We start from the raw sequence: 115343 nt of genomic DNA on the forward strand, positions 1-115343 counted from the left end.
ATGACAACTTTTGTTATTGAATATTATTCTAATGAAGGTTATGCTGATCTTCAGACATTACGCTTGATGAATAATTATGCTAATTTCTTAAAACAGTCTTTAACTCTTGGAATGTTTGTTCCGGTAGATCCACAAGGAAATGTACTAAAGGAACCCAAAAACTATGCAATATGGAAAACGCTGGAGCATAACGACGGAAAAAAAAGCGATGCTGTTGGCTTTGAAGAACATAGAATATATCAATCCGCAGAACGAAACCGTCTTTTTGAAGGATTTGAATTGGTATACAACGGATATTCTGTTGTTCGGATTATTAAATCAAATAATAATTCCGTTGAATTGTCTTTTAGCAAGAATGATTTAAAATGTTCAACATTTAAAGATATTGAGGCATTTTCTGTTTTAGATGAAATATCTTTAACGCCTAAAGCTTTAAAAACCATCGGAATAAAAAAATAAATTTTTGAAGAAAGGCTCAGATCGTAAATCCAAGCCTTTTTCTAATTTTTATATTTTACAATTTAATCAAATCTTTTCTGAAAATAAAAACCGGATTGATGCATTGCAATTTCATTTTTATTTGTGTCAAGTTGTGCTTGGCTCACATAAATCTTCATTTGCTGTTCATAATCGTTGATGGCTGATTCTATTGTTTCAAACTTTCCGTTGGTTAAATTTTCAGATAAAATTAATGCATCCAATAATCCTGTATTGGCGCCCTGACCAGCAAAAGGAGGCATTACGTGGGCTGCATCTCCAATCAAAGTTATAGGTAAAGGACGATTGCTTTTCCAAGGTTTATCTATTGAAATTTTTCTTGTTGGCAATCCTGCAAAAAAGTTTGTTGAACGGAATAATTGATGATAAAATTCTTGCCAATGAGGAAGCATATTGTATAGAAATTCAGCAATATTTTCTGTATTTTGAAAATTTAAACCATTTTCATGAATCCACTCTTCAGGTTTTCTAAATGTTACATTGTAAGTTAATGCACGGTTGTTATTAGGATTTGCGACTAAATTAATTCCATTATTTGCCATCATTAATATATTGTTATTGCACAATTGAAAAAACTCAGGACATTGTATTTCAGGGTGAAAAACTTCGCCCTGTATAATGAAAGTTCCAGTATACTCTACTTTTGCATCTGTTACATACTTTCTGGCTTTGGACATTCCACCATTAGCTCCGATCACAAGATCTGCGGTTGCAATCATCTCATTTTCAAAATGGATGAGCCATTTTCCGTTATTTTCTTCGAGTTCTGTGAATTTTCTGTCCCAAATCACAGTATTTGGTGTTAAGCTGTCTAGCAATATTTGTCTTAAATCATTTCTGTTGATTTCAGGATTATCGTATTGATTTTCGGGTGCCGGATTTTTAATAAATAAAACTTTGCCCCGTTCATCAACTACCGTTCTTCCCATCGGAATCGCTTTAGCATAATAAATTTCCAGTAATCCTGCTTTTTTCATGGCATCCTGTCCTGAGCCTTTATGAAGATCTAATGTACCACCCCAAATTCTGGCTTTTGGGTCTTTATCTCTTTCGAAAACAGTTACATTTATTCCTTCTTGTTGTAGTAATCTTGCTAAGGTTAAACCAGCCGGTCCTGCGCCGATAATGGCTACATTTTTATTCTTTAATAACATAATTTTGCGTCGTTTAATATGAATACAAAATTCTGAAATGTTTCTACGACAGGATTGTATAAATGCGACAAAATGATTTTGGAAAATGATTAATTTAAAAGCTAATAGTTTGCGTATTCCTTTGACGGATAGCTTCTTCCGTTCTTGGAATAAAATTTTCTGTAATGTTTAGTGCAGCAGTAGCCTGAACTTCTTCAATAAATGGTCTCAAATTTTGATTATATTCTTGAAATGCGAGAGTAAAATTACCGTCATATTTTTCCAAAGCATCCGCTAATGTTGCAGCTCCAATCATAGATAATGAACCGCCCATTCCTGCGGCGGGAGAAGCACAATATCCGGCATCGCCTATCAGCGCTACCCTACCTTTTGTCCATGATGGCATTTTGATCTGACAAAATTTATCGAAGTAAAAGAATTCGGAATTTTGTACTTCTTCCAATAATTCTGCGGTTCTCCAGCTTTGTCCTTCAAACTGTTGCAGAATAATTTTTCTTTGTTGATCTTCATTTCTGTAATCGTAATTAAGCTCTTTTTCTGAAAAGAAGCAGAAAATAATATCGGTTTTATGGTTGTAGGCATTCAATGTAATAGCCTTGTCGGGCACGTTGTACATTTGCATTGTTTTTTGTTTAATTAAAAGCTTATCGGCGATTGTGATTGAAAAATAAGCTCCCAAAAAATGAGAATATTCCGTTTCTTCACCAAACCAAATTCTTCTCACTCCAGAATGAATGCCGTCGCAACCCAATACCAAATCAAACGAATATTGCGAACCATCTTTAAAACTAACATCTATCTTTTCTTGTGTTTCATTTAAAGCTGTGATGCTGTTGTTGAAAATAAATTCAACGTCATTTTTTAGTTTATCAAATAGAATATTCATAAACTGATCACGTTCAATTTCGATCTCATCATCGGTAGATTCAGGATCTTCATTCAAGACTATCGAGCCTTCTGAAATATCATCAGCATTTTTAAATTCTATCTTTTCGACGTTCAGTCTGCTTGCTTTTAACTGCTCAAAAATTCCCATTCGTTTAGAAATATCGAAAGCCATACCTTTGATATCAATTGCTGCTCCGGCGATTCGGGGTTTATCTGAAAGCTCGATAACGGTTACTTTATAACCTAATCTATTCATCCAATAAGCGGTTGAAAGTCCGGCAATACTTGCACCGGAAATGAGGACTGATTTTTCTTTTAATGATTCCATTGTATTGATTTTTTGTTGATACAAAGGAACATCGTAAAAATGGAGACAGCAATATCAGAACAAAGTAAGTATTGGACTAATCGCGGTTTTTGTCTCGGAATGTTAAAGGAGTTATTCCGGCAACTTTAGTAAAAAGCCTTGAAAAATAAGGATAATCGTCATAACCCAATTTTGTAGCAATCTCTTTTACAGACTGATCTGAATGATAAAGCAAACGCTTGGCTTCTAAAATAATACGTTGCTGAATGTGATGTGTAACAGAATAACCAGTGGTGTTTTTGATGCACTCATTAAGGTAAGGTGTAGAAATATTTAAGGCTTGAGCATAGTTTGCAGGACGTTTTACAGTTATATATTTCTGTTCTAAAATTTGTTTAAAAGCTTTAGTAACAATTTCAAATCTTGACAATTTTTCCAAAGGTTGATTATGTTCTAAATATTGAGAAATAACCACCGCCACCAACGTATTACAACTATCTTTTAATAAAGAATGATAGAGTTTTTCGTTTTTTCGGGCGTAATATTTTAAAGAAAGTGATACGGATTCAGAAATTAAGGAAAATGTTTCTTGATCTAATAGTAAAGGTTTTACAGGTCTGATTTCATCCAACAATTTTAGATATTCAGGATTTAGGAATTCATTGTTGAGTGCCCAGGTGCTGACAGTTATATTTTCGGTAGAGGTTGTGTAATGTACCTGATCAGGGTGAATGTAGATGACAGATGATTCTTGAATATCATATTTTTGAAAATCAATTTCAATGGAAACTGTACCTTTTTCAAGCAAGAAAAATGAATGAAGATCATGCCGATGCGACTGTTTTTCCTCTTCATTAATTGTTGAATGGTCAAAAGACACTCTTTCCATAACAATACCCGGACTGCGTTCATCAGCCATGGAATTAACAGGAATTGATTTTGTCTTTTTATTCATTAGATTGTTTATTAACCACAAAAGGGAAAAGGTTTTTTAACCTCTTGTAGTTTAATTTTTTAGATATATTATGCAGGCTCCCACAGCTCTATTTTATTGCCGTCTGCATCCATAATATGTACAAATTTTCCGTATTCATGGGCTACAATTTCGTCAACTACAGTTACGCCGTTTTCTTTAAGGTTTTTAACCAATCCTTCAATATTCTGAACTCTGTAATTGATCATAAATTCCTTCTTTGAAGGGGCAAAATATTCACTTCCATTTTTAAAAGGGCTCCATTGTAAAGCGTTGATTTCTTCTGGATTATTAATATTTCTGGATTCAAAAGTTGAACCCCAGTCATTGGTGTCTAATCCTAAATTTTTTGCATACCATTCTCTGGTTTCCTTTGGATTGTCTGTGAAAAAGAAAATTCCGCCAATTCCTGTTACTTTTGGGGTTGTATCGGTTGAGTTTGATTGTTCTGTTTTGTTATTTTGATCTTCCATATTTTTTTTGTTTTTATTAAATTTTAGTTGGTTTAAAAGTGATAAAATCACTGCTTATTATTCGTTTCCCTTTCTTTGCATTCCGAGCAAATACAGCTGGTGTCGTTCCACTGTATCGCTTGAATTCTCTGCTTAAATGAGCCTGATCGGTATATCCCAATTCTATGGCTAAAGAAGCAAGATTAGATTTCGGATCTATCCATAATTGATTTCGTACCTGTTCAAACCGAATCAAACCCGATACGTCTTTTACCGTATGACCAGACGATTGCTTGAATTTTCTTTCCAATGTACGGACAGTTGAATGAGCTTCCGTTGCTATCTGGTTTACAGGCATTGTACCTTTCGCTTCTCTCATTGCATTTCCTGCTTTTGAGAGTGTCGTATCGTTAGAAATTTGTAGTGTATTCAGGAAATACTGTTCCACCTGAGCTATTGCTTCATCTACTCTACCATTCTGAATATATTGAGCTAAAATGGGTTGAAGTTGAGCGATTGAATGTTCAAAAATTCGTACTCCGTCTTTTCCTGAGGATAATTCAAGCAAATCAAAAATACTCCACGGGAAACATCTGATTCCAATAATTTCTAAGCTATTTTTTGAGTAAAAATTGACAGGCTGATTAAGAAGTCCTATCATAAATGGTGAAGGCAAAGGCTCTATATTTCCTTTATTAGAAATGCTACAGCCGTTTCCGAAATGAAAAATAATTTCTGCATAACCATCGGGAATTACTTCAAAACCAGATTCTACTTCTCCGAATTCTCTTTTGTCATACCAAAAACATTGTATGTTATTTCGTAATTGTTCAGGAGGTTCAAATTCTAGGTGTTGCATTTTGAAAGATGAGAGTTTTTCGGCTCAGTTTTTTTAGAAATATTTTAGAAACGGGTTTTATCAAAAATAATAAATAATTAGATAAAGAGGAAATATTTATTTGAGATTCAAATTGTCACGATTTTTATTTTAAAGTGTAAGTTTCAATTATTTAGATATTAATCAATTATAATGAAAATTTTATAGGTGTATGGCATAATAATAGGTTGTTTTTAAGTAAGTACAACTTTTAAAACCATTCACAACATGAAATCAGATCATATAGTACAAAAAAGCCTTAGAGGAAAAACAGTAGTTATTACGGGCGGAAGCAGTGGCGTTGGACGGGCAGTTGCAGAAGCTTTTGCATTGGAAGGATGTAACATTGTTGTTGCTGCAAGAGGAAAAGAGGCATTAGACGAAACCGTAAGTTTATGCAGAGATTTGGATGTGGCAGCCATTGGTGTGCCTACAGATGTTTCGGTAGCCGAACAGGTTGAAAATCTGGCGCAAACTGCTTTACAGTTTAACGGAAGAATTGATATCTGGGTAAATAATGCCGGAGTAATGGCCAGCGGAAAATTTGAGGAAATTCCAATGAAACTTAACGAGCAGGTAATTAAAACTAATCTGTTTGGATATATGCACGGCGCCTATTCCGCATTGCCAATTTTCAAGAAACAGAATGAAGGAATTCTTATTAATAATGTTTCAATTGGCGGATTTATGCCTGCTCCGTATAGCGCGGTATATTCAGCAACAAAATTTGGAATTCGCGGGATGATGGAATGTCTTCACGGAGAAATTTCAGATTTTCCAAACGTTCATATTTGCAATCTCTATCCACAGATTCAGCGGTCGACAGGGAATATGCATTCTGCAAAATATTCGGGATTGGATTTTAAAATCCCTCCTTTTGCGGCAGATCCAAGAGATACCGCAGCAAAAATAGTTGAATTGGCAAAAAATCCAAGAAAAGATTTATTTCCGGATGCAGTTTCATTAATTCTTAAAAATGTCTACGGATTATTTCCAAAACCAATCATGAATATTGCTTCTGCCGGAATGCGATTAATGATGAAAGTTAAAAAAGCCCCTTCCGATGACGGAAACGTATTATATCAATCCTCAGAACCTCACAGAATTTATGGTGAAACGATGTTTCCCGTTCCTTCGAAGAAGACTAAAATGGCTGTGTTAGCCGGAGTTGGTCTTGGGTTAGCCTATATGTTATTGGCAAACCGATCTTCAAATAAAGATTAATTCAAGAAGAAAATAAGCATAAAAAGCATCTTTCAAATTGAGAGATGTTTTTTGTTGGAATAGTTGTTTAAATTTTTGTTGGAAAATCGCAAAGGCGCAAAGATTTTAATCTTTATGATGTTTAAGGCGCAAGAAAATCAAAGATTTTCAGCAAACGTTGAACTTGAAATGTGATAAATTTTATTGTAGATAAAATCTTTGCGCCTTAAAAACATAACTTTAATTTTGACTTTGCGCCTTTGCGATTTTTCAACTATTATACTTTTGGAACTTGTGCTTTTTCATAAATTAATCCTTCCGTTTTCAATTCATTCCAAAAATCGGTAGGAATAACTTTTTGGAGAGCATTTACATTATCCTGAACTTGTTGCGGTTTGCTTGCTCCGGGAATTATCGCTGCAAATTCATCAGCTGCCAACACAAAATGAAGCGCTGCATCGATGATATTGATGTCATATTTCTTTGCGATTTCATTTATTCGGTCACGTTTTTCTGTCATTCCTTTTGGGATCACATCTTTGTAATTGTAGCGTTCTCTTCCGGCTATAAAACCAGAATTATAACCTGCTCCTGAAACCAGTTTCACTCCGGCTTTTTTTACGGCAGGAAGCAACCTGTCAACTGCATCTTCATGCTCTAAAATTGAATATTGTGTTGCAGAAAGACAAATATTTGGATCGGCAAATTCAATACAATCTAAAATAGGTTCGATCTTATTGACGCCCATTCCCCAGGCTTTTATTACACCTTGATCTCTCAATTCTGAAAGAACTTTAAAAGCTCCTTTTTTTGCCTGTTCCAAAAAATAAGGATATCTGTCTCCTACCTGATCTTCAGATAAGTCATGAACATAAACAATATCAATATGACTTAAACCTGTTCTTCGTAAGCTTTCATCGATTGATCTTTTTATTCCGTCTGCGGTGTAATCGTGTTTAAAATCATAATTTAAGGGCTTTTTCCACATGGTTGGTGGAACTTCAGATTCCGGAACTTCTGTAAAAAGTCTTCCCACTTTGGTTGAAAAAACAAAATCATTTTTGTCTTTATTTTGGAGAAAATTACCAAATCTTCTTTCGCTTTTTGTAAGCCCGTACCAAGGAGAAGTATCATAATATCTTATTCCCAAATCCCATGCTTCCTGTAAAATGCTGTTTGCTTCTTCATCAGAAATATTTTCAAAAGCTGTTCCTATTGCTACTCCACCTAATCCGAGCCTGTGTTTTTCTGTTAGAACCTCTGTTTTCATATTTTATTATTTAAAGTGTTTGATTCTTCATTTTATGCAAACATCGTGCAGACCTTTTATAAAGTGATTGAGAAAAATGAGTTGATATAATTCTTTTAAAATTAAATTTTGATTTAAATAATTAATGATCAGCTTCTTTTGGTCTTATTATTGAAAGTATTTGATGGTGAGATTAGATCTATTGATTTCTCAAACTTTTTCAAACCTAAAAATCACTAAAATATAAAATATGGAAACGAAAGAAATATCAAGAATTGCTCTTGGAGCATTTTTAATTACTGCAGGAATTGGTCATCTTACCTTTGCAAGAAAGGAATTTCAGGCTCAGGTTCCGGATTGGGTTCCTTTAAAGAAAGATGATACGGTTGTTTATTCTGGAATTGCTGAAATACTTTTAGGTACAGCAGTCATTGCAACTCCTAAAAAGTATAGAAAAACAATGGGAAAAGTTGTCGCCACCTTCTTTGCTGCAGTTCTTCCCGGAAATATTGCTCAATATCAAAACAGAAAAGATTCTTTTGGGTTAAATACAGATAACCGAAGATTGGGGAGGCTTTTTATGCAAGCTCCATTGATTGGCTGGGCTTTGAAATCAACTGATGAATAATAAAGTAACAATCGGTTTTAAATTTAAAATCTAACTCGTTATTTATGTGTTTATTGAGAAAAAAATATATAAATATTTAATAAAAAGGCACAGTATATGCTAGTATTTAATCAAATCACTTAAAAAATTACTATTATGAAAAGTTTATTATGGTTAGTAGCAGTCATTTGTATTATTGTATGGCTATTGGGAATGTTGGGCATTGTACCAGGAATTAGTACAGGTTATTTAATTCATGTGTTATTAGTAATTGCCATTGTTGTAATTCTTTATAATATTATTTCGGGCAGAAAACCGCTCGATTAAAAATTTCAATAATTAATCTTAAATTATAAAAAGATGTTCGTCACTGATGAGCATCTTTTTTTGTAGAAAAATTTTGAAATTAAAATTATTTCATATATTTGCATAACTGATTATGTAATTAATTATTTAAATGAATTAGAAACTCACATTTATCTCAATTAAAAAATAAAACAATATGGATTTTTATAACAAAACAGGAAAAATGGCGATCGGAAGCAGATTAAGATTGTTGACAGGAAAAGTAACCGAAGATGCTGCCAAGATCTATGAATTATATAATATAGAATTTTCTCCAAAATGGTTTCCCGTATTTTTTATTTTAATGGAAAATGGTGGAAAAACAATCACCGAAATTGCTGAAGAAATTGGTCATTCTCAACCGTCTGTCACGAAGATTATTAAAGAAATGACTACAGCAGATTTAGTTCATTCAAACTTACAATCGGATGATAAAAGAAGAAATGTTGTAGGATTGACTAAAAAGGGAATTGAAGTTTCCAAAACATTAGAAATTCAGTGTGCAGATATAGAAAACGCAATTGAAAGTATGACAGCGGAAGCTTCACATAATCTCTGGGAAGCAATTGCCGAATGGGAATTTCTTTTAGAGAAAAAGTCTCTTTTTAAGCGTGTTTTAGACCACAAAAAAAGTAGAGAAAGTAAAAATGTGCAAATTGTAGAATATCAACCAAAATATCAGGAAGCTTTCCGGGCTTTGAATGAAGAATGGATTTCCACTTATTTTGAAATGGAGGAAGCAGATTACAAAGCATTAGATAATCCGAAAGAATATATTCTAGACAAAGGCGGAAAAATTTTCGTCGCTTTGTACAATGATGAACCTTTAGGAGTCTGTGCACTTATTAAAATGAATGATGGAAATTACGATTTCGAAATGGCAAAAATGGCCGTATCACCCAAAGCACAAGGAAAAAGCATAGGTTGGCTCTTGGGACAGAAAGTTGTGGATTCAGCCAGAGAATTAGGTGCTTCAAAGCTTTATCTTGAAAGTAATACGATTCTTAAACCGGCAATTAACCTGTATTATAAGTTAGGTTTTGAAAAAGTTGCTGGACATGCCACACCTTATAAACGATGTAATATTCAAATGGAATTGATTTTATAAAGGATAAAAAAGCCTCCGATTCAGGAGGCTTTAGATTAGGGGAAAAGTTTGGTATAAATTACTCAATATTCTTTTTAAAATTTCTGGACAATGGAATTTCTATTTTCCCTTCCAGAAAAACGGAGGTTCCATTATTAGAAACAATCGAATTTTTATTGACAATAAAAGACCTGTGAACCTGAGTGAAATTAGGTGGTAATTCTTTAATAATTTCAGAAATTTTTCCTCTTACAAATTCTTTCTTTTTGGATGTATAAAGCTGTAAATAATGATCTTCCGCCTTTATATATAAAAGTTCTTTGAGGTAGATCTTTGTTCTGTTTTTCAACACAATATGATCTTCTATGACCAATTGTTTCACTTTTTCAAGCTCCTGAATGGTCTGTGTATGCTCTATCTGCAGAGACTCTTTTTCCTGATCCACTTTTTTCTTCCTGTAGTCTACCCTTTTCCATCGAACAAAAGAATACATAGCGATAAGAAAAACAATTCCTATCAAAACGAAATACAGTATTTTATTTTCCTGGTAATTCATTGCTATTTTTTTTAGAGAGGAGATTTCTTCTTTATTAGAATTGATTTCAACACCTGCAATATTTCCTATCTGCTGATTTTCTTTGATCAAATTCTCTATAGAATCATACTTAATTGAATATTTTGTATACAAATCATTATTCTTTTTGATTTTATATAAATCTTTAATATTTGAATATAAAATACTGTACTGAACCTGTGAAAAGCTATTCAATTTTATATTTTCAGCTTTTTTATAATAGTATAATGAACTGTCAATATCATTTTGAGATTTAAAAAATTGTCCCAGATTATTATTAACCTTAAAAATACCTTCCTTGTAATTCAGTTGATTAGATAACCTTAAAGATTTATGATAATAATATTGCAGAGAATCGCTATTTCCTGTAGCATAACCATAATTGCTGGCAATTAATGCAAATAATTCTAAACTGTCCGACTTCTTGGCATATTGTAAAGCTTTTTTATAATTATCCTTTGCCTTAATGGCATTTCCAGCAAGGATATCCAAGTCTCCAAATTCTTTATAAGCTAAAGAAAGTCTTATATTGGAATTACTGATTTTAGCATAATTAAAGAAGCTTTTTAAATATATTCTTGATGTATCAATCACAGCTCCGTTTTTCGATTCCAGGATTCTGTGCATGTAATAACCAACATCATATTGATAATTATTATTGATCTGTTCGAATATTTTTTTTGAGATCTTATAATAATGAAATGCACTGTCTTCTAAATTCAGTTTATGAAACTCTTTTCCCAATTCAAAGTAGTAACGCGCTTTTTTAGTATTATTTAGTTCTGTAGTAATTTCTTTTTTTAAAACAGGAATTTTTTCTAAAGGATCATACGTTGAAAAAGGAATGAACTTTTTGTGAATAGATATTTTCTCTTCTTTATTACAACTAATAAAAGAAAAAATTAGAACGAAAAGTAAAACAGTGCATCTCATGATAATTTATTTTAAAACATAAGAATAACTCCGCCGTGTTGTTTTGGATCGTGAAAATCTACTACTGGCTTAACAGAAAAATCATGTTTATCTAGTTCATCTTCATTCATACTTAATAAACTTCCAAGTACTTGATAAGGATAGTTTTGATAATCAGGCATTTTTTTTAATATCTTTTCCAGTTTTGAAATTATACTGTTTAGATCTGTTCCATCATCATTTAAATTAAACAATTGCGCTCTTTTCTGAGATAGTTCCCATCCGGAAACATTTTCATCTATTTTAACACTTAGTATTACACTTAGATCTTTCACCAAATCATTTTGAGGATTTGAAAAAACATGAATTAATCCTTGCTTGATTCTACCTCTGTCATCTGTAATGCAGAGAGGAATTATTTTTGAGGTTTTAAATGAATTATCATCTACAAATGCCTGTAATGTTCCTGTAAGTTTTGTTCCCGAAAGGCTCAGGTGAATCTGCTTACTAAGTTCTAATATCCCTTCTGGTGCTTCATATGTATTAATATAAAGATTTTCTTCTGTAAGGGAATTCGTTCCCAAATTGTTGTTTTCCATGGTTTTTAAGTTTAAGGTTAGTTTTTAAATTTTTTACAAATTCTAATGTTTTTAAGACATCAATTAATTTTATTGAGTATAGTGTTTTACCTTCAGTATTAATTATTTTAGCATTCTCCTGAATATAGGTTAAAACCTCATTCTGACTTAGATTAGGATTTATTTCCAACATCATTGCTATTAATGAGCATACTTGCGGTGGTCCCCATGATGTAGCTTTAGAAAGTGATTTTACACCGTTTGTAATATAATCAAATGAAGACCAATCTTCTGCTGCTGCAAAAATATCTATCCCTTCTCCATAGCTTCCACATAAACTATTGTCTCGAGAAATCGTTCCTACAGTTATCACTTCCTTCATATTGGCAGGAAAATGCTCTTTAACATCACTGTTCGTATCATTTGTACAGCAGACAATGATAATTCCTTTATTGATTGCACTATTGAGCATTTCTGTTGCATGCTTGTTGTACTCTATAGACATATTGCTTGTCCAGCTTATACTGATTATTTTAGCTTTCTGTTGTATTGCATAATCAATAGCTCTGCAAAGTGCGCTGTTTTCAAAATAATTGTCACTGTCACTGGATAGCTTAATCGTTATTATTTTTGAACCAGAAGCAATACCATTAGTGCCTATTTCATTATTAGTTTTTGCTCCAATAATACCGGATACTTTTGTTCCATGACCTATAGAATCTGTAATATCGAAACTTTCGCTTTGGTTTTCATAAAAATGTCTTCCGAAATTACCGTTCTGATCCGTCCATAATTGATCTTTTAAATCTTCATTTTTAAAGTTAATTCCAGAATCCAGAACTGCAATATTAATTCCTTTTCCTGTTGAAATATCCCAACAATTAATCGCATTTATTTTTTGTAAAGCCTCTTCATTAGGTTCCTTATCTGGATCTAACGGGAGTGTAGCATCATCGATTTCAGGGAAATTAATCTGAGTGTCATATTCTACATATTCTAAAATATCACTATCCTTAATTTTATGATATAAACGATCTAGTTCTCCTTTATTTTTTGCTTCCAGAATAAATACCTTAGATTTTTCCTGTTCATATGTATCGAAACTAGAAAATAGTTCATCTGAATAAAATTCATTTCCGATGCTAAATGACTTATATTTTGGAAGGTCCATTACTTGCAGATATTCACCGATGGCATATTTTTTCGAATATAGAGGCTTTAATCCAATGTTCGGAAAATCACTTGAAACTGTATTGGAAAAAACATTTTCATGATTTGATTTTATGCCTGAATTTGGAATGTCATGCTGGTTCTTAAATTTAATGATTAATCTATTTGTTTCCATGGTGTTTTTAATGAAATAAATTTACTTTAAATTTAGAAAATATTTAGTCAATTCTATAGCTTATTCCAAACCAGACTCCTCCTTTTAAAACTTTTTTATGGCTAATTTCTGGTTGTTCCAAATATTCCACATTATGTTGAAATTTGTCTGAAAGTACATTCTTGTAAGCCCAATTATATCCTACACTTAAAAATATATTGTTGAGCATAAAACTTCCGCCTAATAAAAATCGCAATTGTTTATCTAAATCAATCCCTGCGCCTACACTTGGACCTATTTTATATTGTCCATTTCTCTTATCAGTGTCAAACATGAAGTGTGCTAGAGTCATGACTCCTAATGTCAAATCTCCTCTATTTTCTTCATTTATAGTATATTTGTCATTGGCATTTTTTTCGGATACATAATATTCACTGTTTAAAGGATTTGCCATCATAAGACCTCCGCTGAAATGGACTTTCATGTTACCTTTTGATGTGAATTTCGAAATATCTGTTATAGCTGATTGATTGTTTATATTATCTGTTGGTGGAGTAAACGTAAGCTCAAATGTATAATCGGTCCCATCAGTTTTAAATTTTCCTAACGTAAGAATTGATTCCTGTACAACAATAAAATTGTAAGCTTCATTCATTAATGAATTTAATTTTTTTACGTTTTCTTCGTCAAATTCTTTTTTTGTTTCTGTGCTTGTATTTTTTGCTAAATCTTGCTTGTATTTCAGATAGCTTTCCAATAGAAAATTATTTTCCTCAAATTCATTAATATCATTTTTTGTTTTTTCTAATATGAAAGAATTTTTTAATGATGCTTCAATAAGCAATGCATCATCATATAATTTTTCAAAACCTATGTCGGGTCGTAGAGATTCTTTATCCACAGGTTCTTTTTTTGTATTACCTGTTATTGCTCCTATTAAAAATTCAAACGCTTCTTTTACTTTATCTCTTTGCTTTACCTTAAAAGAAACTTTATAATAAAATGGGTTGATATTTGTAATTTGAATAAAATATTCAGTATTGTTTTTTAACTCTTTATTACTATTACTACTATTAGATTGCTTTTTGGGTTTATTTGTGGTTAATTCATTATTTTTTATTTCTTTTGCTATAGTTTTATACTCCGATTTAGCAAAATCATAGGTTAAATAGTGTAAACTATCTTGTGAGTACATCATACTGAATATGATGATTAACAATGAGGTTAAAATTTTTGTTTTCATGGCATTTTTTTTAAGTGTTTATTAATTTTACTAGGATAATTGAGTTTTAGGCTCATTTAGAAACAAAAGGGGAAGTAGTAATGTGAAAAATACTACGACCACAGACATGAATAAACTAATAGGATATCCATAAATATCTTCTACCGGAGCGTAAATCGCCAGTGCCCATATAAGAAATCCTATTGTTGATACGATTAGTTGTTTTTGGGAATTTACCTTACCAATAAATTTTAGGTACAGATAAGTGAGGATCATTAATGATATTAAAAATATTATATTCAGGTAGAAATTGAAGTCATGTTCTACTCCTTTGAGGATATTCACAAGGGTAAGATAGGCTGAGATTATTTCTACAGGTATCAGTTTTACAATAACATCCAGATATTTGTCATTTTCTTTGTTATTCTGTTCTCCAACTCCTTCATTTTCATAATTTGAAGGTTTGCTATTTGTTATAATTTGACGTGGCATAGCTATAATTTTTTAAATTCCTACTTGATTGAAAATTTCTCTTAAATGATTATAACTTACTGAATAATTGGTTTCTTTAAAACTTCCTCCGAAATGCAACCCCACTACCTTTCCTGTATTGGTATCAATAATCGGAGATCCGGAATTTCCTCCTAAAGTAGCGCAGTCATGCAGATATTGGTTATCATTAAAGCTATTAATTTTACCAGGTGAAAATCTCTTTTTATTATAAATTCCTTTGAATATGCTGTTCATTAAATTTGCGTCAGGAATTCTGCTATCATAGGCAGGATATCCTATTGCTCCCACATAATTGTTTTCATCGCTAAAATTATAATTTCCATCATATAACTGTAGTCTTTCTGTAGGTAGATTTTCACCATCTTCATTAGTATATCTTACCTTGAAAATTGCAATATCTGCTTCATACTCTTCTGAAACATATACTATTTCCGAGATCCTAAATTCAAAACTAGTGGGAATTAAGCTCTCTTCTTTAAAATCAATATAGGATTTTACAGGATTATCAAATGACTTGAATGAGAGTTTACCATCTTGTTTTTTATAAACAAATTCACGGGCAACATGTCTGTTGGTGATAAGAAAGTTATCTCCATACATCCAACCTGTTCCTACCCATGAAAATGACGGATGATCTACTAACTCAATCCTTCCTACAGCTTTACTGATGCTCGTAAAATGATCTCTTAAATTTGCAAGTCGATTTCTCCATTCATTACTGTCGGATTCTTCAAATACATCATCGATAATTGATAAAACAGGTCTGCCTTGTAATAGAATAATAGCTTCTGCTATTGAATATGCTTTTTCATGATCTTCTGCTATGCTCTTTTGAGAAAGTTCCCTGTTGAGTAGTTTGTATAAATCATCTTTCTTATTCAAAGAAGTATTATCTACTAGGCTTGTAATAAAATCTTTTTTGTTATTAAAATCAATCTTATTTTCAATCTCAGAAAATACAGGTTCGTCATTTAATTTCTCCCGTATATTGGTGAAAATTTTGGAAGGTTGGAAAAATTTAGTTTTTGTTTCCATGGTTATTAGTTTTTGTTTTCTGAGACAAAGTTTGCTATTAATCAGGGCTCTGGCAAATAAATGTCGTGAATGACATGAAAAATAACGTGAGTGGTAATTCCCAATTTGAGAAAAAACATTTCAATTAATAAAACTTAGTTTTAAGAAAAAAATATTTAAATTTTGACTTAGACTAAAAACAAAATCATCAGAAATTTAATATGATTTTTAATATTTTGAACTAAAATTTTCTGGGCAATGAGTTAACATTATCATTAAATTTACATTTTCAATATTTCTTTAATGGCAAGAACCGAGATAGCACTTCATAAAGACGAACTCACAACAATCGGGATTGAGATTAGTCCGATTGACGGACTTTGCGATATGTGGCAGACCCCGCATCGTGATGATCATTTTATGTTTATTATCCAGAAAAAAGGGAATTTTATCTGGGAGTTGGATTTTCGTGAAGTTGTATTGTTCGGACCTTCGATTTGCTATATTGCGACAGGCCAGGTTCATCGCTATTTAGAGTATAAAGATTGTGAAGGTTGGTTTGTTTTTGTGGAAACAGCATTGATTCCCAAGGTTTATCTTGAAGTTTTTAATGCCTGTCAAAATTCTCATCAGATTGCTTCGATAGTAGAAAATAACGATATTTTTTCGTTTATTCCTGTTTTTGAATCTATAATTAAAAGTGAGACTGCTCCGTTTCAAAATATGCTTATTGGTTCATTAACAGATAGTTTAATGGGAATGATGGTGAAAGAATTAATCCAAACACAGAATTCTGAAGGCTTGATCGGCGGAACAAAGTATAAAACCGTGATTCAATTCAAACAATTGGTACAGACACATTATAAAGAATTGAAACTTGTAAAAGAATATGCTTCTTTATTGAATATCACCCCATTATATTTAAACGAAATCGTAAAAGAGATCACCGGATTTTCCGCCAGCCACTGGATTCATCAGGAAATAATCATTGAAGCTCAGCGTCTTTTATATTACACAGATCTGGATATTAAGCAAATTGCGTTTCAGCTCGGATATGAAGATCATACTTATTTTTCAAGATTTTTTAAGAAAAATGCAGGATTGACAGCTTCTAAATTCCGTGAACAAAAACCATTATTTGTCCAACTATAACCTTTGAATAGCTATCGTCTATTATAGCTTGCCGATCTACTTTTGTATCGTAATTATTTAAAATAAAACATTACGATATGACAATGAAAAATACAAAAGTAGTCGCTCAAAATATGGACGACAGTATTCAACAAGAACAAAAAACACAATTAGTAAAAGTGCTTACTCCGATTGTAATTTCCGTATTTGCGGTTTATCTTACTATTGGTATTGCTTTGGGAGTTTTGCCTTCATTTATAAAAAATGATTTAAAATTAGGAAGCCTTGCCATAGGAGCTGTGATCGGACTTCAATCTTTAGCTACTTTACTCACGCGTGCCTATGCCGGAAAAATTACAGATACTTTGGGTGCAAAAATCAGCAATCATCGGGGTGTGATTATGGTTTTGCTTACCGGAATATTATATATTTTAGGAAGTTATTTTGTAAATATTCCTCTTTTAGCGATCGGATTAATTCTAATCTCAAGAATCATCCACGGAATATCTGAAAGTATGTTGGTCACGGGTTCATTAACCTGGGGAATTGGTTTGCTTGGCCCTCAAAATTCCGGAAAAGTAATGACTTGGAACGGAATTGCAATGTATGCCGGAATTGCCATCGGCGCACCTTTAAGTATATGGTTGGGAAATAGATTTGGAATTATGGTTCCTTTTATTTTAATCATCATTTTATCTTTTATAAGTTGGTTGTCAACAGCTAAACTTCCTACACTTGCAGTGGATGCTTCTCATATCCGAACACCTTTTTATAAAGTAATTGGACAGGTTTCAGATCAAGGGTTAGCGTTAGCTTTTTCATCCATGGGATTTGCTTGTATAGCGTCTTTTATTGCTTTATTATTTGCAGAAAGAAATTGGGGCGACGCTTCCTTAGGGTTTATTTGCTTTGGCGGATTTTATGTCCTCACCCGTCTATTTTTCTCTTCATTTCCGGATAAATATGGAGGTTATAAAGTGGCTCTAGTATCCTTTGTAATTGAGATTATCGGGCAACTTTGCATCGGATTTTCTACTTCAGGCTGGATGGCAATTGTTGGTTGTGCGCTTACAGGAATCGGATTTTCGTTAGTATTTCCTGCGTTGGGAGTATTGGCAATCAAAAAAGTTACGCCACAGATGAGAGGTACAGCTTTGGGAGCGTATGCTGCTTTTTTTGATCTTTCATTGGGATTAGCCGGACCAATTGCAGGGATTATTGCGGGCTGGTTTAGCTATCAATCCATTTATATATTTGGTGCGGTGAGCTGTTTGTTGGCTTTTTTGATACTTTTAATGAAACAAAAAAATTATAAATCTTAGCTGATTTATCAGCAAAAATAAAATAGGATGCGTATTACTACCCATCCTATTTTTTTATTTATACTTTATCTTTCGAGATCCATTTATCAACTTTTGGAACTTCGTAATTTTTTATTTTATTTAAAAGAGATTCAATATTTCCATCTACGATCAGCATTTTTTGATTGATTTCTTTCAGGAAACCTTTGTCGACCATCGTTTGAATCATTTGTAATAAATCATCATAAAATCCATTGATATTTAAAATAGCGATTGGTTTCTGATGCAATCCCAATTGAGCCCAAGTGATCATTTCAAAAAACTCTTCCAATGTTCCGTAACCGCCAGGTAAAACGATAACGCCGTCTGAAAGTTCATTCATTTTGGTTTTTCGTTCGTGCATTGTCTCGACTAAGATCAGTTTGGTAAGATGGTTGTGAGCAATTTCTTTTCCTTGTAAAAAATGCGGTAAAACACCAATAGCTTCTCCGTTATTTTCCATTACTCCATTCGCTACGGTTCCCATTAAACCTGTGATGGCACCGCCATACACCAATCCGATTTTTTGGGCAGCTAATTGTTTACCCAATTCATAAGCCTGCTCTTCATAGATCTTATCAGTTCCGAAACTTGATCCGCAGAATACGGTGAGTCGTTTTATCATTTTCTTAGTTTTTGAATAGTAAATTTAAATGTTATATATTAAGATATCGCCATTTCTGCTTTCTTAGTTTTCACTTCTTTTACGACTAAATAAGTTAATATTCCGATAGCGCAAACCGCATAAGCTGTTAAAATTCCCAAACTTAAATTTCCAACCGCCCATTTTGATGGGAAGATTTGGCTCATTAAACTCATAAATGATAAACCTATTCCTGCACCCAAAAAATAGCTCGTACTTGTTAAACTGGAAGCAACTCCATAATCTGAAGATTCTACATCCTGAATTCCTAAAATCGATAAACTTGTAAAGCAAAATGTCATCCCGATTCCTGAAATACACGCGGCACCGATTAAAACACTTGTTAACGGATGACCAATATAAACGGATATAAATAAAGATAAGGCTCCTATAAACATAAAACTCCATCCGAAAATTCCCATTTGAGAAGGATTCAGTTTTTTTGAAATATGAGGCAGAACAAATTTAGAAATCAAAGCAGACATCAAACTAAACGGAACCAACATTAATCCCGCTGAAGCAGCACTGTGATTCATATCTTTCTGCAACATTAGGGAAATCAGAAATAAAAATGAAATGAAAAAAGCTCCTAAAGCAAAAAACGTAATATTTGAAATCACCAAAGATCTGTGTTTGAATAATTGTAGATCAATTAAAGGCTGTGCAACTGTTTTTAAACGATAAAATACAACTCCCAAAATAGCAAATGAGATGGCTAAAGAGCCAATAACCTGAATCGGCTGTTCTTTGATATGGAATAATTCGTGGGTTCCGTAAGTTAACGTTAAAAGTCCCAAAACAAGGAGAATCCCAGATATGGCATCTGTTTTTTGAACGTTTGTATTCTTTTCATCCTTAGGTAGATATTGATACGAAAGAACAAGAGTCACCAAAAGAATCGGAACATTAATAAGGAAAACCCAATGCCAGCTCATATAAGTGCTGATGATACCTCCAATGGACAATCCACTCCCCGATCCGATCGCTGCAAATGAACTGAAAACGCCTAATGCACGGTTTCTTTCCTGATTTTCCCTGAAAGTATTCGTAACAATAGACAAGGCTGAAGGCATGATAAATGCAGCTCCCAATCCTTGCAAAGCACGAAATATGGCTAAAACCTGGAAATTGGTTGAAAGTCCGGCGCCTAAAGATGTCAACATAAAAATCAGTCCGCCAATAAGGAATATTTTTTTTCGTCCGATTTGATCGGATAATTTTCCGCCAATGATTAAAAATCCACCAAAAAACAGAACATATAAAGTCTGCAACCACTGAACAGTATCAGCTCCAATGCCAAACTGCTCCTGAATGGAAGGAATTGTAAGGTTAATGATAGCAATATCAAGGGCTTCCACAAAAGTTCCTATCGAAGCTAAAATTAATATCAGGTTTTTTCTTGTTGGCATGATCTTCAAAATTTCTGGCAAAATTACTATTATTAGAACATTTTTAAAAATTATGTTTTAAATTTGGAACAAATATTAGTTTAATTGATTAATAAAGAACAAATGTGCTTTTAATTGAATTTTAAACCTTTAAAATAGAACAAATGGCAAGCGAAAATTATTCAGTCGACGAGAAAGACCTTTCTATACTGCGTTTATTGCAGAAGGATGCGAAATTAAGCATCAGAGATATTTCGGCAAGAATTAACCTGAGCCCAACCCCAACGCATGAACGCATCAAACGTATGGAAAAGCTAGGAATCATTAAAGAATATACTGCAATTGTTGACCGTAAAAAAGTGAATAAAGGAATGATGGTCGTTTGTATGATCGCTTTGAATGCCCATAACAAAAGTGTTGCAACAAAATTCATAGAACAGGTAAGCAAACTTAAAGAAGTGGTTGAGTTTTACAATATTAGTGGCGAGTTTGATTTTATGTTGAAAATTTTAGCACCAAATATGGACGAATTTCATGAGTTTTTTGTGAATCAGCTTTCGGAGATTGAAGGGATTGGGCAAACCAAAAGCATTTTTGTGATGAACAGTATCAAAGAAAGCGCTCAAATATTCTAATTTTTTTTAGCAATAAATAATAGTTCCAATATTAAGTGATTTATAGATTTTGGTTAATTTTAATAATTTGATTGATTGTTATTTATGAATTAAATTTTCCAATATATGTTATTTGAATTAAGAAAATAATATAAATATTTTAATCTATTTCGCTAGATAAAATAAATATTTCAATCAAGTATGTAAATTTTATATGAAACCTAATATAATTTGCTATATTTGCGGATCGAAATAATTTTTTTTCATCATTTGTGTTTTTTTAGACCTCCTTTTTGGAGGTCTTTTTTTGTTTTAAATTTAAATGTAAACTATTAGTATTTAGTACATTATGATTTGCGTATAAATACTGAAAATAAAAAATGGTGTTTTCTACGCTATATTATATCTCAATTTAGTGACAACTTTGTAATGTTAAACAACTTAAAAACATTACACCATGTCAAATTTCAAAATTAACATCATTGCCGGACCACTTTGGAGCAATGACGAAGCGCAAAAATTAGGAGGTCGTATCGCGGCGGCACATTTAGGAAAGTTTACCGGACAATGGAGCACCATTGTTGAGGGAGAAATGAGTGTTATCGAAGTTGAGCTAAACACTCAGCCAACAGGAGATAGCGAATATACATTAGACGTTCTTGCTGGTCCTCTCTGGAGCATTGAGGATGCAAAAGAAGTTTGTCCTGCAATTTGTGCGTCTTACGGAGGTACTTGGAACGGACAATGGACTACAGTCGTAGAAGGCAAAATGAGCGTTTGCGGTTGCGTGTTCAAATTCTAAAATAATTAAAACTATTATGAATCTCCAGGGTAACTTGGAGATTTTTTTTGTTTTTAAGATCTATTTTTTTTTGTCGTTTTAGATTAAAATATTGGCAAATTTAAACAAACTGACAAAGTTAATTTTGCATCAAAATAATTCTGTTATCATGACAAAGACTGAAAAAAGAAAAAATACTTCTTATATTTTATTGATAATTAATGTGTTGATAGTGATTTTAGTGTCAAGCAACTTACGATCACCTATTATTTCTGTGGCTCCGGTGTTGAGCGATGTACGGGAAGTTTTGGGTTTGGATAATTTCCAAGTGAGTATGCTGACCTCTATTCCACTGTTTATGTTTCCGACTTGTTCGGTTTTGGTAAGCCGATTTTCACATAAATTCAGTATCAGTCGGTTTTTGATGTATTCATTAATTATTTTAAGTTTTGGATTGTTTCTAAGAATTACAGGTTCTCTGTGGATGCTGTTTTTAGGGTCAATATTCATTGGTTTAGGAATTTGCATCGGAAATGTAGTAACTCCAGGATATATTAAAAATAATTTCCCAAAACAGATTGGCTTAATGACGGGAATTTTTGCAGTATCAATGAATCTTACGGCTGCCTTGGCATCAGGTTTTAGCGTGAGAATCGGAGAATGGACAGGTTTCGGATGGCGCGGTTCTCTAGGAATCTGGCTCGTGATTGCAGTGTTAGGACTTTTAGTTTTAAGTCTTGAAATCTTATTCAATAAAAAGAATGCTGATCAGGCGAAAACGGCTTTAAGTGTTTCAGATTTTAATATGTTTAAATCTTCCCAAGCCTGGAGTATCAGCGTTTTTATGGGACTGCAGTCTTTATTTTATTATTGTCTGATGACGTGGCTTCCATCGTTGTTGACGGATTTTAATATGCAGGCAGAAAGTACGGGTTGGGTTCTTTTTGTGATTCAAATTACGATGATTCCGGTTGCTTTTTGTTGTCCGATTATCGCGAGTAAAATGAAAAATCAGAGAATTTTAATCATTTTTATTTGTTCTTTAATGTTTGCAAGTACGATGATGTTTGTCTGGTTACAATCTCAATGGATCTATGTAAATGCTGTTATCATCGGGATTTCCAACGGATTGTCTTTTAGTTTATCCATTTTATTCTTTTCAACAAGAACAAAAAACAGCGCGAATGCGATCAAAATTTCAGGGATGGCTCAATCTATAGGATATTTAATTGCTGCATTTGGCCCGCCAATTTTCGGGAAACTACATGATTGGGATGTTTCCTGGAAAAGTTCTTTTTACTTTTTAAGTTGTGCTGTAATTCTGATGTTTTATTTTGGGATGAAAGCTGCGAAGAATAAGAATGTTGAGGATTAATTTGCTTTTCAATTATAATTAATACGCTCACTTTGTCATTTCGTAGAAATCTCAACAATTATACTTAAAATCTAAGTCTAGATTCCTACGGAATGACAAAATAAATGTGATATAGATCTGATTTAAATTAAAAAATTAATCATTTTCCGTGATTTCCCTTAAAACTTTACAAGGATTTCCAACAGCAATCACATTATCCGGAATGTCTTTGGTGACAACACTTCCCGCGCCAATAATAGAATTATTTCCAATAGAAACTCCCGGTAAAACGACTACATTTCCGCCAAACCAAACGTTATCGCCTACAGAAATTGGATGGGCATATTCCAGGCCTTCATTTCTTTGGGTTGCATTAATGGGATGTCCTGCGGTGTAAAAACTACAGTTCGGACCAACAAAAACATTGTCTCCAAAACTAACTTTAGCGCAATCGAGGATTACAAGATTATGATTGGCATAAAAATTTTCTCCAAGCTCAATATTATAACCGTAATCGCACCAAAATGGCTGTTCAATTAAAAACTGCTCTTTTGAATGTTTGATAATTTGTTTTATCAACTCATTTCTCTTTTCTGTATCGGAGTTTTTGGTTTGATTATATTCGTGGCACAAATCTTTGCATTTCACTCGTTCATCAATTAATTCCTGATCATAATTGGCATTATATAAAAGTCCTTGGGCACATTTTTCTTTTTCTGTCATATTCTTTATTTAGGTAACTCTTTTTTTATTGCTTGCAGGGATCCACTCATCTTTTTTACATTTTGAGCATTTTCGGGTGTCTCCCGGAGTTTTGATTTCTGTATGTCCGCAGAAAGTACAGGCATAATGATCGTCTTTTTCTATCTTTTTTAAAGGTTTTTCTAAAGAATTTGGCATGATTGGTAGGCCATATTTTATATCTTTATCTTCATAAAAGAAAACACTGATCTCTCCGGAAATTTCTTCGATCGCAGTTTCTACCTGACCTAATTGTGAAACACCTCTCAATCGTAATTCTGCAAAAAATTCATCACTTCCAAGATTTTCCTTTTTAAAATTATCAATTGCAAATTCGCCATTTTCAATCAAACAAATAGATTTTCCTTCAAGCAATTGCTCAAAACCTTTATACTTTCCGATAAAATGAGTAATGATGCTGTAGAGTAAAATAATAACAACGAAAACAATAATGGATGAAATAATTCCCACATCTTTATTAAACATAGGATCTCCGGCTGCTGATCCCAGCCCGATAATCACTACAAGTTCAAATAATGAAAGTTGTTTTACTCCCCTTTTTCCTAATATCCGTAATCCAATAATGATGGTTAAAAACATGATTGCCGTACGCAATATGATTTCTAGGATAAATGACCATTCTTCATGGCCCATTAATAATTCTTTCCAGTTAAGATTTAATAAAAATGTCGATAACATAGAAAATTATTTATAATTAAGAGTTCAAAAAATACGCCAATCAATCATAGAATTTGTTTTAAACAATATAAAAAAGTTTCGAGGAAAATGGGGAAGAGAATATTTTTATTTTATAACCTTTTAATTTCCATCAAGTTTGTCGTTGCGGAGAAATCTATACTATGCTTTAATTAGGATATGGAGATTCCTCCGGAATGACAAAGTGTGTGTGTTTATGCTTTAATTGATTCTTCTTCAATTTTAAATTTACCCAAAACCTCTAGAGTATTTTTATAAATAAAATTCAATTCATCCGAAGTAATACAGTAAGGCGGAACCAGATACATAACATTTCCTAAAGGTCGCATGATAATTCCTCTCGACAGAAATTCATCATACAACATCTTTCCTATTTCATTAAAATAGGAAGTTCCTTGATCTGTTTTAAATTCCCAAGCCAAAATTGTTCCTGTCTGACGAACATTTTCAACATTCGAATGTTGTTTTAAAATAGCTGAAAACTGAAAATGCTGTTCAGAAATCCGTTGAATATTGTTTTGCGTTTCTTCATTTAATAACAATTCCATACTCGCCAAAGCAGCCGTACACGACAATGGATTGGCGGTAAATGAATGTCCGTGAAACAAAGTTTTATATTTGTCATCCGACAAAAAAGCATTGTAAATTTCATTGGAGCAGGTTGTGATTCCCATTGGTAAAGTTCCACCTGTCAATCCTTTAGAAAAACACATAATATTAGGCTTTTCTGAAAGATGATTGGCTGCAAACAGTTTTCCTGTTCGTCCAAAACCTGTAAAAACTTCATCCTGAACCATTAAGATTTCCTGTTCTCTGCAAAACTTCATTAATTCATCCAAATGGTTGGCTTCGTACATCAACATTCCTGCAGCCCCTTGAATTAAAGGTTCGTAAATAAAACAAGCAATTTCATCCGCATGTTTTTTAATCTGATTTTTTATGCTTTCCAGATTTTCAGAATTGGGAGTATCAATAAAAATCACTTCAAAAAGCATTTCCCCGAAAGGTTTTGTCCAGACACTTCTTCCGCTCACAGACATGGCGCCAAAAGTATCTCCGTGATAGGCGTTTTTAAAGGCTAAAATTTTAGTCTTTTCTTTTCCTTTATTATAGCAAAACTGAATACACATTTTCAATGCAACTTCCACGGCAGTCGAACCATTGTCAGAATAAAAAACTTTCTGTTGATTATTCGGAAGCAATTGCAATAAATTTTCGGAAAGTTGTATTGCAGGCTCATGAGTAAAACCGGCAAAAATAACTTGTTCCAATGTATTAAGCTGCTCAGAAACACGCTGAGCAATATATGGATGCGCGTGCCCATGCAAGGTCACCCACCATGAAGAAACAGCATCAATATATTGCTTCCCTTCGTTATCATAAAGATATACTCCTTTCCCTCTAACAATGGGAATGGCGTCACTTGCCGTTTTCATTTGGGTATAAGGATGCCAGTTGACGGCCTTGTCGCGTTCTTGTAAATTCATAAATGTTGAAGTTAGAGGTTAGAAATTAGAAGTTAGCTTTCCAGGTTTCAAACTGATCCATCACTTTTTCTGTTTCTCTTTTCATAGGCTTTAATCCTAAAGTTTGAAGCATCTGCATATCTTCTGAAACTCCCGGATTGGGTGTTACCAATAAGGTTTCTCTTTCTCCTGTGAAGATCGAGTTTGCGCCTGCCATGAAACACCAACCTTGCTCAAATTCTGTCATTTCAATTCTTCCAGCACTCAAACGAACCATCGAAGAAGGCATTATGATTCTTGCAGTGGAGATCATTCTTACCATTTCCCAAGTATCCGTTTTTTCATTATTTTCAAGTGGAGTTCCTGCTACTCTTGCTAATGCATTGATTGGAACTGATTCCGGATGTTTTGGCATTGTAGCCAAGGTTAAAAGCATTGAAATTCTGTCTTTATGGCTTTCTCCAAGACCAATAATACCTCCTGAACAAACCGTAATTCCTGCTTTTCTGACGTTGTTTATGGTATTAATTCTATTATCAAAAGTTCTTGTGGAAATGATCTCTTCATAATACTGCTCTGAAGTATCAAGATTATGGTTGTAAGCGTATAAACCTGCTTCCTGCAAACGAATGGCTTGATCTTCTGTCAACATTCCCAAAGTACAACAAACTTCAAGGCCAAGATCATTAACGCCTTTTACCATATCAATTACGCGATCAAAATCACGGTTATTTCTTACTTCTCTCCAAGCCGCAGCCATGCAGAAACGGGAAGAACCATTGTCTTTTGCTTTTTGGGCATGCGCAATTACGGTCTCAGTAGGCAATAACGCCTGAACTTTAATATTGGTATGATATCGTGCAGCTTGTCCGCAATACGAACAATCTTCTGTACAACCCCCTGTTTTAATGGATAATAAGGTGGACATTTGTACTTCTTCCGGATTGTGCCATTCGCGATGAACGGTTGCTGCTTTGTAAATTAATTCAAGTAAAGGCTGATGATAAATTTCTTCTATTTGTTCTTTAGTCCAATCATTTCTAATTTCTGTTTTTCTATCCATTATCCTAAATTTGTTAATTGTTTTGTACTTTTTTCTATATTTTCTTTTGTTATATTTTCGATGTCTGAGATTCTGATAATCTCGGTTTCCGGTTGAATATTTTTACAAATGACTCTTTCTGTGTCGGGTGGAAAATTTCCGTTAAGAATCAAATATTTTAGATTAATTTTTTTTTGGTTTAAAGCCATGATCGATAATAAAGTATGATTGATGCATCCTAAATAATTCCTCACCACTAAGGCTACGGGAATATTTAATTTTTCAATTAAATCAATAATAAATTCTTTATCAGAAAGAGGAACCATTAATCCTCCGGCTCCTTCTACGATTAGATTATTTTGTGTTTCAGGAAGTTTAAATTCATTTAAATCAATTGTAATTTTTTCTTTTTTTGCAGACTGATGTGGTGAAGCTGCCAATTGTAATCGATATGTTTCAGGATGAATAACTACATTTTCACCAATCCAATCTTGAATTTTCATGCTATCTGAAAAATCCAAATCTCCAGATTGAATCGGTTTCCAATAATCTGCATTAAAATATTTCGTTAAAATGGCTGAGCAGACGGTTTTTCCTACTTCTGTTCCGATTCCGGTTACAAATAATTTCATGTAAATTTTTTAATAATTTTCGTTACTTGTATAATTTCTTCTTCTGTGTTAAAGCTATGCAGGCAAATCCTCAACCTTTCTGTTCCTTCTTTTACGGTTGGACTGAAAACAGCATAGGTTAAAAACCCTTCATTCAATAAAGTATCCTTTAAAGTTTTTAATTGCTGATTATCCGGAATTACAATTGCCTGAATCGGACTGTTTTCAAAAGACGGAGTTTTCAAATTTTGTCGACGAAAAATTTTAATATTCCCTTGAAGTTTTAGTGATAAATTTTCATTCTCTTTTAAAAATTCATAACCTGTTTTTATACTCATCCACTGAATGTCCTGAGCCGAAGTTGTATAAATGAAAGAAGATGCAAAATTGATGAGATAAGACTTCACAACATCCTCACAAAGTATTGCTGCTCCATGAGCTCCAAGTGCTTTTCCATAGGTGATAACGGTTGCTAAAACTCGATTCTGCAACTGATATTTTTCAACCAAGCCATATCCGAATACACCAAAAGCATGCGCTTCATCCACAATTAAGCTGGCTTTATATTTTTCTACAATTTGAATAATTTCCTGAATGGGAGCCACATCGCCATCCATCGAATACAAGCTTTCTATAGCAACGTAGCAGTTTCCGTGTTGCTTTTTTAAAACCTGTTCTAAATCTTCAACATCATTATGTTTAAATTTCAACCTTTTAGCATACGACATTTTGCAGGCATCATGCACAGACCGATGGATCTTCTCATCAATAATAATCGTATCATGGCGGGTTGGAAGTGTTGAAAATAAAGCCAAATTTGCATTGTAACCTGAAGAAAAAAGCAAGGCAGAAGAATAGTTGTGTTCTTCTGCGATAAAATTTTCGGTTTCAATAACGGTCGAACTGTTTCCGCTTATTAACCTTGAACCCGTACTTCCGGAAAGTAATTGAGGATTTTCTATAATTTGTTTTAATAATAAATTTTGCAATTCACTATTTCTTGCCAATCCCAGATAGTCGTTAGAATAAAAATCTATTCCTTCGGATTTTGGCTGTAAAATTCTCAAAGTTCCTTCGTCTCTTCTTTTTTCTAAAGGCTCTTGAAAATGGTGAAAATTTTTAAGCATACTTAAACTTTGTAACTTCCTGAATAATGGCGTTGATCCATTGGTCATGGAGTTCATATTCGATTTTTAAAATGTTTTCAGCGTGAGGTTTCCAATTTTCAGAAAATTCGTCGAGTTGATTAATCATTTCCTCTAAATGCCCTTCTTCTTCTAGAATTATTGATTTAACCATGATTTTAGAAGAAGTTTTTGTCAGGATATCTTGATAAACCGGATATAATTCATCGGCACGAACTTCAATTGCATAAGTCACAAAAAGATAGGCCGCATATTTCAATTCTTCTTTTGTTAAGCTGAAATTATTCTGAAGATATTTACAAGCTTTAACATCCAAAGAATGAAGATATTGTCGTGTCGCAATTGAAGCTAAAAGTTCTTTCCCATCATAGGTTTTACACAATTCAGAATCCAATTTTCCGATTTGTTTTTTAAGATAATAAGCATGACGATGCTCTTCTGCAGCATGCTTTAATTGAATTAAACTTACTTTGGTCGGATGTTCACAGGCAGAAATTTTCCTTGCTCCTGCATTTTCCATGAAAGAAAGGGTGTTCAGCCACTTGGCGTGGGTTTCGTTATCCTGCACAATTCTTTCGAGTAGATTGTAGAATTCCATAGATTTTTATTTTATGGTTCAAATGTAGTATATTGCCGGATGGTTGAATGGTGCCAGTTTTTATATTATGGATAGTCCGGTTGAAATTCCTTATAAAAGTTTTGTGAAAATTGATAGAAAGTCTGAAACTTCTATCTATATGCAAATTGCCAATCAGTTGATCAATGCGATACAGAGAGGTTATATTCCTTTTGGCACAAAACTTCCGGGCACAAGAGCTTTAAGTCAGATTTTAGAGGTACATCGAAATACAATTGTTGCTGTTTACGATGAATTATTTGCCCAAGGTTGGGTAGAAAGTCTTCCAAACAAAGGAACTTTTGTCATCGGAAAGAATCAGCAAAAACCATTAGAAATTAAAATTTTTGAGAAGAATCATCTTGAAAACTATCCAAAATTGACAGGTTTTTCATTTAAAACTTCAAATATTTTAGATAATCCTTTTGAGCATTCTACGTGTGAATATGTTTTCAATGATGGCGTTCCGGATATAAGATTAACCCAAATTGATCAACATTCTAAATTCTACAGCTCTATTCTGAAGCGAAAGTCTCAGCAGAAAATGTTGGGACATTACAACCACGATGGAAGTGAATTTTTCAAGAAAAACCTTTCTCATTATCTTAATTTATCACGAGGATTACCCATTTCTAAGAATAATCTTCTGATTACCAGAAGCACAGAAATGAGTATTTACATCGTTTCTGAAATATTATTGTCACAGGGCGATACTGTTTTAGTGGGCGCTTTAAGTTACTTTTCCGTAAATATGATCTTTCAAAAAGCGGGAGTTGATATTGTTTCAATTCCGATTGATGAAGAGGGAGTTATTGTAGAAAGTGTAAGAGAAGCCTGTCAAAAGCAAAAGATCAGAATGCTTTACATTACGCCCCATCACCACTATCCTACCACAGTCACCTTGAGTGCGAAACGAAGATTGGAACTTCTTAATTTAGCCAATGAATATGGTTTTATTATTCTTGAGGATGATTACGATTATGAATTCCATTATGATAAAAGTCCGATTCTTCCCTTGTCCAGCGCGGATACGAACGGAATGGTTATTTACATCGGTTCATTTGGAAAGTCTCTTGCTCCGGGATTTCGTACAGGGTTTATTGTTGCTCCAGAAAATTTAATGATCGAAATGCGGAAATACCTCGGAATTATCGACAGACAGGGCGATGTTTTGATGGAACGGGTTCTTGGAGAAATGATTGCGGAAGGAGAAATCAATCGGTATTTAAAAAAATCATTGAAAGTCTATCAGGAAAGACGAGATCATTTTTCTGATTTGCTGAATGAACATTTAGGCAATTCTATCAATTTTCAAAAACCATCGGGAGGCCTCGCTATCTGGGCAGAATGGAATGTTCCGATCAACTTAATGCAGCTCAGCCGTCATTGCGCTCAAAACAATCTTTTCATTCCTAAAACTTCACTTTATCAGAATAAAAACATTACCGCCATGAGATTAGGATTTGGAAATTTAAATTTTGATGAAATGGGAAAAAGCATCGAAATTTTATCTGAAAGTGTAAAATTACTGACCTAAGTATCAATTTTGGGGATTTCAATTTCTCATATAGTGAGCATTTTTATGCTGTAATTAATTCTACAATATTACATTTTCGTTAATTTAAATAATTAATATCTAAAATATTTTCTCATTTTGGGACTGCTAATTTCGCTTGTATAAAGATGTTTAATCGGTTGCATTAACCATTAATTCTAGCTTAAGTTGATATTGGTTCACCGAGTTTTGAATTATATGACAAATATCATTTTGAATTTTATTGAAAGATTCATTTATATTTATCTAATTATTTTTAATTATTCTAAATAAATGAAAAAGCAATACGCGCTTTCTATATTCTTGCTGGCAACGATAGCCACAAATACTTCTGCTCAGAGTAAGCAGGACAGTTTAAACACCTCAGACATCAACGAAATTATCTTAGTGTCTTCACGTTCGCCGAAGCAGATCAGTGATATTCCGGGAACGGTTTGGGTGATCAGTGATAAAGAGCTTCAAACCCAGATCAGGGGCGGTGCCGGACTGAAAGAAGTATTGGGAAATATGATTCCGGGATTTGATTTTGGAAATCAGGGAAGAACAAATTATGCCCAAAATATGCTTGGCAGAAACGTTCTTGTTTTGTTGAATGGTGTTTCTTTAAACAGTACGAGAGCGACCAGCCGGCAATTTGACGCCATCGATCCTTTTAACATCGAAAGAATTGAAGTGCTTTCCGGAGCTTCTGCGATCTACGGAGGCGATTCCACGGGTGGAATTATTAATATCATAACCAAGAAACCAAAGTCCAATAAATTGGCTTTTGAAACTTCAGTTGGTTTGAAATCAGGATTTCATAAAGATGATCTCGATAAAAGAATTGCACAGTCTGTTTCGGGTGGAAATGATAAAGTCCAATTCAGATTGGGAGCAGCTTTTACTCAAAATGAAGGTGCTTTTGATGCGAGTGGAAATCAAATTATTATGGATGTTAAACAGGCTGATTTTCAATACAACAGATCGATTGATATTTTAGGAGGAATTAGTGCTAAATTAAGTCCAGATCAGGATTTAAGTCTAGATTTACAGTATTACAATTCTAAAGTCAGAAATAAAAAATGGCTTTCTTTTGGACCCAATTTCGTTGGATTTACTACTAAAAATCCAGATCTAATCAATGTTTTAGATGGAGCAGACTCTGATATTGTTCCAAGAACAGAGCGTTTTATGGCCAACTTACAATATAATCATCGAAATATTTTAGGAGGTCAAAATTTAATTCTTCAAGCTTATGCAAGACGAGAAGAAGTCGATTTTGGGGCATCTTTTGCTGAAGTTCCTAAACCGCCTGCGGGAGTTACGCTTCCTGTATTTCTTTCTTCAGCAAGAGGAAATACTGATGTTTACGGAGCAAAAATCGTTTTGTCTAAAAAATGGAATTCTTTCAATTTCACTTACGGAGTCGATACCGATTTTGAAAATTTCACAGGAGATCAGGCGATATTCAATCCTCAAAAAAGCAGTGAATCAGGAGGTTTGATCAACAGAACAGATGCTTTTGTCGGAAGATATCCGGATACCAAAATATTCACTTTAGCAGGTTTCATTCAGGCAGATTGGAATATTACTAAAAAACTGACCCTTTCCGGAGGGGTAAGACAGCAATTTATCAATGTGAAATTGGATGATTTTGTTGGATTTAAAGAACAGGTTTACATGCATTTCGGATATGGAAATTCTGCAGATGTCGTGAAAGGTGGTAAAAATAACTACGATGTAACATTGCTCAACGGAAGTTTACTATACAAATTTAATCCCGCTTGGCAGACTTGGTTGAGTTTTTCTCAAGGATTTGCCGTTCCTGATGCTGCAAAATCTTATGGTTTTGGAAAATATCAATTAAACAACAATCGTTGGAACTTATTAAACAGCATCAACATTGCAGAACAGCCATTAAGCGGCATAAAAACTGACCAGATGGAATTAGGTTTCAGACATAACAGAATTTCGGAAGCCGGATTCTATGGGCAGGGATCATTTTTCTACGCCCTTTCCAATAAGACATTGAAAATTGACAACGCTGCTTTTACAATTTCTTTACTTGACCAAAAATTAAGAAACTATGGTTTTGAAGGAGCTTTAGGCTATCGTTTTGCCGAAGGGTTGGAATTAGGAGGAAATATTTTATTGATGCAATCTGAAACGGAAACCGTAGATAAAGGTTGGCAGAATCAATCAGTTTACACAACAAATCCATCAAAATTTATGGCTTTCACAGGCTGGAATGCTAAGAGATTTTCTGTAAGACTACAAATGCAGAATTCTATGAATTACACCGATTTAGCAGATATGAAAATCACGGGGTATACCCTATTCGACTTCATTGGAGATGTAAAATTAAACAAAGGAACGATCAATTTTGGCGTTCAGAATATTTTTAATAAAGAATATACCACAATTTGGGGACAGCGTTCTGTATTTTTTTACGGAGCACCTCAAAAGGCCTTTGCTTACCAAGGGCGAGGAACTACATTTTCTGTAGGGTACACGATAAATTATTAATGGTTTAATTAAAAAAGTTAGAAATACTATTTAAAAAGTAAAAAGAAACAACCAATCCAGAATTTTATGAACACACTTATTACCGAAAAATTGGTTTCGGAAAAGGAAAGTCTTTTCCCAAATCTGGAGAATTTATTTTGTGATCTCAACATTCATGAATACCAAAATGCAGTCAGTAAAGCGCAGGAAAGTGTTATTTCATTTTTGGAAGACACCAACAAACCTTTTAGCGGAATTTCTCCACGAGAACTGAGAAAACAGTTTGAAAATATCAACCTTAACGATCCTTCACAGACCTATGAAGATGTTTTTGAGGAAGTTAAAGAATTGTACACCCAGCATGCAATTGCCTTTCATCATCCTAAATATGTTGCTCACCTTAATTGCCCGATTGTTATTCCTGCGATTGCAGCAGAAATATTGATCAGTTCTATTAATTCTTCGCTTGATACCTGGGATCAAAGTGCCGGCGGAACATTAATGGAACAAAAATTAATTGAATGGACTTGCAAAGAAATCGGTTTTGATCATCTGTCAGACGGAGTTTTCACAAGCGGTGGTTCTCAAAGCAATCTGATGGGAATGTTGTTGGCGAGAGATCATTATTCTCTGAAATATTTAAACCATAACATCAAAAAAGACGGATTGTCAAAAGATGCCCATCGTTTCAGAATTTTTGTTTCGGATGCAGCGCATTTTAGTATTCAGAAAAGCGCTTCGATCTTAGGATTGGGCGAGCAGGCTGTTGTTAAAATTAAAACCGACCGTTCTTTCAGAATGAACAGCGTATTGCTGGAAGATGCTGTTAGAAAGGAAATTGAAAACGGAAATATCCCGATCGCAGTTGTTGCAACGGCAGGAACAACAGATTTTGGAAACGTTGATCCTATGATCAATATTTCAGGAATTGTGAAGAAATACAATCTTTGGTTTCATGTGGATGCGGCCTATGGATGTGCCTTGTTGTTGACAGAGAAATATCGTCATTTAATTCAGGGAATTGAAGATGCCGATTCTGTAACTGTAGATTATCACAAATCGTTCTTTCAGCCTGTAAGCAGCAGCGGATTTATCGTCAGAGATAAAAAATATTTCGGACTGATTACCCATTACGCCGATTATTTAAATCCAAAAGATCATGATGAAAATGAGATCCCAAATCAAGTTAATAAATCGATACAGACAACAAGACGTTTTGATGCCTTAAAACTTTGGTTTACCCTAAGAATTATTGGTAAAAAAGGCTTGGGAGGTTATATCGACAGAATTATACACACCGCAAAAGACGCTGCAATTCTCTTAGAAAATGATCCAAATTTTGAATTATTAAACCGCTCGGATCTGTCCGCTTTGGTCTTCCGTTATTCGGCAAATCCGTTTAAAACTTTTGATCTGAACAGAATCAATACCTACATCAAATCACAACTCTATAAAAACGGAAATGCCCTTGTAGCAGGAACCAAAGTCAATGGACAGTTTTATTTAAAATTTACCATTCTTAATCCTTTAACGACAGTTGAAGACATCAAATCAATATTAAACACCATAAAAAAACACGGAAATGAATACATTGAAGTTAACTAATCAGGAATACGCAGAACAGATTAACTATACTGCTCTCATCAATTGCTACATGAGAGAATTTACAAACTGGAGCCGTTATTTGGGAATTCCAAAATATGATGACGCCATTGCTAAACATTTACACAAAACACCAACAGATTTACATATCAGAATCGATTTTTCTTCGATTGGATGCGATGTTTACATTCCTGTAAACTATTTTTCAGAAACAGGAAGACATCTTTTTGATTTTCCTGTATTGAGAAGAGTTTTGGATACGGATGAAGTTTCAGAAGTTGATATTTACGGTTTTATGACTTTGACGGCAGAATATTCAAAAGGAATTCATTCTAATATTGATGCTTCAACGGTCTTAAAAAGATTGAATAACAGCATTGAAAATTTGACTGCTTATTTAGATCATTTGGTTGAAAATAATAAGTCGGTCAATGACTTGGAAATGTCTTTTATTGAAGCTGAGCAATCACTTGTTTTGGGGCATATTTTACATCCGGTTCCAAAATCAAAACAAGGATTTAATCGAGAAGATTTATTGAAATATTCTCCTGAAACTTCGGGACAATTTCAGTTATTCTATTTCTTAATTAACCCTGAAAATATCATTGAAAAAAATGCAGATGGAACGCCTGTTACCAAAGAATTAGGTGAAAAAATCTATCCTCTTCTAGATGCAGAACATAAAAAATTATGGGACGAATTTCCAGATTATCAAATTGTTCCGATGCATCCTTGGGAAGCTGAATATTTATTGGTTCAGGAAGATGTTCAAATCATGCAGGAGCAAGGAATTTTATTTGCATTAGGGCATTACGGAGAACACTTCACTCCTACTTCATCTGTAAGAACAGTTTACAGCGAAAACAGCAAATGGATGTATAAATTTTCACTTCATGTAAAAATTACAAACTCAGAAAGAATCAACTTATATCCTGAGCTTCACCGTGGCCACGACATCAGCCAGTTATTAAAAACAGATTGGGGAAAAAATTTACAGAAAGATTTCCCAGAGATTGATTTTATGGTGGATCCTGCCTTTATTGCTGTTAAATTCAATGATAAAGTAATCAACGGATTCAATATCAGCATCAGAAGAAATCCTTTTCAAGGTGAAAATAAGACTAAAAATGTAACCCTTTTAGCGGCTCTTTGTCAGGACGGAATTTTTGGACAGCCTTCAAGGCTTCAAAATATTATTGAAAATACAGCTAAAAACCTTGATGTACCGGTTGAACAGGTCGCTTTAGATTGGTTTAAACAATACCTTCATATTTGCGTAAGACCAATTGTCGGTATTTTGAATACCTACGGATTGGCTTGTGAATTCCATCAGCAAAACGTAATGATAGAGCTTGATAAAAAAGGTTTTCCGGGGAAAATTTATTTCAGAGACAATCAGGGATTTTTCTTTAGAGAAGGCAGAAAAGACTTGGTTTCCAATGCCCTTCCTGGAATTGCAGACGAAAGCCAGTCGATTATTGATGAAGAATCATTGGCTCCAAAATATACCTATTATTTGGTAACGAATAATATTTTAGGCGTTGTGAATGCTTTAGGATGCAGCGGATTAGTCAACGAAAGAAAACTCATTAATTTAGTTTACAAAGCTTTCAAAGAGCTTGAAAATGAAGATGAAACAGGGTTAGTGGATTACATTATCAACAAAAGAAATTGGTATACGAAAGGAAATTTAATCACAAGTCTTCAAAATATCAATGAAGCAGATGAAAATCTAGAATATCCTGCTGTTTTCTTGGATACTCCCAATCCTTTAAATAAATACTTCTTTTCAAATAAATTAATCAAGCCTGAATCTACACAAATTGTTTATTCAAGATACTTTGAAGATGACAATGTAAACATCAGCATCCGTCCTTTCGACATCGAAAATGATTTTGAAATGATCCACGAATGGTTCAACATGGAACACGCAAAACCTTTCTGGAAAATGGATGGCCCGAAAAGAGATTTGGAACTTTGGTTCAGAACGATTCTTCCAAGTGACGAACAGCACAGTTTTATTGGAGAAGTAAACGGTGTCGCACAGTTCAGTTTTGAGCCTTATTGGCCGATGAGAGATGTTGTAGGAGCTTATTATGAGTCTTTACCAACAGATTACGGAACACACTTTTTTGTTGCTGAAACACAGAAAGATAAGAAGTTTTCTTTTCAATCTTTTCAAGTCGCTTTAGATTATATTTTCATGCTTCCTGAAGTAGGAAAATGTATCGGCGAAGCGTCTGTTGATGCTGTTCCGACCGATAGAATCATTACAAAATTAGGCTACACTCGAGAAGGAATTATTGAAATGCCTCACAAAACTGCTTATCTAACTTTCTGTATCCGTGAAGGATATTGGGAAAAGTGCCCTGAGAGCAAATTAGAAGCGAAAAGTATTTAATATTAAAAAATAACCATTAAGATTTAGTTTAAGGAGTTAAGAATATTAAGAGATTTCTCCTATCGTCGAAATGACATTCGCACTGTCATTCTGAATGGAGCAAAGCGAAATGAAGAATCTAACTTAAATTTCTTAACTCCTTAAACTAAATCTTAATGGTTAAATAATTCAAATTTTAAAAAACAAAAACATTGGAAAACAACAAAATATACGATATCATCGGGATCGGCATTGGTCCTTTCAACCTAGGATTAGCAGCGCTTTTGGAGCCTGTAGAATCCATCAATTCACTTTTTTTAGATCAGGCAGAAGGCTTTGATTGGCATCCCGGTTTGATGCTTAATAATGCTACTTTACAAGTCCCTTTCATGGCAGATTTGGTAACGATGGCAGACCCGAAAAGCAAATACAGCTTCCTGAATTTTTTAAAGGAAACCGACCGTTTATATAAATTTTTTATCAGAGAAGATTTCTTCATTTTAAGAAAGGAATACAATCTTTATTGTCAATGGGCAGCAAACCAATTACAGAATTGTCTTTTCGGAAAAAAAGTTGAAAATATTATTTTCAATGAATCAGAAAAACTTTACATCATTGAAGTTTTAGATTTAAAAAATAATGATGTTACAAAATATTATACTAAAAAACTGGCTTTAGGAACGGGAACTCAGCCAAGATTGCCTGAATTTATGAATGATAAAAACTATCCAAATGTCATTCATACTTCAGAATATTTAAATCACAAAGAAAATATTCTGAATGCAAAATCTGTTTCTATTATTGGTTCCGGACAAAGTGCTGCTGAAATTTTTCAAGATATTTTGCCAGAAACAAATGAAAATTTACACATGAGCTGGTTCACGAGACCAGACCGTTTTTTCCCGATGGAATATTCAAAATTGACCTTAGAATTGACTTCTCCGGAATATGTTGACCATTTTTATCAAATGTCACCCAATCAGCGAAAAAACTTATTGGCAAAACAACCTCCGCTTTATAAAGGAATTAATTTCGAATTGATCAACGATATTTTCGATACAATGTACGAAATGAGCGTTGGAAACGTGCCTTTACATGTAGACTTGAAACCAAGCTGTCAACTGGACAATATTTCTCCTGAAGGCAATTCTTATGTTTTGAATTTCACGCATGTACAGGATGAAATTACATTTACAAATATCTCAGATTATGTTATTTTGGCGACAGGCTACAAATATAAAGAACCAAAATTTTTGAAAGGAATTGAAAATAAAATCCAAAGAAATGAAGATGGGCTATTTGATGTAAGTCGTTATTATACAATTGATAATGAGGAAAATATCTTTGTTCAAAATGCAGAACTTCATACGCATGGTTTTGTAACGCCGGATTTAGGAATGGGAGCTTACAGAAATGCAATCATCATCAATTCGATTGCCGGAAAAGAAATTTATAAAGTAGAAAAGCGAATTGCCTTTCAACAATTCAACACAACAAAAGCATGGATCGCAAAACATTCATCTTAAAAGGTGATCTCAAAAAGGTCATGTGGGAAACCTCATGGCCTGCCGTTGCGGCGATTGTTTTATATGGAATAAATAATTTTCTGGATGCCATTTTTGTTGGCTACTTAATTAATACAAAAGCGCTTGCAGCAGTCGGAATGGCCTATCCATTATCTCAAATTGTTCTCGGATTTGGAAGATTAGTAGGAACAGGAGCTGGTGCTGCCGTAAGTATGTGGATTGGAGAAAACAGGCAGGATAAATTGTATAATTTATTTGGAAGTTTTAACTTTCTATGTATTTTTTTCTCTTTGCTTTGTACGATTCCGGCCTATATTTTTGCGTATCAATTAATGGCAATGATGGGTGCAAAAGGAGAATTACAAACCATTGCAGTTGAGTATTTTAGAGTTACATTAATCGGAACAATTTTCTGGATTTATGGTTTAGCATTAAATATGTTAATCCGTGCAGAAGGAAAAATGAAAACTGCAGCCGTAATGATTGCCGTGGGATTGGTTATCGATATTATTTTAAAACCAATTTTCATTTCCACTTTCGGAATGGGAGTTTCCGGTGCAGCTTGGGCAACGAACTGCGGAATGCTGATCTATTCGCTTCTTGGATTTTATTATTACGCTAAAGGAAAAAGTTCTTTTAAAACCAATTGGAAATCAATTTCATTTGATCAAACAATTGGAAAAAAAATATTGAAATTAGGACTTCCCGAAATGATTTTATCGGTAATGGGAGTCGTTCAAAGTATTATTATTTTCAACGCAATCGCAAGATATGGTACCGAAAATGATATCTCATTTTTTACCGTTTTGAATCGATTTTTCCTCTTTTTATTAACCCCTTTATTTGGATTGATGCGAGGTTTACAGCCCGTTGTCGGAATTAATTTTGGAGCCGGACAATTTGATAGAGCCAGAAAATTTCTGAAAACCTATATTGTAGCCGGGATCGCCATATTGCTACCTTTCTTTTTGATCGCCCTTATTTTCCCGAAACAATTAATTGGCTTAATGCTTCCGGGATATACAGTGAGCGATAATCAAATTAATGATTTCAGGTTATTTTTCTCCGTACTTCCTTTGTTGCCGATTACAGTGTTGGCGCTATCCTACTATCCTGCAGTAAATGACAGTAAGAAAGCAAGTTTTTTGGTCTTTTTACGCCAGTTGATATTATACATTCCGCTAATGTTGATTTTACCCTATTATTTTGGGGTTAAAAGCATCTATTGGGGAAGTGCTTTAATTGAACTGACGGTTGGAATTATTACTTTTTTCTTACTGAATAATTATAAGCTAAAACTGAAAAAGGCTTAAAAATTTTAATTTTCATACATTCTTAAAGTGATTGGTTAGATTTTTGAATATTAAATCTAAACCAATCACACCATTGAAACTAATCACATTCACCAATAAAGGTATTTACTGTCCACAAGGGAAATTTTACATTGATCCTTGGCGACCTGTTGATTTTGCAGTTATTACGCATGGTCACGCCGACCATGCCCGCTGGGGAATGAAAAAATACCTGTGCCACCATTTCACTAAACCTATTTTACACCAAAGAATTTCTCCCGATATTGAATGTCAGACATTACAATATGGTGAAGTCTTGGATATCAACGGTGTTAAGCTTTCACTCCATCCGGCAGGTCATATCATTGGTTCTGCCCAAATTCGGTTGGAATATAAAGGCTATGTAAGTGTAGTTTCCGGAGATTATAAAGTTCAAGACGACGGATTGAGTACGCCTTTTGAATTGGTTAAGTGCAATGAATTTGTTACAGAAAGCACTTTCGGACTTCCGATTTACAATTGGCTGGAAGTTCCTGATCTTAATAAAAGACTTCAAAACTGGGTGTTACGAAATCAGGAAAATCAAAAAACATCTGTTTTTATCGGTTATTCTTTGGGGAAAGCTCAAAGAATTATGAAAGCGGTTGAGGGAATGGGGAAAATCCATGTTCACTACTCGATTGGTAAGCTCAATAAAGCATTTGAAGAGGTCGGAATTGTACTTCCAGACTATGAAATTCCCGATTTTAGAGAAAGTATAAAACATGTTCAAGGCGATATTGTGATTGTTCCGCCCGCTTTGTTGGATAGTAATGTCATAAAAAAAATACCAGACGCAGCAACAGCCATTTGTTCAGGCTGGATGCAGGTTCGCGGAGCAAGAAGATGGCGAAGTGCCGACGCAGGATTTCCCATGAGCGATCATGCCGATTGGAAAGGATTATTGCAAGCCATTAAAGCGACAGAAGCGGAAATTGTTCATGTAACCCACGGACAAACTGAAGTTTTTTCTAAATATTTAAATGAAATCGGAATAAAATCTGATGTCGTTGAAACGTTGTATGGGGATGATGAAGAGGTAAATGAAAAAGAAATTATTAAAGATTCTGATTAGCTTTTGATCCTTGTCAAGGTTTTGAACCTTGACAAGGATCAGTTACAACGCTTAAATTATGGAAAGAGAGAATGAAATAAAAAGTGACAAAACAAATGTTATTTCTTACTTATGAAATATTTTGCAGACCTAATCAACGCTTTGGAAAGTACCAACAAAACCAACGCAAAAATTGACGCCATTATTGATTATCTGGAACGCGCTCCCGATGAAGATAAATTGTGGTTTATCGCCTTGTTCACAGGCAAAAGGCCGAAACGAAATGTCAATACCAATTATATGAAAGAATGGGCATTGGAAATTACCCAAATACCATTTTGGCTGTTTCAGGAAAGCTATTCTTCGGTTGGAGATTTGGGTGAAACTATTTCGTTAATTCTCCCTCCTCCAATGGAAAAAATTGATAAAACATTGTCTGAATGGATGAATGAAATTATCAGTTTAAAAAATAAAACAGAAGCAGAGAAAAAAGAATTCGTCTTACATTCCTGGAATGGATTAGATTACACAGAACGTTTGATTTTCAATAAATTACTAGGCGGAAGTTTCCGTATTGGTGTCTCTTCTAAAACATTAATTAATTCTTTAACAAAGTTTTCAGGGCAGGAAGCAAGTACGTTAATGCACAGTTTAATGGGAAAATGGCAACCTGATGAAGTTTCATTTAAAGAACTGATTTCAGCGGAAAATATTAACCCGGATAATTCAAAACCCTATCCTTTCTGTTTGGCTTATCCTTTAGAAAAAGAATTGGGAGAACTCGGAACTCCAGAAGAATGGCAAGTTGAATACAAATGGGACGGCATTCGTGGACAAATCATCAGACGAAACGATGAAGTTTTCATTTGGTCGAGAGGTGAAGAATTGGTGACAGAACAATTCCCTGAAGTCGCAGAAACAATACAGGAAATGAAAGGAAATTTTGTTTTGGATGGAGAAATACTTGCGGTAAGGGATGGTAAAGTTTTAAATTTTAATGAATTACAAAAAAGATTAAACCGAAAAAATTTAACTAAAAAAATGCTTTCGGAAATTCCGATTGAAGTTTTTTGTTATGATCTTTTAGAACTGGAAGGAACTGATTTACGCGAAAAACCAATCTCTGGAAGACGCGCTATGTTGGAGGAATTATTATTAAATCAAGCTCCTGAAAACATTAAACTTTCTCAGGTTATTGATTTTGAAAACTGGGAAGATTTAAACCAAATCAGAGAGAATTCCAGAGATATCAATAGTGAAGGTTTGATGCTAAAACAAAAGAATTCCCCATATCATTCAGGAAGAAAAAAAGGCGATTGGTGGAAATGGAAAATCAATCCTTTAACGATTGACGCTGTTCTCATTTATGCCCAAAAAGGAAGCGGAAGGCGAAGCGCTTATTACACCGACTACAGTTTTGCTGTAAAAAATGGCGATGCTTTGGTAACGATTGCAAAGGCATATTCAGGTTTAACGGATAAAGAAATTATGGAAGTCAGCAAGTTCGTCAATAAAAATGCGATTGAAAAGTTTGGACCTGTTCGTACCGTAAAACCGGAGTTGGTTTTTGAGATTGCTTTTGAGGGGATTGGTTTTAGCAATCGACATAAAAGTGGTGTCGCATTACGATTTCCAAGAATTGTAAGATGGCGAAAAGATAAAACCGTGAACGAAATTGATGATTTGGAAGAAATTAAAAAACTGATTCAATAAATTAAATTTATAAACGCAAAGACACAAAGAATTTATTTATAATTGAAAATATTATTCGTCCGCAAGGGCACTTCGTTCAGCAAATGATAGCAATAAACCTTGGCTGAGTGAAACGCCTTTGCGAACGAAAGAATATACAGAAAATATTTAAAAAATATCCTTGCGAACCTAGCGTTAAAAATTAAAAAACAGAAAATTTGGCTGCATTTGAAAATACCGACGGATTTAAGGTCATTCAACAATGGATGGCTGATAAAGGTAATTCCCCTTTCAATTTTCAGATAGAAACCTGGAGGAAATTCGGCAACGGATATAGCGGAATGGTCATTGCTCCGACTGGTTTTGGTAAAACTTTTTCAGTTTTTTTAGCTCTAATTTCAGATTTTCTAACGCATCCTGAAAAGTATAAAAAAGGATTAAAAATGATCTGGGTAACTCCCCTTCGTTCGCTGTCAAAAGATATTGCAAAGGCAATGCAGGAAGCGATTGATGAAATTGGACTAGATTGGCTTGTAGGCGTTCGAAACGGTGACACCGATCCTAAAGTAAGACAGCAACAGGTGAAAAATATGCCTGATATTTTGGTGGTAACTCCCGAAAGTTTACATCTTCTTCTCGGACAGAAAAACCACCTTCGATTCTTTACCAATCTCCAATGTTTTGTGGTAGATGAATGGCATGAATTGTTAGGTTCAAAACGTGGCGTTATGGTTGAGTTAGGCGTTTCTCAATTGAGAAAATACGTTCCGAAAATGAAAATTTGGGGAATCACAGCAACCATTGGGAATTTAGATGAAGCGTTGGAAACTTTAATTCCTTATGACATTAAAAAGACTAAAATTACCGCCAAAGAGCATAAAAAGATTGATATTATTCCTGTTTTTCCTGATGAAGTAGAAATTTTACCTTGGGCTGGACATCTTGGGCATAAATTGGCAGATAAAGTAGTTCCTATTATTTTAGCTTCTAAATCAACGATTGTTTTTACCAATACACGAAGTCAGAGTGAGATGTGGTATCAGTTGTTATTGGAGGCTTATCCGGATTTTGCGGGTCAGATTGCGATTCACCACAGTTCGATTGATGCCCATTTAAGAATTTGGATTGAAGAAAATTTGAGTAATGGAAAATTAAAAGCCGTTGTTTCCACTTCATCTTTAGATTTAGGTATTGACTTTAAACCTGTTGATACTGTGATACAAATTGGTTCTGCAAAAGGGGTTGCAAGATTCCTGCAAAGAGCAGGAAGAAGTGGTCACTCCCCTTTTGAAACCTCAAAAATATACTGCGTTCCTACCCATTCTTTAGAGTTAATCGAGGTTGCGGCATTAAAAGAAGCTGTCAAACAAAAAGTAATTGAGCCTCGGGATCCGCAGGTGTTATGTTTTGATGTTTTGGTTCAGTTTTTAATGACTTTAGCAATTGGTGACGGATTTTATCCTGAAGAAACCTATGAAAGGATTAAACAAATTTATACTTTCCAGGAAATTAGAGATGAAGAATGGAAAAGCATCCTTGAGTTTCTGACGATTGGTGGAAGTGCTTTAAAAAGTTACGAAGAATATCACAAAGTGGTTGTGATGGAAGATGGCTTATTTAAAGTAACATCACGAAAAATAGCCATGCTTCACCGTATGAATATGGGGGCAATCGTAAGTGATGCGATGTTGAAAGTGAAATTTATTTCAGGGGGCTATATCGGGATGGTTGAGGAATATTTTATCTCAAGATTAAAAAAAGAAGAAAAATTTATATTAGCCGGGAGAGTTTTGGAAGTAGCGATTGTGAAAGACATGACGGTCTATGTTCGGTTATCAAAAGGAAAAGCCATGGCGCCAAGTTATTTAGGCGGAAGATTGCCGTTAAGCTCTAATTTAGGACATTTTTTAAGAGAAAAATTGTCTGGAGCATTGAATCCAAAAGCTTCTGAGAAAGAACTGAAATTTTTACATCCATTATTGGCAAAACAGGAAGAACGTTCTCATATTCCGAAAGATGATGAATTTTTGGTTGAATTAATTAAAAACCGCGAAGGCTATCATTTATTTATGTATCCTTTTGAAGGACGTTTGGTACACGAAGTGATGGCGGCATTGATTGCTTATCGAATTTCAAAATTAGCACCAATCTCCTTTTCAATGGCGATGAATGATTATGGTTTTGAATTGTTCAGCGATAAAGAAATTCCGTTAAATGAAGAAAATTTGCAAAAAATATTAACCAGAGATAATTTGATGGTTGATGTAATTTCAAGTATTAATTCTGCGGAGATGGCAAGAAGGAAATTTCGTGATATTGCCGTAATTTCAGGAATGGTAATCCAAAATTTCCCGGGACAACAGCGATCAAACAAAGCCTTGCAAAGTTCTGCAGGTTTGATTTTTAAAGTTCTGGAGGATTATGATCCCAACCATTTCTTAGTAAGGCAAGCTTATACAGAAGTTTTCAATATGCAGCTGCAGGAACAAAGATTGGTGGAAGCCTTTAAACGAATAGAAAAATCAAAAATTATTTTGAAATTTGCCAATACTTTTACTCCTTTAAGCTTCCCGATAAAAGTGGATAGTTTACGACAGACTTTGTCAAGCGAAAGTTTAGATGCGAGGATTAAAAAATTGATTGAACAGGCGAAGAAAAAATGAAAAAAGTTGATTTGTCAATAAGTGAATAGTGAATTTATGGTAGACAACTATTTGAAAATTTCACATAAATTTTGTATTCCAGAGAAATCTAAACGTACTTTGTAGAGATGCTTCCAGCATGACAAATATGCTGTTTAAAAAACTGTTTGAATTATAAACATTAAAATGAATTTAGCAACAAAAAATACAACTATTCAAAACGAAACTTTCACTTTAACCAATCAGCGTGCGTTGTTTTGGAAAAAGGAAAAAGCCCTGATTTTATCCGATCTTCATATCGGAAAAACAGCTCATTTCAGAAAAAACGGAATTGCCTTAGCGAATCATATCATGAAAAGTGATTTAGAGCGATTATCAATTTTAATAGAATATTTTAAACCTGAAAAATTTATTGTTGTTGGAGATCTTTTGCATGCCGGCGATAATTCTGATGTTGACGAATTTTGTTCATGGAAAAATCAATATTCAAATATAAAATTCTATCTCGTTGAAGGAAATCATGACCGAATCTCCAAAACTTTAATCCAAAAATTATGTCTTGATTTTAGAGCCAATCAATTAAAAATTAATGATTTTGTTTTTATACATGACTTTGATAAATCAATCGAAGGTTTTCAGATCACTGGTCATATTCATCCCGGAATTGCGCTCAATTCTGCAGTTAAAAAAATAAGACTTCCATGCTTTGTACAGACGGAAAATCAGTTATTACTTCCTGCTTTTAGTGAGTTTACAGGCTTAGATACAAAAAATCTTCCGAAAGGCGGAAGATTCTATGTTTTTACGGATTCTGAAATTCATGAAATATAGATTATTCTAGTATTTTTTTCATCATTAAATCGGTCTGTTCATCATCTCCCAATTTGAAAATATGTTTGTCGAATTCAACAAAACCGTTTTTTTTATAAAAATTTACAGCTCTTAGATTTTCTTCCCAAACGCCTAACCACAGATATGATTTTTTGTACTGTTGAGCTATTTCTAAAGCTTTGTTGTATAATAATTGTCCAACTTTTTTACCGTGGTGGCTTTTCTTAACGTAGATACGCTCAATTTCAAGCGAAGTTTCATCCTGTAATTCTGTTTGAGCTTGGCCGCAATTTAATTTCAAGTATCCTATTGCATCATCTTCTTCCCAAGCGATAAAGAAAAATGAATCAGGATTATTTAGTTCTGATTTAATTTTTTCCGTATGAAAGCTTTTTTCAAGATATATTTTCATCGCTTCTTCCGAATTACTTTCTGAAAAAGTTTCAGAAAAGGTTTGGATTCCGAGGTTTTGTAATGTTTCAAGGTCTTCAAGAGAAGCTTTATTAATGATAATTGATGGCATTGATTAGAATTTTAATTAAAACTATGAAAATAATATTTTCTTAAAAGCTTCAGAAGCCAAATGGACCTGTACCGCCCAATCGTCTGCTGCATCGCTTCCGGCGTCATCTGAAATATACTTTAAGCACAGAAACGGAATATTTTCCTTCATTGCGATCAATGCTAATGGATAGGCTTCCATATCTACAATATTATAATCAGTTTCGGAGTGATTCATCTCAAAGCTGTCGCCGCTTCCGCAAACGCCTTCTTTTAGCTCCTGCTTTTTCAAACCATATTCCAACACAGGCGGAATTCCGGACAAAGGCGTTTCATATAAACTGAATCCAAGACCTCTTACATCCATATCTCGTTGGATAAATTTTGTACAGCAAATAACTTCACCTTTATTAAAACTTTTGCTTCCTGCCGAACCTAAATTTACAATCAATTTTGGTTTTCTGATATGAATTTCTTTGGTTAATTCCATGGCTGCATTTACTTTACCAATTCCTGTAACCAATTTATTTTTATCATTAAAATCTTCTCCAGCTTCAGAATCTAAAGCAAAAACAAAAAGCGTATCGGAAACAGGAAAATGAAGTTCGTCGTTTATTTTTATCATGAAATAGGAATATTAAATGCTGCAACCATCGGCATCACAAGAAGCTCCACCATTAGAAATATCTTTAAAAGGAACTACAGTTTCTTTATACGTCTGTTGAAGGGCTTCTGCAAAAGCTTCTACAGGTTGTGCACCTGAAACCGCATATTTACCATTCAGAATAAAAAATGGAACACCGCTAATGCCATTACTTTTTGCGTCTGTAATGTCTTGATTTACTTCGTTATCAAACTGATTAGAACTTAAAACCTGTCGTGCTTCTTCCTGATCAATTCCTAATTTTGCAGCAATAGAAACCAGTACTTCAAGATTTCCAACATTTTTACCTTCAAGAAAATGTGCTTCAAATAAAGCTTCTTCTGCTTCGGAAGATTTGTTGTATTTTTTAGCTAAATGAATCAATTTATGGGATGAAAACGTATTGGTAATTAATGCTTTTTCAAAATTAAAATTAATTCCCGACATAGCTCCCATTTGGGTTACCTGACCAATCATTTGCTGAGCCTGAGCATCAGGAAATCCTTTCTTTTCTTTAAAATATTCAGTGGTTGTTTTTGTTTCCGAAGGATGTAATGTCGGATCCAGCTGAAAACTCTTCCACTCTACTTCTACCTCATCTTTGAATGGCAATTTCTCAAGCGCCTGTTCAAAATTATGTTTCCCAATATAGCAAAACGGACACATCACATCCGACCAGATTTCTACTTTCATTTTTTCTTATTTTAATACTTTAATGAATCTTCTGTAAAGATTTCTTCACTTATTTTAAGTCAATCAAAGTTAATATATCTGGCTAGTTCGACCAAATATATTACAGTTTATTCCCCGCATAGTACCACAGTTTTTTCTCTGCGTTCCAACAGGCTTCTTACTCCCATCATGATGAAGGCAAGAATCCCGAACACTAAACCAATCCAAGGATTAAACTCTACTCCTTTTGTGATGATCATCCATCCGCCTACGGTTGTTCCAAGCGTTACACCTAAATTACCGAATGATGTTGCCAAGCTGTTGGCAAATTCCAGTGATTGAGGTACTGAAGAGATCATATAAGTGGAAGCATTTAGAAAACTTGGAGAATAAAGAAATCCCCAAATACCAATGACTACAATAGTTGCCAGTAAATTTCCATCTGAAAAATATAATAAAACAGGTACTAAAATAGTTCCGGAAAGGAAAAAAGCAGTAGTTCTGGCGATATTTTTATTCAGCATTTTTCCTGAGATCCAATTGGCAAAAACTCCGATGATTCCGAATAGAAAAAGCATATAGCTGATCATTGTGCTGTCCATTCCTTTAGCTTTGTTCAGATAATCAGCAAAATAACTGTAGGTGGAAAACCAAGCTGTGATCATGAAAAAGTTCATCAGCGTGCTGATGATAAACGTAGGTTGTGCTAATATTTTAAGCTGACTTCCATAAGATTTTTTCTCTTTGACCGGCATTGAAGGCAGTAAAAAATAAATTCCTGCCAAAGCAATTACACTCACAACAGACTGAACGATAAAAGAAGATTCCCAAGACCAAACACTCGATAACCATGTCGCAAAAGGAACGGTAGTTACCATAGCCAGTGCAACACCGCTGAATACAATTCCCATCAATTCATTGCTGTGTTTTTTATCGGCATGAGAGACTGCAACCGATAAAGCACTTGCAATGTAAACAGGCTGTAAAAATGCAGGCAATATTCTCACTAACATCAGCAACCAGAAAGGTGGCGAAAATGAGGAAACAACTCCCGTGATCAGAAACATAAATATGGCAGCAAACATTACTTTTTTACGGTCAAACCCTGACATCAATAATGTCATAAAAGGTCCTGTAAGCGCAATAATTAATGCAAAAGCACTTAATAAATACCCGGCCTTATCGATACTTATTTGATAATGTTCTGCTATTTGAGGAAGAATACCAATCACTCCGAATTCTGTTGTGATAACGGCCAAAAAGCCTAAACATCCTATGTATGCGAATTTTTTCATTTTTCTTTTAGTCTAAATATTTTTATAAATTTTAATGCTGCAAAATTAAAATACAAACCCTAAATTTGCACTGTACACGGTTAATTGTATGGTACTAACAAATTTGTAAGTAATGGCTAAGAAGAAGGAAAATTCAACGAACAGTATTAATTCACAATATATTACGGAATGTGATTTAACGTATGCGGTTTGCAAAACTGGAGGAAGATGGAAACTCTTGATCTTATGTAAGCTTGAAAACGGAAAATTGCGTTTCAGTGAGATTAGAGACCGAATTTCAGGGATCACAGAGAGAATGCTTACCCTACATTTAAGAGAAATGGAAAAAGATGGATTACTAAAAAGGACTGTGTATGCCCAAGTTCCTCCAAGAGTAGATTATGAATTAACAGAAATAGCCAGAGAACTGATTCCTATTTGGAGACAGTTGGAAGATTGGGGGAAGAAACATAAAAAATTAGTAAAAGAACAGCTATTGGAAGTTGATGAAAATTAATGAGATTTATTCATATATTTTAAACTTTAAAACACTCTAGTTTCCAGTCTCTTTATTAACCTTGTTAGAGAATAGTATATGGGCAATCAAAGCCAATAATCCAAATGATGCCCCAACGAAGCAAACTCCGTCCCATTGCGCATATTGCCATGCGATAGAAGCCAGCCATGTTCCTAATGATCCACCGATGAAATAACAAACCATATACACGGTATTCAGTCTGTTGACGGCATTAGATTTTATTAAAAAGTAATTGGTCTGATTCATAATATGACTCGACTGTACTCCTAAATCAACAAGAATAACTCCCACAATCAGTCCCCAATAAGTTTCTCCTGCAAAATACGTAAACGCCCAGCTTCCCAAAACAACCAATAAAGAATAAGAAATAATTCTGTTGATATCTAAGAATTTTTGAAGTTTCCCAACTTTCGCAGCAGCTAAAGCACCCACAGCGCCTGCTAATCCAAAGCTTCCTACGACTGATGCACCTGCATTGAATGGTGGTTTTTCCATGTGGAAGACCAATGTTGTAAACAAAGCACACATCGACCCAAATGCCATCGCTCCACGGAATGAAGCCAACTGTAAAATAGGTTGTGTTTTGGCTAAATGCCCCACAGAACGCATCAATTCTTTATAGGTTCCTTTGAAATTAGGTTGCATCTCGGGTAGCATTTTGTAAACGGCAAACCAAACCAAGATCATCAGTCCTGCAGCGATTCCAAACATGGCTCTCCATCCCCAGACATCGCCTACAATTCCACCTATAAATCTTGATAAAAGAATTCCTAATAATAAGCCCGACATAACGGTTCCAATATTGGATGATTTTTCTTTGTCAGAAGATAGTTCAGCGGCGATAGGAATGAATAACTGAGGAATTACAGACGTCACTCCTATCAGTAAACTGGCTGCATATAACATCCATAGTTGAGTGGCAAATGTCATCCACAATAATGACCCAAAGACTAAAAACAGATCGATGAGAATTAATCTTTTGCGGAAAAATTTATCTCCCAATGGAACAATCATCAATAATCCAATCGCATATCCTATCTGAGTAAGCATAGAAATTCTACTGGCTGCACTTTCAGAAACGTTTAAATCTTTCGAAATAAGTCCCAATAAAGGTTGATTATAATAATTGTTGGCAACTACAAGTCCGGAAATAATGGCCATTAGCCAAATTACAGTACGCGAAATACCGTTAGAAGAGCTCATCTGCATGGTGAAAATTTACTTCAAATTTAGTTATAGAATTCTTGAATTTTGATTGATTTCAAATTGTTAATGATTAATTATAAGATTAATGAAATCAATCAGAAAAAGAATGTCTTTTTTAGAGACCAGCAAAGGTACTTATTTTTGTAAAAAAGAGATTTGTATAAATTATCTATTTTCGAGTGTTTAATTCATTTTTTTTGTTGGTGAATCGCAAGTGCGCAAAGATTTTTAATCATTACACTGCTTTAAGGCGCAAGAAAATCGTAGATTTTCAACAAACATTTGGTATGATAAAACGCTATAAATTTTATCGCAGATAAAATCCTTGCGCCTTAAAAACATTATTTTAATTATACTTTGCGACTTTGCGATTTTCCAACTACACAATGTTTTAATATTTCTGTTTTTCATTGAATTCAAGCACTTTTTTGTACATTTATCCAATAAGATTTAGAAAAGATAGATTCATGAATATTCAATTAATATCAAAAAATGCACTGGTAGGAGCTGCTACCCAAGGAATCGGAGCGGGAATTGCTCTGGAACTGGCGAAATGTGGAGCAAATGTCACCGTCATGGCTCGAAATGAAGAAAAATTAAAAATCTTTGTGGCTTCCTTACCTGTTATGAACGAAAAACAGATACATCAATATCTGGTAGCGGATTTTTCTGATTTTGAAAAGTACAGAGGCATTATTTCGGGGTATTTTAAAAACAATTCAATTGATATTCTGGTCAATAATACTAATGGTCCTGAGCCCGGAGTTGCATTAGAAAAGAATGTGGATGATTATCAGAAGGCTTTTGATCTGGTCTTTAAGACTGTTTGTGAAACCACAAATTTGGCCTTGCCATATATGATCAGACAAAATCACGGGCGGATTATCAATGTCTCTTCTCTGTCGGTAAAATCACCGATTAATAATTTAGTGCTGTCAAATTCTATTCGCTCTGCAGTGGCAGCATGGGCAAAAACTTTAGCTAATGAAGTTGCACAGCATAATATTACGGTGAACAATGTTCTCACCGGATATTTTGACACTGAACGAATCAAAAAACTGATTGATCACGAAGCAGAACAAAGCAATCAATCCGCGGAAGAAATAAAAAAAGGAAGAGAAGATAAAATTCCTATGAAAAGATTGGGTAAACCGGAAGAATATGGTCATTTGGTCGCTTTTTTAGCTTCAGAATATGCTGCTTATCTTACCGGAACCAATATTCCTCTGGATGGAGGATTGAATAATACATATTAAAAAGAGGTTCGTATTGAACCTCTTTTCCTTGTTTATTTTTAAGGTTTTAAATCCTTAAACTGTTTATCCGCAGGAAAAACATGCTGTACTTTTTCTACGGTAATATCTGAATTGACTTCAAACTCCGCATTTTGTTTAATGTCTAAAGATGATGCCCCGACAGAAACTTTATATTTTCCTTTTTCAGCGATCCAGGCGCTTTTATCAGTGATAAATGAAGCTAAATCTTTTGGATTAAGCTGCAGAATAAGTGTTTCACTCTCACCAGGCTGTAATTCCTTCGTTTTTGCAAAAGCTTTCAGTTCAGATTTTGGTTTATCGATCAACTTGTTCGGAGCAGAAAGATACAACTCCACCACTTCTTTTCCGGCTACTTTTCCGTTGTTTTTAACCGTAACACTCACCTGAATTTTATCTTTAAAAGTTGGTGAACTGATTTTTATATTTGAATAATCGAAACTGGTATACGACTTTCCAAATCCGAATTCATATGAAGGTTTTACATTGAAAGTATTGAAATAACGGTATCCGACATAAACTCCCTCTTCATACGTCACTTCTTTTGGGTTTTCAGCAGGAACTCCCGGAAAGTTTTTCGCAGACGGAGTATCCGAATATTTTACAGGGAAAGTCATCGTTAATTTTCCGGAAGGATTTATTTTCCCGGAAATAACGTCTGCTACAGAATGTCCACCTTCCTGACCCGGCTGCCATGCCAATAAAATAGCATCTACTTTATCTTTCCATGATGCCGTTTCAATAACACCGCCGATATTTAAAATTACCACTACTTTTTTACCTTTTGCGTGGAAAGCTTTTGAAATTTTATCCATCATTTCGATTTCTTCAGTCGCCAGATTAAAATCATTATCAACGACTCTATCGCCGCCTTCTCCCGAATTTCTTCCTAACGTAACAAAAGCAATTTCTGAAGTTTCAGCTTTTTTAGCAAGGAAGGCATCATTCATTTTCATTTCGGGAAGTCTTTCCGGCAACGCTAAAATTCCTCTGGCTTTTCTTCTTTCCTTTTCCGCGGCTACTTCTTTTTCGGCGTGAGGCTTGTATAAATCCACCAATTCTTTATCCAGTTGATAGCCTGCAGAATTCAGCCCTTCCAATAATGAAACAGTGTGTTTGTTATTGACACTTCCACTCCCTGTTCCGCCCGTGATCCAAGCATAAGAAGTAACTCCGAATAAGGAAACTTCTTTCTGCTTATTGGCAAAAGGCAATGCACTGTTATCATTTTTAAGCAATACCATTCCTTCTGTGGCAGCATTTCTCGTCACTTCTGCATTTTGGGCAAGGTTAGGTTTATCGCTGTATTTGTATTGCGCGAAAGTCGGAGTCCGGAAAACATACTCAAGAATTCTTTTTACATTGAGATTCGCAACTTCCTGAGATAATTTCCCTGAATCCAGGGCGGCAAGAAGTACTTTTTTCTGTGCGGGAATTCCCGGCATCAGAAGATCGTTTCCTGCATTCATCTGTTTTACAACATCAGAAATTCCACCGCTTTGGATAGATTCAAACCCCGGAAAACCTCCAAACCAGTCGGTCATTACAATGCCTTTGAAGCCCCATTCATTTCTTAAAACCTGAGTCAGTAAATCTTTGCTGTCGGAAGTATAGACTCCGTTTAACAAATTATAAGAAGACATTACCGTCCATGGCTGAGATTCTTTGACCGTAATTTCAAAACCTTTTAAATACAATTCTCTCATCGCACGTTCTGAAACATGGGCATTGATCGTCAAACGGTTGGTTTCTTCATTGTTAGCCGCAAAATGCTTAACAGAAGTTCCTACTCCCTGGGACTGGATTCCGTTAACAATTGCTGCGGCAGTTTTTCCTGAAATTAAAGGATCTTCAGAATAATATTCAAAATTTCTTCCGTTCAACGGGTTTCTGTGAATGTTTAAAGCCGGAGCCAAAAGGACATCTACTCCATATTCTTTTACTTCATTTCCCATGGCTTTTCCCACCTGCTCCAGTAAGGTTTTGTTCCAGGTGGAAGCCAATGCTGTTCCCACCGGAAAGGCCGTTGCATAATAAGTTTTTGAATCATTATCTCTGGTCGGAGCTATTCTTAACCCTGCAGGACCATCGGCAACTACTGTCGCAGGAATCCCGAATCTGTCAAAATTGGCTGTTCCTCCCGCAGCTCCCGGAACAAGACCCTGTTTAGAATCTCCTACAGGTCCTGTCAGTACTTCAATTCCGGGCATTCCTGTTCCGATCAGCAAATCAACTTTTTCAGCATTCGTCATTTGTTTGACGATGGCATCAATTCTTTTATCGACAGAAAGACGGCTGTCTTCCCAGGGATCTAATTTTCCGTTTTTATTTAAATCTTTAAAGGTTTGACCATTTACCGTAATGGTCTGAGTATTTTGCTGAGCATTTGCAACTGCTGATGTCGCCAGTAACACAAGAAATAATCCTGAATTTTTGGCTTTCTGAACAAGTTTGATCAATGCAGATTGGTTCTTCTTCATATTTTATTTGTTTGAATTAAATAATTTGAGTTTAGCATAAAAATCTTCGAACATCAGTCGGACATCTAAGTTGTTGTATATCCTGATATTTCTTCCGTTCGGATTGTATTCATATGTTCCGTTATCATTGATTTTCGGAGCATTCTTTAATACATACTGACTTGATGACGGATCGGCTTCGAAAGACGATTGTAAAGCGGTTAACAGAACCAACGGACTATCTCCCATAATATAAGTTTCACCAATTTGAAGATTGAACTTCTGGGTTCTTTCCATAAGGTCTTCAATCTGTTTTGACAGATATGCTCCGGTCTTTCCTTCCGCCTTTACTCTGGTCATCAGTTCTGCATACGACATTAATGCCTGTCGGTAAGCATTTCTAGGAATCTGCCATACTTTTAGATCAGATTGATTAAAAACTACCTGTCCCGCTTTGATATCGATTCCAAGATTGTATTCTAAAGGGGTGAAATTCGGTGGTGGAGTTGCCAGATCCTGATATTCAGGACCGCCAATCCATACAACGATTACTTTTTCAGCGATCTTCGGTTCCAGCAGATAGGCACTCGCAATTTCTGTTAATCCGGCTCCACATACGACAAACAGTGGCGTTTTTACATCTGTTCTCATCGCTTCAGCAACAATGGCTTTAGCTCCGGCTGAGATTTGTGGTGTTTTCAGATCTTTTAACTGATCATTTGAACCCTGATAAATTTTAAATTTGTCTTTAAGATTCATGATCGTAAGGGTTTCATTCACCTTTTTCACTGCGTTTTCTGCGGTAATTGTAGATGAATCAAACGGATCTCCCGGCTTCAAATGAGAACCGATAATGCCCCGAATTTCTGTTGATGGCGAAAGAATCTGATGAACCAATTGAAATAATCCATCCGGATCACCACCAAAATCATTGTCGACAATCACTCTGTAACGAGATTTTACAAATGGGTCCATTTCAGAAATCACAGCAGTATTCTGCGCCGAAACAGATACTGCTGCGAATAAAGAAACTATATTAAAAAATACTGATTTCATTATAAGAATTATAAAAATTTATGGAATTTCAACCAGTCAAAATAGACATCCGACCATTTGTCGACAGGTAAATTCTGAATTCCCATTCCGAAGCCATGACCTCCTTTCTCATACATGTGAAGTTCTACAGGCTGTCCGGCATCCAGCCATTTATTGTAAAGCTGAATACTTTTTGGAGCTAGTTTCAACTGATCATCAGTCGCTGCACAAATAAACATCGGTATTGATCCCGGAATCTTTGAATTCAAAATATCCTCATTGGGACCACCGTAAATAGATGCGGCAAAGTTGGGTAAGGTTGAGGCCTCTTTACTGTGAAGTACACTTTCTAAAATGACACTTGCTCCGGCTGAGAAACCGATTACACCTAACTTATCAGTCTGAATATTTAATTCTTTAGCGTGAGCTCTTACATAAGAGATAGCGGTTTTAATATCCTCGCCTGCCATTACTTTGATCGGAGCTGTTTTAGCGTCAAAAGCTTTTCTGTCTTTGATATTTTCCATCATTTCTCGGGCAGGATCGTTGGATTTTGTTTCCAGTAAACGGTATTTTAAAACAATGGCTGTTATTCCGTTTTCAGCGAGTTTTTTTGCGAGATCAATCCCTTCTCTGTTGATCGATAAACTTTGAAAACCACCTCCCGGAGCAATAACGATGGCTGTACCATTTGCTTTAGCTTTGTCGGCTTCGAAAACCAAAATTGAAGGTTGTGCTACATTGTAAACAACCTCTGTTTTAAACAGATCCGAATATGTTTGTGCTTCTTTCTGCTTCCAGCTTTCTGTTCCGGGTGCTTTACCAGTGTATAACGGGATACTTTTTTGAGCCTGTATATTGTTGATTCCGATAAGGAATACACTTGCTATGATAAATTTTTTCATTTCGATTAGTTTTAAATATTTTTTAACCACAAAAAACTCAAAACACTTACATTTAAGTAGTTATAAAGTTAAAAGCCATGCTGTTGATAAGTACACTTACGTTTTTTGAAAATCTTTGATTTTCTTCTTATGTGAACTTTAGTACTTTCGACATTTTAAATTCTTATATTCTTTTGTGGTTTAATTTTTATTGAATTATTTCACGTATTTCTGTGTTCTGGCATCTTTAATAATCCCTGACCAGTTCAACCCGTACCCGAAGTCATAGGCATGACCTTCCGAATCTTTGTAAGGAATCATATCAAACGGAACATCTTCTTTCTGTGTTTCCACTGTTTTCATATCGGCAGGCATCTGAAGTGGCAATAATCCTGACGGCTCATATTTTCCTGCGATAATATCTACTACAGCCTGATTGGACACATTGAAATTCACTAAAATACCGTCAGAATGTTTTTCAAATTCAGAGAAAATCATTGGCTTTGAAGTGGTCACAGAAACAATGACCGGTTTTCCGTTCATTGCTTTATAAGTATTTTCAATATTTAATAAATCAGTGAAATTTGTGGCGGTACTCGTCTTATTCCTGAACGTTCTGTCTTTAACCGTTGGTGCCACCACCGCATCTCCTGCTGCAATACTTTTTTCACGGGCATCTGTTGCCGTATAGGTTTGATATTGAAGAGAAATCGGAAGGTATCCGTTTCCGCCATCTTTTACGTCAACATCGCTGTAGCCTCCTTCTTCACTGTGCGGACTTTGAACAAATACGATGGCAAAATCTGCTTTGGTCGGATCATCTGTAACGTTGTAGTGTTTTTTAACAAAATCTAAGTCAACAGGATAATCTAAAGACGGAGCCGTGTACACTCCCCACCAATTGAATGTTGCAGGAGAATATCTCTTCGGAATGTAAACCGTTTTTCTTTCTTTAATAGGAAGAACCTGAGCTTTATTTTTCAACATCACAATAGATTTTACCTGTGCATCGTATCCCGCTTTCATAAATTCAGGATTTCCTACTATCTTTTTGGTTTCTTCCACGTTTACATAAGGATTTTCAAACAATCCGGTTCTGAAAATATTCTTTAACAGACGAACAGCCGATTGCTCGAAACGGGTACGCATATATTTTTCACCATGTTCTTTTACGCCCATTTGATAGGCTTCCAGAACAGGTCCTTTATCATTATTTCCTCCAAACTGATCAACTCCGGCTTCCAGTACTTTGTAATGACGCTCTGCAATTGATAGTTTTTCAACACCCCAGGGCTTTCCGGCAAAAGTTCCGGGAGTTTTTCCTTCTTCAGCAGTAATCAGCCAGTCGGTACATACTACTCCATCATAACCATATTTTCCTCTTAAAAGATCAGTAATTAAATATTTGCTGAATCCATTTCCTACATTTTCACCGTTCTTGGTATCCTGGTTAAAGCTGATTGTATAGTAAGGCATTACTGCAGATGCTTCTTTGGTTCCGCCATTTAATTTAAAAGCTCCTTCTGTAAAGGGTTTCACATGATTTTGGAAATTATTTCCCGGATAAACGGCATATTTTCCCATGGCCCAGTGACCGTCACGACCTCCTTCTTCAGGACCACCGCCCGGCCAGTGTTTTACCATTGCATTAACGCTTTTGTAACCCCAGCCATTTTTAATCACATCTTTTCCAAAAGAAGTCTGGAAACCATCGATATAACCTCTTGCTAAATCAGTAGTCAATTCAGGGCTTTCGCTGAAAACGTAAGCAATTCTGTACCAGCGAGGTTCTGTCCCTAAATCGATTTGCGGAGATAAGGCGGTAGAAATTCCCAACGCCCGGTATTCCTGGGCAGCAATATTTCCGAATTTTCTGACCAGTTCAGGATCAAAAGTAGCTCCCATGGCCAATCCATCCGGCCAAAGAGAAATTTGCCCGCCTGCCCCTTCATTAAATTCAGCAGTAACAGAAGCAGAATGCCTCGGGTCAGTACTGTTATTGGATGGAATTCCAAGTCCCAGACCTTCAATATAAGACTGTAAATTGTTATTCCATTTTGCAGCGACTTCCGGTGACTGTAAAGTGGTTACCAGAACATGGCGAAGATTGTCATCTTTTAAAAATTTCTTTTGCTGATCGGTAAGATCCCATGGATTGGCACCGCTTTCACTGAAAAACTTACCATTGTATTTTCCCGCTCTGAAACCTTCAGACGGAGCCGGAACTGCCTGGTGAGCACTGTAAAGCATCAAACCGGCGATCTGTTCAACAGACATTTTGGAAGCCAGATCTTTTGCTCTTTCTTCTACAGATAAACGCCAGTCTTCATACTTGTCGAGTTTTCCGTTTTTATTTAAATCCTTAAATTTCTTTCCTGCAACCTCAAGAATTTTTACTCCCGATTCTTCGGAATATCCTAAAACGGGTCCGCTGTTGTTTTTTATCTGATGAATATTTTGTGCAGAAACCGAGATTCCTAAACACAAAACAGCAATACTTAAAACTGTCTTTTTCATTGTTCTTCCTGTTAAAAATTAAAGCTTACTGAAAACTGTCCTGTCAGCGGCATAATGTATGTTCCTGTCAATAGTTTTCCGTAATATGGACTGGCATCTGTGATTAATTCAGCACCGTTGATGGTACCACTTGCTCCCCTTTGGTTCAGGAAGTTGATCACTGTTGCGCCAAGGTTGATATTTTTGTTAACTGTATAACTTACCCCACCGAAAGTTTCCCATCTTGGAGCGAAGTATAAAGCGTTGGTAAGGTTGGCGTACTGTTTTGAGAAATATCTGAAGCTCGCCCAGAATCTCCATTTGTCAACGGTATAACTAGGGTCGATTTCCATTAAAACTTTAGCGACTCCCAAAACATTGTTGTCGTTGTAATCGTAATCTGTTCCGAATGCGTTGAAATTGAATTTCTTATATACAGGATTCTGTAATGTAATCAGATAATGAAGATTAAATCCTTTAAATGGTTTTAACACAAAATCTGTCGTCCATCCAATCGTCTGGATATCATAGTAAACAGTAACGTTCTGAGCCTGTGTCGTATTGGCTGGATTAACTAAATTATATCGGTTAAGATTATTATTCTTTTTAAGGTAAGTTGCCTGAGAAATCAACTGAATATAATCTGTGTTCCAGAAAACTCCCAATGCTCCGAGCGGACTTTTAATTTTGGTTGTATTAGGTTCAAAAGCCTGAGAATAACTTTCCAGTCTTCTGTTTTCTTCTGTGTACAGTAAGTTGGCAATTACTCCGAAATTTTTGCTGATGTTGTAGGTTGCATTTAAGCTACCATTAATCTGGAAAAAGCTTTGACTGATATGATTAAACTGGCTTGGATCTGTAAAATTGAAGCCTACCGTTCTTGGAGTTAAAGAATATTCTCCGTCTATGATATGATTTTTTAAATGTAAGCCATAGCTCAGATTAAAGTTCTCTGATACTTTCCACTCATCGGTTGCATATACTGAAAGTTTGTTTTCGGTTCCGCTGTGAAATTCTCCTCCTGCATTATAGTTATAAAAACCATCTGCATCAGTTGCTGGCCCGATCAGTCTTTGTGGCTGTGGTTCAACAGTCTGAAAAAAGAAAGATCTGTTGGATGTGAATTTATTTATGTGATAGTATTGTTCTAAAATCCCCACCGTTACGTTGTGATTTCCCACTTGTTTATTTAATGAAAATCTTCCTGCAATATTGGTGATCGGAGTTGCCGGCGTGTGCATAGCCAGCTGGGTTCCAACAGCTCCGGAATATGGCTGTCCCGTAGAAGCTATCGTATATCCTGCAGATGGATCCGCATTGAAAATACTTAACGGAATAATATTGGATGATTTTGCTGTGGCAAAATGTGCTCTTGTTGAGAACTTGAAATTCCAACCATTATTTAACATATAATTCCCTAAAATATCGATGTTGTGAGACGTATTTATGTTGTCGTTTCCGGCCATATTTGCCCAATATGTTTCTCCGGACAGAATATCTTTCATTTTGATTTTTCCATCGTTTACAACATATGAATCTCTTCCGATCCTGAAATTGTCAAGCTCAGTCACTTTTCCGTTTTCCCCATACTGAAAAACTGCATAGTTTCCTACATTATAAGAATCTGCATATTTATATAGAATTGAGATCTTTCCTTTATCATTATTAAAATATTTCGTAACACCTGCTCTGAAGATCTTTGTCTCGTCTACATTTCTTGCAAAACCAAGTTTGAAAGTGCTTGGGTCATAGTTTGCAAAAGCCCCCACAGTATAGGTCCATCCGTTTTTAGAAATCGGTCCTGAGGCATTTACATCTCCCTGAAGCCATCCGAAAGTACTTGTGGTGAATTTTCCTTTCAGTTTAAAATCCTTTGTTCCTGTCTGAGAATAAGAATTGACGGCAAAACCAAGATCCCCCATTGTATTAGCCAGCTGATCCATTTTCAGCAGTCCTGTTTTCTCCAGGCCTACACTTTGCCTCCATGTTTTATTTGGAAGCTCCGGCCAGAAAAAATAGACTGTGGGAAGGTCGTTTTCAAGGATGGTAATTCCGCCAACTGTGGATGGAAGCCCGATATTCACATCTCTCGGACTGGTATTATTGGCAGCATTCAGCATTACATTTCTGTTATTATCTTCTTTTGAATTGCTGATCTTTATTTTTTCCTGCAATCTGACAGAATCCTGTACAGTAAGACTGTCTTTCTGTGCAAAAGCAAGGTTTGAACAGAAAAGAGCAATGCCCAGTGCTGAAATTTTTAATGTTGATTTTCTCATTGTTTAGTTTCTATAATTTCTTCTGTTAGTTTCTTTTTATCTTTTAAATGTTTGGATTTCAGTATTTTAAATTGCTTTTATTCAATTGTTTAAAACATAGAAATATCCTGCACTCAAATTTTATTTGAATGGATTTTGCAATCATTAAAAATCAGTACCGGATTTTTTAAACTAATACAGCCACTTTATTCATCTACATCTGCCTAAGAATGAGAATAATGATGTTTTGTAACATCTATTTTCATTCAGCTATTATAGTTGATTAGAGATCTACTTGTACTGAAGAATGTATACTCTCAGGGAAGAGCATTTTCGAAGTAATTTTCATTTTCTTAGTGTTGTTTTCTTATTGCTTCATTACGAAGCATTACAATACTACATTTTCTGATTCGATTTACCAAAAAAATATTAATAAAATTTAATATTGACTTTAACTAATTGATATTTAATTAAATAAATGTATTTTTATTTGTATGATTTCATTGATTCTTAGTGAAACAATGATTAGAGAAGTCTTAAATTTTCCCCAAAATTTGCTTCAAGAATACGTTTTCGGGGTTGTCTCAAAATTTTTATTACTAAATTTGTGATATTACGTTTTTTCATACAATACAAATGGATTCGAAACAGCAACTTTTAGATAAATCAAACGAAGCCAGAGAACTTTTTCTTCCTCATATATCCGCAGATCCTGTGATCTTTGGGTTTGAACAGAACGAGTTAAAGGTTTTACTGATCAAGATGAATTACCGAAAACAATGGCTGCTGCCGGGAGGTTACGTGAGAAAAGACGAAGATCTGGATGAAGCGGTGGAAAGAATTTTAAGAGACAGAGCCGGTGTAACAGGAGTTTATCTTGAGGAATTTGGGGTTTTTGGAAAGAAAAACAGAAGTGAATTTTATTTTGAAGATTTCGATGAAACGCTTTTTCACAAACAAAGATTTATCTCTATTGGATATTATGCCTTGTACAATCCTACAAAATTGAATCCTATTCCGGATGAATTCAGTGAGAAGGTTGAGTGGATTTATTTGAGTCAATTATCAGAAATTGAATTGGCCATGGATCACCGCGAGATCGTAGAAAAAGCATTAATGACTTTACGCGAAAAAATCTCAACAAAGCCTATCGGATATAATCTTTTACCAGAAAAATTTACCCTTTCTGAATTGCAGAAATTATATGAAGCAATTTTAGGAAAAGAACTTAATCGCGGAAATTTTTACAGAAAAATAAAAAATCTTGGAATTCTAAATAAATTGGAAGAACAAAGACGCGGAGGCGCTCATAAATCTCCTGATTTGTATTCTTTCGATGAAGAAAATTACGAGAAAGCGTTGGAAAACGGGTTGAGTAATTGGTAGGGTTTTAGGTTGGAAGTATGAAGATTGATGATGGAAGTTATCTTTGCTTTGTATATTAACCACAAAAGTTACAAAAGTTTTGTATATTTTTTAGTTTAAAATAATGCTAAAAAAGAAGAATACAAAAGCTTTTAAAAATCTTTGATTTTCATTTTGTGAACTTTAAAATCTTTAACTTCAAGATTGGTCTTTTGTGACTTTTGTGGTTAATTTTTTCTTCAGTTTACATATTAAGTTGTCTCTGGAATTCTTCCAAATATCTCGCAATGTGAATTCCGTCTGCTAAACCATGATGCGCTTCAATAGAAACAGGTAAGAATTTTTTACCATCACGAATGCTGAATTTTCCGAAAGTAATTTTTGGTACAGATTCTGTTTTATCTAAAGGAGTCGGATGAAGTAAAGCACTGAACGAATTCCACGGAATTGTAGAATGTCTTATCAAATCTTTACCTAATTCTCCATTATTCATTCTGATTCCTGTCGTATTTTGTACTCCTTCTATTTCGCTTTGTAATTCGGCATTGAAAACATCAAAATCTTTAGAAAAATGGATGAACGCAAAACCAAAAGTTCCGTCTGCCCTTCCGATTGTTGTGCCTGCATGAATATCATCAAATTCGACAACTTTACCGTCGAGGATTCTTAATCTTAATTCATACACAGAATTTACGGCAACCATTGATTTGTGAAGGTATGAGGCGAAAAAAGAATGCCCTTCATCTTTAGCTTTTTGAAATGCTTTTGTACAGTCTACCTCAGTTGTAAATCCAAAATACGGACTTGCCATTCTTGAGAAAAATTCGAAATGTTCTTTTCTATTCCAGTTTTCTACATCTATTATCTTCATTATTGTCTTCATTTTTACTTGCTGCAAATTTCAGGAAGTTTTCTGATTTTAAAAAATTGTAGGAACAGAAAATTGTATTATATAATTACAATTATTAGAAATTTCTTGATTTTTAATCATAAAAAGAGAGCATTGAGCTCTCCATTATTTATAAAATAGGTTTGAAAAAATTAATACTTTTAAGAAATGGATCTCGATTCCAGAATGATGAAATAAGCAATACGTTCCTTTATCAGCCATTTTCCGTTTAGATATACATATTGGTCATCATATTTTACGCTATAATCTGTTAAAACATCTTTTTCTTCGACTTCTCTTATCATTTTTATTTGTGAAAAAGAAATGCCTGTAGCAGTATCAGCGTTGATTTTTACCGTGTGTTGTCCGTTTAAAGTAAAATAAGTTTTTACCTGCGATGCGTGAGTATTAAAATCACTTTCCATCTTTTCTCTTCCCGAAACACTGGATACTAAATTTCCATTCATATAAACATTGTATGAAAGATCGGGTGTAAATAAATCCATCACTTCCGAGATCTTTTTCTCGTCACCTAAATAAGCATAATCATCGATCAGGTTTCTTAATTCTTCTTTGATTTTTACAGTTTCTAATGTCATAATTTTATTGTTTTAATTAATATTTTTTGTAATTATTACATGACAAAATTATATTATATTTGCTTACATTTTATTAGTAGTTACTAAAAGGTTAGTTGCTAATATGAATCTAATTTATGAAAGAACCGCAAGAAAATCAAATAGATAGCAAAGCATTTACAGAAGAATGTAACACTGTTTTAATGGCAGTTTCAGATGCATTATATGTAATTGGCGGCAAATGGAAACTAATGATCATCATTGCAATGGCGAGAGGAAACAAACGTTTTACCGAAATTCAGAGACAGGTAAGTGGAATTTCAGCAAGAGTTCTTTCAAGCGAGCTTAAAGAATTGGAGCTAAACGGATTTATCATTAAAAAAGTAGAAGTTGGCTATCCCGTAAGTATTGAATATGAGCTCCTACCCTACAGTCAAACGCTGGAAGAACTGGTGGGAGCTATGACAAGATGGGGAATGCAGCACCGCGAGAAGATTAAAAGCGAAATGTCTTCCGGGAAATCAAAAAAACAATAAAAAACCTCACAATTTTAATATTGCAAGGTCTTATTACAGCTTAATTACCTCAGCTTTTTAACGATTAATCATGTTTAAATTCCAAAAACCTTGGATAAATGTGCAGGATAATTCTCTAAATCTTTTGCAATATCTCCATCTTTGAAAATATCAAAACAATTATAATCCGGAACAACATCAACACCACAGAAACGGTAATTACTGGTAATATGTAACAAATAATCCTGCGTACTTATTCCCTGAAACAACTGTTGATTAATATCATTGAAACTTTCTGACGGAGCGTTCCAAGTGCTGCAGACCATAAATTTTTTGTCCTGCATTTTTCCACCTGTCCCGTATTGTTTTGTTAGGTCTTCCCTAGTTCTACCATCGCCAGAAAGGAATTTTGCGCTATACAATCCACTATTGAAAACCTCATCTACATATTTTTTGTAAATCCAGGGAGCGCCGAACCAATTGATGGGCGTTTGCAGGATAATAATATCTGCTTGCAAATGTTTTTCTACTTCTTCGTCCGCATTATAACCATCTTCAACTTTTGTTTCTAAAATTTCAAAACCCTTTGATGTGAAAAACTCTTTTGCTTTTTGGTTGAAAGCATCATTTAAAAGGCCTTCTGACCAATTAGGATATGTTAAATGAGTATTGATTAACAATATTTTTTTTGTTTGATTCATTTTGATTTTATTTAAATATTCTTAATAACTACTCACAAATTGCCATTTGCATTGCATTCATTCTGCCTCCGTATACTTTTAGTTTTAAATATTCTGTTTCTAATTCCTGCAAATCAGCATTGGTAAGCTGGATATGTGATGCTCCCAAATTTTCATTCAAATGAGGGATGTTTCTTGTTCCCGGAATAGGAACAATAAATGGTTTTTGAGCGAGTAACCAAGCTAAAGCGATTTGTGAAGCAGTGGCATTTTTCTTTGATGCAAAATCATTAAGTAAATTAACGATAGGCATATTCAATGCTAAGTTTTCAGGACTAAAACGGTCGAAAGTTTTGCGTAAATCCAATTTATCATCAAAATGACTTTGAGCATTTAATTTTCCGGTTAAATACCCCATTCCAACAGGTCCCCAAGGAACAAAACCAATTCCCAGTTCTTCACAAATAGCTAAAACTCCATTTTTTTCAACAGTTCTTTCCATAAAAGAATATTCGGTTTGAATAGCCGAAATAGGCTGAACGGCATGTGCTCTGCGAATGGTTGACACCTTAGCTTCTGACAAACCAAAATGCAACACTTTTCCTTCTTTAATCAAATCTTTTACTGCTCCGGCTACCTCTTCAATTGGCACATTCGGGTCAACTCTATGTTGATATAAAAGATCTATACGGTCGGTCTTTAAACGGATTAAAGATTCTTCAACTACTTTTTTAATATGTTCAGGACGGCTATTTAATCCGCCATTTTCGAGATCAAAGCCAAATTTTGTAGCAATAGTAACTTTGTTTCTCATGGGCAATAAAGCTTCACCTACTATTTTTTCGTTGGCGTGTAATCCATAAACTTCGGCTGTGTCAAAAAAAGTCACTCCATTTTCATAAGCCGTACGAATCGTTTTTATGCCATCTTCAATTTTTGCCCCTGCCCCATAATTTGCAGTAATGCTCATACAGCCTGCTCCTAAAGCTGAAACTTCTAACGTACCCAATTTTCTTTTAGTCATTGTATCCTCTTTTTTATCCATATTATTTTCAAGGGGCTCATTTACTGATGCAGACAATATATTCGGAGCTAATAGTAATCCAAGTCCTGCCATTGCTGTTTGCTGAATAAATTTCCGTCTTGAATTTTCATTATTACTGTTTTTCATTTTATCCTATTTTGTACTGAACAAATGTAGAAACGAATAAAATTTTTAACAGAGACAGATTACCAATAAAAAAGATACAAATTACTGATAAAAAAAAAACGCCTCTTGTGAAGGCGTTTATGATAAGTTTACTCTTTATTAATGTGTTGTAAACGATATTCTTTCGGGCTTAATCCCACTTGTTTTTTAAAGAACTTCGAAAAGTAATTGGGATATTCAAAGCCTAATTCATATGCAACTTCAGTGGTATTCATTTCAGCATTTTGTTCGAGTAATTCTTTTGCTTTTCTAATTATAAAGTCATGAATGTTTTCAAGTGCAGATCTTTGAGTATAATGTTTAATGATATCTCCTAGATAATTGGCCGTTAATCCTAGCGCATCCGCAAAATACTGAACATTGGGAAGCTGTTTTACAGGCTGATTGTAATAATCTATTAAATTTTGTTGAAAATCGGTCACAATTCGGTTGTATTGTTTAGGATCGGTTGAAAACTGTCTCTTATAAAAAGCTTCTACCAATGATATTAAAACATTTACATAAGACAATAAAACCCCGAAATGCTTTTTTTCGCTTTCATAATATTTAAACAGCAATCTGAAAACAGCACTTATTTCATCTACTTCCTCTTCTGTTAAATAAAGCGCCTCATGCTGTCCGTAATCTAAGTACGTTTTAAATAAAAATCTATTTTGACCAATGACTTTTTTAGAAAGTTGAAGATACATTCCCGTATAGGTAGGTTCAGCATCCCAACCCGGTGCTATAACCAGATCCGGACTGTTGAAAAAGACAGCGTTAATAGGCTCTGCGAACGGTGTTGCTTTACGTTTGAATTTAATTTTAATAGATATTCTGTAAAAATCTACCATCACAGGATCGGATCCCAATATGATATTTGGAGGATCATAATATCCAACATCAATATCTTCATTCAAAGGTTCAGACATTCCCATGAATCTATTGTATGATGCAAAATCTTTAAAAACTTTCATTACGTAAATATATCAAATTGAATTGTCAAAAAGATTTAATTCGGTTTACTGATTCCCAAGTTTTCATTGATATATAAATTCGGGTAGTTAATCAGTTTTGAAACAAAATCGGCAATACTTTTCCTTGAAATAGCAGAACCAATTTCAGGTGAGCCTTTGATGGTGGTTTCGTAATTAATTTCATCTATGTTGGTGAACCAATCAGGTCTTAAAATGGTGTAATTTAAGCCTGAACTTTCAATAATATCGGCCAATTTTCTGTAAGGAACCAAAACAGGTCGCAACGGAATATTGTAAATCCCAATAGAGCTGATCCCAATGATTCTCTTTACCTTCTCTTCCTGCATAGCCAGTACGATGTTGTTCGTCATTGTCTCCAAATCACCATCAAGGTTGATATAAACAATGTCCTTTCCTTTTACGGCATTTTTTATATCATTAAATTTCAATGCATCGCCTTCCATAATTTCACAATCATCCGAAAGGTCTTTGGAAAGTCTGTTTTTGTTTCTTACGAATAAGGTTAATTCAATATTTTCTAAAGGTTTCACGGCCTCAACAACATATTTTGCGAGGCTTCCGGTGGCTCCTATGATAAGTACTTTTTTCATTTAAAATTTTTATTTTCCTACTCTATTTTGAAGGTGTTGAGGATACCTTTCTCCTAAAATGGTAATTTTTGAAGCTGTTTCTTCAATTTGATGTAAATCTTCCTGAGTTAATTCAACATTTGTTGCCCCAATATTTTCCTGCAAACGATGAATTTTAGTCGTTCCAGGAATTGGAGCGATGAAAGGTTTTTGAGCTAATAACCATGCTAATGCAATTTGTGCGGGAGTCGCTTCTTTTTCTTTCGCAATATTTTGAAGAAGATCTACCAATGCCTGATTGGCTTTTCTATTCTCTTCCGAAAATCTAGGAACGATGTTTCTGAAATCATCTTTATCAAATTTTGTTTGATCATTAATAGCTCCTGTTAAAAATCCTTTTCCGAGCGGACTGAACGGTACAAAACCAATTCCGAGTTCTTCCAAAGTCGGAATAATTTCTTTTTCAGTTTCACGGAAGAATAATGAATATTCACTCTGTAAAGCAGCGACTGGCTGAACTGCATGAGCTTTTCTAATGGTTTCAGAACCAGCTTCAGATAATCCCCAATGTCTTATTTTACCTTCTTTTATCAAGTCTTGAATTGTTCCTGCAACGTCTTCGATGGGAACATTTGGGTCAACTCTGTGCTGATAGAATAAATCGATATAATCAGTCTGTAAAAATCGCAATGAGTTTTCTGCAACCTGACGGATTCTTTCCGGACGGCTGTCCAAACCTTTGGTAGCATCACCTCCCTCAAATCCAAATTTTGTAGCAATTACCACATTTTCGCGGAATGATTGAACAGCTTTTCCTAATAGCGATTCGTTTCCTCCCTGACTGTAAGCTTCTGCAGTGTCAAAAAATGTCACTCCTGAATCGTATGCATTTCTTATTAAGTTAATAGCTTCTTTTTCATCTGTTGCAGGGCCATAACCAAAAGTTAATCCCATGCATCCTAATCCTAATTCGGAAACTTCTAATCCTTGGTTTCCTTATGTTCTTGTTTTCATATTTTTTTTGAATTTTAGTAATTTTAAATAAAGGTTGGAGAATCGCAAAGAGGCAATGAAAGTTTAAATGCTATTTTTAAGGCGCAAGGATTTTATCTGTGATAAAATTGATAGTGTTATAAATGACAAACTTTATGGAAATTAAAAGATTATCAATCGAAAATCTCTGATTTTCTTGCGCCTTAAAAACATTGCACAGATTAAAATCTTTGCGCCTTTGCGATTTCCAACAAAAAAATATTTGATCGTAAATAATCTATTACTTTTCTCTCTCTGCAAATTTCAGAAGATAAAACAACGATGACTTTATACAGATTACTGTATTTGTTACCAAAATTACTGATTGAGGTTTTTGGATGATTATCAACGTCTTATAATATGTAAATTTGTATTATCAAAACGAAGAGAATGGAAAAGATTGCAAAAATCGACAGTGTAGATGTTTATAATAAATTAAGAGGAGTGCAAACGCTTAATCCTTTGATTAGTATTATTGATATGTCTAAAGCGAAAGCAATGCCCGCTCAAACTTTGAACTTTGGAGTTTATGCCGTTTTCCTGAAAGAATTGAAGTGTGGAGAATTGAAATATGGACGTGATTATTATGATTATCAGGAAGGAACTTTAGTTTTCATCTCACCCGGACAGGTAATCGGTGTACAGCCAAAAGTTACCAAATTTGAACCGAAAGGCTGGGCTTTGATCTTCCATTCTGATTTGATAAAAGGAACGTTGTTAGGAAAGCATATTCAGGATTATTCGTTCTTTTCTTATGAATCTAATGAAGCGTTACATCTTTCAGAAAAGGAAAAACATATTGTGATGGATTGTTTTGAGAAAATTCAGGATGAGCTGGCGCAAAATATTGATAAACACAGCAAAACTTTAATTGCTTCTAATTTAGAACTGTTTCTGAATTACTGTACCCGATTCTACGACCGTCAGTTTATCACAAGAGACAATATTAATAAAGGAATTTTAGAACGTTTTGAAACTGTTTTAAATGAATATTTCTTTTCTGATAAACCACACACTATTGGATTACCTTCCGTAGCTTGGTGTGCGGAAGAGCTTAATTTATCTGCCAATTATTTTGGAGATCTTATTAAAAAAGAAACAGGAATTTCGCCTCAGGAATATATTCAAACGAAAGTTATTGATGTCGCGAAAGATAAAATTTTTGATATTGATCAGTCGATTAGTCAGATTGCGTATAATTTAGGTTTTAAATATCCGCAGCATTTTACAAGACTTTTCAAACAAAAAGTTGGGATGTCTCCTATTGAATACAGGAATTTAAATTAATTTGAATAGTTATTTACCATATTTTTGTTATTCTGGAAGGAAATTCTGTTGAAAATATTAAACATGCAAGAAAAATTTTCTCAATCTAAAAAGCAAGAAAAATAATCATCGTTTTAGTTAAAAATATTAATCATCATTAATAATTAGATAAAAATATATGGAGTACAGAAAATTAGGAAATAGCGATTTAGAAGTTTCGGCAATCACTTTTGGAGCTTGGGCTGCAGGAGGTTGGATGTGGGGAAGCACAGACAGAAACGAAGCGATTGAGGCCATCAAAGCATCGTACGAAGTTGGGGTAACCTCTATTGATACGGCTCCGATTTATGGACAGGGAGTCAGTGAAGAAATTGTTGGAGAAGCCATCAAAGGATTTTCAAGAGATAAAGTTCAGATTTTAACCAAATTTGGAATGCGTTGGGATCTTGCAAAAGGAGATTTTGCGATGAACAGCTATAAAAATAACGGAGACGCAATCGACGTTTACAAATATGCAGGAAAAGAAAGCATTATTTATGAATGCGAGCAGAGTTTAAAAAGATTAGGAACAGATTATATCGATCTGTATCAAATTCACTGGCCAGATTCTACAACGCCTATTGATGAAACTTTTGAAGCCGTATCAAAGTTGGTTGAACAAGGAAAAGTACGTCATGCTGGGGTTTGTAACTACAACGCTTCACAAATGGCAGAAGCGGAAAAAACGTTGAATTTAGTTTCAAATCAAATTCCGTTCAGTATGGTAAACCGAGGAATTGAAGCAGAAACAGTTCCTTATTGCATTAAAAATAACAAATCTATTTTGGCATACAGTCCGTTAGAAAGAGGTTTGTTGACGGGGAAAATTCATACAGGATATCAATTTAAAGATGGAGATCACAGAGCGAATCTGGCTCATTTTCAACCAGAGTTCGTAGAAAAAACAAATATTCTTTTAGATAAAATCAAACCGATTGCAGAAGCGCATAATGCAAGTTTAGGTCAGTTGGTTTTACGTTGGACGATCGAAAGACCAGGAATTACGATTGCTTTGGCAGGAGCTAGAAACGCTGAACAGGCTGTTCAAAATGCTGAAGCAATTAATATCAAATTAAGCGCAGAAGAATTGAAAACGATTGATGATCTGGTGAATGCTTTTTGAAACGTTGAAAATTAAAGTAGACTATTATTTTTTCGTAAGAATTTAGAACATAGTTTACAATAAAGGCTTCGACTTCGCTCAACCTGACAGTGGATAATATTGAGAATAGTATTAGCGTTGTCAGGTTGAGCGAAGTCGAAGCCTTCGTAATTCAAAGTCAATACAGATTTTTAATTAATCGGTTTTACCGATGATTTGTATCGAAAAAAAACGTTTTCCAGATTAATAAATTATCAGGAAATTTATACCATGAAGATCGTACCACTAAAAGAAGGAAATTTTTCGGCAAGTAAAACTAAAGACTTTACGCTTTTAACAGAAGAAAATTTTGAAACGGTTGGAGGAATAAAAATGTCTATTCAGCCTTTTTTAATCATTACCGAAAATGATTACATCCTTTTAGACACCGGTATCGGATGGAAAAATGAAACAGAAAAAACTGTCATTTCTGAAATTTTTGAACGGGAAAATATTACGCATCATCAGATCACAAAAGTTTTGCTTTCGCATCTTCACAAAGATCATATTGACGGGATTATAACGAACACAGAAAATGGTTACGAGGCCACTTTTCCCAATGCAGAAATCTACATTCAAAAGCGCGAACTTGATTTTGCAATGGAAAATAAAGGCAATCATTCTTTTGATTTCGGCATCTTAGAAAAGCTTATTAAACTGCCAAATATCGTCTGGATGAACGATGATCAAGGACAAATAAATGAAGAGATTTCTTTTGAAGTTGTTGGCGGTCATACCCCATTCATGCAGATTTTTTGGATCAAAGAAAACGGTGAAACTGTTTTTTACGGAGCAGATGATCTTCCGCAGGAATCTTATTTAAAATATCACGTTGCCTACAAAAGTGATTTTGACGGCAAAAAAGCAAGTGAATTGAGACAAAAATGGGAAAAAGAAGCCAAAGAAAACCATTGGAAAGTATTGCTTTATCATGATTTAGATAAAGCTATTTTAGAATTTTAATTAAAAAAAATGGTTTAAATATCATTAAACCATTTATAAATATCTAATTCCGAAGGAATATTCAGTTTTTTTCTTATTCTGTTTTTTCGATTCTGGATTGCTTTTGGCGTGACATAAGTGTATGTCGCAATTTCCTTGGTTGTAAGATTAAGTTTTAAATAAATACAAAAAATAAGTTCCGAATTTTTGAGATTAGGCTGTATCAAAGATATTTTGTCAAAAAAATCTGGATATGCCAATCTGAATTTATTTAACAAACGGGGCGAATTTTCTTTAGCTAATGCAATGATTTCGTCTTGAGCTAAGAATTTTTGATTTAAATCTTCTAGTTTGAACTCAGGTTTTTCGTTTTTCATAATAATTTTCTCATCTCTACAGTACTTTCTGTTGCCGGTGTGCTTATGATTTTAAAGTTCCGCGTCAGAATTTAGTTTCTCATTTTAGTCGTAATTCAATCGTTAATCTTAATAAAAATTAGGAATTGAAGTCCATTAACAATGTTTTTTTAATTCAATTTTAAATAAAGCTATTTTTTTGTCTTGATATAATTTTCTTAATATTTGCATTTGTGTTTAAAATTATTTTTAAAAAGTAATCAAAACAAAGAATTTATAATTGTAGACAAAGAAAGAAAAAATGATTAAAATTTTCCTGAATTGAAATACCACATACATACCACGCGACACCATTAGACCGTCTAATTTTACTGTTTTTTATCAAGTTTTCTAAAATCGATTTTATTTTAATTGTTAATGATCAAATATATCAGATTCTGATATTGACTTTTTATGACCTTAATCAATGTTTTTCTGTTATTTCAAATTTAATTTTAATCTTTAAAAATGCCGAAACCGATACTTTGTGGTACTTGTGTGGTATTGTTTTTGGTTATTATTGATCAAAATTATTCTTTCTTTATTTTTTGATAGAGAACTTTGATTGTATTAGACGTGAAAAAGGAATTAATGATATCCTGAAGATTGATAATAGAAAAATTTTTATTAAAACTATCAAAACAGTTAATATTATGAATGTCAATTTTTTTGAAGGTAATTTGTGGACTGCGAGGAAAATAGAAAATACATATGTTGTAAGGTTGAAAAATCTTACAGATATTATAGACGGATTGACTGATTTTGCCCTTGATCAAAAAATTAATCACGGAAAAATAAAAGGGATCGGAATGTTATCAGACATTACGTTGAACTTTTTTAATCCTTCAAAAATGAAAAATTTCAATATAAAATTTGAAGAAACGATAAGTTTTTCAGACATCTTTGGAACTGTTTCTGAAATCGATGGAACTCCAATATTTCATCTTGAAACTACCTTGAAAAGAGAAGACTATACCACTTTAGCCGGACATCTTTTGGACGCCAGAATAATCGGTATCAATGAATTCTTTTTTTACCCTTTAGAAACGGAAATTATTCAGTTTAAAAGTGAAATCTTTGGTTTTAATTAATTTCATTAAAATATGATTTTTCATTTAAATTTTTTTAAAAAAAAGACCACTCAAAAATGAATGGTCTTTTTTTTAAAAAAAAGACCACTCAAAAATGAATGGTCTTTTATAATTTAGTTAAAATATTTACTTCAATCTATTTTTAGAAATACGAATACTATACATTGTAATTAAAACTGTTACGAGCAGAAATAAAGCTCCGATCCACGGTGTACTTTCTATTCCTAATGCTGAAGTTACAATCAAACCTCCTGAGTATGAACCAATAGCAATTCCAATATTAAAAGCAGCAATATTGATTCCTGAAGCTACATCTTCTGTCCCAGGCAATTCTTTTTCTGCGATCTGAACGACCAAAAGTTGCAATCCGGGAACGCTAGCAAATGATAATGCTCCTAAAAAGAAAAGCGTAATGATACTCAAAACCGGACTGTTTACTGTGAAATAAAACGCTAATAAAACCAAGCCTTGCGCTGCAAACATCCAAAGTAATACTTTCAATGGATTTTTGTTGGCTACTTTCCCGCCGATTAAATTTCCTAATGCAATCGCAATTCCGTAAATCAATAAAATAATCGTTACGACTGATTCTTTAAATCCTGTAATCTCCTGTAAAATAGGCGATAAATACGTAAACACCACAAAAGTTCCACCATACCCCATTGCGGTCATTAAAAAAGCAAAGATTAAACGTCTGTTGGTTAAAACTTTTAATTGTTGTTTTAAAGATGCCGTTTTTCCTTTCTGTAAATTTTTCGGAACCAAAAGAATACTTGCTATTAACCCGATTATTCCTAAAATTGCGACTCCGATAAAAGTGGCTCTCCATCCAAAATGTTGCCCGATAAAAGTTCCCAGCGGAACACCGGTTACAATCGCCAGCGTTAATCCTGCAAACATGATGGATATTGCCGTTGCCCTTTTTTCCTCAGGAACCAAAGAAGCTGCAATTGTAGATCCGATGGAAAAATAAACTCCGTGAGCAAATCCTGTTAAAATTCTCGCCATTATTAAAGTGATAAATCCGGGAGCGATAGAGGCTAACCCGTTTCCGATTACAAAAAGTAACATGATTGCGATTAATAAAGCTTTTCGTGGTACTTTTCCTGTTAAAGCCGTTAAAATAGGAGCTCCAATAGCAACTCCAATGGCGTATAAACTTACCAAGAGTCCTGCTGATGGAATGGAAATATTCAGGTCACTGGCAACGGTTGGAAGCAATCCTACAATAACAAACTCCGTTGTTCCGATTCCGAAAGCGCTTATCGTTAGTGCCCAAAGTGCTGCGGGCAGTTTTTTCTTTTTTATGATTTGATGATCAGGATTGATTTTGATCTCATTTTGATAATTCATTGTGAATGTTTTAATGATTTTGACAGTACAAATTTCCGATGATTTATTGTATTATAAAAATTAGATAAATAGTAGTTAATTATCATTAAAATGATAGTTAAGATTTGGAATTTTAGTTTGTGAAGTTGGTAAATCGCAATGGCGCAAATTAAATTTTAAATATTGTTTTAGGCGCAAGGATTTTATCTGCGATAAAATTGATGATGTTATAAATTGGCTTGCACTTTGTCAATTCGGGGAGAATCTGGATATGGTTTTTTATTAATTGTATAGATTCTTCCAGAATGACAAAAGGTGTTGAATAATAAGTTAACTAATTAAAAATCTTTGATTTTCTTGCGCCTTATAAAGCAGAATAAGGATTCTAAATCTTTGTGCCTTTGCGATTTTCCAACAAAAGAATTAAGCTACTTCACCAAAAAAAGTTGTTCCTTTGTATAAAATACCAATCAGTATCTTATGAAGAAATCGGAAGCAACCCGTTTAAATATTCTACGAAAAGCCTTTGAATTAATCTATGAAAAAGGTTATCAAACCACTAGTGTAGATGAGATTATTGCGACCACTCAGGTTACAAAAGGGGCTTTCTATTATCATTTTAAAACTAAAGATGAGATGGGTTTGGCGATCATCAATGAGCTGATGAGATCTACTTTTCAGGATACTTTTATTGATCCTTTTCAATCTTCAGAGAATCCCTTAGACACGATTTATGATCTGATGGAAAATATTCTGATGAAAAATGAATTTTTAAAAGTTGAATACGGCTGCCCTACTTCCAATTTTACACAGGAAATGGCTCCGTGGAATATTGAATTTACCAAAGCGCTGAACAAACTTTCAACAGAATGGGAAAATGCAATGATTGAAGCCATTGAAAATGGAAAGCAAAATGGAAAAGTACAGCCCGAAGTTAATGCAAAAGGAGTTGCTGTTTTTGTGATGTCCGGATACTGGGGAATAAGAAATTTGGGGAAATTAGAGAATTCAAAATCAATTTATCTTGTTTATTTAAAGCAACTTAAATCTTATTTTGATATGCTGAGATAATTTTTTATTAAAAAACATACTAATTAGTATGTTTTTATTTTACCTTTGCTACATCATTAAAAATGAAAAGATGTACCAAACGCTTACTTTTTTGCATTCTACATTTCGTTGGCTGGTTTTATTAAGCCTTATTTACTCCTTATTTATCGCTTACAAAGGATATTTTTCTAACAAGAATTTTTCAAAAACAGATGATTCTGTAAGACATTGGACGGCAACCATAGCTCATGTTCAATTAATTTTGGGAATCACTTTATATTCTCAAAGCCCGATCGTTAAATACTTTTGGAACAACTTCAGTACTGCAAAAGAATCTTTTGATCTCTTATTTTTCGGATTGATTCACATTTTCCTGATGCTGTTTTCCATTGTCTTAATCACGATCGGATCGGCATTAACGAAAAGAAAAGAAACCGATAAAGAAAAATTTAAAACCATGTTAATCTGGTATACGATTGCCTTGATCATTATTTTCATAGCTATTCCATGGCCATTCTCGCCTCTTGCTAACAGACCTTATTTCAGATAATTATGATAAATTTATTTAAAACAAAAATCGGACGGTTAAGAATTCTTGCTATTTTGGAAGGAATCTCTTTATTAACCTTAGTATTCATTGCAGTTCCATTGAAATACGGAATGGAAAATCCTGCTTTAGTAAAAATGATGGGACCTATCCACGGAACGCTATTCCTGCTTTTCCTTTTCAATACATTGAGTGTTGGTGTAGAGCAACACTGGAAGTTTAAAGAAACAACTTGGAAAGTAATTTTGGCGTGTTTTATTCCGTTTGGAACCTTTTATATTGATTATAAAATTTTAAGCAAATTATGAGAAACCTATTAATTTTTTGCGGAATTATTCTTACTGTGTATGTTGTTTATCGCATTTACAGATACCAAACGTTGGAGAATGGTTTAGATAAGTTAATTAAAAACGGAGCCGTTATTTTAGATGTAAGAACCGAAAAAGAATATGCAATGGGACATATCGATGGATCTTTGAATATTTCTTTAGGAGAGATCAGGGAAAGATATGTAGAGCTGGATTCAAATAAAACTTATATCACCGTCTGTTCACACGGACTCAGAAGTGTAAAAGTTGAACATATTCTTAAAGAAAAAGGCTTTAAAAAGGTTTATAATGGCGGTGCCTGGAGTGATTTAGAAAAGAGCTTAAAGTAAATTTTAAGCTCTTTCGATATAAATAATGTATTTTTTTAATTATTTTCAGAATCAATCCAAACCACCTTTTGCTCAGACAGATGATCCTGACCAATAATATCTTTATATAATTCAGGTCTCCGAGCTTGAATATATCGATATCCGCCAGCTTGGGTAAGCTTTTCGGGAGTAATAACAGCAGTTTCAAAACTATTATCAAACGAGTGACATTCTGCAATGATGTCGCCAAAAGGATCAATGATCATTGAACAACCATTTTTCAATTGATCGTCATCCATTCCGATAGGATTCGAAAACACAACATACGCAGCATTGTCATATGCTCTCGAAGGTAACCATTTCATTAGCCAATCTCTTCCTTTCATTCCATCAAATTCAAGTCGCAAAGAGGTTGGGTCTGCTACTCTATTTTCCCAAAGCTTTGGTTCAACAAAGCCTGCGCCCGGCCTTGTGGAAGGGGTACACATCGTAACATGAGGCATGAAAATAATATCTGCACCCAATAATTTTGTAGCTCTTACATTTTCAATAATATTATTGTCGTAACAAATCAGAATTCCGCACTTCCAGCCATGAATTTCAAATACACAAAATTCATTTCCCGGCGTAAGATTAGGATTAATAAACGGATGTAACTTTCTATATTTTGCAACCAGTCCGTTTTTATCTACACAGACATATGCTTTAAATAGATTATCGTGTTCATCCTTTTCAAAAAGGCCTGCCAAAATGGTGATGTTATAATTCCCCGCAATTTCTTTTAGTTTTTGAATACTTTTTCCGTCTGGAATAAGTTCTGCAATATCCAAAAGTTGTTCTTTATTGAGTTTTCTGGCAAATGTATAACCTGTAATTGAACATTCATGAAAAGCAATTACATGAGAACCTTTAGAAGCTGCTTGCTTCGCTAGCTTTTCTATGACGGAAAGATTGTAGGCTTTATCGCCACTTTTATTTTCAAATTGTGCTGTTGAAATTTTAAGATTGATCATCTTTTTTTTCTACAAATCTATGATAGCCGAAGTTCTAAAAATTGTAAAAAACCGACATCAATTATTTTGAATGAAGTTCTATGAAATTTACCGCCAATTTATTTTCTGTTTTTAGATATTCACTTGGTGTAAGTCCTATATTATTTTTAAATTCTTTGATAAGATGAGATTGGTCAGTGTAACCAGCGTTGTAAGAAAGACCTGTAATATTCTCTTCATTATTATTTATTTTCATTAAGCTTAAGAAATAATGAAGTCGGGCAATATTGCTGTATTTTTTTGGAGATAATCCCATATATTGTTGAAATTTCCTTTCGATTTGACGTTCAGAATACCCTGTGAAATGTTCCAATTCTTTTGACGTGACAATGCCTTTATTTTGAATAATATATTGTTGGGTTGTTTGTATAAGTTGATAATCTGAATTAATTATTTTAGATAAAAACTTTGTGAAATAAATATTTAAATCATTGATAATTAACTTAGGATCAGTTTTATAAAAAAGCTTTTCCTGAAAAACCTGCATTTCATTTTTTAAAACATCTTTTACAGAAACAATCTGATTTTTAACTTCTTTTGCCGAAATTTTAAGTAAAATATTCAAAAAATAAGGTTGAAAAACAACAGCCATTAAAGAAAAGGAACCATTCGTAACCAAATCTTTATATTGAGTTAATTGTCCATAAAAAAATGAAAGCGGAAGCTGATCTCCTGAAAGATCCTGCAGATTAATATTAGCAGACAGAATAAGTCCAGTATTACCATCCGTAAACAGCCTTAATTTCTTGATATCTTCCTCAGAATTTTCCAGGAAAATATAATGTTTAATGTAAGATGCTAAATGTTTCGGCGGAGAAATCTGCATAGATCAAAATTAGGCAAAATAGATTTAATCAGTTTATGATTTAAACTTTTTCACGATCCACGGTAAAGTCAAGCCCTGCCCCAATAAGGAAATTAAGACAACCACAACAGACAGAAAAATGATCTCATTACGCATAGGAAACGGTTCGCCATTCTCTAATGTTGCAGGAATACCAATCGCAATGGCCAAGGAGACAATTCCCCGCATTCCCGACCATGTAATGATAAAACTTGTTTTAGAATCAAACAAGGCATCTTCACTGATTTTACGTTTTCCCTGAAAGGCTTTCTGAAGATTAAATTGTTGCAGATAAACACGCGCCATTCTGATCAATAAAGTTACTAAAACGATAATTGCAGAATAACCTGCAAGCGTCCAGACTTGTGCCTGAGGCATTTTCTTTAAGATAATAGGAAATTCCAGTCCGATCAATAAAAAGATCAAACCATTCAGTAAAAAAATAATAATGTCCCAGAAATTATGGGATTGGTCTTTCACGTGATCTGGGAATTTGTTTCGACTCAATTTTGACATTCCTAATCCTAAAATAACGACCGCAATCACTCCGGAAACTTTAAAATGTTCCGCAATAAGATAGGTCACGAAAGGCATTAATAAAATCAAACTGTTAACAACCATCGCATCAGAACGGAAGAATCTAATGGTGAGTGATAATGCTTTAAAAACAATCCAGCCCACCAAAAAACCACCTCCCAAAACCATTAGAAATTCTAAAGAAGCTTTCCAGGTTACAAAGGCAACTCCTGTTACGGCAGCTATTGCGAAACGGTAGGCAACCAATGCTGAAGCATCATTAATCAAACTTTCACCTTCCAATATTGTTACGGTTTTATGAGGAAGTCCGAGCCCTTTGGTGACTCCAACTGCGGCGACAGCATCTGTCGCAGAAAGAATTGAACCTAGTACAAACGCCAATGGCCAAGTCATTCCGGGAATTAAATAATGCGCCAAAACCGCAATTCCTGCTGTTGTTATAAATACCAATCCGATCGCTAATGTCCCGATCGTATTCATATTCGTTTTAAAATCCTGAAAAGAAATATTGAAGGCCGCATCATACAGCAACGGTGGCAGAAAAAGAAGCATAATAATTTCCGGATTCATCTCGATTTCCGGCATTGCAGGAATAAAACCGATTAAAATTCCGACAACCAGAAGAAGCATCGGTACAGGAATTTTAATTTTCCCCGCAAAACCAGATACTCCTATCATCAGAGCCATAATCATTAAAATAACTGCATAATTTTCCATCAAACTTCTTTTTAATTACTGTTGTTTGTTAAGAGTAACGAATAGCCCCATAATCATTACTTTAAAAATAGTAAAAAAATTATAATGGAATTTTTATTCAAATAATAAATGAGTTTGATTTTTTTTGGTCAGGTTTTTGAATTGATAATTAATATCAATTTATTGTTTAATACTAATTGATTTTATTCTTATTTAAAACTAAATCACTTAAAATATTATATTATGTCAACAGAAAATCTTACACATCTAGAAGCAATTAAGAAAATCAAAGAACTGTCCGAAAGTGCAAAATTTTGTATGTTTTGTACCGAATTGGAAACTCTTCCGATCAATTCGCGCCCGATGGGTTTACAGGAAACCGATGATGAAGGGAATCTTTGGTTCATCAGCAGTGATGACAGCAACAAAAATTTTGAAATAAAAGAAGACCGAAGAGTTCAGCTATTTTTCATGAATAATAGTGACTATCAATATCTTTCTGTATTCGGAGAAGCAACTGTTTACAAAGATAAAGCAACTATTGAAGACAAATGGTCATCCATGGCTAACGCTTGGTTTGAAGATGGAAAAGATGATCCTAAAGTTTCAATTATCCGTGTGGAACCAACGGAAACCTATTATTGGGACACAAAAGTTGGAAAATTGGTAAGTCTTTTTAGTTTCGTAGCCGCAGCCGTTACAGGAAAAACAACGGATAATTCCGATGGCGTGGAAGGAAACGCAACGGTATAGTTTATAATTTTTAATATTAAAATAGGCTGCCTTTTTATGAGGCAGCCTATTCTTTTTACTTTTTAACATCTTCCATTGATGCTCCAAAATTGATGTGCAATACATTCCCGTTTGGGGTAACTAAAGCCGGAACAGATTCTACACCTGCCTTTTCAGCTTCGGAAATTTTATCTCTAAATTCTCCTAAATGAACAACTTCTACATTTTCTGCTCCAATAAGATTAATAATGTCGTGTTCTGCACTCACACATACAGGACAACCTGCATGATAAAAAACTGATTTTTTCATTTTTGACTAATTTTTAATGGTTTTAATAATATTTTTTAATTGTTCTGTTTCGCTTTCTGTTAAAGGTTTCAAAGGACTTCTTAGATTTCCGCCTTCCTCTCCTAAAATATTTAATCCTGCTTTTATAGCTCTTGGAAGACCTTTTGCTACGATGAATTTTAATAATTCAACTTGTTGATAAAAAAGATCCTGCGCTTCCTTAAGCTGATTATTTTCAATAGCATTGTACAAGCCAATATTCAATTCAGGAATGAGATTCGGGGCGGCAGTACACCAACCTCTTGCTCCCGCAGAAAAGGCCGCCAAAGCCAATGGATTTGATCCATTATAAAATGCGACGTCTTCTCCCAATTCTTTTCTCAGATAATGCATTCTCTGAATATCTCCCGTGCTTTCTTTGATCATCGTCACGTTGGGAATTTCCAATAATCTTTTTAGTAAATTCGGAGACATATCTACTCCACCCGTTGCCGGATTATTGTAAGCCATAATCGGTATTGAAATTTTACGGGCAACAGCATCATAATGCGTTACGATTTCATCATCTGTCAATTTCCAATAGCTCATCGGGATAATCATTACGGCATCGGCTCCGGCTTTTTCTGCAAATTGAGCGTGATGGATTGTTTTTTCAGTCGTAAGATTAGACACGCCAACCAATGTTGGAATTCTGCCATTAACCTGTTGTATGGTGGCCTCGGTTACGGCTTCTTTTTCTTCATCTGATAAATACGGTAAAACTCCGGTGCTGCCAAGTGGAGCAATTCCGTGGTTTCCTGAAATAACTAATCTTTCAACCAACTTTTTGAATAACGGAATATCAACTTTCTCCTTCTTATCAAAAGGCGTGATCGGATATGCTATAATCCCTTTAAATGGAACATTTTTCATGTAATTTTGATTTTTAATTGTTATTTCATTTAAAGGTCTCTGCCTTCTTCTTCTCTTAATGCAACGCCCAAATTCTGTAATTGAGGGGCATTTTCGCAGGCGATGTATTTTGCAGATTCTGTTTCGCTCAAATTTTGATGTTTATGCCAAGCCCAAGACGGAATATAAACTGCATCTCCAGCCTTCCATTCTACTTTTTCACCCTCAACTTCTGTCCAGCCTTTTCCCTCGATGACGTATAAAACGGTTTCGTAGGTGTGACGGTGTTTGTTGGTTTGCTGTCCGGGTAATAAACCTCCGATGGTCATACTTACATTTTTACTTGGAAGGTCTACGAAGAAAACTGGGTGCTTTCTTTCTGTTGAAAATTGATTGTGTTCGCCTTCATTTTCTACGTTTTTGTGAATTAAATGAGTCGGTTTTACATACTTTGGTCTTGCAAAAGTTTCGTGAAAGTCTTTTGAACTGAATTGTTTAGTGTCCATAATTTTTAAATATTTAATTGTTGTTGTTTTATTGTGATACAAAATTATTTTATATTTGGACTGTTTAAATGATTCAGTTTTTATATAAATAGGTAGTCCAGATGTTGCGTCCATGGAAATTAGAATTTGAGATCGACAAAAAACTCGATAAAGCGGTCTATTTACAGATCGCCGATACGATTATTGGAGATATACAATCCGGCAGGTTACAATCTGGAGTTGCCCTTCCCGGAAGCCGTAATTTGGCATTATTGCTAAAAATCAACAGAAATACGGTCGTAGAAGCTTACCAGGTTTTAATTAATGAAGAATGGGTGATTTCAAAAGAGAGAAAAGGGATTTTTGTATCGGATCAATTGCCTGTTTTAAAGGCAAGATTCAATAAAAATGAATCAGAAGATGAATACAAAACTGAAATCAATAATGGATTACTAATCAATTTTGATGACGGACATCCCGACAGTAAAATCGCTCCGGTTACCGAATTGGCCCGTGCCTACAGACAGATCTTTAACAGAAAAGCAAAATGGCAAATGATGGGTTACAGCAGTGAACATGGTGATCTTGAATTCAGAAAAGCCATCTCTCAAATGCTCAATCATCAGCGCGGAATGCACCATAATGAACATGATATTTCTATTACCCGAGGAAGCCAAATGGCGATGTTTTTAACGGCTCAGAGTCTATTTAGTAATGGTGATTGTGTAATCGTAGAAAATCCGGGATATCAACCTGCGTGGAATGCTTTTGAATATGCAGGTGCAAAATTATTACCCGTTTCCGTAGACGAAGACGGAATTATTGTAGAAGATATTGTTGTGCTTTTAAAGACGAATAAGAATATAAAAGCAATTTATTTAACTCCTCATAGACAATATCCTACAACGGTTACTTTAAGTTTAGCTAGAAGATTGAAATTAATTGAGTTATCCAACAAATATAACCTGACGATCATTGAAGATGATTACGATAATGAGTTTCATTTCGGTTACCGTCCTATCCTGCCTATTTCCAGTTTTCCTGAACTGAATAACAGTGTTTATGTTGGAACAATGAGTAAAGTGGTTGCTCCGGCTTTGAGGATTGGATATTTGGTGACCAAAAATCAGGAATTATTAAAGAAAATCGGTGATTTGCGGAAAATAATTGATGTACAAGGCGATGTGATTATGGAACAGGCCGTTTTGCAATTAATCAAAGATGGAGCTGTGAAAAAGCATATTAAAAAAGCAACGATTCACTATAAAAATAAAAGAGATTTTGTGTATGCACTTTTGGAAAAGCATTTGAAAAATAATGCAGATTTTACGTTGCCGGAAGGTGGTCTTGCGTTCTGGATTATTCCTAAAGTAAAATTTAATTGGGATATTGTAACTAGTTTGTTATTAGATAAAAATATTAAAATAATTCACCCTGAACAATTTAGTTTCAATGAAGTTGTAAACGGTTTTAGATTAAGCTACGGTTCTCTTTCCGAAGAACAATTGGAACAGAGTATAAAAGTAATTGCAGGAATTTTTAATGATCAAATTCCTGCAATTGGTATTTCTTAATTTTATGTTTTAACTTAATTATTCAACCTCAAAAATTGCCTGTATTTCCACAGAAGAATTCACGGGAATTGATGAAGCGCCTAATGTTGCTCTCGCATGTTTTCCTTTATCTCCAAAAACCTCAACGGTAAGATCAGATGCAATATTCATCAAATCGGCATGTTTTGTATAATCGTCTTTGGTATTGAAAATCCCTGTCAACTGTACACATTGTTTTACTTTGCTTAGATCTCCGCCAACAGCTTCATTTAAGACTGATAAAACGTTCAGCATCGTTGCTCTTGTAGCGTCTTTTACCTGTTGCTCGTTCACATCAACTCCTAATTTTCCTGGATTTAAAATTTTCCCGTCTTTCAAAGCTACCTGATTAATGAAAACCAAATTTCCTGAACGTACAAACGGCTTATAATTTCCTGCAGGTTTGGGAACTTGAGGAAGAGTAATATTTTTTTGTTTCAATGTTTCATTAAAATTAACAGACTTTTCAATCGTCGTCATTGCTTTTTTAGTAAATGTTCCCTTTAAAGCGAATGCTACTTTTAAAGCGAATGCTACTTTTGCGAAGTTTTCACCTTGAAGTTCGGCAAGATTTCTTTCGTCTTTTGTAGGTCTTTCAACATCTTTCAAAGAAGCCATGCTGGTTACTCCCAACACGGTATTTCCCTGAGGAATAGCTTTGTTAATGCTTTCTGTTCCACGAATTCCGTTAGAAACCATAACCATTCCGTGGACGGTAAGACTGTTCCAAAAAGCCTGCAAAGCCAATTCTTTTCCGGCTCCGCTTCCCGCAGACATGAAAACCGTTGCCGGCATTCCTTCCAGCGAGTGGTTGGTCCAAAGATTGACTGTTTTAGACAAGAATTCGCTCATTCCGGTGCTGATATTTCCGAAATAAACGGGCGAACCAAAAGCAATTCCGTCATACGTTGGAAGTTCCTCCACTGTTGCAACGGGAATGTCTTTTAATTTTTGATTTTGAGATATTTTTACCTGCTTTATAATCGCTGTTGCATTTTTATCGCTTTCAATTCCTTTGGCGATTTCTTTTGCCAGTTCATACGTTCCACCATTGTCTGAATGGATCAAAACCAATACTTTAGCTTTATCTTGTGCCATGATGTTTGTGATTTTTAGTAATAAGAGTAATACAAAAAGAGAACCTAATTTTTTCATTCTGAATAAGATATATTTTTATAATACAAATTTAGTAATGACGTTTTTATTAAATTTGCCAAAAACTTTATGCAGAACGACAAAGTGAAATGCGGTTTAACTGAACAAAAAGAAAGTCATTTTATCGATACCATCGAGAAAGAAGCCTATGTTTGGTGCGAAGAAAACTGGAAACATGATGATTACGAGCATACTCACAAGCGCGCCCAGTTAACGTATGTGGAAGAAGGTTACCAATATTTTCATATTGATCAGAAGATTTATCTGGTTCCTCAAAATCATGTGATCTGGATTCCTTCGGGTAAACCTCATCGCATTACTTCAGAAGCGAAAACGGTAAAATTGATGCTTTTTTTGTTTAATTCTTCCTTTAAAGAAGATTTTTATGAACATGTTCAGGTATTTGCGATTCCTCCGGTTTTGAGGGAAATGCTTTTATATGCCTCAAAATGGAACAAAATTTTAACAGAAGATGATGAGCAGGACATATTTTTTAAAGCTATTTTAAAAAGCCTTCCCCACTTTTGCAAGGAAAGCAATTATCTGGAAGTTCCTGTTCCGACGGATGCCCGATTGATCCCTGTTTGCAACTATATTAATTCAAATTTTAAATATAATCTGAACATTGATCTTTTAGCCGAAAAAGCACAAATGTCGGTAAGAAGTTTACAGCGGATTTTCAAACATGAAACGGGAATTACACTTCAAAAATATTTACAATTAATACGAATTCTAAAAAGCGTTGAATTAATTGATATGAAGCAATTTACACTAAGCGAAGTTGGTTTTAAAGTTGGTTATCAAAGCCTTTCTGCGTTTACGTCTTCTTATTTTTCAATTATGAAATCAAAACCGAGAACCAAATAAATTAGACTTCAAATTTGGTGAGTTGCCCGTTTTTATAGCAATAAAATTCATAAGCAGGTTCTTTTCTGAAAGTAAAGACTTTTTCAAGATGAATTTTGTCGTAATGAGGCTTTAAGTTCTCATATTTTTCTTTGAGATGTTTGGGAAGTTCATCCGCTTTTATGGGTCTTTCTACTTCAAAACCATCATCAAACGCAAATTCTACTATAAAATCGGTGCGTCTCCATGAAATTACAGACTCTGTTTCATGGCTGTGATGAGCGGTAGAAAAGGAAATTTTATCCTGTTGAATAATTTTCTCCGAAGTTCCCGCCATCAGCATAATTCCGGAAATCACCATCGCCCCGTACCCTATTTTTTTGAATAAAAATTCACTCAAATAAGGAAGAATATATTTTACGGTGTAAGACGAGATGATGGTTGCCGCTGCAATCGTAAGTCCAAGCCATAAAGCTGTGTTGGAATACAATCCGAGCGAAATATAAATGATCAGTTTAATTAAATGTAAAAAGACTTCATTGGCAGCTCTTGTTGCTACAATTTCCTCTTTTTTTAATCCAAATCTTAGATAAAAACGATTAAATAACAGTCCAATTGCTCCTGTAATTCCAGAAATAAATCCTGCACAAAATCCAATGATGATTAACATGAATTTTGGATACGCTTTTTCTGTTTTCGTTTCTGCTTTTTTTGATTTAAATAATTCGGGAAGATTAATGATCAGAAAAAAGGCAACAATTAATTGTAAATAATTGGGATTGATGTATTTAATAAGCCATGCTCCCAGCAAAACCGCAGGAATAGAAAACGGAACAAACCAAAAAAAGATCTGCCAGTTGATATGTTTTTTAAACACAGCAATTCTTGAAACCGAACTCGTAAAAGTTCCTATCGTTAATGAAAAAGGAACCACGGAACTCGGCAATAATAAATTCAGGATTGGGATAAGTATCAAACTCGCTCCGCCACCGCAGATTGCACTGATCCAAAAGGCTAAAATTGTTCCTAAAAATAACAGTATGATATTGATTGTCATTGTATTAATTTTAAAAGTTTTTTACTAAACCAATTCCCATATTTCCCTGTTGATAAAAAGGCATGATCATCGTTTGTGATTTTTCTTTTTTACCGCCTAAAAGTGTATTAATCTTTGGATATAACCAATAAGCAAGCTCTGTAGACAGGATTCCGAAACCTGCACCGCCAATGACATCGCCGAACCAATGTTTGTTGTTCAGCATTCTGTAAACGCCTGTGAAAACGGCAAAAGAATATCCCGAAATCCCCAGCCAGAAATTGGTGTCTTTATATTCTCTGTACATAAATTGGGCAGATGCAAAAGCGATTGTAGTATGACCGGACGGAAAAGAAAGGTTGTTCGACTGATCCGGTCTTTCCTCTTTTACGATATGTTTTAAAGGAAGCGTAATTGCGGAAGTAATCAACATAGATGTTCCATAAATGATGCTTCTGTCCTTGAAATTATGTTTTCCCTGAACTCCGGCAGCGTTGAGCCCGTACACCAAAATAGCGGGAGCAAACTGCGTGTAATTATCAAGTCTGATGTGATCCGGCTTATGTTCGCTGATCTCGTATTGAGTAGAAAAATTTAATTCTTTTAAACTTTTTATACTCAAACTTGCGACTCCGTAAGAAATAAGCGCGGTTGGAATAATGAGTTTTTTATAATTGAATTCGTGAGTCTTGTCCTCCAAATTGGGCTTTACAGCCGTTACACTGTCCTGAACTGTATGAACAGCTAAACTATCCTGAGCATAGATATTCTGGAAGCTTATTGATAGTAAAACTAAGCTTGATATTAAACTTTTCATAGATGCTTTCGTGTCTTTAAGATTAATTAATGACACAAAAATGCAATCCAATTTAGAAGAAATTTAGAAGAAAAGGTTTAAAAAAGCTTAAGTCAGATTTATTTGATCTAAAAATTCACAGAAAAAACATGGAAATTATTTTCGAATTTATATTCAATAAACCAATGTTGAAAGTTGCAGATTTCTTTTATGATCGATAATCCTAATCCGCTTCCATTATTGTCTTTTGATGATTTTGAAAATCTTTTAAATAATAAATCTGTATTTAGCTTTTCTGTTCCGGAATTTGCCACTTCAAAAGATGAATTATTTAATTTTATTGATATAGAACCGTCTTTTTGAGTGTGACGAATTGCATTTAATAATAAATTAGTGATTAAAATTTCGGTTAAGCTGCTGTTTCCATTCACTTTTACTTCCGGTAAAATGTAGGAAGTCACGGAAATGGTTTTTTGTTGAAAATGTTCTTCTAAAACTTCAAAATTTTGTCTGAGAAGTATGTCGAAATAGATCGTTCCCGAATTATCAAACTGACTGTTATCAATTTTTGCGAGTAGTAAAAGATTTTTATTAATTCTGGAACTTCGGGTTAAAGCTTTATTTATTTCTTCTGCGATCTGATATTGTTTTTCTGTAAGATCTTCGGTTTGTAATAAAATATCAAGTTTATTTTTAATAATAGCCAAAGGAGTTTGTAATTCGTGAGAAGCGTTTTCTGTAAATTCTTTTTGAGTTTTATAGACAGAAACATTGTGCTCTATTAATTTGCTTAATGATTGATTTAATTCTTCAAATTCTGTCGTATCTGTTTTATCGAATTCAATTTTACTTTGATGATTAAGGTTGAAAGTTTTTAATTTTCCCAATGTATTTCTAAAAGGTTTCCAAATGGTATTGGATAGTCTTCTGTTTAAAAATAAAAGTCCCAAAACAATCATAATAAAGAAAAAAACGGTTGTAATCGCAATAACAACAATCGTTTCCTGAGATTCTTCAATATTGGTTTCTACTGTAAAAAGATAAGACTGGTTATGAATATACACTACTTTTTTCAGGCATCTGTATCGCTCTGTTTCCGGTTCGGATAAATAGTTTTTTTGTCTTTCTACTGTGAAGATAATATCTCTTTTTAAAGTATTGGTCTGGATTTTTTCAATATTGGTGTCTGGTTGTATTTTGTTCCAGAGTGTAATACTTTTGGTTAATTCTTCATCAGAAAGCTTCAAATGGTTGAATTCATAAGCTGTCTTTTCTGCAATAGTTCTATTGTGTTCGTCCAGCTCACTTTTCCATATCGTATCTACCGCCCAATAATAGACCGGTATGCTTATGATTAAAATAATAAGCACATAGATGAGGAACGGTTTTGTGGTTTTACTTAGTAGAGGCTTCAATTGTAGTTATGAATTTTTTATGTTAGTTTTTGATAAAAATATTACTCATTACCAATTACTTATTATTTATAGATTATCTTCCCTCCCATTTATACCCTGTCCCGTATACGGTTTTTAAATAATGATCACAACCTGCATCGTAAAGTTTCTTTTTAAGATTTTTTACATGAGCATACACAAAATCATGATTATCCAGCATATCTGCAAAATCACCTGAAAGATGCTCTGCTAAAGTACTTTTTGAAATTACCTTATTCTTATTTCCGATAAAATAGATCAGAAGATCAAATTCTTTTTTAGTAAGAGCAATTGTTTCATTATTAATAGAAACTGTTTTGGCTAGAAGATCGATCTGCAATTCATTTTGTGTTACAACATTTGAATTATTAAATTGTTTCCGCCGAATAATAGAATAAATTCTTGCCATCAGCTCAGAAAGGTGAAAAGGTTTCGTAAGATAATCATCTGCGCCCATTTGTAAGCCACTGATTTTATCATCTAAAGCATTTTTTGCTGATACAATAATAACTCCGTCCTGTTTATTCTGCTTTTTTAATTCCTCCAAAATCGTAAGACCATTACCATCGGGAAGCATGATGTCTAAAAGGATACAGTCATATTGAAAGGTCTGTATTTTGTCCATCGCATCCTGAAACGTTGTTGCAAATTCACATAAATAATTTTCTTCCGAAAGATATTCTGCAATACTTTTGGCTAGTTCTGTTTCGTCTTCTATGATCAGGATTTTCATCGATGTATTTTAAGGTCTTATTTTATTAGGCTAATTTACAGTTTGAATTTTGTAGAAATTTCGAATTAAATCTTTTTAAATATACTTAAAATATTCAAAAAAAATAAAACCATAAAATACATTATGGTTTTATCATTAATTTAAATATAGTAGGATAGTTAAGTGGTCATTATTTTAGAATTAATAATTGATTCATTTCGCTTTTAAAGCATCCTAAAATGAACTCTGTATAGTACAACTGAGCATTCAGGGCTTGTGTTTTAGGGTGTAATTCTAATTTTTTGGTAAGAACAATTTCACCTTTATATGAAAATGAAAAATAAGCGAAAATTTTATATAAAGAATTGCGTATTGGCGTACAATAGCCTGTTGTGGCAATTGACCAGTCAGATTCAAAAAGTTTTGCAACATTTAAAGCCATAGTTTCTGCTATGTTTTCTGAGACGCAATCGCATTCTTCAGCTTCGTCTGAATCAATGCTTAATAATCTTACTTTTTCGGGTAAAGTGTAAGCTGTCATTCCGCCTTTATAGAACAATGAGGCATTTGGCATTTGTGAAAAAGCAAGTTGAAGGCAACCGGAAGTTACGCTTTCTACAACTGAAATAGATTCATTAACGCTCATTAATGAACGACTGATATACTCGAGTAGGTTTTGTTGAAATTTCATAGTAATTAAGGTTTAAGTGATTTATATTGGTGTTTTAATTTAAAATTTTAATGAGAATCAACTCATTTTTGGGAACCTTTACTTTTTAATTTCTTTTTATGCTTAGTGTTTTATTAATTATTTTTAATCACAAATTTTCATGAATTTTTCAAAATAATGCAGATCATTTTAGAGTAATTTGATTTCTCTATTTTATATCAAAATTGATGATAATTCTACACTTCAATTTATGCTATTATATTTCACTTTTTTATGACTTGGGTCATGTTCTTAATGAACTTATTTAAACTTTTATTAACCACAAAAGATACAAAAGACAACACATTAGTATTTTAAGCTAATTAATAAACCGCAAATAAGAACACATTAGTTCTAAAAATCTTTGATTTTTATTCTTTTGAGAACTTTGTTTTCTAATAGTTGGATAAAAGTCAGTTATTCGAATAACTTTTGTCCCTTTTGTGGTTAATAAAAGTTTAAATAGACTCAATATAATATTTTTCGGTTTACGATTTTAAGGAGACTCTCTTTTTCCATTCTTTTCAGAACTCTAATAACCGTTTCTACACGCAATCCGGTTAAGTTGGCTATCTGCTGTCTCGTGAGTTCTATGTGAAAACAGTGCTGACAATCATCTTCGTAATAGCTTTTTAAATACTCCATTAATCCTTTTAATCTCAAGATTGGATTGGTAGAAGACATATTTTGCGTCATTAAAATTTTATAATAAAGTCTTTGCGAAAGACAGGCATTCATTCCTAAAGATATTTCGGGATGTATTCTTAATAATTCCAGAAAACTGTGCTTGGGAACTCTTATGATTTTGGAACTTTCCAGACAGATGGCATTGATGGGGTAAAACTTCTCAAGAAAAAGCATAGAATCTCCAAAACTCTGGTTTTTACCAAAAATATTCTGGATAAATTCTTTACCGTCATCATTGTAATTATTGAGTTTTACTTTCCCTTCCTCAATCTGAAAATAATAAAGTGCATGGTCTCCTTCTCTGAAAATTATTTCTCCTTTTTTATACTCTTTAGTTTCTCCACTAAAGGTGCGAAGAAGCTCCATATCAATGTTCATACAGCTTATGGTTTTCATATGTACTAGTTTTAAGTCGCTTAGTTTCTATTGTAGAATTTACGCCAATTTTTTATCAATCAATAATTATTTTTTTGTCAAACAAATTTTAAACCATATTTGATGTTTTCTCTTAAAAAATTCACAAAATGATACAATTAACCCCATTTAAGTGTATAAATGGGGTTGATTTGTAGTTGAATTAAGCTTTTGGAAGCGTATAATTAATTATTTTAATGAAATATTCTATTTCGCGAACTTTTTTGTACCTGCCACACAAAGAATAACTCCAATGGTAACACCCAACATTCCCATACTTACAGGTTCGTGAAGAAAATATGCGGCCAATGCCAATCCGAAAAACGGCTGTAATAATTGTAACTGACCGACCGTTGTAATTCCGCCCTGAGCCAAACCTCTGTACCAGAAGATAAAGCCGATAAACATGCTGAACAAGGCAATATAAGCCAAACCAAGCCATCCTGCGGTTGTTACAGTCTCGATATTACTAGGAAAATAGATGAAAAATAAAGGAATCATTAAAGGTAAAGATAAAATCAAAGCCCAAGAAATTACCTGCCATCCGCCCAAGGTTTTTGAAAGTTTAGCACCTTCAGCGTAACCTAATCCACATAAAACTACTGCCGCCAACATTAAAATATCGCCAATCGGAGAAGCAGAAATCCCTTGAGAAACCGCATAACCAATCACCAAAAGACTTCCAATAATTGAGAAAAGCCAAAATACAGGATGCGGTCTTTCTCCTCCCCTAATAACTCCGAAAATTGCTGTCATTAAAGGCAACATTCCTAAAAAGACAATAGAGTGAGCCGATGTCACATATTGTAAAGCCAATGCCGAAAGCAAAGGAAAACCAATCACACAGCCGATCGATACTAAAGCTAAAGGAAATAACTGATTTTTAGTTGGTCGTTTTTCTTTGTAGATTAAAAGTACTATTAAAGCAAGTAAACCTGCAATCGCAGCACGGGCAATTGTCACAAAAATCGGACTCATATCATTCACTGCCAATTTGGTTGCTGGCATAGAACCGCTGAACAAAAGAACTCCTATGAAACCGTTGATCCAGCCGTTAACTGTTTGATCTTTTGATATTGTATTTGTCATCATTTTATTTTTGGTTTTATTTAATGTGTCAAAATTATAGAAGTTAATTCAGTAAGCACAGTCTCAGTTTTGTATATTTGCATGAGCACAGTTAGAAAATATGAATAAAGAATTTTTATATACAGAAATCGCCAACGGTATCGCTTCTCAGATCAGAAATGGAGTTTTAAAAGCCGGAGATAAACTTCCGTCTGTAAGAATTTTATGCAAAGAACATCAAATCAGCATGAATACGGCAAAACGTGTCTTTCTGGAATTGGAGTCGATGTCTTTAGTAGAATCTAAGCCGCAGTCGGGGTATTTTGTAAGTCAGTTACTTTCAATTAAACTTCCTCTTCCCGAAGTGAGCCGACCTTCCCTGATCGCCAATAATAATAATGAGCCCAATGAATTAATCAGCAAGGTCTATGAAAATATGGGTAAAAATAATCTTACGCTTTTTTCTATTGCGATTCCCTCGGGAGATCTGCTTCCTCAGGCTAAACTTAAAAAAGAGATCATCAACGCAACAAGAGAATTAAAATCCGGCGGCGCTGAATATGAAGAACTTCAAGGGAATTTAAAGCTAAGAAGAATGATCGCCCTAAGATCGCTGTCTTGGGGAGGAAATTTTAATGAAAATGATGTTGTGACCACAAACGGCGGAATGAATGCCCTATCTTTTTGTTTGATGGCTTTGGGAAAACCGGGAGATACGATTGCCATTGAAAGTCCGTGTTATCCGGGGATTTTACAGTTGGCTGCAGGTTTTGGATTGAAAGTTTTAGAATTGCCCACCCATCCTGCTCACGGGATCGAAATTGAAGCTTTAAAAGAGGTAATTCCTAAAATTGATATCTGTTTATTAATTCCCAATTTCAATACGCCATTGGGAAGCTGTATGTCTGATGAAAACAAAAAAGAAGTGGTAAAACTTCTCGCAGAAAATAATATTCCTTTGATTGAAGATGATGTTTACGGAGATCTTTATTTTGGACAGAACCGTCCGAAATGCTGTAAGTCTTTTGATAAAGAAGGAAATGTCTTGTATTGCAGTTCAATTTCAAAAACTTTGGCGCCGGGTTATCGCGTTGGATGGATTGTTCCCGGAAAATATAAAGAGAAAATTTTAAAGCTAAAACTACTCCATTCCACTTCATCAATATCGATTGTAAATGAAGCGGTTGCTAATTTTTTAAAGACCGGAAGATATGAGAAACATCTTCAGCAGATGCGAAAAACCCTGCAAAATAACTATCAAAATTATGTCCAAACCATCGCAGAATCTTTTCCGGAAGGGACAAAAACCAGCCGGCCACAGGGCGGACTTTCTCTTTGGGTAGAATTTGATAAAAAAATTAGAACAACAGAATTGTATGATCTTGCAATAAAAGAAAATATAAGTATTGCGCCCGGAAGGATGTTTACATTACAAGACCAGTTTGAAAATTGTATGAGACTTTGTATTGGTTTGCCTTGGTCTGAAGATATTCAATTAAAATTAAGACAAATTGGAAGTCTGGCGAAGAGAATTTAGTAGTTAGAAAGGAAGATGGATGCAGGAAGTTGGAAGTTAAATACTCCAAAAACTTCGAGCTTCTAACTCCCTCTTCCAGCTAAATTATTTATTATCCGGAACGAAATTTTTCCTAGCCAATTCTTTTCTTACACGGCTTAAACTTTCAGGCGTGATTCCCAAATAGGAAGCGATCATCCATTGTGGAACTCGAAGTAACAAATCAGGATACATTTTGATGAATTTCATGTATCTTTCTTCGGCAGTTTCGCCCAATAAAGAATTGATTCTGTCTTGAAGACTTTTGATATGTTTTTGAACTAAAACATCACTTTTTCCAAGGCTGCTCGGGAATTCACCTACCAATTTACTGATGAAGTCAGGATGTAATAAAAGTACTTCGCAATCTTCAATAGCTTCTATATAGTAAATTGATTTTTCGTTAAAATAAAGACTGCTTCTATCAGAAATCAGCCAGCTTTCAGGAGCGAATTGTATAATGTGTTCTTTTCCGTTTTTATCGATAGAATACATCTTCAAAAGACCTTTTTCTACAAAGTAAATGTGTCTGCAAACCTCTCCGTACTGTAAAATAAACTGATTTTTCTGTATTTTCTTTACTTCATAGTGCAGGCTGCACATATTCACTTTTTCAAGCGGAACATTTAAAACTTTAGATAAATAATTATTAATATTTTTCATTAGAGGATTTGGCTTAAAGATATATCCTGATGCGAAGCGTTGCTAATGGCTTTTCCGTTTTCTATGACGATAAATTGCGGACTTTCATGTCTTACTCCCAAATCTTCTGCTATTTTATTGGAGATAGGTCTGTAAGCCAACAAATCTAAGAAATACAACTCTACTTTTTCATCGGTATTTTCTATTTCTTTTTCAAAGTTTTTCAATACAGTTTTACTGATAAAACAACTCGTTGAATGTTTAAATATTCCAATCTTATGTTGAGAAGAATTTTCAATAGCCTTTTTTAAATCTTCCTCAGATTCTATCTTGTTCCAAAAAGATTTTTCTTCTTGTTTTTCTTCTTTTCCGCCAAATATTTTATCAAAAAAACTCATACATTAAATTGTTTAAGGTGATGATTAAGATGTTTATACTCTAAAAAGCCCCAGTCTTTCTCCTTCATTTTACCAAAAAGTCTGTGCTGATGGGCTAATTTATGGTTTTCAAATGCATACCAATAATCATCCAGTGTTTTCAGGAGACTTTTCTTTACTTCATCAAAATCACATTCAAAATTAACGATTAGTTTTTGAAAAGTAGGCATGTTTCGGGGAATTCCGTTATTAAAAATTTGCATTTCGAATTTTGTAAGAATACCTACAGCAGAAAACAAAATATTAATTTCTGGAAGAATGATTTTCTGTAAAGCAACCTGAAGAACGAGATCACAATGTTTCAGCATTTGAGCAGCAGACATTTGCCCCCATTTTCTGGGAGAATTTTCATCAAGATTAGAAATTCTATTAATAATTTCCTCGAAATAAATCCGATTATGAAGACTCTTTTTTACCAACCTTTTTCTTTCTTCAAATTTTCAATATGAGCAAAATGATGGTTGCAGTGCCAGACATACAGAGCAAGGTAATTTCTCAGATCGTAATTTTGGTTTTGTTCAGGATGATGAAAAGTTCTTTCAAACTGTTTATTGGTAAGCGTTTTAAGCAATGCAGCCCATCTTTGATGCGTTCCTTTTATCATTCTCATTGCGGGTTTTATCGGCATATTTACGCTGTCCTGAAGTTCTGCCCATTTCGCTTCATCGTAAGGTCTGATGGTTGGATTGTCTTCCGTTAATGCCAGTTTAAGACGAATAAAACTATTGATATGGCTGTCTGCGATGTGATTCACAAGCTGTCTTACCGTCCAGCCACCTTCTCTGTAAGGAGTGTCTAGTTGGTCGTCAGAAAGGTCTTCTATTAATTTTTTAAGCTTTTCGGGGAAATTTTTGATGACTTTAATATATTCATCAAGTTTGATATCACAGATGTTCTCAGGCTGTTGGTATTCGCCTATTGGAAACCTTTTCTGTTCTAAATTGCTCATTCTATTAGTTTTAATTTTTAATGTTGCCGTTTTGTCCGATCCTTAATTTTTTGGACAGTTTCTGAATTTTGCCGTTTGCTAATTTATCAAAAATTCGAGAATTTAAAATGAAAAAAGCGTTAATTGTATTTATTACAATTACTAAAGTAAAAATCTAATTTACTTTAGTAAATGCCTTTAACCAAAAAGGAACAAAAGCTTTTTGGATATCTAACCAATTTTTAATTATCAGAAAATAAAAGTTCTCAAAAAAATAAAAATCAAAGATTTTTAAGCTAATGTGTTCTTGTTTGCGGTTTGTTAATTAGCTTAAAATACTAGTGTGCTGATCTTTTGTACCTTTTTTGGTTAAAATAAAAAGCTCCAATTCTATTAAAATTGAAGCTTATATTATTTAAATTAAAGTACTAATAACCATGTAAATCAATACCTTCTGTTCTTTGTAAAGTCACTTTCTTGCCCATTTTCTTTTGAATTACTCTGAAATGCTGCAGTTCATCATCAGTCAGAATGTTGATGGCAGTTCCTTTTTCGCCAGCACGACCCGTTCTACCAATCCTGTGAATGTAATCTAAAGGCGAGCGCGGTAGCTCATAATTAATAACACAAGGCAAAGATTCGATGTGGATACCACGACCGATTAAGTCTGTAGCAACCAAAATTTGCGCACCATTTACTTTAAATTCTTCCAAATTATTTCTACGCGCACCCTGCGATTTCTGACTGTGAATCGCAACTGCTTTAATTTTATTTTTCTTTAGCTTTTCAACCAAATTATCTGCAGATTTTGTAGAGGAAACAAAAATCAATGCTTTTTCAACCTTCTTTTCTTTAATTAAATAACGCAAAAATGGACCTTTATTTTCCGGAGAAACATGATAAGCCAATTGCTCGATATTATCAATTTCAACTTCTTCTTTTTTGATCTCAATTAATGTTGGATTGATTGATAAACGCTCCTTCATTTCAGAAACTTTATCATCTAAAGTCGCAGAAAACAAAGTCGTCTGTTTCATGACAGGCATTTGAGCGAAAAGTTTATTCATTTCTTCACCAAAACCTAATTGAAACATTTTATCTGCTTCATCAATCACCAAATGCTGGATTCCTGAGATACTCAACGCTTTATGATCGATCAAATCTAATAAACGGCCAGGCGTTGCAATAAGAACTTCTACCCCAAACATTCCTTTCATCTGCGGATTGATGGAAACACCACCATAAACTGCCATTGTACGAATCTCACGCTTCAAATTGTCTGTAAAAGCTCTGAAAACTTCATCAATCTGAATTGCCAATTCACGTGTAGGAACCAATATTAAAACCTGAATATTACGGTCTTTCTTAACCTCTGCATTTTGCAGTTTTTCTAAAATAGGCATCACAAAACAAGCCGTTTTTCCGGAACCTGTCTGCGCAATTCCCATCAGATCTTTTCCCTGCAAAATAACAGGTATCGCCTGCTCCTGAATTGGAAACGGCTTTAAATACCCTAATTTTTTAACAGAATGAATAATATTGTGTGATAATCCTAACGATTCAAATGACATAAAAATACTTATTTACTGCAAAGATAAGCTATTGGTATTTGTTTTATATCCCGAAAGTGAAATAGTAATTGTTTTTATAATTAAACAAAGATCTTGTTTTGTTGGAGAATCGCAAAGACGCAAAGGTTTTTAATCTTGACACTACTTTAAGGCGCAAGAAAATCGAAGATTTTCATCTATAACGGGACAAATTTTATCGAAGATAAAATCCTTGCGTCTTATAACACTATTTTTTCAACAATCTTTGCGCCTTTGCGATTAATAACCTTTTTTATATTTAGAAAATTTTGTTTAAAAATTATTAATCTAAATGCCGTTTTGTCCGATAATTAATCTTTGGACAATTTTTTGAATAGTAGTTTTTATATATTTATCAAAAATTCGAGAAATCTAAATATGAAAAAAGCGTTAATAATTGTAGATGTACAGAATGATTTTTGTGAAGGTGGTGCATTAGCAGTTCCTGGAGCTAACGAGGTTATTCCTTACATCAATCTTCTGATGGAAGAAAATGAATACGATCAAATTGTTCTTACTCAGGATTGGCATCCTGCAAATCATAAAAGCTTCGCAAGCAATAACGGAAAAAAAGTTGGGGAAAGCATTATTTTGAATGGTGTTCCACAGTTTATGTGGCCGGATCATTGTGTTCAAGGAACTTTTGGAGCAGAATTTCATAAAGATCTGAACAGAGATAAAGTAACTCACATCATTCAAAAAGGAAAAAATACTGAAATTGATGCTTACAGCGGTTTTCAGGATAATAATCACTTTATGAAAACGGGTTTGGATGATTTCTTAAAATATCACGAAATTCAGTTATTAGAAATTGTAGGTTTAGCAATGGATTATTGCGTGAAATTTACGTGTACTGATGCTGTTGCAAACGGATATGTAACTTGTCTGCATTTCAACGGGACGCGCGCTGTAAACGTAAAACCGGATAATGCAAGAGATGCTATTTTCGAAATGCTTCAGAAAGGAGTAACTGTTTTGGGATAGTTTTTTAACAGCATTTTGTCATTCCGGAGGAATCTAAATATAGTAAATAAAGCATAGTATAGATTCCTCCGGAATGACAAAAACTCTAAAAATAGATAAACAAAAAAAGACGTTGAAAATTAATTCAACGTCTTTTTTATTTTTAAACTTAAAATTTAGCTTAATTAAAGCATTTTCAAGTTATTCACTTCTAATTCTGTAAGAATTCTCCAGTGTCCTCTTTTGATATTCTTCTTCGTTAATCCTGCAAATGTTACTCTGTCAAGAGCTTCAACTTCATATCCTAATCTTTGGAAGATTCTTCTGATAACACGGTTCCATCCGATGTGGATTTCGATTCCGATCTCATTTTTAGGTTTACCTTCAATGAATGAAATTTGATCAACTGTAGCAATTCCTTCATCCAAACGAATCCCTTCAACGATCAGTTTCATATCTTCATTGGTTAATTTTTTATCCAACGTTACGTGATAGATTTTTTTCGCGTCAAAAGATGGGTGCGTTAGTTTCTTCGTCATGTGTCCGTCATTTGTTAAAAGAATAACACCCGTTGTAGAACGGTCTAATCTTCCAACTGGGAAAACACGGTACGGAGAAGCATTTGCCACAAGATCCATTACTGTTTTTCTTGCTTTGTCGTCTTTTGTAGTAGAAATATAACCTTTTGGCTTATTTAATAGTACATAAACAGGCTTTTCTGGAGTAATGTTTTGTCCGTCGAAAACTACTTTATCAGTTTTTTCAACCTGGTAACCCATTTCAGTTACTACTTTTCCGTTTACTTCAACTAAGCCCTGAACAATCAGATCATCAGCTTCTCTTCTGCTACAAATCCCTGAGTTTGCGATATATTTATTAAGACGAATGGTATCTTTATGGATGTCCTTTTCAATCTTATTTAATCTTCTTTTCTGTACAAAAGATTTTGCTCTGTCTTCATCTCTGTCGCTTCCGGTAGAAGGTCTCTTACCGTACTTTAAGCTGCCTCTTTCGTATTTACCTCTTTTGTTGTCTTTGGCATCAGGATCTCTTGGACCACCTCTTTTAGAAACAGGTTTACCACCAAAAGTTTTTCTTTCTCTACCTTCGTTTTGTGAAGTAATGTAAGGCTCTCTGCCAGGTTTTGAGCTGCGATCTTCATCACCACGGCTTTCAAAATTTGTATCACCTCTCCTAGAATCAGGTTTGTTGAAAGATCTAGAGTCGGTATCTCTATCACTTCTGCTGAAAGGCTTTTTCTCAAATTTTGAATTGCCATTTTCATCTCTATCTTTTTGGCCAAAACTCTTGTCACCACTTTTAGAAAAAGGTTTTTTGAAAGGTTTTGATTCTGAAGAATTTCCAGATTTAGGAGCGCGAGAACTTCCGGAATTTCTTGTTGAAACTCTTGGTCTTTTAGGTTTTCCTGAATTATTATTGTCTCTGCTCATGCTAAAATATTTTTGCAAAGATAGTAATTTAGTTACGAGTTAAAAATTAAGAATCATAACTTTGCAATATAGTTTCACTATTAACGTTATAGAAATTCTGAAAATGATAACAATATTAAACGATAATTTTTCTCAATTAAACGACTTTTTACACGAAAAATCATTCAGCAAAATCTTTATTTTAGTTGATGAAAATACACATGAATACTGTCTTCCCGTTCTTTTGGGCAATTTGGAAACCGAACTTTCATTTGAAATTCTGGAGATTGAAGCGGGGGAAGAAATGAAAAATATTCAGACTGCCAATCAGCTTTGGGAAATTCTGACAGAAATGAAAGCTGACAGAAAAGCGCTTGTCATCAACCTTGGAGGTGGTGTTATTACGGATATGGGAGGTTTTGTGGCTTCTACCTATAAAAGAGGAGTTCAGTTTATTAATATTCCGACTACCCTTTTATCGATGTGTGACGCTTCTATTGGCGGGAAAACAGGGATTGATCTGATGCATTATAAAAATATGGTAGGAACTTTCACCTTTCCTGAGCAAATTTTTGTGTATCCGAAATTTTTAGAAACACTTCCTTTTAAAGAATTAAGAAGCGGTTTCGCCGAAATGCTTAAACACGGATTGATCGCGGATAAAAAACATTGGGACAATCTTATTCAGATTCATAAATTAGATATAGAAAGAATTATTCCGCATATTCAGACGTCGATGGATATTAAGCAGGATGTTGTAGAAAAAGATTTTCATGAAAAAAATGTTAGAAAGACACTGAATTTTGGTCATACTATCGGTCATGCCATTGAAAGTTTATGTTTAGAACAGGGAAATCCTATTTTACACGGTGAAGCTGTTGCAATGGGAATGATCTCTGAAGCGCACCTCTCCTATCTTGAAGGTTTGATCTCTGAGGAAGATTCAAAAATTATAATTGAAAATGTTCAAAGATATTATCCTTATTTAGATATCAGTGATTTTAAAGATGAAGACATTTTTTCTTTATTATTGAATGATAAAAAGAATGCTGACAGTAAAATCAACTTCTCATTAGTCTCAGGAATCGGAGAATGTACTTATGATTATCAATGCAGTCAGAAAAACATCGTTGAATCATTGAATTTCTACAGACAATTGGACAGTATTTAATTAAAATTCCAAAAAAATTCAAGCAAAATAATCCGATTTTAAAAATTTGTGGCAATTTATTTGATTTGCAATCAAATGTTTGTTTAATCTTTTAATTAATTGATTTTTAAATATTTAAATACAATACCGCTTGTTTTTCAGGCGGTATTTTTACTGACTTTTATCATGTTTTTTAGTTTTGGCAAGCAATTTGAAAGATACTCTGCGTCAACGTAAAAATTGACAGTAGTAAAATTTAAAATTAAGAATAGTAAAATATTAAAAAATTAAAGTTATGAAAAAGTTAATTTTAGGATTAGCAGTAACTGCAAGTTCACTAGCATTCGCACAAACAACTACAGCTACGGCTTCATCTTCAAACCCAGTTACATTTGGTGTTAAAGGAGGAATGAACGTTTCTTCTGCAACTAAAGGATCTGGTCTTGATGACAACAAATCAAAAATCGGTTTTAACGCAGGTGTATTTGCTAATATTCCAATTGCAAGTTCTTTCAGCATTCAGCCAGAGGTTATTTATAGCCAGTATGGTAACAAAACTGAATATACTGTACTTGGTAACAAATACTCTACTTCTAGCCATTTAGATTATGTTGCGGTACCGGTAATGTTCCAGTACAACGCTTTACCAAACCTTTATTTAGAGGCTGGACCAGAATTTGGTTTGATGGTAAGTGCTAAAAACAAAATCAAAAACGAAACAAACGGAAATTCAACTACAAGTGATAACTATAAGGATGATTTAAATACATTCAACGTAGGTATCGGTATTGGAGCTGGATATTATTTCACACCAAACTTCGGAGTTACAGCTAGATATGTTGCTGGTTTAACGGATATCGTTAAAGATAACCCTGGAGATGCAATTAGAAATAATGTATTCCAAGTAGGATTGGCTTATAAATTCAAATAAGCTTTCTTAACATTCAGATAACAAATTTTAATTCAATATAAAGTCAGATCGTAAGGTCTGACTTTTTTTGGTTTTTAGTTCATTTATAATAAATTGAATACCAATATAAAATGTAATCGTTAAAATATCATGTTATTTTTATTGATTTTAAACTCAATTAATATTTTTTGGCAAGAAATTTGCATATTCGGGATTATAAAACGAACAATTCAATAATAAAAAATTAACTAAACAAAAAACTATGAAAAAATTATTCTTAGGATTAGCAGTTGCAGCAAGTTCAATCGCATTTGCTCAAGAAAAAGCACCATCTTCTTCTCCACTTAAATTAGGAGTTAAAGCAGGTCTTAACGTTGCTACTATTTCTGGTGGTGACTCAAAAGCTAAAGCAGGATTTTATGGAGGTTTATTTTTAAACGCTCCAATTGCATCAAATTTCAGCTTACAGCCGGAAGTTTTATATAACGGTGTTGGCGCAAAAGCAGACGGTCTTGAAGATCTTAAAGTAAATTTAAGCTACATTTCAGTTCCTGTAATGTTCCAATATAACGCAACTCCGGAATTTTATCTTGAAGCTGGACCACAATTCAGTTTCTTAATAGATTCTAAATTCAAGTATCAGTCTGTATCAGTAAAAGCTAATGATTATATCAAAGGTTTTGATTTCGGTATTGGTATCGGTGCTGGTTATTACTTCACTCCAAATATCGGTGTTAATGCAAGATATGTTGCAGGTGTTACAGATATAGGAAAAGAAGTTGCAGGTGAGCAGCCAGAAGGAAAAAACAATGTTTTCCAGGTAGGTCTTGCATACAAGTTCTAACAGATATTGATTTTAATAAAGAAAGATCAGGTTTACAATGTAAACCTGATTTTTTTTGTCTCCAATTTTAATTTTTTTGAAAATTATAGCCTTAGTTAAAGTATATAATCTGAAATATTGTCTTTATAAAATTAATTAATAATAGTTAATCGTTGATGATATATATGTTAATTAATTAAAATTTAATTAAAAATAACGTTATTTAACTTATTGATATATAGTGAATTATATTATTTTTTGGCATATGATTTGAGAATAAGAAAAAATCAGGCTTCAAATTTATAGGTCTGAAACATAATACGTAATTAAAACAAAGACAATTTATGAAAAAATTAATTTTAGGGCTAGCAACTACTGGAAGTTCTTTGGTATTTGCACAAACTACAACAAAAGAAATAATCAAATCTTCATCGCCAGTTACATTTGGTGTAAAAGCAGGTTTAAATTTATCTCATCTTGATAGCTTTCGTGATGGTAAAGCAGGATTTAATGCTGGTGCATTTGCTAGAATTCCTTTAGGCAGTTCATTCTCTTTACAAACGGAACTTTTATATTCTCAATATGGAGCTTTTGTTAACGAAGACAAGGGTGTCTCTTTTGCTAAAGCAAGATTAAATCTTGACTATATTACAGTTCCAGTTATGTTACAATATAATGTAAGCCCAAAATTTTATATTGAAGCAGGTCCTGAATTTGGCTTAATGATAAACAATAAGTATAAATTGGAAAATGGAACATCTTTAAAAATTAATGATGGTTTAAATAAATTTAATCTGGGGTTAGGATTAGGTCTAGGCTATGATATTACAAAAAACATTGGATTTAATGCAAGATATGTTGCGGGATTAACTAATACTGTTAAAAAAGGTTATGGTGATTCTAAGACAAATTCAACATTCCAATTAGGAGTAACGTATAAATTCAAATAAAGGAAATTTTATAATATACTAAACAATTAAAAGTATACTTTATAAAATTAACTAATAAACGTTTTTTAATTATTTGACTGAATTATTTAATGCTTTTAAATTAAAATTAATAATTTAAATAATTGATTATCAATAAATTAAAAATTATTTTGGCACGTGATTTGAGAAGATTTGAATTATAAATTAAGTTTGCTCATAAACTTGGTCTATAAAATAAAAGTGATAGATTAGATTTCAAAGAAGAGTCAGGATGTATAATCCTGGCTCTTTTATTTGGCCAGAATCTGTAAAACTTTACATTAATTTTGAGTTATTTCTCAAATTTAAACTTTTTTAGGGTCATAATTTTTGATAATTAAAGAAGGTTATCATACAAATTCAAGTAAATATTTGATCATTGAGTAACAAGGAAGATCAAATTTTTTCTACTAATCATCATTTTTAATTTTTAAATAGTATAAATTTCAACACTTAATGAAATAAATTTTAATATCATAAACTTAATTAATTTGATGTAAAAATTAATATAAAATTCATATTTGATTATGAAATTTCAATTTATTATGTTAAAATTTAGTTTATTTTCAATTTTTAGAATCCTTTCTACAGGGCATCTATGATAGGTTAAACGTGTAAATTTTCAATTTTGGCAAGCAATTTGCAAATTACTGAACGTCTGGTTGAAAAATCAGACTCAGAAAGTAAAGTAAAATTTAAAAATAAACAATTATGAAAAAGTTATTTCTAGGACTAGCAGTAGTCACTGGTTCACTAGCATTTGCTCAAGAAACAAAAACTACTCCTACAGTAACTACTGTGAATAATGAAAAAGAGCCAATAAGAGTTGGTATTAAAGCAGGTGGAAACGCAGCATCTTTCAATGATCAGGATGTGAGTCTTAATAACCAAAAATTGGGATTCCATGCGGGTGTACTTGTTAATATTCCATTATCTAAAAAGTTTGCACTTCAACCCGAAGTTTTATATAACCAGTTAGGAGCAAAAAGCGTCCTTTCTTCTACCGAAGTTACTACAGGCGCAACTACTGTAAAAACAAAAGAGGATTATTCAACTACGCTAAACTATATTTCAGTACCATTAATGCTTCAAATGAGAGCTACAGATAAGTTTTATATAGAAGCTGGTCCTGAGTTCAGTTATTTCATTAACGGAAAAAATAAAGGTAGCTTGTCGGTTGAATCTACTACAGGAGGTATCACAACAACTCAGGCTTCATCGGTATCTGACGACATTAATAAAGATGATATCAAGAAATTTAATGTTGGTTTAGGTCTTGGTTTAGGGTACGATTTCACTCATAATTTAGGAATCAACGCGAGATACGTAAACAGTTTAACTAATATTGATGCAAACCCTGTAAAAGGAGCTGATGCTCTAACGAACAGAGTTTTCCAATTAGGATTAAACTACAAATTCTAGAACAAATTTTAATATATCAATAGAAAAAGGTCAGACTAAATTTTTAGTCTGACCTTTTCATTTATCAATTTATTTAAGCTTAATTAAATAACTCTATTTCTTCTCCTTTCGCAACAGGATATTCTTCTGTAAAACATCCGAAGCAATGGTTGGAAGACCCTAAAATTTCTTTTAGGTTGTCTGTACTTAAAAATTCCAAAGAGTCAACTCCCAGATAAACTCTAAGTTCTTCAGTCGTCATATTGGCAGAGATCAAATCATCTTTCGAAGGTGTATCGATTCCCAAATAACAAGGAGCGATAATTGGCGGAGAAACACTTCTGAAGTGAATTTCCTTTACACCAGCTTCTTTCAGGATCTTAACCAATCTTTTAGAAGTCGTTCCACGAACGATAGAATCGTCAATAATTACGACTCTTTTGCCTTTGATCTCAGAAATAATCGGATTCAATTTCAGATTCACTACCCTTTCTCTCATTTCCTGAGTCGGTACAATGAAACTTCTTCCGATGTATCTGTTTTTAATTAAAACAGGACGGAAAGGTATTCCAGAAGCCTTAGAAAAACCAATCGCCGCCGGAACTCCCGAATCAGGAACTCCAATTACGATATCAGCTTCTACAGGAGCCTGTTCCCAGATCTTTTCACCAGATTTCTCTCTGATTTCGTAAACGTTAATATTCTCTAAAGTAGAGTCTGGTCTAGCAAAATAAATGTACTCAAAAGAACAGATTCTCTGCTTTCCTCTCTCTTCATTTACCATTGAAGAATTCAGTTTTCCAGGTTCGTTTTCATTGGTGTAAATGATCTCTCCAGGTAAAATATCACGAACATATTGAGCGCCAACTGCGTCTAAAGCTACAGATTCTGAAGCAACAACATATGTTTTTTCGTCCACTGCACCTAAAACTAAAGGTCTGATTCCGTTGAAATCTCTGAATGCAAAGAATTTATTTCTCGTCATCCCAACAACCGAATACGCACCTTCTATTTTTTCCATGGTAGCTTTGATAGCGCCACGAAGTCCTAGATCAAGATTTTTTTGAATTAATCTTAAAATAACCTCAGAATCCGAAGTTGCTCTGAAAACAACGCCTTCAGCTTCCAATTCTGTTTTTAATTCTCTCGCATTGGTTAAGTTACCGTTGTGAGCGATAGAAAGTATAATCTGATCATATTCATTTTTCGCGAAAAATGGCTGAAAATTATATTTCTTTTTGTCTCCTGCCGTCGTGTAACGTGTGTGCCCAATTGCAGAATTTCCCATAAAAGCTTCAGGATCCTGGATCTCTTTATAAACATCCAAAACCAAACCTTCATCCTTCATGTTGGTGATTTTTCCGTCCTTAAGAACAGAAATACCGCAAGCTTCCTGACCTCTGTGCTGTAAAGCAAAAAGCCCGAATTGTGAAAGAGAAAACGTGTCAAGATCGTTATCAGAATACATTCCGAAGATACCGCACTCCTCGTTCGGAGCATCAAGTCTTTCTTCTTCCTGCGTTCTGAAAAGATTTCTACCGTAGGTTTGAGTTTCAAACTGTTTTAAATATTCACTTTTATGAATGTCTAAACTTTTCATTTCTATTTTTTCTAAATTTTGATGATGGAAGCTGGGAGCTTGAAGTCTGAAGTTTACAACTAAACTTTTAATTTTTGCCGATAAACTTCCAGCATCCAACTTCTGGCTTCTAGCCTAAATTACTTACCTAGTAAAGTTTTCAGTCTGTTGTAGATCTCAACGTAAGCTTCAGTTACTTCTCCAAGATCTCTTCTGAATCTGTCTTTATCTAATTTTTTCATTGTATCCTTATCCCAAAGTCTGCAAGTATCAGGAGAAATTTCGTCTGCCAAGATGATCTCGCCGTCAGAAGTTTTACCTAATTCAATTTTGAAGTCAACAAGGATAATATTCATTTTATCAAAAAGATCGATCAAGATTTCGTTGATGTCAGAAGTTAATTCATACATCTCATCAAGCTCTTCATACGTCGCTGCACCTAAGAAAACTGCGTGGTGATCGTTGATAAGCGGATCTCCCAATTCGTCTTTTTTGTAGCAGATATCGAAGATTGTAACCGGAGATTTAATTCCTTCTTCAACTCCTAATCTTTGAGCCATACTTCCTGCAGAATAGTTTCTTACAACCATTTCCAAAGGAATAATAGATACTTTTTTTACCAACTGCTCTCTTTCGTCCAATTGCTTAATGAAATGAGTTTTGATCCCTTTTTCATTTAAATATTCAAAAATCAAAGTTGTGATGGCATTGTTCATTTCACCTTTCAAATCAACAGATCCTCTTTTTTGAGCATTAAATGCAGTTGCATCGTCTTTGAAACGTACAACTACCTGATCTGGATTATCAGTTGCAAATACTTGTTTTGCCTTACCCTCGTACAACATTTCTTTCTTTTCCATTTTTCTAAATGTCTTATTAGTTAGATTTATATTTATTTTACTTAATTAAAATTCCTGTTAAAACTGCCATTCCAAAGCTCAGTAATGTACCGATTAATACATATTCGGTTAATTTTCTTTGCTTAGCCTGCGCAAGATCGCTGAACCTGAAAACAGATTTCGCAGCCACCATAAAACCTACACCTTCCCAGTGATTCACCATAATAAAAGTGAAAACCAGTAAACGTTCTAAAATCCCGATATATTTTCCGGCACTAGATAAAGATTCGGATTGTATATTGTTTACTGTCTCTGGAACGGGTGTCCATGAAGACAATAATATTTTAATAAAAATAGAAGCAGGTGTCGTTAAAAACAAAGCTGACATTACTATTTTTAAAGTGTTTTGATCTTTTAAAAATTCAAAATTAAATTCATTAAAATAAAAAGATACTCCCGCAATAACTAAAATATGAAGGACTTGATCAATAAAGAACCAGTTCTTTTTATTCTTAATCGTTTGAAAAGTCAATTTGGCAGCATCAATAAGAAAATGCGAAACTCCCACCAAAACCGCTACCCACCAAAGCTGTAAGTCCCAAAGAAAAATAAAACTTAAAATGGTGTGAATCAGAACATGAAGATACAAATATTTGCTCTTCAGTTTTTTGCTTTCTTTATCAGCTACCCATGAATTTGGCTGGAGAATAAAGTCTCCAAGTAAATGTGCCAATATGAGTTTAGTAAAGATCATAGTTTATAATTCTGAGATTTTCTTTCTAAAATATTGATTGGTCTCTACGATAAGCTCGTAGTTTGCACGTTTCAGTCGCTGACTTATCGACGATTGTGAAATCGCGAATTTCTTAGCCAGATCTTCCTGAGTAATATCTTGATTCATGATCATTTCGTGAATGATTTCTGAAGTCGCCATTGTCCAGTTGTCAAAGTCTTTGGAGGACCATTTTAAAAGTATATTAAGATCTCTGTCTACGTTATCGTTAGATGTTTTGATGGCCACTGTGTGCCCGTCATTTTTAATGTCATTCAGTAATCTGCCGGAATTTACATAGGCAGTTCCGTTGGATTCTGTGATTTTTTCGGACGAGAAATTTTCCTCACCAATACCAATGGCGATTCTTACATCTAAATTTTCCTGACTTTTTATAAGAGATTTTATGGCTAGAAAATGCCAAAACACATCATCAATGTTACATTTGAACTGAAATTCGTCTCCTCTGTAAATTTCCCACGTAAGTGGTGAGCTCCCCCAATTTTCCAGAAGATTCTTTAGCTTGGTAATCCAAACTTCTGTGTCTGCGTGTTGCGAATTTATAATATCACCCGTAAGGACCGCTATCATTTTGCAAATATAAGCATAATTACTTATAAATAAAAGATATAAGCAGAAACACTTATAGATAATGATTATTAGTGAATCTGCTTATATCAATGATGTTGTAAAACAGTGTGTTTAAAGACTTATTTTGTCAAACCTTCAAGGTTTCAAAATCCTTGAAGGTTTAGTTTATCATAATTATTTTTTAATAAATTGATAAATTTTTCCGTCCAAATTCAAAAAATAAGAACCTGTCGAAAGATTTTGTACAGAAATATTCTTCTTATTTTTAAAAGGAGCTTTTTCAGAATAAATTAATTTTCCTGATAAGTCTAAAATCTGCGCAGTTTTGATTTTTTCTGTTTCATTTCCGCTCACAAAAATATTTTCCTGAGTTGGATTTGGATAGATTTTGAATTTTTTATTTTCAGTCAATAATCCAGAGGTAGACAATGTTCCTAAATTATCACAATAGTTACTTGCGTAAGAATCCCATTCGCTAAGATTGAAAGTATTTGTCGGCTGTGTAATATTAGATTTCCTATATAAAGAAATATTTCCCAATGAATTACTCTGTCCGCTAGTTCCAATTGCGTCGACAGTTGTTGTTTTGTAACGTAATTCTAAATATTGAGTTCCTGAAAACGTCATTTGTGGAGCTGCAGTGACAAATTTCGCCTGATTAATTACATAACATGAGAAATTAGCATCTGGATGAAGGATTACAAAGCTTTCATTGTTTTGAACTGTTCCCTCCAATTCATAAGGTGCTGGATAATAGAAATTACTACCACTCGGAAGTTGTATTGATAGTCTATAGTCACTTAAATTTACTGTGTGACCTGTTTTATTTGTTATTTCTAGCCCTTTATTATTAGATGTACCTTCTAAATATTTTGTAATTAATAAATCTTTAGAATAAATATCTGAGGCTAAAGTTGTAACAGGAACAATATTGCTGTCTGAAGAAAGTAAATATCCGTTATCATAAGCTTTAACCGTAAAACTATAGGCTGTAGACGGCGTCAAATGATCGATACTTATCGAAGTATTTTTTGTTGAAGCTACCAATGTACCGTTTTGATAGATTTTATAGCCGATAACATCAGTACTTGTGCTTGGCGACCAGCTTAAAGTCGTAAAATATGCACTTGTCTGAGTTGCCGTAAGATTTAACGGTGTTTGTGGAACAACCGCATCCGGAGTTTGAGACCAAATAGCGTTTACCCAAGCTGGATTGTCTATAAAAGGATTTCTATTTTTTTGTAAAGTATAAACGGAATTATTTCGATCAATTTCCTTTTGAGAAACAGGATCCTGAGCATTCCATTGAAGAAGCATTGCGATATATGCGTTATCAAAAGCTTTTTCTTCTGTTCCATCCAACGGATTTGTATCAGAAGCAGGATTTGTATTATTATTAAAGTTAAAAGTACCTAATTTCCCCTCATATCTCACCACAAAATACAGTAAACTTCTTGCTACATCACCTTTAAATTCATTAATAGGCTCATAAACACGCCCTGTATAAACTGAATTAGGAATCGCACTGTTTCCGATTTTCGAAGTGTTCGTGAAGGTATAAAAAGTCGTTGTACCAGCTATTCCATAAGGATAATTACTTCTTAACTGATTGATTCTTGCATCCGTAGGAACTACATAAAATAAGTCAGAATACATCGGATAATTACTATAAAATGTACTTTGAGGCATCATGTGCTCCCTATTCCACCCCAGTCCTTCTGCGCCTGCACTTCCGATAATATTTGCTGTTGTATATTCATAGGCATCCGGTCCTGTAGGAATTTCAGAATACATATCTAATAATATAGTTGTATTGCTGGCATCGTGGTCATAATATTTATCTAGATCGGTTTGATTATAGTAATTGGTAAGGTCGCCATAATTCCAATTCGTGTTTTTTGCCGATATAATATCGTGAAGTTTCGACTTTAAGGCATAGCCTGTAAGCCCCGCTGTTCCATCATAATATCCTGCAGGAGCCTGAGCAGAGATATAAGATGAAAATAAAATAATAGGAAGTAAAAGTTTTTTCATGCTTTAAAATTGGGTGGCTAAAATAGTAAATTAATCAACTCAAAGTTCTGAAATTTTTATTAAAAAATCATTAATTAACAAAATATAAAAAATTGATAATTAAAACTTTGTGAATGAAATACCGTGATGGTAATAATTTTTTTTCGTATACCAACAATTTAAGTATCTTTGGGCACTAACTATTTTATCTATATGAATACAGAAACAATTGACAACATTAAAATGATAGCTGAGACAGCAAGAGAATTTGCTGAAAAAAACATCAGACCGAATATAATGGAATGGGATGAAAGTCAAACTTTTCCAAAAGATTTATTTCACCAATTAGGAGAAATGGGTTTTATGGGAATTGTTATTCCTGAGCAGTATGGTGGTTCTGGTCTTGGTTACCATGAGTATGTTACGATTCTTGACGAGATTTCTCAGGTTGACCCATCAATTGGTCTTTCTGTAGCGGCACACAACTCTCTTTGTACAAACCATATTTATGAATTTGGAAATGAAGAACAAAGACACAAGTGGCTTCCTCAATTGGCTTCTGGTAAAGTAATCGGAGCTTGGGGGTTAACTGAGCACAACACAGGTTCAGATTCTGGAGGTATGTCTACAACGGCTGTAAAAGACGGTGATGACTGGATTATCAGTGGTGCTAAAAACTTTATTACTCACGCTATTTCTGGTGATATCGCTGTTGTAATGACAAGAACAGGAGAAATTGGTGCTAAAAATAACTCTACAGCTTTCGTTTTAGAAAAAGGAATGACTGGTTTTTCTTCTGGTAAAAAAGAAAACAAACTAGGAATGCGTGCTTCTGAAACTGCAGAATTAATTTTCGACAACGTTAGAGTTCCGGATTCTCACCGTTTGGGAGAAGTTGGTGAAGGTTTCAAACAAGCAATGAAAATTCTTGACGGAGGTAGAATTTCTATCGCTGCATTAAGTTTAGGTACTGCAAGAGGAGCTTATAAAGCTGCTTTAAAGTATGCTAAAGAAAGACATCAGTTCGGAAAATCTATTTCAGAATTTCAGGCGATCAACTTCATGTTGGCGGATATGGCTACAGAAATCGATGCTTCTGAATTATTGATCCAAAGAGCTTCAACATTGAAAAATGCTAAGCAAAAAATGACAAGAGAAGGAGCTATGGCAAAATTATACGCTTCTGAGGCTTGTGTAAGAATTGCAAATAATGCTGTTCAGATCTTCGGAGGTTACGGTTATACTAAAGACTTCCCTGCTGAGAAATATTACAGAGATTCTAAATTATGTACGATTGGTGAAGGAACTTCTGAGATTCAGAGATTGGTTATCGGTAGAGACATCACTAAATAAATTGATTAAAAAAACAAACAAATGATTAAAAAAGCCCTTCTGGGTGAATTTTTGCATGAAGCAGAAAACACCAGAAAAATTTTAAAAGCGATTCCGGATAGCGCTTTAGATTGGAAACCGTCTGAAAAAAACTGGACAACAGCTCAATTAGCTTCTCATATTGCAGAAGTTTATAATTGGTACGAGTCTACGTTCAATCAGGATGTTTTCGATATGGGAGCATATCAGTACGACAAAGGAGATATTTCTAAAGCAGAGAATATTGTAGCAAAATTTGAAGAAAATGTTGCCAATGCTCAAAAAGTAATAGAAAACTCTAATGAAGAAACTTATTTTAATGAATGGAAAATGGAAATGAACGGCAACGTACTTTTCCCTCCTACTCAGAAAATTCAGGTGATTCGCGGGTTTTTGTATAATCATTTGTATCATCATAGAGGTGAATTGGTAGTTTATTTAAGATCTACAGGAAATAAAGTTCCGGGATTGTACGGACCAACCGCCGACGATAAAATGTAAAAATTAGAATTATATTATCATAATTGAATAGCACACGCAAAATACGTGTGCTATTTTCTTTTTTTGAGATAATATGTTTTGAGTCACATTCAATGTATCGCATAATAATTTAAATGGATTATCATAAATTTTCTTAAAAAATTTCGTTTTTCATTATAAATTTTTCATTAGCTTTGATATCCCACAATCAAAATAATATTTATATGAAAAAACAGTTATCAATGATCGGAATGCTTCTCATCACGGGCATTTCTTTCGCACAGACAGATCGTCTTTGGTCTGAAGGCTCAAGAAAAGCTACTTCTGAGGTCTTCGAAAACAAGAATTTCGTTACTAATCCTAAGGTTTACAGCCTTGATATTAACGGGTTGAAAAACGTATTGGCCAAAGCTCCTAAAAGACTGGCTGTTGGCGAAAAATCCATGATCATTATTTCTTTCCCAAATTCAGAAGGGAAAATGGAGAATTTTAAAGTTAAAGAAAATTCAAACTTCGATCCTCAGTTAGCGGCAAAGTATCCTGATATCAAATCTTACGTTGGTGAAGGTCTTGATGATCCAAATTCTACAGTTTATTTCAGTATTTCTCAGCTAGGATTATCTTCCATGGAAATTTATGGTGATAAATCCGCAGTTTTCATTGAGCCATACACAAAAGATCTTTCTACTTATGTTGTTTACAAAAAATCAGACAAAAAAGATGATCTTAATAAATTTGAATGTACCGTAATTGATGTTGCTCAAAAAGGTGTTATGAATACCAATAATCTTGCAGCAAGACCCAATGCTGATGATGCTAAATTAAGAACATTCAGGCTGGCGCTTTCAAGCACAGGAGAATACACAGCTTATTTTGGAGGAACAAAAGCCAACGCTTTAGCAGCAATGAACAATACAATGACTCGTGTAAATGGAGTTTTTGAAAAAGATTTTGCTGCAAGAATGGTTCT

General features: G+C 34.1%; 109 protein-coding genes and 1 pseudogene (2 of these 110 running past the window's edge). 45 read left to right on the plus strand and 65 right to left on the minus strand.

All coding sequences use genetic code 11. The features are described from left to right. Positions 1-459 carry the 3' portion of a hypothetical protein gene (locus tag AC1Q7L_RS02645; protein WP_492305547.1) on the plus strand. The gene continues 33 nt to the left of window position 1, outside the view, so 459 of the gene's 492 nt are visible here — the last part of the coding sequence; its start codon lies beyond the left edge, outside the window; its stop codon occupies positions 457-459. Between the two features lie 62 nt (positions 460-521). Here AC1Q7L_RS02645 and AC1Q7L_RS02650 read toward each other — a convergent pair whose 3' ends face one another. The 5 genes from AC1Q7L_RS02650 to AC1Q7L_RS02670 form a co-directional block, all read right to left on the minus strand. Beyond that, positions 522-1652 carry an FAD-dependent oxidoreductase gene (locus AC1Q7L_RS02650; protein ID WP_492305546.1) on the minus strand — a complete coding sequence of 377 codons (1131 nt, stop codon included), beginning with the start codon at positions 1650-1652 and terminating at the stop codon, positions 522-524. 94 nt (positions 1653-1746) lie between these two features. Then, positions 1747-2868, minus strand: a complete 1122-nt coding sequence (locus tag AC1Q7L_RS02655; RefSeq protein WP_492305545.1) for an FAD-dependent monooxygenase — start codon at positions 2866-2868, stop codon at positions 1747-1749. A gap of 76 nt (positions 2869-2944) precedes the next feature. After that, positions 2945-3802 (minus strand): helix-turn-helix transcriptional regulator, encoded by an 858-nt coding sequence (locus tag AC1Q7L_RS02660; protein WP_492305544.1) that lies wholly within the window; start codon positions 3800-3802, stop codon positions 2945-2947. A gap of 68 nt (positions 3803-3870) precedes the next feature. Next, on the minus strand, positions 3871-4293 hold the full coding sequence (locus AC1Q7L_RS02665; RefSeq protein ID WP_492305543.1) for a VOC family protein: 423 nt from the start codon (positions 4291-4293) through the stop codon (positions 3871-3873). 16 nt (positions 4294-4309) lie between these two features. Then, on the minus strand, positions 4310-5131 hold the full coding sequence (locus AC1Q7L_RS02670) for a helix-turn-helix domain-containing protein (RefSeq protein WP_492305542.1): 822 nt from the start codon (positions 5129-5131) through the stop codon (positions 4310-4312). A gap of 246 nt (positions 5132-5377) precedes the next feature. Between AC1Q7L_RS02670 and AC1Q7L_RS02675 the strand changes: the two genes are divergently transcribed. Beyond that, positions 5378-6373: an SDR family oxidoreductase gene (locus AC1Q7L_RS02675; RefSeq protein WP_492305541.1), complete on the plus strand. Its 996-nt coding sequence runs from the start codon at positions 5378-5380 to the stop codon at positions 6371-6373. A 256-nt stretch (positions 6374-6629) separates the two neighbouring features. Here AC1Q7L_RS02675 and AC1Q7L_RS02680 read toward each other — a convergent pair whose 3' ends face one another. Beyond that, the gene (locus AC1Q7L_RS02680; RefSeq protein WP_492305540.1) at positions 6630-7622 is read right to left on the minus strand and encodes an aldo/keto reductase; all 993 of its coding nucleotides are present in this window, start codon (positions 7620-7622) and stop codon (positions 6630-6632) included. Positions 7623-7851: 229 nt separating this feature from the next. On the opposite strand from AC1Q7L_RS02680, the gene AC1Q7L_RS02685 reads away from it, so the two are divergent. The 3 genes from AC1Q7L_RS02685 to AC1Q7L_RS02695 all read left to right on the plus strand — a co-directional run bounded on the left by AC1Q7L_RS02685 (position 7852) and on the right by AC1Q7L_RS02695 (position 9661). Further along, positions 7852-8229: a DoxX family protein gene (locus AC1Q7L_RS02685; protein WP_492305539.1), complete on the plus strand. Its 378-nt coding sequence runs from the start codon at positions 7852-7854 to the stop codon at positions 8227-8229. 135 nt (positions 8230-8364) lie between these two features. Continuing rightward, positions 8365-8535 (plus strand): lmo0937 family membrane protein, encoded by a 171-nt coding sequence (locus tag AC1Q7L_RS02690; protein ID WP_123984526.1) that lies wholly within the window; start codon positions 8365-8367, stop codon positions 8533-8535. A gap of 175 nt (positions 8536-8710) precedes the next feature. Next, positions 8711-9661, plus strand: a complete 951-nt coding sequence (locus AC1Q7L_RS02695) for a bifunctional helix-turn-helix transcriptional regulator/GNAT family N-acetyltransferase (protein ID WP_492305538.1) — start codon at positions 8711-8713, stop codon at positions 9659-9661. Between the two features lie 58 nt (positions 9662-9719). On the opposite strand, the gene AC1Q7L_RS02700 is transcribed toward AC1Q7L_RS02695, so the two are convergent. From AC1Q7L_RS02700 to AC1Q7L_RS02725, 6 genes are read right to left on the minus strand one after another with little or no spacing between them, the layout of a single operon-like run. Further along, entirely contained in the window at positions 9720-11147 is a 1428-nt protein-coding gene (locus tag AC1Q7L_RS02700) for a LytTR family transcriptional regulator DNA-binding domain-containing protein (RefSeq protein WP_492305537.1), read from the minus strand. 11 nt (positions 11148-11158) lie between these two features. Beyond that, positions 11159-11725: a hypothetical protein gene (locus AC1Q7L_RS02705; RefSeq protein ID WP_492305536.1), complete on the minus strand. Its 567-nt coding sequence runs from the start codon at positions 11723-11725 to the stop codon at positions 11159-11161. Further along, complete coding sequence (locus AC1Q7L_RS02710; protein WP_492305535.1) at positions 11670-13049, minus strand: S8 family peptidase; 1380 nt, start codon at positions 13047-13049, stop codon at positions 11670-11672. Before AC1Q7L_RS02710 ends, AC1Q7L_RS02705 begins: the two co-directional genes overlap by 56 nt. 43 nt (positions 13050-13092) lie before the next feature. Then, positions 13093-14271 (minus strand): hypothetical protein, encoded by a 1179-nt coding sequence (locus tag AC1Q7L_RS02715; protein ID WP_492305534.1) that lies wholly within the window; start codon positions 14269-14271, stop codon positions 13093-13095. Between the two features lie 30 nt (positions 14272-14301). Next, positions 14302-14742, minus strand: a complete 441-nt coding sequence (locus AC1Q7L_RS02720; protein WP_492305533.1) for a hypothetical protein — start codon at positions 14740-14742, stop codon at positions 14302-14304. 12 nt (positions 14743-14754) lie between these two features. Next, positions 14755-15798 carry a trypsin-like serine peptidase gene (locus tag AC1Q7L_RS02725; protein WP_492305532.1) on the minus strand — a complete coding sequence of 348 codons (1044 nt, stop codon included), beginning with the start codon at positions 15796-15798 and terminating at the stop codon, positions 14755-14757. 282 nt (positions 15799-16080) lie between these two features. Here AC1Q7L_RS02725 and AC1Q7L_RS02730 point away from each other — a divergent pair, with 282 nt between their 5' ends. Further along, positions 16081-16929 (plus strand): helix-turn-helix domain-containing protein, encoded by an 849-nt coding sequence (locus AC1Q7L_RS02730; RefSeq protein ID WP_492305531.1) that lies wholly within the window; start codon positions 16081-16083, stop codon positions 16927-16929. A gap of 83 nt (positions 16930-17012) precedes the next feature. Further along, a complete protein-coding gene (locus tag AC1Q7L_RS02735) occupies positions 17013-18230 on the plus strand; it encodes an MFS transporter (protein WP_492305530.1) in 1218 nt (405 codons plus the stop codon). A gap of 58 nt (positions 18231-18288) precedes the next feature. Here the strand turns inward: AC1Q7L_RS02735 and AC1Q7L_RS02740 are convergent, their stop codons facing one another. Next, positions 18289-18873 (minus strand): LOG family protein, encoded by a 585-nt coding sequence (locus AC1Q7L_RS02740; protein WP_492305529.1) that lies wholly within the window; start codon positions 18871-18873, stop codon positions 18289-18291. Positions 18874-18911: 38 nt separating this feature from the next. Then, a complete protein-coding gene (locus AC1Q7L_RS02745; RefSeq protein WP_492305528.1) occupies positions 18912-20300 on the minus strand; it encodes an MFS transporter in 1389 nt (462 codons plus the stop codon). Between the two features lie 143 nt (positions 20301-20443). Between AC1Q7L_RS02745 and AC1Q7L_RS02750 the strand changes: the two genes are divergently transcribed. The 3 genes from AC1Q7L_RS02750 (at position 20444) to AC1Q7L_RS02760 (ending at position 23049) form a co-directional block, all read left to right on the plus strand. Then, positions 20444-20914 carry an Lrp/AsnC family transcriptional regulator gene (locus AC1Q7L_RS02750; protein WP_492305527.1) on the plus strand — a complete coding sequence of 157 codons (471 nt, stop codon included), beginning with the start codon at positions 20444-20446 and terminating at the stop codon, positions 20912-20914. Positions 20915-21350: 436 nt separating this feature from the next. Next, a complete protein-coding gene (locus AC1Q7L_RS02755; protein WP_410690571.1) occupies positions 21351-21695 on the plus strand; it encodes a mannan-binding protein in 345 nt (114 codons plus the stop codon). A gap of 148 nt (positions 21696-21843) precedes the next feature. After that, positions 21844-23049 (plus strand): CynX/NimT family MFS transporter, encoded by a 1206-nt coding sequence (locus AC1Q7L_RS02760; protein WP_492305526.1) that lies wholly within the window; start codon positions 21844-21846, stop codon positions 23047-23049. Positions 23050-23184: 135 nt separating this feature from the next. On the opposite strand, the gene AC1Q7L_RS02765 is transcribed toward AC1Q7L_RS02760, so the two are convergent. The 7 genes from AC1Q7L_RS02765 to AC1Q7L_RS02795 form a co-directional block, all read right to left on the minus strand. Further along, positions 23185-23751 carry a sugar O-acetyltransferase gene (locus AC1Q7L_RS02765; RefSeq protein ID WP_492305525.1) on the minus strand — a complete coding sequence of 189 codons (567 nt, stop codon included), beginning with the start codon at positions 23749-23751 and terminating at the stop codon, positions 23185-23187. A 9-nt stretch (positions 23752-23760) separates the two neighbouring features. Continuing rightward, positions 23761-24468 (minus strand): YetF domain-containing protein, encoded by a 708-nt coding sequence (locus AC1Q7L_RS02770; RefSeq protein ID WP_492305524.1) that lies wholly within the window; start codon positions 24466-24468, stop codon positions 23761-23763. 212 nt (positions 24469-24680) lie between these two features. Then, complete coding sequence (gene bioA / locus AC1Q7L_RS02775) at positions 24681-25973, minus strand: adenosylmethionine--8-amino-7-oxononanoate transaminase (protein WP_492305523.1); 1293 nt, start codon at positions 25971-25973, stop codon at positions 24681-24683. A 25-nt stretch (positions 25974-25998) separates the two neighbouring features. Next, entirely contained in the window at positions 25999-27015 is a 1017-nt protein-coding gene (bioB, locus tag AC1Q7L_RS02780) for a biotin synthase BioB (RefSeq protein WP_492305522.1), read from the minus strand. Next, positions 27015-27626: a dethiobiotin synthase gene (bioD, locus tag AC1Q7L_RS02785; protein ID WP_492305521.1), complete on the minus strand. Its 612-nt coding sequence runs from the start codon at positions 27624-27626 to the stop codon at positions 27015-27017. The genes bioB and bioD overlap by 1 nt, the downstream gene beginning before the upstream one ends. After that, positions 27623-28732, minus strand: coding sequence for an aminotransferase class I/II-fold pyridoxal phosphate-dependent enzyme (locus AC1Q7L_RS02790; protein WP_492305520.1), 1110 nt, complete (start codon positions 28730-28732; stop codon positions 27623-27625). Before AC1Q7L_RS02790 ends, bioD begins: the two co-directional genes overlap by 4 nt. Beyond that, positions 28725-29348, minus strand: coding sequence for a hypothetical protein (locus tag AC1Q7L_RS02795; RefSeq protein ID WP_492305519.1), 624 nt, complete (start codon positions 29346-29348; stop codon positions 28725-28727). The genes AC1Q7L_RS02790 and AC1Q7L_RS02795 overlap by 8 nt, the downstream gene beginning before the upstream one ends. A 67-nt stretch (positions 29349-29415) precedes the next feature. Between AC1Q7L_RS02795 and pdxR (AC1Q7L_RS02800) the strand changes: the two genes are divergently transcribed. From pdxR (AC1Q7L_RS02800) to pdeM, 10 genes are all read left to right on the plus strand, one after another. Next, positions 29416-30903, plus strand: a complete 1488-nt coding sequence (gene pdxR, locus AC1Q7L_RS02800; protein WP_492305518.1) for a MocR-like pyridoxine biosynthesis transcription factor PdxR — start codon at positions 29416-29418, stop codon at positions 30901-30903. Between the two features lie 291 nt (positions 30904-31194). Next, positions 31195-33426 carry a TonB-dependent receptor gene (locus tag AC1Q7L_RS02805; protein ID WP_492305517.1) on the plus strand — a complete coding sequence of 744 codons (2232 nt, stop codon included), beginning with the start codon at positions 31195-31197 and terminating at the stop codon, positions 33424-33426. 66 nt (positions 33427-33492) lie between these two features. After that, positions 33493-35010, plus strand: a complete 1518-nt coding sequence (locus AC1Q7L_RS02810; protein WP_492305516.1) for a pyridoxal phosphate-dependent decarboxylase family protein — start codon at positions 33493-33495, stop codon at positions 35008-35010. Next, positions 34988-37408, plus strand: a complete 2421-nt coding sequence (locus AC1Q7L_RS02815; protein ID WP_492305515.1) for a GNAT family N-acetyltransferase — start codon at positions 34988-34990, stop codon at positions 37406-37408. The genes AC1Q7L_RS02810 and AC1Q7L_RS02815 overlap by 23 nt, the downstream gene beginning before the upstream one ends. A gap of 191 nt (positions 37409-37599) precedes the next feature. Continuing rightward, entirely contained in the window at positions 37600-38913 is a 1314-nt protein-coding gene (locus AC1Q7L_RS02820; RefSeq protein WP_492305514.1) for a lysine N(6)-hydroxylase/L-ornithine N(5)-oxygenase family protein, read from the plus strand. Next, entirely contained in the window at positions 38889-40226 is a 1338-nt protein-coding gene (locus AC1Q7L_RS02825) for an MATE family efflux transporter (RefSeq protein ID WP_492305513.1), read from the plus strand. The genes AC1Q7L_RS02820 and AC1Q7L_RS02825 overlap by 25 nt, the downstream gene beginning before the upstream one ends. 73 nt (positions 40227-40299) lie before the next feature. Next, positions 40300-41319: a ligase-associated DNA damage response exonuclease gene (locus AC1Q7L_RS02830; protein WP_492305512.1), complete on the plus strand. Its 1020-nt coding sequence runs from the start codon at positions 40300-40302 to the stop codon at positions 41317-41319. A gap of 111 nt (positions 41320-41430) precedes the next feature. Next, positions 41431-43011, plus strand: a complete 1581-nt coding sequence (locus AC1Q7L_RS02835; RefSeq protein ID WP_492305511.1) for an ATP-dependent DNA ligase — start codon at positions 41431-41433, stop codon at positions 43009-43011. A gap of 197 nt (positions 43012-43208) precedes the next feature. Next, on the plus strand, positions 43209-45653 hold the full coding sequence (locus AC1Q7L_RS02840; RefSeq protein WP_492305510.1) for a ligase-associated DNA damage response DEXH box helicase: 2445 nt from the start codon (positions 43209-43211) through the stop codon (positions 45651-45653). 165 nt (positions 45654-45818) lie between these two features. After that, positions 45819-46463 (plus strand): ligase-associated DNA damage response endonuclease PdeM, encoded by a 645-nt coding sequence (gene pdeM / locus AC1Q7L_RS02845; protein WP_492305509.1) that lies wholly within the window; start codon positions 45819-45821, stop codon positions 46461-46463. Position 46464: 1 nt separating this feature from the next. Here the strand turns inward: pdeM and AC1Q7L_RS02850 are convergent, their stop codons facing one another. The 4 genes from AC1Q7L_RS02850 to AC1Q7L_RS02865 form a co-directional block, all read right to left on the minus strand. After that, positions 46465-46986: a GNAT family N-acetyltransferase gene (locus AC1Q7L_RS02850; RefSeq protein WP_492305508.1), complete on the minus strand. Its 522-nt coding sequence runs from the start codon at positions 46984-46986 to the stop codon at positions 46465-46467. Between the two features lie 21 nt (positions 46987-47007). Beyond that, positions 47008-47589 (minus strand): 5'-methylthioadenosine/S-adenosylhomocysteine nucleosidase family protein, encoded by a 582-nt coding sequence (locus tag AC1Q7L_RS02855; protein WP_410690548.1) that lies wholly within the window; start codon positions 47587-47589, stop codon positions 47008-47010. 12 nt (positions 47590-47601) lie between these two features. Then, entirely contained in the window at positions 47602-48300 is a 699-nt protein-coding gene (locus tag AC1Q7L_RS02860) for a DsbA family oxidoreductase (protein WP_492305507.1), read from the minus strand. 107 nt (positions 48301-48407) lie between these two features. Continuing rightward, positions 48408-49574, minus strand: coding sequence for an MFS transporter (locus AC1Q7L_RS02865; protein WP_492305506.1), 1167 nt, complete (start codon positions 49572-49574; stop codon positions 48408-48410). A 112-nt stretch (positions 49575-49686) separates the two neighbouring features. On the opposite strand from AC1Q7L_RS02865, the gene AC1Q7L_RS02870 reads away from it, so the two are divergent. After that, complete coding sequence (locus AC1Q7L_RS02870) at positions 49687-50070, plus strand: winged helix-turn-helix transcriptional regulator (protein ID WP_410690545.1); 384 nt, start codon at positions 49687-49689, stop codon at positions 50068-50070. Positions 50071-50106: 36 nt separating this feature from the next. Here the strand turns inward: AC1Q7L_RS02870 and AC1Q7L_RS02875 are convergent, their stop codons facing one another. Further along, entirely contained in the window at positions 50107-51300 is a 1194-nt protein-coding gene (locus AC1Q7L_RS02875) for an MFS transporter (RefSeq protein WP_492305505.1), read from the minus strand. A 464-nt stretch (positions 51301-51764) separates the two neighbouring features. On the opposite strand from AC1Q7L_RS02875, the gene AC1Q7L_RS02880 reads away from it, so the two are divergent. Beyond that, the gene (locus tag AC1Q7L_RS02880) at positions 51765-52553 is read left to right on the plus strand and encodes an SDR family oxidoreductase (protein ID WP_492305504.1); all 789 of its coding nucleotides are present in this window, start codon (positions 51765-51767) and stop codon (positions 52551-52553) included. A 38-nt stretch (positions 52554-52591) separates the two neighbouring features. Here AC1Q7L_RS02880 and AC1Q7L_RS02885 read toward each other — a convergent pair whose 3' ends face one another. The 5 genes from AC1Q7L_RS02885 to AC1Q7L_RS02905 all read right to left on the minus strand — a co-directional run bounded on the left by AC1Q7L_RS02885 (position 52592) and on the right by AC1Q7L_RS02905 (position 61724). Continuing rightward, positions 52592-55051 (minus strand): glycoside hydrolase family 3 C-terminal domain-containing protein, encoded by a 2460-nt coding sequence (locus AC1Q7L_RS02885; RefSeq protein WP_492305503.1) that lies wholly within the window; start codon positions 55049-55051, stop codon positions 52592-52594. Positions 55052-55054: 3 nt separating this feature from the next. Continuing rightward, positions 55055-56086 carry a nucleoside hydrolase gene (locus AC1Q7L_RS02890; protein WP_492305502.1) on the minus strand — a complete coding sequence of 344 codons (1032 nt, stop codon included), beginning with the start codon at positions 56084-56086 and terminating at the stop codon, positions 55055-55057. 8 nt (positions 56087-56094) lie between these two features. Beyond that, positions 56095-56970: an alpha/beta hydrolase gene (locus tag AC1Q7L_RS02895; protein ID WP_492305501.1), complete on the minus strand. Its 876-nt coding sequence runs from the start codon at positions 56968-56970 to the stop codon at positions 56095-56097. 195 nt (positions 56971-57165) lie between these two features. Continuing rightward, a complete protein-coding gene (locus AC1Q7L_RS02900) occupies positions 57166-59466 on the minus strand; it encodes a glycoside hydrolase family 3 protein (protein ID WP_492305500.1) in 2301 nt (766 codons plus the stop codon). A gap of 11 nt (positions 59467-59477) precedes the next feature. Beyond that, positions 59478-61724, minus strand: coding sequence for a TonB-dependent receptor (locus tag AC1Q7L_RS02905; protein ID WP_492305499.1), 2247 nt, complete (start codon positions 61722-61724; stop codon positions 59478-59480). Between the two features lie 615 nt (positions 61725-62339). On the opposite strand from AC1Q7L_RS02905, the gene AC1Q7L_RS02910 reads away from it, so the two are divergent. Then, a complete protein-coding gene (locus AC1Q7L_RS02910) occupies positions 62340-63089 on the plus strand; it encodes an NUDIX hydrolase (protein ID WP_410690536.1) in 750 nt (249 codons plus the stop codon). 223 nt (positions 63090-63312) lie between these two features. Here AC1Q7L_RS02910 and AC1Q7L_RS02915 read toward each other — a convergent pair whose 3' ends face one another. After that, positions 63313-63939 carry a CatA-like O-acetyltransferase gene (locus AC1Q7L_RS02915; RefSeq protein WP_492305498.1) on the minus strand — a complete coding sequence of 209 codons (627 nt, stop codon included), beginning with the start codon at positions 63937-63939 and terminating at the stop codon, positions 63313-63315. A gap of 179 nt (positions 63940-64118) precedes the next feature. Beyond that, positions 64119-64556 carry a nuclear transport factor 2 family protein gene (locus tag AC1Q7L_RS02920; RefSeq protein ID WP_492305497.1) on the minus strand — a complete coding sequence of 146 codons (438 nt, stop codon included), beginning with the start codon at positions 64554-64556 and terminating at the stop codon, positions 64119-64121. A gap of 116 nt (positions 64557-64672) precedes the next feature. Here AC1Q7L_RS02920 and AC1Q7L_RS02925 point away from each other — a divergent pair, with 116 nt between their 5' ends. Next, positions 64673-65071: a winged helix-turn-helix transcriptional regulator gene (locus AC1Q7L_RS02925; RefSeq protein WP_492305496.1), complete on the plus strand. Its 399-nt coding sequence runs from the start codon at positions 64673-64675 to the stop codon at positions 65069-65071. A gap of 74 nt (positions 65072-65145) precedes the next feature. Here AC1Q7L_RS02925 and AC1Q7L_RS02930 read toward each other — a convergent pair whose 3' ends face one another. The 5 genes and pseudogenes from AC1Q7L_RS02930 to AC1Q7L_RS02950 form a co-directional block, all read right to left on the minus strand. Then, a complete protein-coding gene (locus AC1Q7L_RS02930; protein ID WP_492305495.1) occupies positions 65146-65751 on the minus strand; it encodes an NAD(P)H-dependent oxidoreductase in 606 nt (201 codons plus the stop codon). A 28-nt stretch (positions 65752-65779) separates the two neighbouring features. After that, complete coding sequence (locus AC1Q7L_RS02935) at positions 65780-66901, minus strand: aldo/keto reductase (protein WP_492305494.1); 1122 nt, start codon at positions 66899-66901, stop codon at positions 65780-65782. 128 nt (positions 66902-67029) lie between these two features. After that, positions 67030-67896, minus strand: a complete 867-nt coding sequence (locus AC1Q7L_RS02940) for a helix-turn-helix domain-containing protein (protein WP_492305493.1) — start codon at positions 67894-67896, stop codon at positions 67030-67032. A gap of 35 nt (positions 67897-67931) precedes the next feature. Continuing rightward, complete coding sequence (locus tag AC1Q7L_RS02945; protein WP_492305492.1) at positions 67932-68507, minus strand: NAD(P)H-binding protein; 576 nt, start codon at positions 68505-68507, stop codon at positions 67932-67934. A gap of 9 nt (positions 68508-68516) precedes the next feature. Beyond that, a pseudogene (locus AC1Q7L_RS02950) lies at positions 68517-69446 on the minus strand (aldo/keto reductase); the annotation flags it as partial. A gap of 462 nt (positions 69447-69908) precedes the next feature. On the opposite strand from AC1Q7L_RS02950, the gene AC1Q7L_RS02955 reads away from it, so the two are divergent. The 3 genes from AC1Q7L_RS02955 to AC1Q7L_RS02965 all read left to right on the plus strand — a co-directional run bounded on the left by AC1Q7L_RS02955 (position 69909) and on the right by AC1Q7L_RS02965 (position 72927). Continuing rightward, positions 69909-70805 (plus strand): helix-turn-helix domain-containing protein, encoded by an 897-nt coding sequence (locus tag AC1Q7L_RS02955; protein ID WP_492305491.1) that lies wholly within the window; start codon positions 69909-69911, stop codon positions 70803-70805. A gap of 157 nt (positions 70806-70962) precedes the next feature. Beyond that, positions 70963-71946 (plus strand): aldo/keto reductase, encoded by a 984-nt coding sequence (locus AC1Q7L_RS02960; protein ID WP_492305490.1) that lies wholly within the window; start codon positions 70963-70965, stop codon positions 71944-71946. 249 nt (positions 71947-72195) lie between these two features. Then, positions 72196-72927 (plus strand): MBL fold metallo-hydrolase, encoded by a 732-nt coding sequence (locus AC1Q7L_RS02965; protein WP_492305489.1) that lies wholly within the window; start codon positions 72196-72198, stop codon positions 72925-72927. Positions 72928-72941: 14 nt separating this feature from the next. Here the strand turns inward: AC1Q7L_RS02965 and AC1Q7L_RS02970 are convergent, their stop codons facing one another. Beyond that, positions 72942-73283: a helix-turn-helix transcriptional regulator gene (locus AC1Q7L_RS02970; RefSeq protein WP_410690520.1), complete on the minus strand. Its 342-nt coding sequence runs from the start codon at positions 73281-73283 to the stop codon at positions 72942-72944. 671 nt (positions 73284-73954) lie between these two features. Here AC1Q7L_RS02970 and AC1Q7L_RS02975 point away from each other — a divergent pair. Then, the gene (locus tag AC1Q7L_RS02975; protein ID WP_410690519.1) at positions 73955-74392 is read left to right on the plus strand and encodes a PPC domain-containing DNA-binding protein; all 438 of its coding nucleotides are present in this window, start codon (positions 73955-73957) and stop codon (positions 74390-74392) included. A 126-nt stretch (positions 74393-74518) separates the two neighbouring features. Here AC1Q7L_RS02975 and AC1Q7L_RS02980 read toward each other — a convergent pair whose 3' ends face one another. Further along, the gene (locus tag AC1Q7L_RS02980) at positions 74519-75745 is read right to left on the minus strand and encodes an MFS transporter (RefSeq protein ID WP_492305488.1); all 1227 of its coding nucleotides are present in this window, start codon (positions 75743-75745) and stop codon (positions 74519-74521) included. Between the two features lie 459 nt (positions 75746-76204). Between AC1Q7L_RS02980 and AC1Q7L_RS02985 the strand changes: the two genes are divergently transcribed. From AC1Q7L_RS02985 to AC1Q7L_RS03000, 4 genes are read left to right on the plus strand one after another with little or no spacing between them, the layout of a single operon-like run. Further along, the gene (locus AC1Q7L_RS02985; RefSeq protein ID WP_492305487.1) at positions 76205-76795 is read left to right on the plus strand and encodes a TetR/AcrR family transcriptional regulator; all 591 of its coding nucleotides are present in this window, start codon (positions 76205-76207) and stop codon (positions 76793-76795) included. 28 nt (positions 76796-76823) lie between these two features. Beyond that, positions 76824-77324 (plus strand): hypothetical protein, encoded by a 501-nt coding sequence (locus AC1Q7L_RS02990; protein WP_492305486.1) that lies wholly within the window; start codon positions 76824-76826, stop codon positions 77322-77324. Between the two features lie 2 nt (positions 77325-77326). Next, positions 77327-77629, plus strand: a complete 303-nt coding sequence (locus AC1Q7L_RS02995) for a DUF3817 domain-containing protein (RefSeq protein ID WP_066758649.1) — start codon at positions 77327-77329, stop codon at positions 77627-77629. Beyond that, positions 77626-77979, plus strand: coding sequence for a rhodanese-like domain-containing protein (locus AC1Q7L_RS03000; protein WP_492305485.1), 354 nt, complete (start codon positions 77626-77628; stop codon positions 77977-77979). Before AC1Q7L_RS02995 ends, AC1Q7L_RS03000 begins: the two co-directional genes overlap by 4 nt. A 35-nt stretch (positions 77980-78014) precedes the next feature. On the opposite strand, the gene AC1Q7L_RS03005 is transcribed toward AC1Q7L_RS03000, so the two are convergent. The 3 genes from AC1Q7L_RS03005 to AC1Q7L_RS03015 form a co-directional block, all read right to left on the minus strand. Continuing rightward, positions 78015-78971: a nitrilase family protein gene (locus AC1Q7L_RS03005; RefSeq protein ID WP_492305484.1), complete on the minus strand. Its 957-nt coding sequence runs from the start codon at positions 78969-78971 to the stop codon at positions 78015-78017. A 61-nt stretch (positions 78972-79032) separates the two neighbouring features. Further along, positions 79033-79836: a DUF6597 domain-containing transcriptional factor gene (locus AC1Q7L_RS03010; protein ID WP_492305483.1), complete on the minus strand. Its 804-nt coding sequence runs from the start codon at positions 79834-79836 to the stop codon at positions 79033-79035. Between the two features lie 33 nt (positions 79837-79869). Continuing rightward, complete coding sequence (locus AC1Q7L_RS03015) at positions 79870-81108, minus strand: Na+/H+ antiporter (RefSeq protein WP_492305482.1); 1239 nt, start codon at positions 81106-81108, stop codon at positions 79870-79872. Between the two features lie 222 nt (positions 81109-81330). Here AC1Q7L_RS03015 and AC1Q7L_RS03020 point away from each other — a divergent pair, with 222 nt between their 5' ends. Continuing rightward, on the plus strand, positions 81331-81840 hold the full coding sequence (locus AC1Q7L_RS03020; RefSeq protein ID WP_410690508.1) for a pyridoxamine 5'-phosphate oxidase family protein: 510 nt from the start codon (positions 81331-81333) through the stop codon (positions 81838-81840). A gap of 55 nt (positions 81841-81895) precedes the next feature. On the opposite strand, the gene AC1Q7L_RS03025 is transcribed toward AC1Q7L_RS03020, so the two are convergent. From AC1Q7L_RS03025 to AC1Q7L_RS03035, 3 genes are read right to left on the minus strand one after another with little or no spacing between them, the layout of a single operon-like run. Beyond that, positions 81896-82129: a thioredoxin family protein gene (locus AC1Q7L_RS03025; protein WP_492305481.1), complete on the minus strand. Its 234-nt coding sequence runs from the start codon at positions 82127-82129 to the stop codon at positions 81896-81898. A gap of 6 nt (positions 82130-82135) precedes the next feature. Continuing rightward, entirely contained in the window at positions 82136-83020 is an 885-nt protein-coding gene (locus tag AC1Q7L_RS03030; protein WP_492305480.1) for a dihydrodipicolinate synthase family protein, read from the minus strand. Between the two features lie 29 nt (positions 83021-83049). Then, positions 83050-83505 carry a cupin domain-containing protein gene (locus tag AC1Q7L_RS03035; protein ID WP_410690505.1) on the minus strand — a complete coding sequence of 152 codons (456 nt, stop codon included), beginning with the start codon at positions 83503-83505 and terminating at the stop codon, positions 83050-83052. A gap of 101 nt (positions 83506-83606) precedes the next feature. On the opposite strand from AC1Q7L_RS03035, the gene pdxR (AC1Q7L_RS03040) reads away from it, so the two are divergent. After that, complete coding sequence (gene pdxR, locus AC1Q7L_RS03040; protein WP_492305479.1) at positions 83607-85058, plus strand: MocR-like pyridoxine biosynthesis transcription factor PdxR; 1452 nt, start codon at positions 83607-83609, stop codon at positions 85056-85058. Positions 85059-85076: 18 nt separating this feature from the next. Here the strand turns inward: pdxR (AC1Q7L_RS03040) and AC1Q7L_RS03045 are convergent, their stop codons facing one another. Further along, complete coding sequence (locus AC1Q7L_RS03045) at positions 85077-86174, minus strand: Atu1372/SO_1960 family protein (protein WP_492305478.1); 1098 nt, start codon at positions 86172-86174, stop codon at positions 85077-85079. Positions 86175-86300: 126 nt separating this feature from the next. Here AC1Q7L_RS03045 and AC1Q7L_RS03050 point away from each other — a divergent pair, with 126 nt between their 5' ends. Further along, positions 86301-87098 carry an AraC family transcriptional regulator gene (locus AC1Q7L_RS03050; RefSeq protein WP_492305477.1) on the plus strand — a complete coding sequence of 266 codons (798 nt, stop codon included), beginning with the start codon at positions 86301-86303 and terminating at the stop codon, positions 87096-87098. Position 87099: 1 nt separating this feature from the next. On the opposite strand, the gene AC1Q7L_RS03055 is transcribed toward AC1Q7L_RS03050, so the two are convergent. From AC1Q7L_RS03055 to AC1Q7L_RS03085, 7 genes are all read right to left on the minus strand, one after another. After that, the gene (locus AC1Q7L_RS03055; protein ID WP_492305476.1) at positions 87100-88134 is read right to left on the minus strand and encodes a sulfite exporter TauE/SafE family protein; all 1035 of its coding nucleotides are present in this window, start codon (positions 88132-88134) and stop codon (positions 87100-87102) included. Between the two features lie 10 nt (positions 88135-88144). Beyond that, positions 88145-88930 (minus strand): phosphatase PAP2 family protein, encoded by a 786-nt coding sequence (locus tag AC1Q7L_RS03060; RefSeq protein WP_492305475.1) that lies wholly within the window; start codon positions 88928-88930, stop codon positions 88145-88147. A 107-nt stretch (positions 88931-89037) separates the two neighbouring features. Continuing rightward, on the minus strand, positions 89038-90324 hold the full coding sequence (locus AC1Q7L_RS03065; RefSeq protein ID WP_492305474.1) for a sensor histidine kinase: 1287 nt from the start codon (positions 90322-90324) through the stop codon (positions 89038-89040). A gap of 73 nt (positions 90325-90397) precedes the next feature. Continuing rightward, on the minus strand, positions 90398-91075 hold the full coding sequence (locus AC1Q7L_RS03070) for a response regulator transcription factor (protein ID WP_492305473.1): 678 nt from the start codon (positions 91073-91075) through the stop codon (positions 90398-90400). Positions 91076-91244: 169 nt separating this feature from the next. Next, the gene (locus AC1Q7L_RS03075) at positions 91245-91745 is read right to left on the minus strand and encodes a CinA family protein (protein WP_410690500.1); all 501 of its coding nucleotides are present in this window, start codon (positions 91743-91745) and stop codon (positions 91245-91247) included. Positions 91746-92231: 486 nt separating this feature from the next. Next, positions 92232-92846, minus strand: a complete 615-nt coding sequence (locus AC1Q7L_RS03080) for a Crp/Fnr family transcriptional regulator (RefSeq protein WP_492305472.1) — start codon at positions 92844-92846, stop codon at positions 92232-92234. Between the two features lie 225 nt (positions 92847-93071). Then, positions 93072-93956, minus strand: coding sequence for a DMT family transporter (locus AC1Q7L_RS03085; protein ID WP_492305471.1), 885 nt, complete (start codon positions 93954-93956; stop codon positions 93072-93074). Positions 93957-94053: 97 nt separating this feature from the next. Between AC1Q7L_RS03085 and AC1Q7L_RS03090 the strand changes: the two genes are divergently transcribed. Continuing rightward, positions 94054-95469 (plus strand): aminotransferase-like domain-containing protein, encoded by a 1416-nt coding sequence (locus AC1Q7L_RS03090; protein ID WP_492305470.1) that lies wholly within the window; start codon positions 94054-94056, stop codon positions 95467-95469. An 84-nt stretch (positions 95470-95553) separates the two neighbouring features. On the opposite strand, the gene AC1Q7L_RS03095 is transcribed toward AC1Q7L_RS03090, so the two are convergent. The 5 genes from AC1Q7L_RS03095 to AC1Q7L_RS03115 form a co-directional block, all read right to left on the minus strand. After that, a complete protein-coding gene (locus tag AC1Q7L_RS03095) occupies positions 95554-96150 on the minus strand; it encodes a Crp/Fnr family transcriptional regulator (RefSeq protein WP_410690494.1) in 597 nt (198 codons plus the stop codon). Next, positions 96150-96527: a bacillithiol system redox-active protein YtxJ gene (gene ytxJ, locus AC1Q7L_RS03100; protein ID WP_492305469.1), complete on the minus strand. Its 378-nt coding sequence runs from the start codon at positions 96525-96527 to the stop codon at positions 96150-96152. Before ytxJ ends, AC1Q7L_RS03095 begins: the two co-directional genes overlap by 1 nt. Continuing rightward, positions 96524-96985, minus strand: a complete 462-nt coding sequence (locus AC1Q7L_RS03105; protein WP_492305468.1) for a DUF1569 domain-containing protein — start codon at positions 96983-96985, stop codon at positions 96524-96526. Before AC1Q7L_RS03105 ends, ytxJ begins: the two co-directional genes overlap by 4 nt. Next, entirely contained in the window at positions 96979-97515 is a 537-nt protein-coding gene (locus AC1Q7L_RS03110) for a YfiT family bacillithiol transferase (RefSeq protein ID WP_066758676.1), read from the minus strand. The genes AC1Q7L_RS03105 and AC1Q7L_RS03110 overlap by 7 nt, the downstream gene beginning before the upstream one ends. A 407-nt stretch (positions 97516-97922) precedes the next feature. Further along, positions 97923-99065 (minus strand): DEAD/DEAH box helicase, encoded by a 1143-nt coding sequence (locus AC1Q7L_RS03115; RefSeq protein WP_123984465.1) that lies wholly within the window; start codon positions 99063-99065, stop codon positions 97923-97925. Positions 99066-99461: 396 nt separating this feature from the next. Between AC1Q7L_RS03115 and pncA the strand changes: the two genes are divergently transcribed. Beyond that, on the plus strand, positions 99462-100067 hold the full coding sequence (gene pncA, locus AC1Q7L_RS03120) for a bifunctional nicotinamidase/pyrazinamidase (protein WP_123984464.1): 606 nt from the start codon (positions 99462-99464) through the stop codon (positions 100065-100067). A 164-nt stretch (positions 100068-100231) separates the two neighbouring features. On the opposite strand, the gene AC1Q7L_RS03125 is transcribed toward pncA, so the two are convergent. Further along, complete coding sequence (locus AC1Q7L_RS03125) at positions 100232-101170, minus strand: pseudouridine synthase (RefSeq protein ID WP_410691279.1); 939 nt, start codon at positions 101168-101170, stop codon at positions 100232-100234. A 430-nt stretch (positions 101171-101600) separates the two neighbouring features. Between AC1Q7L_RS03125 and aroB the strand changes: the two genes are divergently transcribed. From aroB to AC1Q7L_RS03150, 5 genes are all read left to right on the plus strand, one after another. After that, the gene (gene aroB, locus AC1Q7L_RS03130) at positions 101601-102647 is read left to right on the plus strand and encodes a 3-dehydroquinate synthase (protein ID WP_492305467.1); all 1047 of its coding nucleotides are present in this window, start codon (positions 101601-101603) and stop codon (positions 102645-102647) included. Between the two features lie 274 nt (positions 102648-102921). Continuing rightward, positions 102922-103557 carry a porin family protein gene (locus AC1Q7L_RS03135; RefSeq protein WP_066758682.1) on the plus strand — a complete coding sequence of 212 codons (636 nt, stop codon included), beginning with the start codon at positions 102922-102924 and terminating at the stop codon, positions 103555-103557. Between the two features lie 241 nt (positions 103558-103798). Next, positions 103799-104380: a porin family protein gene (locus AC1Q7L_RS03140; RefSeq protein WP_410690487.1), complete on the plus strand. Its 582-nt coding sequence runs from the start codon at positions 103799-103801 to the stop codon at positions 104378-104380. A 323-nt stretch (positions 104381-104703) separates the two neighbouring features. Continuing rightward, complete coding sequence (locus AC1Q7L_RS03145; protein ID WP_492305466.1) at positions 104704-105309, plus strand: porin family protein; 606 nt, start codon at positions 104704-104706, stop codon at positions 105307-105309. A gap of 729 nt (positions 105310-106038) precedes the next feature. Continuing rightward, positions 106039-106749: a porin family protein gene (locus tag AC1Q7L_RS03150; protein ID WP_492305465.1), complete on the plus strand. Its 711-nt coding sequence runs from the start codon at positions 106039-106041 to the stop codon at positions 106747-106749. 79 nt (positions 106750-106828) lie between these two features. Here the strand turns inward: AC1Q7L_RS03150 and purF are convergent, their stop codons facing one another. The 5 genes from purF to AC1Q7L_RS03175 form a co-directional block, all read right to left on the minus strand. Then, a complete protein-coding gene (purF, locus tag AC1Q7L_RS03155) occupies positions 106829-108328 on the minus strand; it encodes an amidophosphoribosyltransferase (protein WP_410690484.1) in 1500 nt (499 codons plus the stop codon). Positions 108329-108447: 119 nt separating this feature from the next. Continuing rightward, positions 108448-109167 (minus strand): phosphoribosylaminoimidazolesuccinocarboxamide synthase, encoded by a 720-nt coding sequence (gene purC / locus AC1Q7L_RS03160; RefSeq protein WP_066758692.1) that lies wholly within the window; start codon positions 109165-109167, stop codon positions 108448-108450. Between the two features lie 37 nt (positions 109168-109204). Then, positions 109205-109900, minus strand: a complete 696-nt coding sequence (locus tag AC1Q7L_RS03165; RefSeq protein WP_492305464.1) for a DUF3307 domain-containing protein — start codon at positions 109898-109900, stop codon at positions 109205-109207. A gap of 3 nt (positions 109901-109903) precedes the next feature. Next, on the minus strand, positions 109904-110509 hold the full coding sequence (locus AC1Q7L_RS03170; RefSeq protein WP_492305463.1) for a SatD family protein: 606 nt from the start codon (positions 110507-110509) through the stop codon (positions 109904-109906). A 174-nt stretch (positions 110510-110683) separates the two neighbouring features. Next, on the minus strand, positions 110684-112543 hold the full coding sequence (locus AC1Q7L_RS03175) for an endonuclease (RefSeq protein WP_492305462.1): 1860 nt from the start codon (positions 112541-112543) through the stop codon (positions 110684-110686). 192 nt (positions 112544-112735) lie between these two features. Between AC1Q7L_RS03175 and AC1Q7L_RS03180 the strand changes: the two genes are divergently transcribed. From AC1Q7L_RS03180 to AC1Q7L_RS03190, 3 genes are all read left to right on the plus strand, one after another. Continuing rightward, a complete protein-coding gene (locus AC1Q7L_RS03180) occupies positions 112736-113875 on the plus strand; it encodes an acyl-CoA dehydrogenase family protein (protein WP_123984451.1) in 1140 nt (379 codons plus the stop codon). 21 nt (positions 113876-113896) lie between these two features. Further along, positions 113897-114394: a DinB family protein gene (locus AC1Q7L_RS03185; protein ID WP_492305461.1), complete on the plus strand. Its 498-nt coding sequence runs from the start codon at positions 113897-113899 to the stop codon at positions 114392-114394. A 203-nt stretch (positions 114395-114597) separates the two neighbouring features. Then, positions 114598-115343, plus strand: the start of a protein-coding gene (locus tag AC1Q7L_RS03190) for a reprolysin-like metallopeptidase (RefSeq protein WP_492305460.1). It continues 2188 nt past the right edge of the window; only the first 746 of its 2934 coding nucleotides appear in the window; its start codon is at positions 114598-114600; its stop codon lies off the right edge, out of view.

This window comes from Chryseobacterium sp. GW823-FHT05E08 (assembly GCF_058795655.1).

Excerpts from the sequence above, each read along its gene's own strand:
- AC1Q7L_RS02650 (WP_492305546.1), bottom strand. The coding sequence starts at position 1,652 with ATGTTATTAAAGAATAAAAATGTAGCCATTATCGGCGCAGGACCGGCT.
- AC1Q7L_RS02655 (WP_492305545.1), bottom strand. The coding sequence starts at position 2,868 with ATGGAATCATTAAAAGAAAAATCAGTCCTCATTTCCGGTGCAAGTATT.
- AC1Q7L_RS02660 (WP_492305544.1), bottom strand. The coding sequence starts at position 3,802 with ATGAATAAAAAGACAAAATCAATTCCTGTTAATTCCATGGCTGATGAA.
- AC1Q7L_RS02665 (WP_492305543.1), bottom strand. The coding sequence starts at position 4,293 with ATGGAAGATCAAAATAACAAAACAGAACAATCAAACTCAACCGATACA.
- AC1Q7L_RS02670 (WP_492305542.1), bottom strand. The coding sequence starts at position 5,131 with ATGCAACACCTAGAATTTGAACCTCCTGAACAATTACGAAATAACATA.
- AC1Q7L_RS02675 (WP_492305541.1), top strand. The coding sequence starts at position 5,378 with ATGAAATCAGATCATATAGTACAAAAAAGCCTTAGAGGAAAAACAGTA.
- AC1Q7L_RS02680 (WP_492305540.1), bottom strand. The coding sequence starts at position 7,622 with ATGAAAACAGAGGTTCTAACAGAAAAACACAGGCTCGGATTAGGTGGA.
- AC1Q7L_RS02685 (WP_492305539.1), top strand. The coding sequence starts at position 7,852 with ATGGAAACGAAAGAAATATCAAGAATTGCTCTTGGAGCATTTTTAATT.
- AC1Q7L_RS02690 (WP_123984526.1), top strand. The coding sequence starts at position 8,365 with ATGAAAAGTTTATTATGGTTAGTAGCAGTCATTTGTATTATTGTATGG.
- AC1Q7L_RS02695 (WP_492305538.1), top strand. The coding sequence starts at position 8,711 with ATGGATTTTTATAACAAAACAGGAAAAATGGCGATCGGAAGCAGATTA.
- AC1Q7L_RS02700 (WP_492305537.1), bottom strand. The coding sequence starts at position 11,147 with ATGAGATGCACTGTTTTACTTTTCGTTCTAATTTTTTCTTTTATTAGT.
- AC1Q7L_RS02705 (WP_492305536.1), bottom strand. The coding sequence starts at position 11,725 with ATGGAAAACAACAATTTGGGAACGAATTCCCTTACAGAAGAAAATCTT.
- AC1Q7L_RS02710 (WP_492305535.1), bottom strand. The coding sequence starts at position 13,049 with ATGGAAACAAATAGATTAATCATTAAATTTAAGAACCAGCATGACATT.
- AC1Q7L_RS02715 (WP_492305534.1), bottom strand. The coding sequence starts at position 14,271 with ATGAAAACAAAAATTTTAACCTCATTGTTAATCATCATATTCAGTATG.
- AC1Q7L_RS02720 (WP_492305533.1), bottom strand. The coding sequence starts at position 14,742 with ATGCCACGTCAAATTATAACAAATAGCAAACCTTCAAATTATGAAAAT.
- AC1Q7L_RS02725 (WP_492305532.1), bottom strand. The coding sequence starts at position 15,798 with ATGGAAACAAAAACTAAATTTTTCCAACCTTCCAAAATTTTCACCAAT.
- AC1Q7L_RS02730 (WP_492305531.1), top strand. The coding sequence starts at position 16,081 with ATGGCAAGAACCGAGATAGCACTTCATAAAGACGAACTCACAACAATC.
- AC1Q7L_RS02735 (WP_492305530.1), top strand. The coding sequence starts at position 17,013 with ATGAAAAATACAAAAGTAGTCGCTCAAAATATGGACGACAGTATTCAA.
- AC1Q7L_RS02740 (WP_492305529.1), bottom strand. The coding sequence starts at position 18,873 with ATGATAAAACGACTCACCGTATTCTGCGGATCAAGTTTCGGAACTGAT.
- AC1Q7L_RS02745 (WP_492305528.1), bottom strand. The coding sequence starts at position 20,300 with ATGCCAACAAGAAAAAACCTGATATTAATTTTAGCTTCGATAGGAACT.
- AC1Q7L_RS02750 (WP_492305527.1), top strand. The coding sequence starts at position 20,444 with ATGGCAAGCGAAAATTATTCAGTCGACGAGAAAGACCTTTCTATACTG.
- AC1Q7L_RS02755 (WP_410690571.1), top strand. The coding sequence starts at position 21,351 with ATGTCAAATTTCAAAATTAACATCATTGCCGGACCACTTTGGAGCAAT.
- AC1Q7L_RS02760 (WP_492305526.1), top strand. The coding sequence starts at position 21,844 with ATGACAAAGACTGAAAAAAGAAAAAATACTTCTTATATTTTATTGATA.
- AC1Q7L_RS02765 (WP_492305525.1), bottom strand. The coding sequence starts at position 23,751 with ATGACAGAAAAAGAAAAATGTGCCCAAGGACTTTTATATAATGCCAAT.
- AC1Q7L_RS02770 (WP_492305524.1), bottom strand. The coding sequence starts at position 24,468 with ATGTTATCGACATTTTTATTAAATCTTAACTGGAAAGAATTATTAATG.
- bioA (WP_492305523.1), bottom strand. The coding sequence starts at position 25,973 with ATGAATTTACAAGAACGCGACAAGGCCGTCAACTGGCATCCTTATACC.
- bioB (WP_492305522.1), bottom strand. The coding sequence starts at position 27,015 with ATGGATAGAAAAACAGAAATTAGAAATGATTGGACTAAAGAACAAATA.
- bioD (WP_492305521.1), bottom strand. The coding sequence starts at position 27,626 with ATGAAATTATTTGTAACCGGAATCGGAACAGAAGTAGGAAAAACCGTC.
- AC1Q7L_RS02790 (WP_492305520.1), bottom strand. The coding sequence starts at position 28,732 with ATGCTTAAAAATTTTCACCATTTTCAAGAGCCTTTAGAAAAAAGAAGA.
- AC1Q7L_RS02795 (WP_492305519.1), bottom strand. The coding sequence starts at position 29,348 with ATGGAATTCTACAATCTACTCGAAAGAATTGTGCAGGATAACGAAACC.
- pdxR (WP_492305518.1), top strand. The coding sequence starts at position 29,416 with ATGGATAGTCCGGTTGAAATTCCTTATAAAAGTTTTGTGAAAATTGAT.
- AC1Q7L_RS02805 (WP_492305517.1), top strand. The coding sequence starts at position 31,195 with ATGAAAAAGCAATACGCGCTTTCTATATTCTTGCTGGCAACGATAGCC.
- AC1Q7L_RS02810 (WP_492305516.1), top strand. The coding sequence starts at position 33,493 with ATGAACACACTTATTACCGAAAAATTGGTTTCGGAAAAGGAAAGTCTT.
- AC1Q7L_RS02815 (WP_492305515.1), top strand. The coding sequence starts at position 34,988 with ATGAATACATTGAAGTTAACTAATCAGGAATACGCAGAACAGATTAAC.
- AC1Q7L_RS02825 (WP_492305513.1), top strand. The coding sequence starts at position 38,889 with ATGGATCGCAAAACATTCATCTTAAAAGGTGATCTCAAAAAGGTCATG.
- AC1Q7L_RS02835 (WP_492305511.1), top strand. The coding sequence starts at position 41,431 with ATGAAATATTTTGCAGACCTAATCAACGCTTTGGAAAGTACCAACAAA.
- pdeM (WP_492305509.1), top strand. The coding sequence starts at position 45,819 with ATGAATTTAGCAACAAAAAATACAACTATTCAAAACGAAACTTTCACT.
- AC1Q7L_RS02850 (WP_492305508.1), bottom strand. The coding sequence starts at position 46,986 with ATGCCATCAATTATCATTAATAAAGCTTCTCTTGAAGACCTTGAAACA.
- AC1Q7L_RS02855 (WP_410690548.1), bottom strand. The coding sequence starts at position 47,589 with ATGATAAAAATAAACGACGAACTTCATTTTCCTGTTTCCGATACGCTT.
- AC1Q7L_RS02860 (WP_492305507.1), bottom strand. The coding sequence starts at position 48,300 with ATGAAAGTAGAAATCTGGTCGGATGTGATGTGTCCGTTTTGCTATATT.
- AC1Q7L_RS02865 (WP_492305506.1), bottom strand. The coding sequence starts at position 49,574 with ATGAAAAAATTCGCATACATAGGATGTTTAGGCTTTTTGGCCGTTATC.
- AC1Q7L_RS02870 (WP_410690545.1), top strand. The coding sequence starts at position 49,687 with ATGGCTAAGAAGAAGGAAAATTCAACGAACAGTATTAATTCACAATAT.
- AC1Q7L_RS02875 (WP_492305505.1), bottom strand. The coding sequence starts at position 51,300 with ATGCAGATGAGCTCTTCTAACGGTATTTCGCGTACTGTAATTTGGCTA.
- AC1Q7L_RS02880 (WP_492305504.1), top strand. The coding sequence starts at position 51,765 with ATGAATATTCAATTAATATCAAAAAATGCACTGGTAGGAGCTGCTACC.
- AC1Q7L_RS02885 (WP_492305503.1), bottom strand. The coding sequence starts at position 55,051 with ATGAAGAAGAACCAATCTGCATTGATCAAACTTGTTCAGAAAGCCAAA.
- AC1Q7L_RS02890 (WP_492305502.1), bottom strand. The coding sequence starts at position 56,086 with ATGAAATCAGTATTTTTTAATATAGTTTCTTTATTCGCAGCAGTATCT.
- AC1Q7L_RS02895 (WP_492305501.1), bottom strand. The coding sequence starts at position 56,970 with ATGAAAAAATTTATCATAGCAAGTGTATTCCTTATCGGAATCAACAAT.
- AC1Q7L_RS02900 (WP_492305500.1), bottom strand. The coding sequence starts at position 59,466 with ATGAAAAAGACAGTTTTAAGTATTGCTGTTTTGTGTTTAGGAATCTCG.
- AC1Q7L_RS02905 (WP_492305499.1), bottom strand. The coding sequence starts at position 61,724 with ATGAGAAAATCAACATTAAAAATTTCAGCACTGGGCATTGCTCTTTTC.
- AC1Q7L_RS02910 (WP_410690536.1), top strand. The coding sequence starts at position 62,340 with ATGGATTCGAAACAGCAACTTTTAGATAAATCAAACGAAGCCAGAGAA.
- AC1Q7L_RS02915 (WP_492305498.1), bottom strand. The coding sequence starts at position 63,939 with ATGAAGATAATAGATGTAGAAAACTGGAATAGAAAAGAACATTTCGAA.
- AC1Q7L_RS02920 (WP_492305497.1), bottom strand. The coding sequence starts at position 64,556 with ATGACATTAGAAACTGTAAAAATCAAAGAAGAATTAAGAAACCTGATC.
- AC1Q7L_RS02925 (WP_492305496.1), top strand. The coding sequence starts at position 64,673 with ATGAAAGAACCGCAAGAAAATCAAATAGATAGCAAAGCATTTACAGAA.
- AC1Q7L_RS02930 (WP_492305495.1), bottom strand. The coding sequence starts at position 65,751 with ATGAATCAAACAAAAAAAATATTGTTAATCAATACTCATTTAACATAT.
- AC1Q7L_RS02935 (WP_492305494.1), bottom strand. The coding sequence starts at position 66,901 with ATGAAAAACAGTAATAATGAAAATTCAAGACGGAAATTTATTCAGCAA.
- AC1Q7L_RS02940 (WP_492305493.1), bottom strand. The coding sequence starts at position 67,896 with ATGAAAGTTTTTAAAGATTTTGCATCATACAATAGATTCATGGGAATG.
- AC1Q7L_RS02945 (WP_492305492.1), bottom strand. The coding sequence starts at position 68,507 with ATGAAAAAAGTACTTATCATAGGAGCCACCGGAAGCCTCGCAAAATAT.
- AC1Q7L_RS02955 (WP_492305491.1), top strand. The coding sequence starts at position 69,909 with ATGGAAAAGATTGCAAAAATCGACAGTGTAGATGTTTATAATAAATTA.
- AC1Q7L_RS02960 (WP_492305490.1), top strand. The coding sequence starts at position 70,963 with ATGGAGTACAGAAAATTAGGAAATAGCGATTTAGAAGTTTCGGCAATC.
- AC1Q7L_RS02965 (WP_492305489.1), top strand. The coding sequence starts at position 72,196 with ATGAAGATCGTACCACTAAAAGAAGGAAATTTTTCGGCAAGTAAAACT.
- AC1Q7L_RS02970 (WP_410690520.1), bottom strand. The coding sequence starts at position 73,283 with ATGAAAAACGAAAAACCTGAGTTCAAACTAGAAGATTTAAATCAAAAA.
- AC1Q7L_RS02975 (WP_410690519.1), top strand. The coding sequence starts at position 73,955 with ATGAATGTCAATTTTTTTGAAGGTAATTTGTGGACTGCGAGGAAAATA.
- AC1Q7L_RS02980 (WP_492305488.1), bottom strand. The coding sequence starts at position 75,745 with ATGAATTATCAAAATGAGATCAAAATCAATCCTGATCATCAAATCATA.
- AC1Q7L_RS02985 (WP_492305487.1), top strand. The coding sequence starts at position 76,205 with ATGAAGAAATCGGAAGCAACCCGTTTAAATATTCTACGAAAAGCCTTT.
- AC1Q7L_RS02990 (WP_492305486.1), top strand. The coding sequence starts at position 76,824 with ATGTTTTTATTTTACCTTTGCTACATCATTAAAAATGAAAAGATGTAC.
- AC1Q7L_RS02995 (WP_066758649.1), top strand. The coding sequence starts at position 77,327 with ATGATAAATTTATTTAAAACAAAAATCGGACGGTTAAGAATTCTTGCT.
- AC1Q7L_RS03000 (WP_492305485.1), top strand. The coding sequence starts at position 77,626 with ATGAGAAACCTATTAATTTTTTGCGGAATTATTCTTACTGTGTATGTT.
- AC1Q7L_RS03005 (WP_492305484.1), bottom strand. The coding sequence starts at position 78,971 with ATGATCAATCTTAAAATTTCAACAGCACAATTTGAAAATAAAAGTGGC.
- AC1Q7L_RS03010 (WP_492305483.1), bottom strand. The coding sequence starts at position 79,836 with ATGCAGATTTCTCCGCCGAAACATTTAGCATCTTACATTAAACATTAT.
- AC1Q7L_RS03015 (WP_492305482.1), bottom strand. The coding sequence starts at position 81,108 with ATGGAAAATTATGCAGTTATTTTAATGATTATGGCTCTGATGATAGGA.
- AC1Q7L_RS03020 (WP_410690508.1), top strand. The coding sequence starts at position 81,331 with ATGTCAACAGAAAATCTTACACATCTAGAAGCAATTAAGAAAATCAAA.
- AC1Q7L_RS03025 (WP_492305481.1), bottom strand. The coding sequence starts at position 82,129 with ATGAAAAAATCAGTTTTTTATCATGCAGGTTGTCCTGTATGTGTGAGT.
- AC1Q7L_RS03030 (WP_492305480.1), bottom strand. The coding sequence starts at position 83,020 with ATGAAAAATGTTCCATTTAAAGGGATTATAGCATATCCGATCACGCCT.
- AC1Q7L_RS03035 (WP_410690505.1), bottom strand. The coding sequence starts at position 83,505 with ATGGACACTAAACAATTCAGTTCAAAAGACTTTCACGAAACTTTTGCA.
- pdxR (WP_492305479.1), top strand. The coding sequence starts at position 83,607 with ATGTTGCGTCCATGGAAATTAGAATTTGAGATCGACAAAAAACTCGAT.
- AC1Q7L_RS03045 (WP_492305478.1), bottom strand. The coding sequence starts at position 86,174 with ATGGCACAAGATAAAGCTAAAGTATTGGTTTTGATCCATTCAGACAAT.
- AC1Q7L_RS03050 (WP_492305477.1), top strand. The coding sequence starts at position 86,301 with ATGCAGAACGACAAAGTGAAATGCGGTTTAACTGAACAAAAAGAAAGT.
- AC1Q7L_RS03055 (WP_492305476.1), bottom strand. The coding sequence starts at position 88,134 with ATGACAATCAATATCATACTGTTATTTTTAGGAACAATTTTAGCCTTT.
- AC1Q7L_RS03060 (WP_492305475.1), bottom strand. The coding sequence starts at position 88,930 with ATGAAAAGTTTAATATCAAGCTTAGTTTTACTATCAATAAGCTTCCAG.
- AC1Q7L_RS03070 (WP_492305473.1), bottom strand. The coding sequence starts at position 91,075 with ATGAAAATCCTGATCATAGAAGACGAAACAGAACTAGCCAAAAGTATT.
- AC1Q7L_RS03075 (WP_410690500.1), bottom strand. The coding sequence starts at position 91,745 with ATGAAATTTCAACAAAACCTACTCGAGTATATCAGTCGTTCATTAATG.
- AC1Q7L_RS03080 (WP_492305472.1), bottom strand. The coding sequence starts at position 92,846 with ATGAAAACCATAAGCTGTATGAACATTGATATGGAGCTTCTTCGCACC.
- AC1Q7L_RS03085 (WP_492305471.1), bottom strand. The coding sequence starts at position 93,956 with ATGATGACAAATACAATATCAAAAGATCAAACAGTTAACGGCTGGATC.
- AC1Q7L_RS03090 (WP_492305470.1), top strand. The coding sequence starts at position 94,054 with ATGAATAAAGAATTTTTATATACAGAAATCGCCAACGGTATCGCTTCT.
- AC1Q7L_RS03095 (WP_410690494.1), bottom strand. The coding sequence starts at position 96,150 with ATGAAAAATATTAATAATTATTTATCTAAAGTTTTAAATGTTCCGCTT.
- ytxJ (WP_492305469.1), bottom strand. The coding sequence starts at position 96,527 with ATGAGTTTTTTTGATAAAATATTTGGCGGAAAAGAAGAAAAACAAGAA.
- AC1Q7L_RS03110 (WP_066758676.1), bottom strand. The coding sequence starts at position 97,515 with ATGAGCAATTTAGAACAGAAAAGGTTTCCAATAGGCGAATACCAACAG.
- AC1Q7L_RS03115 (WP_123984465.1), bottom strand. The coding sequence starts at position 99,065 with ATGTCATTTGAATCGTTAGGATTATCACACAATATTATTCATTCTGTT.
- pncA (WP_123984464.1), top strand. The coding sequence starts at position 99,462 with ATGAAAAAAGCGTTAATAATTGTAGATGTACAGAATGATTTTTGTGAA.
- aroB (WP_492305467.1), top strand. The coding sequence starts at position 101,601 with ATGATAACAATATTAAACGATAATTTTTCTCAATTAAACGACTTTTTA.
- AC1Q7L_RS03135 (WP_066758682.1), top strand. The coding sequence starts at position 102,922 with ATGAAAAAGTTAATTTTAGGATTAGCAGTAACTGCAAGTTCACTAGCA.
- AC1Q7L_RS03140 (WP_410690487.1), top strand. The coding sequence starts at position 103,799 with ATGAAAAAATTATTCTTAGGATTAGCAGTTGCAGCAAGTTCAATCGCA.
- AC1Q7L_RS03145 (WP_492305466.1), top strand. The coding sequence starts at position 104,704 with ATGAAAAAATTAATTTTAGGGCTAGCAACTACTGGAAGTTCTTTGGTA.
- AC1Q7L_RS03150 (WP_492305465.1), top strand. The coding sequence starts at position 106,039 with ATGAAAAAGTTATTTCTAGGACTAGCAGTAGTCACTGGTTCACTAGCA.
- purF (WP_410690484.1), bottom strand. The coding sequence starts at position 108,328 with ATGAAAAGTTTAGACATTCATAAAAGTGAATATTTAAAACAGTTTGAA.
- purC (WP_066758692.1), bottom strand. The coding sequence starts at position 109,167 with ATGGAAAAGAAAGAAATGTTGTACGAGGGTAAGGCAAAACAAGTATTT.
- AC1Q7L_RS03165 (WP_492305464.1), bottom strand. The coding sequence starts at position 109,900 with ATGATCTTTACTAAACTCATATTGGCACATTTACTTGGAGACTTTATT.
- AC1Q7L_RS03170 (WP_492305463.1), bottom strand. The coding sequence starts at position 110,509 with ATGATAGCGGTCCTTACGGGTGATATTATAAATTCGCAACACGCAGAC.
- AC1Q7L_RS03175 (WP_492305462.1), bottom strand. The coding sequence starts at position 112,543 with ATGAAAAAACTTTTACTTCCTATTATTTTATTTTCATCTTATATCTCT.
- AC1Q7L_RS03180 (WP_123984451.1), top strand. The coding sequence starts at position 112,736 with ATGAATACAGAAACAATTGACAACATTAAAATGATAGCTGAGACAGCA.
- AC1Q7L_RS03185 (WP_492305461.1), top strand. The coding sequence starts at position 113,897 with ATGATTAAAAAAGCCCTTCTGGGTGAATTTTTGCATGAAGCAGAAAAC.